A 115343-nucleotide genomic window follows, 5' to 3' on the forward strand; every position below is an offset into this window, starting at 1 on the left:
TCACATTTTCTTTCGTAAGCGATGCAGGCGGCGCGTACCCCAAACCTGTTTTGTCCTCGGTTTGGATCGTAACTCCGCACCCGATACAAACAACCTTTTCCATTTCTTACTCCTCCCACTGAATGTGCCCTTTTCGTTTGAGAGCACTCAGTATTCTGCGTTCGACCTGGCGGTTAAAGCGCGTAATGAATCCGTCAGAGGAAGCGACTGGCACGACCAAAATCGTATGGTAGCCGTTTCGGTTTCCCCCGAGTACATCGGTCAGCAGCTGGTCTCCGATGACAACGCAGTCCTCTTTTTTCAGCTCCATATTGCGCACCGCTCTATTAAAGGCTTTACCCATCGGTTTTCTTGCTTTATAGATGAATGGGATTCCAAGCGGTTCTGAGAAAAGTTTCACTCTTCTTTCGTTATTATTAGAGACAATTGTCACTTTAATGCCGTGTTCCTTCATTTCTTCAAACCACTCGATCAATCGCGGCGTCGCATTCGGTCTGTCCCATTCAACAAGCGTATTATCCAGGTCAGTAATAATCCCTTTTACATTTCGTTCCTTTAATTTCTCAGGTGTAATATGAAAAATATTTTTTACAAACTCGTCAGGTAAAAAAAACTTTTTTAACAAAACCCGCACCCTTCCCTTTTTCTATCTTTCAAAATGATTGTCGAAAAAAATCGAACTTGCGCCTAAAGAAAAACTGAGCAAAAAAATTTCGACAAAAATTGGGTTTCTTCACCAGGTGTGGATAAATTTACACACACTATCCACTCTTATTACATCACTCTTTAGACAAATTATAAACACGATACTCACAAGTTATCCACTTTTTGGTGTGGATAACAGAACGATTGTTCTTATATGCATTTCATGGTAGATTAAAGATAACTTCAACCTCAGATGAACGCAACTTATCATTGTATGCGTTAAAATCATGAATGATTCCAACTTTTAAGGAGGTGCCTCTCCCATTAATTGGGTTCCTAGCATGAGAAAACTGTCTGATGAATTACTAATAGAATCTTATTTCAAAGCCACCGAAATGAATTTAAACCGTGACTTTATCGAGTTAATTGAAAACGAAATAAAAAGAAGATCGCTCGGACATATTATTTCCGTATCTTCTTAATAGGAATTTGTCTATTTTTTCCGGGCGTATTTCCTTTTTTTACTCAGATGACTGATATTATATCACTTTGGCTGCGCGCTTTACTACTATTTTCAGCAAAAAACACCCCTAAAAAGAGGTGTTTTAAAGGGCCGGTTATTATGCTAACCAGTATATCCCGCCCACAACCAGGAGAACAACAACTAAAACAACAATAAAAGCGTATCCATATGCTCTGCCTGCGCCATACATGTGAAGCGCCTCCTTAATAAGGTTTTATAACAGCCTATGTAGGAGAAATAAATCGGACTAGGCGGTTGTCCGGCTCAACGCTGCAGGATCTGCCCATCTTGTATTCCTTCATATACGATCCTTGCCCCTTTAGGTGTCATATGATTTCCAGAAGGATCTATTAAACCAGATTGGATAAGCGCTTCATCAGTTGCTTTTCCGCCGTCTGCTTCTATAAAATGCTTCCAGTTATCTACAAGAGGGACATCCAGGCGCTTCGACACATCTCTTGTAATATCGTTATATGAGTTGTGCCATTTCCTTGCTCCGCCTTTTGGTTCAAAAGCAGCTGCTTGGTATCTGGAATAGTAAAACAGATGATGCTTCCCATTACCTTCTATAATTGGGATACACGTCATTAAGATAGGCTTGATCCCGTGTTTTCTGCTTTCTTCAATAAAATAAACCAGATTTTCTCTAAAACGCTGCTTCGACACTCTCGGTTTCCCTTCAGTCAGTATGGCAGCGTCATTGGTGCCGAACATAATAAACAAATACTTCGGTTTTTGATCCAGCACATCTGTCTGAAATCGGAGACGGGCATCCTCTGTCGTCTGTCCGCCGATTCCCGCATTGAGTATATCAAGGTTACCGCGCTCAGCTGTTTTTAATATATTGACCCACTGCTGTGCTTTTGGATAATCGCGATAATCCCAATTTGAGCCACGCGTATTACTGTCACCAAATGCTACAACGTCTTCGTATCCCCTTCCCTCGCATCCTGCTGTAACGAACAGCAGAAGGAAAAGGATGATAAAATGTTTCATCTTTACACCCCCAAAAGCCTCACTTTAATGTTATACCTCTGTTTCTCTTCGTTCAATGAAGAGTTTTTCGCTATCACTGTTTTTTCCTATAGTTAACGTGTCCCCCTCAGTGAATATCATTCTGCTTTCATTGCGGCGCAGCTGATGATTTTTTAAAATTCCCTTCTTTCCAATCTGAAAAACACACAAACCAAAGAAAAGAAAATAACCTGAATCCGCACTGGAAACAGGTTATCCGTTAAATCCTGCATTTACTTTAACTTCGATTTAAGCTTGGCCTTTGTTTTTGGCCCATAAATCCCGTCTGCAGTTAATCCGTTCATGAGTTGAAAACGCTTGACGGCATTCGCTGTTTTCGGTCCGTAAACTCCATCTATGCCATTGTTTTTGGCTCCCTTATCAGGGTAAAAGTGAAGTGCAGCTAAAGCCTTTTGCAGCTGGAGAATGTTTGTGCCCTTTCGATAAGGCGAAGTGAGCTTTATAACCCCAGACGGCAGAGGATATGATGGTGAAGATTCTTTTGGAGGTGTATCCGAGGAAGAAATTCCGTTTAGAAAAGAGTTCCAGTGGTCCAAGAGTTTCCGCGGACATTCTTTCCCGGACCATTTTTTGTGGGGAACAACACGATTTAACGGAATATTGTTTTCCTTCATCAGCTTTCTGATCAGCCACTGGGCATTTGATGTTGCTTTTTCAAAATCGCCGTCAGCATTTTCACAGATTTCAATCCCGATCGATTTGCGGTTTCCTGTCCCGTTTGTACCGTCTCCCGCATGCCAGCCGTTTTCATCTATCGGGAGATGCTGATAAATGACTGAATCGTCAACTGTAAAATGCCAGCTTTCGGATGTGTTCGGGTTTTTCACAAACTTGGCGTGCATTTTCGCATCAGCGCCTTTTGCTGTATTCGCTGTATTATGCACCGTAATATAAGCAGGCGTCATCGCATAGCCAGGACGATTATCATTTGATACCGGTATAAAATCCTTTTTTATGGTTACCATTTCTATCCCTCCCTATTATTAAGAATGCAGAAAACAGAGAGATGGACAGCCTTTTTTATGAAGTAAAAAAGAATTGTGTTCTCAACCTGGTTTTCAGTTGAACCGCTGAAATGGCACCAGTTATACTAATTTAGATGACGGAGGTTTTGGCTCCTGACATCACCTAAGTTGGGAGTGACCATAGACATGTTAAAAAAAGTAATAGGTATACTTGTGATTATCGCTATCATTGCAGTCGGTTTTTTTCAGAAAGAAGCTTGGCTTGATGCAATCAAAGCAGGAGGGATGTTTTCCGTTTTATTTAGTATGCTGCTGATTGCTGCCGATGTTTTTTTCCCAATAGTGCCGTTTGCTTTGGTTGCTGCTTTAAATGGCGCAGTGTTCGGGACTGCAAATGGAATTTGGATTACACTGACCGGCTCAATGCTTGGTACTATATTGCTGTTTTTTCTCGCCAGGTACAGTTTTAGAGATTGGGCCAGAAAAAAAGTTCAGGCCTATCCTGCCATACAGAGCTACGAGGCTTCCTTCAACAAAAACGCTTTTACCGCTGTTTTATTAGGAAGGCTGATACCTGTCATACCTTCACTTGTAATGAACGTGATCTGCGGGCTGAGTCAGGTTCGCTGGCATGTTTTTTTCTTTGCGTCTTTAATAGGGAAAATCCCCAATATTGTTGTTGTCACTATTGCAGGCGCCAACTTCACCAGCAATAAATTATTGTCTATCAGCATTTACGGTGCATATATTCTGATCATCATGGTGGTCATTTATAAAAAGTTCCCTCATCTTCTGAAGGTGCCAAAAAAATAAGGAGGCTTGTTTGGCCCCCTTACTTTTTTTCTGTCGCATGGCCTCCAAATTCATTTCGAAGCGCAGCGACCACCTTTCCTGTAAACGTATCGTCTGTTAAAGAACGGTATCTCATCATCAGTGACATGGCGATGACCGGAGTTGCCGTCTGCAGATCAAGCGCGGTTTCCACCGTCCATTTTCCTTCACCTGAGGAATGCATAATGCCCTTGATCTGATCCAGTTTCGCATCCTTAGAGAAAGCTCGCTCAGTCAGTCCCATAAGCCAAGAACGAATGACAGAACCATGATTCCACACTCTGGCAACCTTCTCATAGTCAAAATCAAATTGGCTGTTTTCAAGCACTTCAAATCCTTCACCAATCGCGGCCATCATTCCATACTCAATTCCATTATGGATCATTTTTAAAAAATGTCCGCTTCCCGCTTCACCAGCGTATAGATAACCATTTTCGACGGCGGTATCACAAAAAAGCGGTTCCACAATCTCCCATGCTTCATGATCGCCCCCCACCATAAAACAGGCTCCATGCCGTGCGCCTTCCATTCCGCCCGACGTTCCGGCATCGAGATAGTGAATACCCGCTTCTTTCATTTGATTGTAGCGGCGAATTGATTCTTTATAATGAGAGTTTCCAGCTTCGATAATCATATCGCCTTTACTTAATAAAGGTGATACATCACGCAAAACAGCATCGACAATGCCATGCGGTACCATAACCCATAGGATACGCGGCGGGTCTAATAAAGAAATTAACTCTTTAAGATTCGTTGTCCCCTCAGCCCCGTATGCTTTCAGTTCATCAACAGCCGCTTGATTTACATCATATCCTACCGCTTGATGATTGCGGTCAATGAATTGCTTTCCTATGTTTATGCCCATTTTCCCTAAGCCGATTAATCCGATTTTCATATCTGTTCCTCCTGATTGTCTAAAAAGCCTTTACTCTTTATGTTCCCTTTGGATTGTATTGTGATACGCAGAAAACAAATGGGGCTTACATCGTCTGCGCATGTAAATTTTATTTTTCATGACCGACGGCGCCTGCCAGTTCTATTACTGAATCTCTTTATATCCATAATTATCGCTTTATCCTTGATTTACCATCAGTTTAAGTTAAAATATGGGAAGGAATTCGATTTTTTCAGTAAAAAGAAGGTGACATGTTGCAGAATCAATCTCATACTCTTATTGGAGTTACGAAAACCGCTGTATTCTTTTTATATGCTGCACTTGCAATCATCGGTTTTGCAATCGGGTATTTTATCCCGCAGATTGCGAAATGGGCATTATCCCTCCCCTGGATCCCTCTTGAAGGACCGCTTCGGCTCATTACCTCTTTTCAGGGATCTACAGCTGCATTTATCACTGCTCTTCTCGGTATGTGTGCGGGGATTTGGTTCGCTCATTCTGTTATTGCAATGCTGCTGTCTGTCAAAATTACAGATCACACAGTGGAATTCATCAAAGGAAAAAAAGTGCAAACAATTCATTCCGATGACATCGCTCTTGTATTTATGGATCACAAACGGCTTGTCCTCCTGGGAACAGCCGGATATGAATTGGTACGGGAAGAAATTGATGAAAAACCAGTAAACGTTGAGAAGGCCTTTAGACAGCATCATTACGAATGGGCAGCAGATGGTGATCCGTTTAAAGATCAATATCGCCGATGGATTCCTGATGCACCAGACCTATCGCAAGGCGCCCATGCCTTATTAAAAGCTCGTCACAAAGCGCTGCAGGACGAAGAAAAAGACGATATTGAAGAATTCCGTCTTGAACTGGCACAGCTGGGCATCGTTGTACGGGACGAAGGCACACGCCAATATTGGCGAAAAGCAGAAACCTATCCCCCGAAAATTCAGCACGGCGAAGGATTGTAACAACAGAGGCTCAAGAAAGAGCCTCTTCTTTACTACTGCACAATAAACAGCACTCTGGTACCGTCAGGATAGCTGCTCATTTGATTCCCTACCCACGAGCCGGCGCCGCGATTATCAGAAGGCGTCACATATCGGACATCAGCCCCTGCGCCGCCTTCCTCGCAGACCGCCATCGGCCACTCATCCCGGTCATAGCCCGGCTTGGTCGGGATTCCCTTTAAAGATTCCTCCCGCCTTTTGTCTGCTCCATCTCTGTCAATGGTACAAATATCTGGATGTCCCTCTGCAATTGCATCTCTAATATGACTGCCGGTTTCCGGATAACGAGACAGCGGAAAATATAACACTTTGTCATACGAAGATGCGCCTTGGATCTGTTGCGGAACCATTAAACAAAGAAGAACTGCTGCAGCAAGAAACAGGCCTGCCATCCATTTTTTCATTCCCATCCCCCCATACCTTTGTTCATTTCAATGTATGGGCGCTTGATAAAGATTATTTTTAACATTTGAAGTTAGTATGCTGCTTACAAAAGCCGGACACCCCCGCGAGAAATTTCCCGGTACAGACACAGACAGCCTCCAGGTCACATACATTTACATATAGGCTTTTGCCTACATACTTTTGTGGAGGTGACGATGGTGACAGGTGTTTTCGCAGCGCTCGGCTTTGTTGTTAAAGAGCTTGTCTTTTTAGTATCTTACGTGAAAAACAATGCCTTTCCACAACCGCTCTCAAGCAGCGAAGAAAAAAAATACTTAGAGCTCATGGCTAAAGGGGATGAACATGCCAGAAACATGCTGATTGAGCATAATCTTCGCTTGGTCGCCCATATTGTGAAAAAGTTCGAAAATACAGGTGAGGATGCAGAGGACTTAATCTCCATCGGAACGATCGGGTTGATAAAAGGAATTGAAAGCTATTCCGCTGGTAAAGGGACAAAGCTGGCGACGTATGCTGCGAGGTGTATTGAAAATGAAATCCTCATGCATTTGCGCGCATTGAAAAAAACAAAAAAAGACGTCTCCCTTCACGATCCGATCGGGCAGGATAAGGAAGGGAATGAAATAAGCCTGATTGACGTTTTGAAATCAGAAAACGAAGACGTGATAGATACGATCCAGCTCAATATGGAGCTTGAAAAAGTGAAACAATACATTGACATTTTAGATGACCGTGAGAAGGAAGTGATTGTCGGTCGGTTTGGACTTGATTTGAAGAAGGAAAAAACGCAGCGAGAGATTGCCAAAGAACTCGGTATCTCGCGCAGCTATGTATCGCGGATTGAAAAGCGGGCGTTGATGAAGATGTTTCATGAGTTTTATCGGGCAGAGAAGGAAAAGCGGAAGAAGGCGAAGGGGAAATAATGCAGAAGAGGCCGGATCTCATATTCCGGCTTTCTCTATTTGAAAGAGTTATGAAAATCATTTTTTTCATAGCTGATAAGCTCTCCGAGAAAGCGTAGCAAATGTCTGAACTTATAAGTCCTTTGCCTGCATCCTCCCTCAAGCAATCCAAAGCAGGACGTTCTAAAAAGCTCACCAGAAAATCCTTCATCATCATACTTCAGCACATCCTTAGTCCCTGCTTTCTTTATAGAGGCCTCGATCTGGCTGTCGCTGCTCGATCCCTTGATCGCTTGTTCCTCGGTCGATACCCTTACATATATTGCTATGACTTTGGATATCCTTCCTATAAAGTTTTATTAAATAATGATAGCAATCGTTAATGCATTTGTCAGCTTGCGGTCCCTCGATGATTATCACCTTCATAAAATGCATCACCTCTTGGGTAATGCTATGTAATACCTGTTTGTCCTAATGAGGTGATTTTCAATGAGTATGAAAACAAATAAAAAAACCGATGGTTTGAACCATCGATCTGTTTTCTATATCACTGGGCCCTCAATATAGTAAATCTAGCTCATTGGTTATGAAAGCTTATTTTCATTACACACTCTATATTCATTTGTTATCATTTCTATACGTTTATATCAATTATGGTAAAAAATGGTGACAAAAAAACCAATAAACGTCCATCCTAACTTTTTCATCTTATTTATTAAGAATTTTAACCTCTTCCTTGTAAAATAAAGAGCGATTTTCATCTCCAGACAGTTAATGCTATTTCATCGGGACATGTCTGTTAAAGTAGCCAATAAATACATTCAGATATCCACTTACAACCACGATTCAATTTGATCCACTACAGATTTCTGAGCTGACATTAAACAGATAGACTTATAAAAATCTGTACCAGTTCCCTTTCACAATTAGGACATTTCGGCGGCGTATCGGCATAATGCGAACTAATTTATTAATGTTCAACAACAGAATTTCGTCTATTGGCAATAAAGAATCCACAAATCATTGCAAGAATGGCCATCGCCCACCAGAACGTTGAGATCGCCTGATCATGATCGATGATAATCAAACGAATGACAGCTGTGATGCCAATATAAATGAAGTAGCGAAGCGGAAAATGAAAGTCTGATTTGAAGTATTTGATAATCAAAGCAATGAACTCAAAGTACATGAAGAATATAAGCAGTTCTCCAAGCATCTCATAATAGCTGTCCACTTTGTTGAACAGTGACTTGTATACGAATAGCACAATGTACCAAGTCTCGCTGATCAGAAGTGCGCTTAAGGCTAACGCCAGAAAGAACAGACAGACGTTGAGAAGCGCTTGTAACAGGTAAGGCACCTTTTTGAATTTGTTAGAAAATCTCATCATGTTGTCTCCTATTTCAATATATTCGTGGTTTTTATTCTCAGCCTACATCTTGGTGTTCCAAAATCGTAGCACAATGTAGTACTTAGAATTCTTTTGTATACTGTGAAACTGTCCCTGCATGCGGGACATCATTCGCGCAATGCTTCTTTCACCGAGTCCGTTGCTTTCCGGTGTTATATCTGCAAGTTTAATCGTATTGCTAACATGGATCTCAAATATCTCTTGATCCGATACAAACGTGATGCTGATTTTTTCTTCCGGATCTGCGTATTTCAATAAGTTTGACATCACATTATCAAATACACGACCAAGCTCCTCCAAATTCACGTTAATATAGGTTTCCGGCAGCTCGCCTGAAATATGGACCCGAAAATGCTCCTGATGAAGGATAGCAATCTGATCTGATATTAGATCGTAGATCACTTCTTTCACTGCAACGGTCTCCAGATCGGCCTCATATTCCTTGTCCAGCAGGAAATACGCAAACAGATTGTCAGACAAGCTTTTTAATTGCAGTGCTTTACCATAAGCATTGGCTACATACCGATCTTTGCTGGCACCCGCTTCGCCTCCCTCTTTTTTGGCAAACTCCAGATTCATGATCAGCGACGTCAGCGGTGTGCGCATATCGTGCGACATTTCGGTAACCAGGCTGCGGCTCTCAGCTTGCAATTCCTCGATAGCTTTAAGTTTATCCAGGAAAGCTTTCCGCAGATCCTCAATGCTCTTTGCAATCATCGCTAATTCATCATGCCCTTTTATCGTCATCTCGTAGTCCAGTTCGCCCCCTTCAAGAATATGAATCTCTTGGTGAATCGTTTTAAGGTAGCGAAGACTTTGGCGAATTCCGAAGAGAACAATAATTAAAAAGATGAGGGTTGCCCCGAACAAATCCAATGCAAAAGCCAGATCATAATATCGGGAAGAGTAGAAACCGTCGATAATGACTCGTCCTTCACCATCGCTAAACTTGACAGGATGTGAATGATTTTGAGCGTACTGAGTCAGCTTTTCCTTTCCATAATCCGATTCGGAATAAATAGAATCATATTGCAGCTCCTGATCCTTGAATATGGTGAGGTTAATGTAATTTTCTTTTTTGACCCACTCGCCAAACGCTTTTCTATCTGATGTAGACAACTCATTTTCTGAAACGTACTTGCTGAATTTTTGAATGTATCTTGCTGACTCCTCGTGATAATACTCTTCCGAACTCAGATATCCCTCGATCAGATCATCTGTGATCTTTTGCAACGTCAGAAAGATCACACCACTCACAATCGCAGCAACCATTATCAGCAAAGCCAGTTTTTTGGTTAGCGTAAATTTAAGATGCGCCAAATCGATATCCTCTTCCCCATTCAGTTTTTATATAAACCGGACGTGCCGGATCATCCTCAATTTTGGAGCGCAGCTTCCGTATATGCACCATCACCGTATTGTTGGAACAGTAAAAGTAAGGCTGTCCCCACACACTCTCATATATATTTTGGGCAGAAAATATTTTGTTGCGTTTGCTCATCAGAAGTTTCAGGATACGATACTCCAGATCTGACAACTTGATTTGCTTCTCCTCTTTCCACACCTCATTAAATTCTTCGCTCACTCTTAGTTTGCCCCCGATAAGAAATGTTTCTTCCTGTTCCTTCTTTTCCTGATAGATAGTATATCTGCGTAATTGAGCAATCACTCTAGCGTGAAGTTCCTCTTCCGAGAATGGTTTAGTCATATAATCATCGCCGCCGGCGAGTAATCCCTCAGTTTTATCGAGTGTACTCGATCTGGCCGTCAGAAACAGAATCGGGACGTTAGAGGATTTCCTGATGTGCTGACATGTTTCAATTCCCGAAATGCCTGGCATCATAATATCCAAAATAACCAAATCAAGCGAGTCATTCACAAGTTGCAATGCTCGCTTTCCATCCTTGGCTCTTAGCACCTCGTAACCTGCACGTGTAAGGGATTCCTCCAAAAGATCACCAATATCCTCATCATCCTCTACGACTAATATTCGATAGGCCATGTCTCTCTCACCTCATGATTCTTGTTGTTATTTCTCGTGTGTCCTTACTATATATCGTTCATAGTAATAAGTACGTTATAAGATACTACGTAAATCTTAACAATTTATGAAAGCTGATGCTCGCCACAAATTTGTCACATTTTCTAAAAAAAATGATGACTCTTCATAAATTGTTAAGATTCGGTCTTTATATTTATCCATTGTAAGGCTCAAGTTTTTCAGATCCGCACTACACATTGCCGTGATAAATGGGAAAGGAGTATTGATATGATTGTACAAAAAGAAGGACGCGGGCAACCGGTGAGTCTGCGGGAACGGGTTCATTTTCTGGACATCGTACGAGGATTTGCCTTGCTTGGCATTATTATTGTCAATTATTTTCTGATCGTAGATTCAGTAAAGGGATTCGAAATGGCCTCCGATGACGTACTGCATAAGCTGGTTTCCTGGTTTGCCGAAGGGAAATTCGTTACGTTATTCTCCTTCCTGTTCGGAGTCGGGTTTATGATCTTTATGGATCGAGCCGCGCAGAAGGTAGATAGTCCCAACAAGCTGTTTGCCCGCAGGTTATCTATCCTGTTGGGATTTGGCATTTTGCACATCACATTTGTTTGGGTCGGTGACATATTGGCCTTTTACGCCGTAAGTGGCTTCCTGTTACTCGCCTTCTATAAACGCACGGCCAAAACGGTGCTTAGATGGATTATCGCACTTATCGTGTTTCAATTCCTGACTCCTGTTTTCACAATGTTGTACAATGTCATCAATACTGCAGGGTCAAAAAACCCGAATTTTTCAGAGTTTACTTTGTTTAGCCACAGCAGCCTTACCTACATGGAATCCATCAGCACTCGGTGGACAGATATGGTCACGATGGCTGCCGGCTCTTTCTCTATGATCTATTCCATGTTTCTCATGTTTCTGCTGGGCGTGTACTTTGTTAAGATGGAATTTTTCAAAGACATGGAAGCGAAAAAGCCTATATGGAAGCGTATCTGGATCATTAGCACAATCGCTTTTCTCATAACACAAAGCAGTATATTACTAGACATGTTTAATCTTTCTGAGAATATGCTGTGGAAGGACATTTCCTCTGTCTTGGGTCAAAATGGCGGCTTAACCGGAAGTATGTTTTATATGAGCACTTTTGCAATGCTGTTTCTATACGTTCCTCAGCTGCGAGGCCCTATGATGATATTCACCAAAGTCGGACGGATGTCATTGACCTGTTATCTGCTTCACTCTATCATTGGAACAGTTCTGTTCCTCAGGTACGGATTCGGGCTTGCGGATCATATTCAATCCGCCGGCACGTTCATGTTCAGTCTGGCCGTGTACTTCGTTCTTATGAGCTTTAGTACATTGTGGTTGAAACGGTTTAGGTACGGTCCGATGGAATTAGTATGGCGCAAGCTGACGTACGGCAAAGTAAACGGGAGTCCCAAAGCAACTCCGCTGCATTCGGAAAAATCTATTCAGAAATAACCCCCTTGCACAGATTGCATGACTTCAAATTAGTGTTGTTGAATGAAGCGGGCATTAAACGGACAGATTTGATATATGGACTAGTTATTTTTATATCATTTAGGCTTCTTTGGGCTAATAAATCCACCAGAGTTTACTCAATGTGCATTGCTCATGATCGAATCTAAATTGAATCTTTTACGCATGTTCATAGCCAAAGGCGCCCCATTCGACTATTTTTGTAACTTTTCGCAGGAAAAATCTGAGAATGATGACAAATCCCGCATACGACACTTAATACGGTAGTGAACAATAGTAAATTAGGGTTACATGCAGCTTGTTTTCCAATGAAACAAAGAAAAAGAATCATACAAAAAGACAGAAGAAAGCTTTTGAAGTATTTTAACGCCAAATTTACCGCGGAAGAAAGAGCGATGGAATCACTTTTTTGTGAAAAGACCTCGCAGAGCAGCTCGAATGTTTTACTGAACTCTATATTTTAGCAACTGAGGGAGTGAACAATCATGAAAACTAAAAGTGAACCAAAAGTTATTCTGGAACCAGCAAAGGAATCTGATCTGCCAGAATTCCAAAAAAAATTACAAGAAGCCTTTGCGATCGCCGTGATTGAAACGTTCGGTGATTGCGAAGATGGGCCGATTCCATCGGACAATGATGTTCAGGAGTCTTTCAATGCTCCCGGAGCAGTGGTATATCATATTCTTCAGGATGGTAAGAATGTCGGTGGTGCAGTAGTACGTATCAACAGCCAAACAAATCATAATTCGCTAGATTTATTCTATGTATCTCCAGAATATCACAGCCAAGGGATTGGTCTTTCTGCTTGGAAAGCCATAGAAGCACAGTATCCGGATACTGTGCTTTGGGAAACCGTGACACCTTATTTCGAAAAGCGAAATATCAACTTCTATGTGAATAAGTGTGGATTTCATATCGTAGAGTTCTACAATGAACATCACTCTGATCCGCATATACATCGCAATGGACGCGTAGATGACAAGCCCCTGCCGGATAATGATGACTTTTTCAGATTTGTAAAGATTATGAAAAAAAAGGACTAAACAATTGAACACGGCAAGATGCCGCAGAGAGTTGCTGGTAACTTTTTAAAGATGTTTGTTTTGATCGAAAAAATCCTAAAAATATATTAGTGTCAATAAATATTTTCACAGACATAAGTATACTCCTAACAATGCTCACTTTAACCAATTAATGCAAATTATTCATGTTTATACAATCTATATTTCATTATCAGTGGAAGGTAATAATGCTGTTTAAAAGGTGTTTTGATCCCTGTCTCAAAAAAAACAGGGGTCAGTCCCCCCTTTCAAGAGGACCTTTCTTATTTCAAGAACTCTTCAAGTTTCGCTTTAGTTTTTGACTCATAAAGTCTGAATGAACAATTAATAAAAATAAAATACCTCAGCTGCATTCTTGAACCCCAAGTAAAGCCGCTAAGGTGCTCTTTCAAATTCACAAAACCAAAATAAAAAGTCTACTCTACTATTATTTTAAACTCATCTTCTAATTCCTCTTGAGCCTCCTGTAAAACTTTTAATACATTATCAGCGTATGTACCTAAAAACTTTTCACTAAACTCAAAATTTCTCCAAATCAAAGTTAACGGCACATCTATCCACCCTGTAAGGCAATCCCATAAAGCGTCTAAATTTCTCCCATAGCAGTCTGGGAAGTCTAATTTATCTTTTAATGCATCATGTACCCCTTCTTTATTTTCAAAGTCTTATCCATCTATAATTATTTTTTTCATAACAAACTATGCCCTCCTTTATGTTAACTAACGTTTTATTGGTTTACACAAGATTCACCATTCGAATAAAGTATTCTTTTAGACCTATATGCCTGTTTTCCTTAAAAATTTTAAGGGGATTGACAGCAAAAATGTGGTATCGTTATTTCCGTTGCCCCAAACCCTAAAATTTCCAGTCGCAGATATTAAATTGGAGGAGTGTTAATTGATAGAAGTCGCATCTGTATGCGACTTCTTGATTTGAACTACACATAATATAAATTCAGATTCTCTTTACGATCTTTCCCTGGAGGCTTGCCAAACATCTTTCTATACTCTCTATTAAAATAAGAAGGACTTTCATAGCCAACTTGAAAAGCAGCATCAGCAACCCTCATATCTTTCCCGAAAATCAACCGCCTTGCTTCATGAAGACGTAAAGCTCTCTGGTATTGGATCGGAGTCATCATTGTAACTTGTTTAAAATGATGATATAAAGCTGATGGGCTAAGGTTTACTTTTTTAGCTAGTGCATCTATCTTTATTTCCTGAGAAAAATGATTTCTTAAATAATCCAGAGCAGCAGCCACTTCAGATAATTTACTCCCCTTGGCAACAAGGCTTTTTACTGTGTGACCATGCTTTCCCTGCATAATACGGTATAGAATTTCCTTAATGATTAAAGGTGCAAGTATTTCTGTATCTTCAGGAGTATGAAGCAGTTTCACGAGTCGGATAAGTGCATCCAGAATGACCCCATCTGTCTGATCCACAAATATTCCTCGGCCTGCAGCATTATGATTAGTGCTATGTTGCTGATACTCCTTTGAAACCTCTGCAATTTGCATTAAGTTAAAATTCAATCGAAGACATAAATAGGGTTCCCTCTCACTTGCTTTTAAAATTTCCCCGATAACAGGCAGATCGACCGCCACGACTAAGTACTCCCCTTTTCCATAAAAGAAGTCTTCTCCAATTATAGAAATCACTTTTCTTCCTTGCAGAACAATACACAAAGCAGGTTCATGCATAGTATGGACAGGCATCAGCGGCTTGGCAGATCGAATAAATTCCAACCCAGAGATTGACGTTTCATTCGTACCCTCCTTGGCGGCAAAGGTCGACACTAGTTTTGTAAGCTCCTCTTCTTTCGATTGCAATTGCTCTTCTAGAGACATGAAATCCCTCCTTTTATAAGGCTTATCGACTTGGCTTGGAGGATAAGGCAAGAATTAAAGAGATACCGGCTACCACTCCATGTTATCTTTCCCTGATACTAATAGTAGAACAGAAAGGAGCTGATGATATTGGAAAAAAACAATCATTCTTATGGTGGGCTTTGGGTTACCAAAGACCGGTATATCAGGCATGAACTGCTGTCCAATGGACGCTATGTTGAAGCACGCGGCAATGTCGAATGTGCATATACAGGCAATTACCAAATAACAGGTGACCGCATTGAATATCAAGATGATGCAGGATTCACAGCAGATGGAGATTTTATAAACGGAATCCTTTATCACGCAGGGATGGTGCTGCATCGTGATAGAAGCTAAAGATTCCTTAAAGAAAAATTACTTAAAAGAGGATGATACAAAGATGAGTATAAAGAATAAAGTTGTTCTTGTCACCGGTGGAAGCAGCGGTATTGGAGCAGCAACTGTTGATTTATTAGCTGAGAATGGAGCTACGGTAATAGCAGCAGCGCGGAGAACAGATAGGTTGGAAACACTCGTGACCACCCTTCAGCAAAAAGGATATCATGCGGATTACAAGCAACTGGATGTCACAGACTTTGGTCAAATGCAGCAAACAGTACAAGAAGTAACAGATGCATACGGAAAGATCGATGTCATCGTAAATAATGCCGGTGTAATGCCATTATCTAAATTGGATTCTTTGAAAATCGCAGAATGGAATCGAATGATTGATGTAAATATCCGTGGAGTCCTGCATGGTATTGGTGCAGTTTTGCCTGTAATGAAAGAACAGAATAGCGGACATATCGTCAATATAGCTTCCATAGGCGCATATGAGGTTACCCCCACTGCAGCAGTTTATTGCGCAACCAAGTATGCTGTCCGTGCCATCACGGAAGGTTTACGGCAGGAAGCAACGCATAATATTCGAACTACTTTAATTGCACCGGGCGTAACGGAATCAGAACTAGCCGATCATATTACCGATAAACAGGCGAGTGAAGCTATGATCGAATACCGAAGACAAGCGCTTCCTGCTTCTGCTATTGCACATGCCATTCTTTATGCAATCTCGCAGCCAATAGAGATCGATGTAAGTGAATTAATTGTAAGACCTACTCTATCACTATAAAAAATCTCATAATTCATCAGAATTTTCACACAAAACTAATATTGATACTAATGAACACGAGTTAGATGAGGCCGAGAAATTGAACTCGGCCTTTCAGGTTATGGCATATACATGTGACATTATGTGTAGATACCAAGTCTGTATTTTCATACCTGCCATTTCAGCATTAGTCGTGTAGGCCTCAACCTCTTCTTGATTATAAAGATGAGAACGAAAAGCTAAAGCAGAATCCGAAAAGCAATTTACAAACTAAAAAACTCATATTAAATATGCAGAAAGCCTTCTCATAACGAGAAGGCTTTCTTACACAAATACCGTCAAATGTTCTGGTTATTAGTGTTTATCTAGACGGTTTTTTTGAAATTTCTTTAATTTGTTCTATAATCATTTTCAGCTGTATACAGACTTCATTTCCAAAAATTAACTCCTCGCACAAACAATATCCCTGTCAAGGTGAAGGACATCATCTATTTAGTAAAATCACAGTGTCTATGCTACTCCAGCAATTTTTGCTTTCTTCATGGACACTAAACAGTTTTAATTGTGGGATTTTATTGTATAGTGTCCATGCTACCCTTGTCAAGTGGCTCAACCAGAGGAGCTGTACAGTGGATAAATGAACCAATTAAAAGCTTGTCAGTGAAGCTAAGAATGAGTTGTTTTCGAGCTAGGCTCCTCAGTGAAAACTAAATAGAGTATCACTCGTGAAACCAAAACTAATTAGCTCTGAGACCTCGTAAGCAACACAAAAAAAAGAGCCAGCTGTGAACTAGCTCATAAAAGCAAATTAAACTAGCTTCTCGCTGTCATGCTTAGTCAAGCATTTTAATAAAAACTACCCATCTGTTTTTATCCATGCTTTCCAAGAATTCCTCTAATTCCTCATAAAGAATAACAGTTGCATTTAAGAAATCGTAATAGTCTTTGACCAGTTCCTCTATGTAGTTACTCTTGTTCTGTGTATCTTCAAAGTTGGATAAGTAAATACTTGAAATCATAGAGAAATCATCATCATAAATAATACATACTGTGTCAATTAAATCCTTGCTTTCTTTAAAGAATCGTATATTTGATTTTTCTTTTAGCTTTTTAATATCCTTCTCAAACGCTTCAGTAAATACTTTTATTTGTTGTTCACTCTGAGTAGCAAAGTAGTCATAGAGGTTTTTCTTAAACCTAGTTACTTCCTCTTTTGAATTGATTTTTTTAAAATTGTCATAGAATACCGGAATATCGAATATGTCATAAAAATCAGCTACTCTTCTTTCTCTATTGTTGACCTCTCTGAATTGGTCAAGCCTTGTTAAAAGCTTTAGATGATTGTAGAACATAAATAACAAATGCTTTCTCAAGTCAGTGTATAGCTCTCGATTTTTCTTCTTGTCAATCAACTGAGCAATATAGTAAAAACTAATAGCTCCAGCTACACCAATAGCAACATTAGTAATAATGGAACTAAAAACAGCGATAACTTGATAAATAATACTTCCGTACTTAAAAGCTTCTGGTCGGTTCCCAAGCAACTTCCATATCTCATTAAAGAGCATGATAAGAGTACATATTAGAAATGTTAGTCCAAAATCAATTCTTCTCATTTATCTATCTCCCTAGTTTTCTTAACTATTAGTCTACCATAATTAGACAAAAAAAAGAGCCAGCTTACTCAGCCAGCTCCTCAGTAATTAACTCATACCCCTTAGCAATTCTCTTTGTAGTGTTCTCAATCCTCTTGGTAGTCTCATCAATCTCTTTTACTGTTTTACTCATTTCCTTTACTAGCTCATATATCTCTTGTGCATTCTCCATTAGTATCAGCTCCTACTTTCATTAGAAAAAGAGCCAGCACTGAGCCAGCTCTAAGGAAGCAAAGAACCAACTCGTTAGTTGGTCTTATTGGGTTATTGCATATTGATGTTCTTGCTCATCATTTGCATTCGTTTCACCGTTTAACACGTTAATAATATTTGTAGCTATTCTTCTTATTACTGGTACAGTTACCGAATTGCCAGCTTGTTTGTATTTATGAGAATTAGCCATGCCTTCTGGGTAATGATAATCAGCTGGGAAGCCTTGCAATAGCAAGCACTCTTCTGGAGTTAGTTTTCTAATATTGTTTTCATAATCTAGTACAAGAGGAACATTATGTCCTCCAGTTCCCATATTCGCTGTCAATGTTGGACAAACATTACTTCTATTTTCTCGTACATAAATACGTCTTAATTGATATGTTGTATCCGTGCTAACCATAGCTTCTCTCAGCATTTCATAATATTGAGAAGTCTCATCATAATAATATCTTTCATCATACCTTCGAGTGCGGTCAACAACATCATTAAGCTGATTAGTTAAAGGAATTGGTTCTGGAAAGCGGAACATTTCAGCTTGGTTCTCGTCTTGGAAACCTACAATATATATCCGCTCTCTGTTTTGTGGCACATTACCGTATTCCATAGAATTAAGCACTTCAGCTTTCACTGTATAGCCATAAGCTTCCAAAGCTTCTTTTATTACTCTGAACGTATTACCTTTATCATGAGTAAATAAGTTCTTTACGTTTTCAAGCATTATTGCTTGTGGTAAGCGACCATAAACATTCCTTTGTGCTTCCAAAACCTCTAATATTTGAAAGAACACGTTTCCTCTATCATCCTCAAAACCTTTACGATAGCCAGCTATTGAGAAAGCTTGGCAAGGAAAACCGCCAATCAAAATGTCCAGTTCTGGAATTGTGCTTTTATCTATTTGGGTAATGTCACCCTCTTGCAAATAAGTATCGCCAAAATAATTCCGATAAGTAATACAAGCATTTGCGTCTATTTCATTTGCCCAGACAATCTCAGCACCAGCTTGGATAAACCCCAAACAAGTTCCACCGATACCAGCAAACATACTTCCTACACGATATGTCAAATTTAATTACCTCCCCGCAAACATAAAGCTTGTCCGCTAATGCAATTTTAGCACAAGTGTTTGATTAAATGAAGTAACATTTACTCTCATTTAGCACTGAGTTTTCAATTAGCAAACAATCAGATAAATATATTTTGTTTGCCACTGGCAAACTTTGGACTATTCAGGAAGGTTTTGGTGATACTATGAAAACAACAAATCTTGGAGGTACGAAAATGATACCGTTCCTTGGCAATCGTATTCAAAATGCAAGAGAAGCTCGTGGGTTAAAACCAAGTCAAGTCGCTGATAAGGTCAAGGTCACCAGAAGCACTTATTCACTATACGAAAGTGAAAACCGCACTCCATCTTTGGAGACCTTCATACGAATTGCTGAAACCTTGAATGTGTCAGCTGACTATCTTTTGGGTCTAAAAGAAGAAATGACAAGCTTAAATGAGGAGGAAAATTAAATGTTCTTTACTAATCAACCAGCCAGCAACCGAACGACATACAAACAAATGCTCAGCTCGACTGGCTCGCTATCCAATTTGTTCTCAGAAAGTGACTCACCTTATTTGGTATCAAGGAATGTGGAGAATGCTTTTTGTGAAGCACTTGGAGCTGAAAACTTGGGGAGGTCAGACTGTTCTGCTGACGCTTCAAAAGACCGTGTTGGAATTGGAATTAAGACTTTTCTTCATGGGAATGGTCATACACTTCAAAAGGTAGCGGAGTTTAATAGAGACTCAGACTTGTACCGTGGGAAGTCTCCAAAAGAACTGATAAACATTGTTGCGACTCTTCGTAATGAGCGCATTGAGTTTACCAAAAGAACGTATGGTATTGATACAATGATATACCATTGTGTGACACGGAAGCCAGGAAAAATCCTTATTTTTGAGGAGCCAATGGACTTGGTTCAAATCTCCTCAATCACAAACATTAAGGTAAGCAACAACAGAAATACAATCACCTTTGAAGATGGTCTGCACGAATACAGCTTTAATGTCACAAAGAGCACCCTATACAAGCGTTTCATCACTGATGAACCTATTGAGGAAATTGACGTTGAAATCTTGGAAAATCCTTATCAGGAATTGGCTAAGCTATTTGGCTTTGAAATTGCACCAATCCAAGTACCAGAGGTCTCTAGTCCTATTGAGAACTTTGAGTATGTTATTCTTCCACTCTTTTCTGACCGTGGTAACAAGCGTCATGTTCCAGAGAAGAGCGGACTCAACCAATGGAATGCAGCGGGTAGACCGAGAAATGCGAATGAAATCTACATTCCAATTCCAATGTGGATACACCGCAAATTCCCAGAGTTTTTCCCAGCTCGTGACAAACCATTTCAATTGCGCTTACCAGACAAATCGCTATTATCAGCTAAGGTATGCCAAGACAACAGCAAGGCTCTTATGTCCAACCCAAACAGCGCATTAGGGGAATGGTTATTGCGCCAAGTCATGAACTTGGGAGAAAGAGAGCTTTTAACTTATGAAATGCTCGAAAGGCTTAGTATCGATTCCGTGATTGTCTACAAGCATAGCGAACAGCACTACTCAATTGATTTTCGTGAAATCGGTTCATATGATGAATTTGAAAATGAAAACAATTGATAAGGAAAACATTGAAAACGAGGGAGGTAAGCTTATTGGCTTACTTCCTTTGCTCATGCTTAACAGCTTCAATAAATGCAATGATACGATTTATTGTTTCATCAAAATCTTCCTTTAGTTCATGTTCCCATATTCGTTTAATGTTCCAACCCTTTTCCTCGTAATATTTATTGACCTCTCTATCCCTTTCTTTATTTCTTTGGAGTTTTTTCTCCCAATATTCCGTATTGCTTTTGGGTTTATTCCCGTGTTTTTCACAAGCGTGCCAGAAACAAGAATCAATGAATATGACTATTTTATGTTTTTTGATAGCTATGTCTGGTTTCCCGAATAACCCCTTAACATTTTTCCGAAATCTTATTCCACGGTTCCATAATTCTTTGGTGACCTTATCCTCTAATTTTGAGCGAGATTTGATTGCTTGCATGTTTTTTCTTCTTTGTTCTTTTGAAAACGTATCTGTCATAAAAGAGTTACCCTCCCAAACAGCAATAATAGTTAGTTCTATTATGTTCTTATTTGTCAGTAGTTTGTCAAAAGGTATATGAAATATTTTGTGAATGGTCACTGTGAGGAAGGCAAAAGAAGAAATAAAACTACTCCAAGAATACGTAAACCTAGCACAAAAAAAGAGGTCAAACTTTCAGCGAATTACCCATGAGCTGACCTCTCTTTATTCATTACTTATTGCTTGTGCATTTATTGCTTTACTCTTCCTTGAGATTCCATTAGAGCCACCTCGGTATTTTTCATTAACAAGTAAGCTCTCACCGCTTTCTCTATTCATAATAAAAACAATGGAGTTTTCTGGCTTAATGGTTTTATCCTTTTTACTTACTTGGAAGTAGAAAATAGCCTAGTCATATCCTTGGTACTGGTCTTTGTTGTTTTCAAGTATATCCTTAGCAAGTGCCTTCTTGTCTGCTTCGTCTGGGTTCTTAACATCAACAAAACAAATCATACGGTTAAAGAATGGCATAAAGTCTAGCTTCTTAATTTTCAACATGAACCAGCTCCTTAAATAGTTTTATTGAATGGTACAAAAAAGGAGCTATGACTCCAGTTGAATAGGTCAACTTTCAGCGTCAGCTCCTCCAGTGATACCGGACTTAAATTTTGACAATCTCAAAAAATATTTCATAAAAAAATGTCAATATGCGTGTGGAGAACCCCCCCACCGCTTCTAATTTTTCAATCAGTTTAGCGGTGAGTTATCCTCTTTAGTTATCCTCCTCAGCTGGAACACTGAAGAGTCTTTGCTTAGTTTAACTTCTTATCCTCTTCTTCTTCCTCAGTGTTATTACCAAAGATAGAAGCCATGAAGTCATTTCTAACACTAACGAATTGAACCTTTCCACCTTTTTCCTTACAAGTCCAACCTAATTCTTTAATGGTCTTGAGAACCTCTTGAAGCGGTCTCGCTGTATGGCGTGAACCTTTCTCGAATACTCCTCTATTAACCATTCTCATATGGATAATAGCACTTTGTAGAATATCCTCAAGAAGTAATTCCTCTAAGCCATCATTAACATGGTACTGGTCTTTTACTGACTTCTCCAGAAAGCTCATGTACTTAATCTCTGACTCAGTTAGTGAAGCTAGGAAGTTAGACTCCTCAGCGTACCAACCGTGCTCTACTACACGAGGTCTAAGGTTCTTCATCATATTGAGCTTCTGAGCTGGAGTCATTTGCTCTCCCTTGAGAGTTTTACCTCCATGCAAACTACAACGGTTACGCTCCTCAACTGGTGCTCTGAGACATACCTTGTAGGAACCATCTTTCTCGCTTAGTGCTCCACAAATGGAGTCCTCCTTCTGAAGCTCCAGCCATAAAGCTCTAACATCTGGGTGAGACTTATCTTGGTGTTCCTCAGCATTAGCTTCAAGCTGTCTTACTTTTATCTGAAGAGCTGGGTCTAATTCAATGAATTTCATTTTACTCTTCACCCCCATTTCCAAAAACTTTATCAATGTGAGGAACTAGGAAAGTTTCTATCAGTCTATTTCCCTTATCACGGTTAAGGTTAGTAATTGCAATAATGTACTCAAAAACTTTATTATCTTCAATCAAGTCAGCTAATCTTTGGTGATACATGAAGTAGAGAGCTATGTCTCCTCCCTCTGGAATAGTAATCTTTCCATTACTACCTTCAATCACTCCTCCAAAAATAGTAGCTTCCAAGTCTCTTAGGGTCATCTACTTGTCTTTTCATTTCATTATTCATTTAGTTTCTACCTCCTCGGTGCTTCTCAGTTTCCTTACGAGCTAAGTCATGTAGTCTCTTCAAATCCTCTGGTGAATAAGAAGTGTCAGTCTCTTGTGAAGCGTGCTCCTTTGCAATATCATGTAGTCTCTTCAATTCTTTTGGTGTCATTATTTATTCCTCCTTTGTTAATTAAAAGTTTTTGTCAATAGGGAATTTCTTTTCGTAAGCGTCATAGTATTCACGCTCTTGTCTTTTCTTCTTGAGACGGTCAGCTTCAGAGCTTGCTTTCTTGCTTGCCTTCTTCAGTGAACCTTCCAGCTTACCAGCTCTCTTATTTAACTCAGCTAATTTTTCTTTTAAGCTCATTGTCATTACCTCCAGTTTTACTCTTGAGTGTAGCTGAGAAGGTCAAACCCTCTCAGTCTCCAGCTCGTCAAGCTTCTTAGTGACTTCTTTCATACGCTTAGTAATTTGTTGTAGCTTCCATAAGTTAAACTCCTCATTGAGTTTCTGCTCTTTATTTATCAGCTCCAATCTTTGTGAAAACCAATCTTTTTTCATAGTTGTTACCTCCGTGGTATTTTCATAGTCTCCCGTTTCAATCAATTAAAAGAGGGGAGGTTTAACCCCCCAGTGTTACTCCAGTCTTACTTATCAAAGCCACCAAGGTACTTCTTTAGAGTCTCTATGGCTTCTTGACATTCATTCTGAATACGCTTCTCAGCGTCATTCTTACGAGTCTTCCAGAAACTATCAAACTCTTCTCGTCTAAGGTGCTCAGCTGGAATATGACCAATCTCAATACCGTACTCTTTGAGAAGGTTCTCTGGCTTGCTATATCCCCAGCGACCATCACGCTCATCAACCACTCTCATTAGAGCTTGCAATTCGTACTTAATCACGGTAGCTCTTCGACCTTTATCAATAGAAGCTAAGTCTTTGTCAGCTAATTCATTCAAGTAAGCTGTACGCTTCTCAGCGTTAATTTCACCTTCACGCTGTCTTAACTCAGCAAGACACTTCTCAGTCTCAGCTACCTTCTCAGACACTTTCTTGAGACGCTTAGTTAAAGAACTGTCAGCTCCTAGCTTTAACTCAAGCTCAATTCCTTTTTTACTCGTGTCAAAGTCTCTTAACTCAGCTTCTACCTCACGAATCGAACCTTGAACAACATTTAACTCCTCTTCAAATTTCACCATTTCACTTTTCTTATTGAATAAACCCATCTCAAATCACTCTCCATTTTTATTAATTGTAGTTTTTAATCAATTCAAATAAGCCTTCTGAGACTGTGCTCACAAGGTTCAACTCTCCAGTAATGTTATTAGTCTAGTTAGCTATTAAAGCTTCTGAGAACGTCTCTGAGAGCTTCTCATCAAGCGATATTCCCTTTAATCTCACCCATACGAGCTTTATTAAACTCACGCTCGCTTACTTTTACCCCAGAGTCATTTTTACTATCTGGAGCCAGCTCTAAGCGAACCCAGCAAGTAAACATTTCAGCTCTCTTAGGAAGCTCTGGTAACTCAAAAGTACCGTCTCTGTATTCCTCAAGAACTAAGAGCTTGCAAAACTCATTTGAGTCTGGCTTTTGCTTATCATCTAGCTTAATTGGCAAGTACACCTTATCACCAATCTTCTTGTCATTTGCTATCTTGTGGAACTTAAACTCAGCAAAGACGTAACCAGAGAGGTAAAGTACCGTAGTCTCACTCACTGGGTAATGAGAGTCTTGGTCTCTTTTCTCCATTTTTTTGAAGTGGTGCTCCTTTAGCTCTGGAAGTTCTGAGTTGTAGCTATGGAAGCTATTCCTTACCATAATCGTCTCAGCTTCAAAGAAGCCTTTTGCAACAAATTTATTATCCTTGAGGAAGCTCAACTCACAACCTTTCATCTTGCTAGGGTTATTACGGTATATCTCTTGGATAACAACTAACTTCTTGAAGTTGCCAGTCTCACCCATATAAAACTCTAAAATCCTTAACATATTAACCTTACTTTCCATTTACTTTCACGGTCTCCTACTCGAATACGAGTGTTATTATTTATTTTCCTTAGCTTTTCTTAATTGTCTCTTTTCGTCTTTTCACTTAGTGAATCATTCCTTTCAGGGCAAGCTTAATAACCCTCCTTCTCAGTGGAAGCAGAGTGAACCAGTGCTCTATTAAATCTCTTCCTAGTCTTTCTTCAAGTTATCCATGGTAATGGAGTTATCAATTGTCTCACAAATTGCTTCCCAGCTTGGCTTAGTAGCTGTACGACAAACTATATTAGGGTGAAGAACAACTCCCTCATTAACGGTACGAACCTCAGCAATCACTTTCAGCTCTCTTAGCTTCTTCATAGTGCTACTCAAGAAAGAAGCTGAAATACCAGTAGCTTCTTGGAGGTGTCTCTTTTTCCAGAGCACTATCTGGCTCTTATCTAAAGTATCTGGATTGTCACATAAAACGTGTGTCTCCCAGTGCATATGACCCAAGGTTAAAGCTAAGAACCCTAATTCAGTCAGTGAGACTTGCTTAGCAATCCTCTTTAGCTCTTCCTTAAAAATCTTAACTGTCTTGTATCCTTTAGAGCCTTCTCCACAAATGAAGTGCTCTTCAGAAATACTAAGGTAAACATTCCTTCCGTCTTTCTCACGGAAGAGAATACTCATTTTTTCTAGCTCACCAATAACTCTTCTTACCATAGCAGACTTTTTACCTATGAGCTTGCAAACATCATTAATTGATAGTCTCTCAGTCTTTGACTTGAAGAGCTTCGAAAACAGCTGTATCCCTTGTGGCTCTAAGGCTCAACCCCATTTTAATACCGCTACTTTTATTTCATCTTTTGGAGTTAAAAGCGGAAAAATGAAGTGCGGGGTTTTACCAATAGGGGAAATTTGAAGTCCTGACGTTGGAGAATTGACTCATGAGCTAGGCTACTTAGTTTAAAACTGGAGTCAGTTGAGCCCTCATTCTTTGGTTCTCTGGAGAGAATCTTTGGAGGTGATGCTGGGGAGTTTTACTCAAAGCTTGATTTAATAAGGTTTACTTGAACACAATACCCAGCTGGGTAGAGTCCATGAGGTGTCAAACTGGGTAGTGAAGTAGCTCCTATATTTCAATTCCTCTGGAGCTGGAAAGTAGCTGTATCGAGGGGAGTGTTAAGCTATATAGAAAGTAACGAGAAGGCATAAAAAAAAGAGCCAGCTCCTAAATTGGTTTTGTCTTTTTAACCTCATTCATTTTACTTCCAAAGTCGTAAGGTTGAGAGTAATAAACTTTACCGCACTTCAAACACTCAACATCACAAACTCGGTTGTAGACCAATTTCTCTTGTTTTGATAAATTCTCTGGAGGTTCTTCAACAGCAATAACCATTAACACTCCACCACAATCACACAACATCCAATTCACTCCATTACTCTGATAATTCCATTTTAACTCAACTTAAAATTTTTTAATATTTTCTTTCATATTTGAATGACTCCACTCTCATTATTCTTTTCCCATTGAATCCGTGTTGTTCCCTAAAGTATGATTTCGCTTGCCCTTCGCTAGTAGCATAACAGTTGAAGTATTGCTCGCATTTGTACCCGTATTGCTCTCTATGTCTCCATGTGATTTTGTACTCTTTTAACATTTTTCCTTACTCTCCCTTTTCCTCCTCGTAAGTAATAAATGGAGGTAGTATATCTCCTTCAAGTAAAGCTTCCAGTCTTTTAAATGTAGTGGGTTGCTTTTCTTTAGATACTGAGAGGAGAATATTGCAACTCTCTATTTTAACAATAATTCTATTATTACTTTTCCAGACTCGAATTGGAGAATGAAAGTTAATCATAATAAATCTCTTAAAGGGTTAGCTCCATCTAGTGCTTCTTTCAATTCATGAGCAAAGTACCCTACATATTTTCTAGTAACATCAATTTTAGAGTGTCTAGCCATGAGCTGAGCTTCTCTAAGGTTCAGCTTCTATTCACATTCCGTTATTTTTTGATCTGTAGCGCTTGCAAAGAATTGACATTCCACTTCATTGATGGCCCCTTCTTTAGCTATAGTAATTTGTTATAGTCGATGTTAAAATCAGCGTTACACCTCCTTAACTTGAAGGAGGATTTTGGCATATGTATTTTCATACCCGTCAACTACCATCTCATCCAGCATATATTCCTCATATGCATTTTCCCCTATTTGCATTCCATTTCTTTCAATGAACTCAATGATTCTCCGGTATGCCTCTTCAGTTTTTCCGCCTATTTCATATCCAACTGCATACAGGCCTTTTGGCCGTACATGATAATTTATGTTCTCTGCCCCATCTTTTACTTTTATATAAAAGTAACTGTAATTGTAGAAGTCTTTTTCTAAGATTTGTTCCCGTGCAAAGATTCCGCCTATCGGATATCCTTCATCTAATTCATATTGCTGAACTTCATGAATGAGTTCTGAAATGGCTGCCACATATTTTCGTTCCGGTAAGTTTAATGTTTTTCGGCTTAACATGAATGTTTCTTCATTTAAATATTCAAAAGAAATTGAGGAAAAATCAGTCTCAAGTGCTTGTTCTGTAAGCGTCACTTTTGTTTGTAAAATCGTTTGCAACTGCTTAAGCTCATTTATTTTTTTATCAATCTCAATAGACTTTTCTTTTAGAACATGCAGGATCTTGTCTGGTGTTTTTCCTTTTATTAGACACTTTATTTCTTTTAATGGAACCCCAAGCTCTTTAAATAGACTGATGACTTGAAAAATCTCAAATTGATGATAGGAATAATATCTATACCCATTTTCTTTTTTTATTTCCGGCGAGAAAAGACCAATCTCATCATAATGAAATAAGGTTTGTTTTTTTACACGGCAGAGCTTCGAAAACTCCCCTGTTGTGAAATACTTCTTAACATCTTCGCTCATAAAAACCTCCTTGACTATACGGTAACCATATACCTTATGATTTGATTGTACTTGAAAAAAGCTTCAAGCGAAAAGGATAGGTAAAAAGGGTTCAATTGAGTAAAAGGGGAATTCAGATGAAAAAATCAATAAATGAGCAAAAAACGATATTCATTATACTATTAAGCAACATCTTCGTAGCATTTCTTGGTATCGGTTTAATCATTCCAGTTATGCCTTCTTTTATGAAAATCATGCATTTATCCGGCAGCACAATGGGTTATCTTGTTGCGGCTTTTGCCATTTCTCAGTTAATTACTTCACCTTTTGCAGGTAGGTGGGTTGACCGTTTCGGGAGAAAAAAAATGATTATTATCGGGTTGCTTATATTCAGTTTATCTGAGTTGATTTTCGGATTAGGGACCCATGTTTCAATATTTTATTTCTCGAGGATATTGGGTGGTGTAAGTGCGGCTTTTATCATGCCCGCGGTAACAGCATATGTAGCTGATATTACAACCCTAAAGGAAAGGTCAAAGGCTATGGGGTATGTTTCTGCTGCAATTAGCACCGGCTTTATTATTGGGCCTGGTGCGGGAGGATTTATTGCCGGCTTTGGTATCCGCATGCCGTTTTTCTTCGCCTCCGCCATCGCGTTAATAGCAGCTGTCACTTCCGTTTTTATACTAAAAGAGTCATTGTCGACAGAAGAACGCCATCAACTCTCATCTCATACAAAGGAATCAAATTTTATTAAAGACTTGAAGAGATCCATTCATCCTGTCTATTTCATTGCATTTATTATCGTCTTTGTAATGGCTTTTGGTTTATCAGCTTATGAAACGGTATTCAGCTTGTTTTCTGATCATAAATTTGGCTTCACACCAAAAGATATTGCAACCATTATTACGATTAGCTCCATTGTTGCGGTAGTTATTCAAGTTTTACTATTCGGGAAATTGGTCAACAAACTTGGAGAGAAAAGAATGATTCAGCTGTGCTTAATAACCGGTGCGATCTTGGCTTTCGTGTCTACTGTTATGTCAGGATTTTTAACTGTTTTGCTTGTAACTTGTTTTATTTTTCTAGCGTTCGATTTGCTACGTCCCGCCTTAACCGCTCATTTATCCAATATGGCCGGTAACCAGCAGGGTTTCGTAGCAGGCATGAACTCCACATACACCAGCCTGGGAAATATATTTGGACCTGCTTTAGGCGGTATACTATTTGATCTTAACATTCATTATCCTTTCCTTTTTGCAGGTTTCGTTATGATTGTCGGCCTTGGTCTTACAATGGTTTGGAAAGAAAAAAAGAATGATGCTGCAGCTTTGAATTAATTCATTTTCTATAAAGTCAAGTCATTTGGATGCAGGGAATGCCTCTGGTTAGGCACAATAAGAAAAGGTACTTAATTTGATAGGCTACATGTTGCTTGATGTGAAAATAGTTTATGCTGAGTTTTAGCAATATCAGGATTTCATCTGCCATCACCTTAAGCCGCAGCCTAACCGGGATAAGAAAAAAGGAGAATGTAGTATGAGTATAAACATAAAAGCAGTAACTGATGATAATCGTGCTGCAATTCTTGATCTGCATGTCAGCCAGAATCAATTATCATATATTGAATCTACAAAAGTATGTTTAGAGGATGCAAAAGAATGTCACTATTATAAACCTGTCGGGCTTTACTATGATGGAGATCTAGTCGGTTTTGCAATGTATGGATTGTTTCCCGAGTATGATGAAGATAATAAAAACGGACGAGTCTGGCTTGACCGATTTTTTATTGACGAACGCTATCAGGGAAAAGGATTAGGGAAGAAAATGCTTAAAGCCCTCATTCAGCACCTTGCTGAGCTATATAAATGCAAGAGAATTTATTTAAGTATATTTGAAAATAATATTCATGCTATACGCCTTTATCAAAGGTTTGGTTTTCGATTTAATGGTGAACTCGACTTTAATGGTGAGAAGGTAATGGTAAAAGAGCTATAGATATCCAAGCCTCCTTGTTTGCTGAGAAACGTTTGAACTTCGATCATGATTACCTACTTAAACTGCAAGATCATTGTTTAAAAAAGCCTGGATGAAAATTTCATCTCAGGCTTTAAGCATCTTATTAGTCAAAATCTCATGTGCTTTATCCAGATGTTATTCTTTTTTCCGGACAATTTCTAAATAATTAATATGCCGGCCAACTGTTTTGTGCACTTTAAAAATATACCCATCGGCTTCTATAACGGATCCAACTGCAGCGTCTATTTGTTGAGTCATAAACCAGCCGCCTATCGTATCCACTTCGTCACTTGCTAACGTCGTTCCCAATAAATCATTTACATCCTCAATGAGCACTTTCGAATCTATGATATAGTGATTATCGTTTACTTTTCTAATATCAGGCACTTCATCTTTATCAAATTCATCTCTGATATCCCCGACAATTTCTTCAAGAATATCTTCAACAGTGACTAAACCTGAAGTGCCGCCATATTCATCCACAAGAATAGCGATATGTGTTCGCTCTTTTTGCATTTTTACCAATAAATCATGAATTGGAACGGATTCAATAACATGGATAACAGGAGTGATATGATTTTCTAACTTGAAATCCTCTTTTATCTTCTGGTCTGTGTCAATATAAGCTGACAAGAATTCTTTAGCATTGATAAAACCAATGATTGAATCTTTATCTCCATTTAGGACTGGGTACCTTGTATAACTCTCTGTCTTAATGGTCTTAACAATAGTTTCATAAGAATCCTCACTAGAAATCGCTACGATCTCTCTTCTCGGAATCATAATTTCTTTGGCAATTCTTTCATCAAATTCAAAAATATTATTTACATATTTCAACTCATTTTTATTGATTTCACCGCTCTTATAGCTTTCAGACAGTAAGATGCGCAGTTCTTCTTCAGAATGAGCAAGTTCATGTTCTGATGCAGGTTTCAAACCGAAGAGTCCTACTATAAACCGGGCTGAACCATTTAAAAACCATATAAAAGGGAACAGGATGCGGTAAAACCAAATAATTGGCTTTGCAGTCAAAAGAGTGATGGTTTCCGCTTTTTGGATAGCGAGTGTTTTAGGAGCAAGTTCTCCAACTACAACGTGCAAAAAAGTCGCAATCACAAAAGCAATCACTAAGATCAATACATGTGAGACTGTTTCACTTACATGAAAATGAGCAAATAAGGGGTGCAAAATCACTTCAAAAGTCGATTCTCCAACCCAGCCAATTCCCAACGCTGTAACCGTGATCCCTAATTGACAAGCTGACAAATATTCGTCCAAATGAGTAATGACCTTTTTGGCTGATACGGCACCTTTTTTTCCCTCTAATATGAGTTGGTCAATTTTTGATGACCTGATCTTTACTATCGCAAATTCAGTCGCAACAAAAAATGCTGTTAAGACAATTAAAATAGTAAAGATTATAAGGTTAATGGTTGTCAATGATTTGCCTTACTTAGTAAGGCGTACACCTCCGATATAAATATTTATTTTTCTAACCCGTTTTTTCTGAATAAACAAAAAACAGTATATATAACATTATAAGTTCAAAAGAACCTAAAATCAACTCTGAATGATGTAAATAATCATCTTTTTCCGTATGAAGAGTGGTTCCCATAGTATTTAACTAGCGATTGGTGACGTTTTAAGGCTTAAAAAAGAAAGCAAAATAAAAACACACCTGAATTTTCTGGTGTGTTCAATAATACCCAACCGTCTTAATTTATTTGATGTCTTTATTAAGGTTTTCTCTTAAAATTTGAATCAATTCCGCCTGTTGCTTTATATTTTTGCGGCCATTTCTATTAATTGCAGCAAGTTCACAGACAATTCCAGCTGAAATGAAAAACAATAAACCTTCAAACATTTTAAATCCCCCACCGTCTAAGTGATAGTCAAATGTGTTTTTTCTTTTTGCAATACCTGCTTATAATCTTCCTTACGCTGATATATGTTATTTAAAATGAGTCCAATAATGACAAACAGTGTTCCTACTATATCAAAAGCAGTTATGTTATATCCTTTGATCACCATGATTAACAATGTAGTGATGGGGACAAAGTTAATAAATAAAATCCCGTTAATGGATGATAGGATTTTAATGCCATAGTTCCAACTAAGGAGGGCTATGATACCTGGTAAAGTAATCATAAATAAAAAATCATACTTAATTGCTGCAACTACTTTAATACTCGGTACCGACACGTAACCTTGCGCGGTAAGTATAGCTGTCATGATTCCTGTTATAGCTGTGCCGAATAAACATGTCAATGTTGAATAACGAAGTGTGGACCACTCTTGGAATAACTGTCCCCCCATTGTGTAGACAACCCATCCTAAAACACCAATGAATATAAAGAGTAGCGAGAATAGATGATCCCCTAATGAAAAAAAGAAACTTATATTACCTTTGGTTATGACCATCGAAGCCCCCAAAAAGGCAATCAATATACTGATCATTGTGTATTTTTTAGGTTTCACATGTTTATATCCCCATAGAATAACAATTGAAAGCATCGGCATGAGTGCCTCGGCAATGGACGCTGTCATAATTCCAGACTTCCCCATCAACCTTTGACCTAAAAAAATAAGAACATTGTATACAGTAAACGCCATCACCCCAAATAAAATGATCCATTTTGCTTTACCCTCTAAATGAAATGATTTTTTTCCTTCTCTCACTAATAATAAAATCACTAACATAATTGTTACCACACCGTAGCGAATAAATGAAAAATAAAACGGATCAATAAATTCTAATGCATGATCTGCAACTGGAAACATCGCGCCCCAAGACATACTTGCCACTAAACATGTAAGGGCACCAATGAATAATTGACTTTTTTTCATTGAATTCCCCTCCTTTTCTTTAAAATTACAATGAGAATTATAAAAAGAAGTAAGCATCAAGTAAAATGAACAAAAGTGATGAAAAACATCATTGATAATGATACTTTAATGAAGGGGGGATCTTCATGGAACTGCGAGACTTACAAATTTTCAAATGCGTAGCCCATCACAAGAGTATTACCGGTGCTGCAAAAGAGTTAAATTATGTACAATCTAATGTAACTGCGCGGATTAAGCAATTAGAGAATGAGCTCAAAACACCTCTTTTCAATCGCCATAAAAAAGGGGTTTCACTAAGCCCAGAGGGCCGAAAAATGATTGAATACGTTAACAAAATTTTGAAAGATGTTGAAGAACTGGAGCAGGTCTTTCTAGATACTGAAATACCATCTGGAATATTAAAAATCGGTACAGTGGAAACAGTGAGGATACTGCCGACCATCATAGCTTCCTATTATAAAAAGTATCCTAATGTGGATTTATCATTGCAGGCTGGTCTAACAGAGGAACTTATTAAAAAGGTCATGAATCACGAATTAGACGGAGCTTTTATTTCAGGCCCTTTGAAACATTCTATTCTGGAACAGTATGATGTTTACACTGAAAAACTTACTCTTGTAACCAGTAACAAAACGTTTAATATAGAGGATGTTTCAACGACTCCGATTCTTGTTTTTAATCAGGGGTGCGGGTATCGGTCTAGGCTTGAACAATGGCTCAAAGATGAAGGTGTGCTCCCAAACAGAATGATGGAATTTAACATCCTGGAGACAATCTTAAATAGTGTTGCACTTGGACTCGGTATAACAGTGGTACCGGAATCTGCTGTTATGCATCTAGCTGCACAAGGTAAGGTTTATTGTCACCCATTACCTGAGAAAGATAGCTGTATCTCAACAATCTTTATACGCCATAAAGATGCGTACCTGACAAATTCAATGCATAGCCTCCTTAAGACCATTGATGAACATAAAAATATGAGTATGTCTTAAAGTGATTTTTCTCTTTCTATATTCTAACTTCTTAAATAAAAGAGAAGGCTCATCTCCACTTCGCTACCCTTATTCACAATAAAATAGAGCAGTAAACATGTGAGTTACTGCTCTGCTTCGTTTATCCACCGTTCATTTGTTTTACAATGTATTCAGCATCATTTCCTACGCCTTGAAGCAACGCTGAACCTCGCTTATGCTGCCAAGGCAACCCTATAAAGTACAATCCTTCTACAGGTGAAACACCTCTATGATGTATGATTCGACCTTCTTGATCCAAAACACCTTTTATATTTATCCAACATAAGGGATTCCTGAAACCAGTAGCCCAAATAATATTGTTTACTTCTAATGTAGATGAATCTTTAAAAATGATTTCATTTTGCTTTGCGGCAATGACTCTTTTTTTTAAGATGATCTCCTTCTGTTTTATTGCATGTTTTAATTCATGCCCAAATACTGGATCACCTTTCTTTTGAATGAATTTGCCTACTATTGATGTATGACTTGCATGTAAAACTCCTAATTTATCAAACCACCAAAAGATGCTTCTTTTTCCGATCATTAAAGGGAAATAAACTAGTTTATTACTACAGGCTAAATATGTAACTCTTTCTTTGGATAATTCAACAGCTATCTGAGCACCACTATTCCCACCACCAACTACTAGTACATTTCCATATGCCAATTGTTTTGAATTCTTATATTGTGATGAGTGTAGTTGATTAATATGATCAGCTAAATCCTTTGATATTGATGGAATACTAGGGGTATGAAAAGGCCCTGTAGCAATGACAAGATTCTTCGTTTGATATTCTTCCCGATTTGTTTTTATTAAGAAATAATTCTTTATTTTTAGGACACTTATTACTTCTGTCCGTAATTGGATTGGAATTTCAAATTTTTTAACATACTTCTTTAGATAAGCAACAATTTCATTTTTTGTAGGAAATCCATGTTTTTCTCCTTCAAGATGCATTCCAGGCAAAGAGCTATACATTCGAGAAGTAAATAAAACTAATGAGTCATACCGATCTTTCCAGCTCTCCCCCACCTCATGACTTTTATCCAAAATGATAAACTTTTGATCGGACTGCTTAAGATAATATCCTATCGAGATCCCTGCTTGACCAGCCCCGATTACGATAGTGTCGTACACATTATCACCCCGCCAATTTCAAATTGTCAGTAGACAGAATCTGCAAAATGCTAGTTGATCTCCTCACTATAAAGTTAGATAAAAAATTTAATGGTGATGGTGGTCACGCGGCTTCTCCATTTTGGGCTGACAAAGGATCGCATTGTCGTGATTATGCGCTTCGGTTTCCATTTGAATGGTTACGTGCGTAATGCCTTTATGCTCAAGTTCATGTTCAATTTTGCGTAAAATATTTTCACTTTCTGAAATGGTCAGTTGATCGTCCACAACTGCATGGCAAGAAAGAGCATTCAATCCGCTTGTGATAGACCATATGTGTAAATCATGAATGTTTTGAATTCCCTCTGTCCCTTCAATTGTACGAATGATATCAGAGACATCGATATTTTCTGGAGTTCCTTCCATTAAGATGTGAATGGAATCTTTAGTCACATTGTAACCGCTTCTTAGAACAAGAATAGCCACAATGATACTAGCCAATGGATCTGCCCAGCCCCATCCAAAGAAGATGATAAGTATGGCAGCTAAAATGGCACCTACAGAGCCGAGCATATCGCTTATTACATGTAAATAAGCTCCTCTTATATTCAGATTATTCTTTGTATCTCCGCCACTCATCATAATCCAAGCGACCAATAGATTCACAACTAACCCGATGATACTAATTGTAAGCATGCCGGTTGTTGCTACTTCTGGTGGATTAGAGAAGCGTTCGATTGCTTCATAAATGATATAAAGAGAAATAAGAATTAAGGCAGCACCGTTTATCACAGCTGCAAGAATCTCAAATCGTTTATAGCCGAATGTCTTATTGTGATTTGCCTTTTTTTCAGCTAATGTAAAAGCAATCAGGGCAACCATTAATGAAATTGAATCACTCAGCATATGGCCTGCATCAGATAAAAGCGCCAGACTATTTGTTAAAAATCCACCTATAGCTTCTATAATCATATAACCTGTAATCATGATAAAAGAGATCAATAAAACCTTTTTATTTGCTCCTTCATTATGATTGTGACTATGATTGTGACCCATAAAAACTCCTCCTTAACTAAAGTTTTTAATACATATGTATTTATTATTTCAAATCTGTTATGAAGCATTCTAACATGATGTAAATAATATTTATATATGATCATGTGTTCATATATAAATATATCTGCTCTTTACTGAAATGTCAAAATATTTTTATAGAAATCCACAATACCTCCTTAATTATTCTCTTATAAACATAAAAAAGCGGAGCAAACCCATGGTTTGCTCCGCTAACCTAGTTTCTCTATCCTTTTCTTCAATCAAGCATTTGAGGGTAGTATTCAACTACAATTTACCTGTTAAAAATTGGGCCTCCCCAAGTCCAAAACTCCAGTCAGCATTATCATTTTCAACAATAGATACAATTAAATCAGTTGATGCGATACCACACTCAGATTCCAGTCTTTCGGCTAACAGCCTGTAAAATTTTTGTTTCTTCTCTTCCGGTCGGGATTTACTTGTAACTGAAAGTGAACTTAAGCCGGCAAATTTAGAAAATTTCGTGCAGAATGAAGGAACTCTTGATCAATTACCGGATGTTCTTCCTACCTTACGAAGAGGCGAAGCAAGAGGAAGGATGATTGTAAATTTGGTTGAACACATTTAATAAGCAATGCAACCGGCGAACAAGCACTTTGTCCTTCCTGCAGATCTGAGTGATATTGCTGTTGATTGATCAACTTGTTTTTGTTCGGAATATACTCAGTATATAGCCGCATATTCCCCCTGTAATAGCTGGAATGAGCCACCCCAGCCCTATGTTATACATAGGAAGAATCTGAGAGAAAATATGATTCACAACTTCAATTTTTATTCCCGCCTCCTTCAAACCGTCAAATAAGCTGATGATGAATGCGAATAATAAACTGCCTTGATACACTTCTGTCTTCCCTTTAAATACAGGATGCAAAAACGTTAAAAATATTAAGGAAATCGCGATAGGATACATCGTCAGTAAGACAGGCATTGACACCTTAATGAGCTGGGTTAATCCTATATTTGCGACAAGTGTACTAAACACTGATAAAACGACAGCAATTTTTTTATAAGAAATGTTCGGAAATAATTCATGAAAAAATGAAGAACACGCTGTGATCAGTCCGACACTTGTCGTCAGACACGCCACTGTAATCATTAAGCCCAATAAGATTGAACCATAAGATCCAAAATAATAGGATGAAACCTTAGCCAAAACCTCTGCTCCATTTTCTAAAATCCCCAGTTCTTCAACGCTGGAAGCCCCCATATAGGAAAGGGCTGTATACATAACTGCTAAGAGTACAGCTGCAATCGCGGCTGCTTTTGCACAAATACCCATCAGCTGTTTTTTGGTAGAAGCTCCTTGTTCTTTCAATGCATTCACGATGATAATTCCAAAAACAAATGCTACAAGGGCATCCAGAGTAAGGTATCCTTCCTGAAATCCTTTAAAAAACGCTTGTGATGTGTACCCTTTTGATGGTGCTTGAATGGTTCCAATTGGGCAAATAAGAGCTACCACTACAAGCAATCCGATAAATGTCAGCTTAATTGGCGTCAAAAATTTTCCAACTATATCAATGATTTTTGAAGGATTAAGTGATAACAAGCATGCCAATCCGAAAAATAATATTGTAAATATGATCAATGAGACAGGGCCTGCATCATTTGATAAAAAAGGTTTTACCCCAATTTCAAACGATACGTTTCCTGATCTCGGGATAGCGAAAAAAGGCCCGATTGCCAAATAGAGAATCGTCGTAAATACAATGCCAAACACCGGGTGAACACGGCTGGCTAACGACTGTAAGTTTTGTTTACCCGAAAAAACAAATGCTGTTATAGCCAGTAATGGCAATCCAACTCCGGTCACTAAGAAACCTGCATTAGCGATCCATACATTTTTTCCAGCCATTTGACCAAGCATAGGCGGAAAAATGAGATTTCCTGCTCCAAAAAACAATGCAAATAGCATTAATCCTATAATGATGATATAGGAAGCAGACACTTTTTTTGACATTATATAGCCTCCGATTAAAGTAGACACTTCTTGAATAGCCAGGAAACATTACAGATGCTATTTGCACTGGCGCAGTGTTGATTCCAAAATAAGTTTGTGTCAGTTTTATATATTTTTATCAAGTTCAATAAAAGCATGATCATTTTGATAGTTTCCGATATCGGTTAAAAAACCAATTGCACCAAAACCATATAAACAACGGTTCCCCCCGCTATGGAAAGAAGCATATTTTTCTTCCACAAGTGAAGCAGTACAACTGCAGCTGCCCCAACCAATTCAGGAATGCCATGACTTCCAGAAAGCAGACTCACATCTTTTAAACAATAAATGACCAAAAGCCCGATTACCGCTGATGGCAGCACTTTACCAAGATACTGTACATATTTCGGTGTCGGTTTGCCAGACGGGAAAATCATGAATGGAAGGAACCTTGTCAGCATTGTTCCAAGCACGACCATTGCAATGGTGATCATTTGCTGCGTCATCGTCATCGTCATACGGAAACCTCAGCTTTCTCCAATGGTTTTCTCAGAACAGTCAGTACCCCTAAAATGGCGAGCATAGCAGGAATAATAAATTGGTTTCCGCCAAAAAGGATAAGACAGGCTACTGAAAGTCCAAGTCCTGTGAGAGCACTGTAATGCTTTTTTTCTTTCATCCATTGTTCTATGAATATCACAATAAACAGAGCAGTCATCACAAAATCAAGCCCTTCAGTATTAAATTTCACGTACGACCCAAAAATACCTCCTATCGCTGCCCCCGCGACCCAATATAAATGATTAAGCAGTGTCACAAAAAACATAAACCAGCCCTTGTCAACATTCGCCGGAACATTAGCGGTATAATTGATAGAAAATGATTCATCGCACATTCCGAAAATCAGATAGAGCTTTTTCTTTCCAGTCCCTCTGTACTTATCCAACATGGAAATTCCATAAAACAAATGCCGGGCATTGACCATTAACGTCAAAAAAAGAGCATTCATAGGGTTGAACGCACCAAGTAAAAAATTCGCTGCAACAAACTCCATTGAGCCCGCAAATATCATAAAACTCATGATGATTGGATAGATTGCGCTAAATCCCAAAGAATGCATAAAGATTCCATAAGCTATCCCCAAAAACAAAAACCCCGCAAAAATCGGAATTGTATATGGGAATGCAGAACGAAATGCAGCCCATATTTGACTTCTCTTATTCATATGAGTGTTTATAGCAGGAGAGCTTAAATGTAACGATTCTTTATTTTTATTCAAATCAACAACCTCCTACATTTCATCAATTGGCACACTGACAGTTCTTTTTTCTGTACTCATGACTATGCTTGTGTCAACTCCACTAATAGCAGGGTTCTGCATTAATGAATCAATGATAAAATTCCGATAACTCTCCATGTCCTTCGCCACAATCTTAAGCATATAGTCATGGCTTCCTGTAAGTGTGTAGCATTCTTGAACCTGTGGGAATTTGTTTATATCCTCTAAAAATGAATGAATTGTCTCCCTATTTAAGGGTGATAAGTTGATGAGAGCTAGTGCTGTGACTTCGATTCCAAGTTTTTTCTCATCAACAATAGTCGTAAACTTTTTAATTATACCTGCTTCTACTAGGTTCTTTGTTCTTGCAAGGCAAGCTGATGGTGAAAGCCCAATTTTCTTAGATAAATTTAAATTTGATATTGAAGCATCTTCCTGCAATTCTCTTAAAATGGCCTTATCAGTTTCGTCAAGCATAATACTCATTTCATAACCCCCAATACGAATTAAAAGAATTATATTTCACTAAATTTAAATAATAACGAATTTTTATTCGTTAATCAAATATTATTTAAATTTAAATCCTTTTAAAATATTATTCACAGAATAAAATTATCCTCATGATTAACTCATAATGAAATTAACTTACATTAGAAAGAAGTCATGTGACTTGATACCAACATCATAAGAAACTTATCAGAAGCCAAAAAGTTATTGCGGTCTCAACGAAATTTTAATTTGTGGTGCCCTATTGCCTTTTTCTGCGAACGAAAACTGTTAAAATTCACAAAACAGAAAGTCTACTCTATTATTATTTTAAACTCGTCCTCTAATTCCTCTTGAGCCTCTAGTAAAACTTCTAATACATCATCAGCGTATGAACCTAAAAACTTTTTACTAAACTCAAAATTTATCAAGACTAAAGTGAGCGGCAAATCCACCCACCCTGTCAGGCAATCCCATAAAGCGTCTAAATTTCTCCCATAGTAGTTTGGGAAGTCTAATTTATCTTTTAAAACATCATGTAAAACTTCTATATTTTCAATGTCTCTTCCTCTATCATTATTTTTCTCATTAGAAACAATGCCCTCCATTATTTTATCTTAACAAACGTTTACTATGTAACAGCTGTTTGTCCAAATGAGGCTGAAAACAAATAAAAAACACCGATAGGGGGAAACTATTGGTGTTTGCAAGACATTTTCATGCCCGGTAGGCATAAATAATGCTAAACTTTGTTTTTAAAAATCACATATCCCCCCAAAAAAATTAAAAACTAAGCGGCAATTCTTCGAGTGCTCTCATCAGAAAATTCCCTTTCCATTTCATTTGTTCCTTTTCGCCTTTTAACTGTATATTTGGACAGCGGCGTAATAAGGTGGAAATCGCAATCTTGGCTTCTAAGCGGGCTAGCTGTGCACCAAGGCAAAAATGATTGCCATGGCCAAAAGCAATATGGCGGTTGTTCTTTCTTTCAATATCAAATATGTCGGCATTTGGAAATATCTTCTCATCACGGTTTGCTGATGCTAAAGAAATGATGATCACATCTTTCCGTTTAATCTCCTGTCCATGCAGTATAAACGGTTCAGCCGTCCAGCGAATTGTCGTTAGCTCAACAGGGCTGTGAAACCGCAATGCTTCTTCTATGGCGGAATTCATCAAGTCTGGCTGCTGGCGGAGCTTTTCAAATTGATCACCGTGACACATCAGAGCATATGTCATATTGGTGATTAAGTTTACGGTTGTTTCATGACCTGCAACGATAAGCAGCATAATCATCGAGTACAATTCTTCTGTACTTAATTGTGTGCCTTCACTTTCCGCTTGAATTAATGCACTGATTAAATCTCCTGCAGGTTCTCTCCTTTTTTTGCGAACTAAGGATTCCAGATATTCAACAAACTCCCCTAACAAGTGGTCATTCTCCTGAAGTCTTTCAGGGGCATCTGAAAAATCAATAATTGCTTGCGACCACACTCTGAATTTTTGACGATCTTCCAAGGGAATGCCGAGCATTTCACTTATCACGATAATCGGCAATGGAAACGCATAATCGTCTACTAGGTTCATGAATTTGTTGGGCTGCACTTTATCCAATAAAGAATCTGCGATATGCTGGATTTTGTCTTCCAACTGCAAAATCATCCGATGCGTAAATGCTTTTTGAACAAGAGTTCGCAAGCGGTTGTGATCAGGGGGATCTGAATTAAGCATATGTTTTGTTAAAGACTCTTCATTCTTCAATAGAGCAGGACGTTTTTCTTTTGCGGTAAATACATTTTCATAGTTTTTCTTTAATTTTTCATTCTTTAATAAATGTATTGCATCTTCATATCTCGATATGAGCCAGCCTTTCCCCAGAGCTCCTAAAGATAATGGGTAGAGAGGCTGTGATTTTCGCAATTCTTTATAAAATTCATACGCTTCATCTTTAAATGCTCTCGAAGACAATTGACTTTCCGTCAAAATGGTTACACTATTTTTTTCATTTGAAGACATTCATTCGACCTCCATCTTTATGAAAGGTTAAGATAATCTTTAAATATAAAATCAATACGATTTGTAAAATGATCTATTGAGATCAGCATTCGTGATAAGGGCCAAGATGCCGCCCCGCATTTTGAAATAAAAGGTATGAGACAGTCATTAATCATTTTGCTGCCCAAACTCTTTCCCTGATAAAATGGCGAAACTCCTAATACTTCTAAATACCATGCCGGCTCTTATAAGGATTTGGAAGATTTTTCAGTCTCATTAGTCACCGCCAACATGTTCAATACTGAGGATCCCCCATTTTGTTATCCCCCCTGCTGCTATATAATCGATCAAGTTAATGTCTGGTTTATCACAATGTTTTAATAGAGCAGCAACAACCATTTCACCATTCTGAATGTCAACAAAAAAGAAATGCTTTTTAAAATATGCTCTTGTCAGTACTTTATGCATTTCAAAAATAAATGAATGATCTTTTTTTTCGCGTTTTACGAGTAAATCCATAAAAGAATATTAATTGAAAAATTCATGGAGTAGCTTTGCCACTTTGCTTCATTCATCTGCCCTTGCTTGTCGATAAAGAAACATTGATACATCTCCTCTGAGCAGTAAAGCAGGAAATCGAATTAAAGCGCCCTTCCTATTGGAAAGGCGCCTGCCGTTTTACTGTGCCAAAATGTTTTTCATCAGTGAGTTTTTATAAAATCATTTATTAATTGATCAGTTGTCAATATTGTGGCAAATTCATCATGCAATGTAGCTAGAGATATATTATGAATAGTCGCCGCATCATAATATGTATCATTTTGGTCTCTCATTCCGAAGGCTGCTGTTGCATCTGAAATCAGGTATGTATCAAACCCTAAATTACCACTCATTCTTGTGGTGGTTGATACACAGTGAGGCGTGGTTAAACCAGTTATGACTACAGTGTTTATTTCATTTAATTTTAAGAATTCTTCTAAATTCGTACCAATAAAGCTGCTATTTACTGTCTTGGTTATAATGACTTCTTCATCCATAGGCTTAACTATTTCCTTTATCGCAAACCCTTCATTCTTTGGATGGAATAAAGAATGAGGTTTATCAGAAGTGTGTTGTATGTATATGACTGTCCATCCTTTTTCTCTCCATAATTTTAGTATTTTACTAATGTTTTCTTCCGCCTTTACGTTATTCCGTTCCCCCCATTTTTTATCATCGAAGGCTTTTTGTACATCCACAATGATTAAAGCTTTTTTCTTTTCTTCCACAAGATACCCTCCTATGTAGAATTTCTATTTATTACTACATTCTAAATACAAATTTTACTTTTGTACAATTGTTTAATGATGAATTTCAACTGACCGCCTTCTTTATTGGAAAATGCGTTCTAAACTGCAACTGTGCCCAAGCCGTTAACCTTCAATAATCTAATCTGAGAATCACTGGCTCTACAGAGAATGATAAAAAGCACTCTAATAACGAGTGCCGAAATGAAAAACTATTGATTTAGAAGCCATTTGATACGCTCAGCTGAAAAGATGTAGTGGAGTATTATTAGACATAAAAAGACAATACCAACTGGTTTTAAATGACTAAAATAAAGCGCTGCAACAGCCATTGCAAAGATCAATAATTCAATAACTAACCTTGTTACCCCGTTTACAGCTATTACAGTTTGTCCACTTCGACTAGGATCATTAGGTACTGCAAATACAGACCAGACAATCATAACTGCAATAGGTAAAACCCAAGTTAAAACATATTTAAAATAACCATTAAAGCTTATCCAAGCAAACACCCCTAAGGAGATTAGTGCAGCGATTTCAAGGGTGAATCTTAAAAGTAAATTAGTCTGATTCAGTTTTTCCAACTCCTCTGTAAAAAACACCCCCGTAGGAGATGCTCTTTCTCTGCTTTATTTCAGCGTATAAAAACTTTTCTGTTCTTCCTCTTTAGATTTTATTGTAGTTTTCGGCGAGATTACCTCTACTTTTGAAGAGATGATACCGACTGCTGCTGTTACCAATGCTCCGATAATAGAACGATGATAAGTATAATGAAAAATGACAACTTTTCCCCTCCTATCCAGTTAATTATCCAAATAATCAGGAAGTTGTCTACAATTTGCAGAATTTGTCGAACGAAGTAAAGATTATACCTGGGAGGCTTTACTCATTGTATGAATTACAGTAATACACTACCTTCCCTTTTGAGAAAACGTTCCCCTCTTGTATCCATTTGTTGCAACTTAGCTAGACTCTTCCAATAGGCTTCCTTTTGGCGCAGCTGCTTCTAGTCGAAATTGAGCAACACCTGAATGTTTCATTGGAATTTCTGAACCATAGATCGTTGCTGAATTTGTTGCAAATGCATATGTAGGATTAGTCGAATGGTGGTTGAAAAATGAAATGCCTTACCCACCTCGAGTGATGGCAGAAAAAGCGGGGGTTTTGTTAGAGAGGAATCTATAGACATGTGTATCTAGAAGATTTGACAGCATTAAAATTTATACTTACATCGTTGGGAACAGGCAACAATAAAGCGGAAGAACGTTGTCATTTGAAGTGGTATGGAATAAAAATGATTCGAATATGTTCTTATCATTGGTAAACGAACAAAAAAAGAACATGTTTTGAAAAAAGATTGATCAAAACATCTTCTTATATGTTGTCATAGCGTAACTTTTTATAAAAAGGTTGATTACATTTTCGGGGCTTCCAAACCAAATTTTTCCCATTCTTCTTTTGCTGGACCATAAATACCTGGAACAGTTAAACCTGCTTGTCTCATAAGAACAGTCATTTGTCCCCGATGGTGGTTTTGATGTTGAATTAAAAACATCAAAAGTGAACCGTTAGGCAATTGTTGTCCGATAAAGTTGATACGTTCTTGAAGTGTATGGTCAGTCCATTGGGTTTTTAATGCCTGTACAAATGCATTACTGGCTTGATGATAGCTGTCAGCTATAAACTGAGCCGAAGTTGGAACAGGATAATCTTCAGCTGGGGCATGGAACGTTAAGTCTGTGTTTGAGGTAATGATGCGAATGGCAGCAACAGTGTGCCAGGCAATACGGCCTAGAGTCCAATTTTGTGAAGTTATTTCTTGATTAAGTGATTCATCAGTCAGACTATTTAATAGTTTCTGTGTAGCATCTGCTTCGAACTCCCAAGATTTCAAAAAATGGTCTAAGGTTTGAAACACAAAAATCCTCCTTTTTATTCTTTTGTTTTTTCAATGTGCCTATAGGTTAATTATAATGCCTCGTTTCGTTAAAAAGAACAAAAATTTTGGACAAGAATAATCATAGTAAAATGCGTAGACATTCTTAAACATAACGATTTACGCATCTTTTTACAAACATGGTGACTCCTTGGTCTCCATTGTCAGCGAGAATCAAATATCATATGAAAACAATCCTATATTCTTATTACTTTACTGAGCAATAAATACCTTCCGTATACTTAGTGATGCCTTCATCGTAATCAGGATACTGATATGCAAGACTTTCTGATACAGCTTTTGAATACTTTCTAAATAATGCATAGCAAGTAAATAAAGACTTCCACATTTCCTGATACCCATTCACAGAATATGTAGACATGAGTTCCTCCCATTCTTTATTTGAAAGGTACCGTTTCATAAATTTATAGTTCTTCCCCATACTAAATGAATACCCTTTCTGAGATGCGATATGCCAGGCCATCATTCTCAATAAATTAGGACGTACAATTTCATTTAAATGGTCAATGGCAAAAAGGATTTCATTTCTTGCTAGTCCTTTTACTACGTAAGTCGAAACCATCCAGAACTCATTACAGCAATCATCAAATTCCCTTGCAGTCGGCTTTTTCATCCAGTATTGGCGATCATTTGGGGTCACTTTATAGTTGATGAACGAATCCTTATCGAGCAAGACCTTAACCAAACCATCGTTATTAGCAAAATAATCTTCTGCTTCACGAATTGGAAAAAGGGTTAGATCTAATTTGTTGCCATCCTCAAAAAGAATAATGTATGAAAACCAATTACCTAATTCGGGAGGAAAAAGCTCCATATCTTCTGGTTTTTGCATCATAATACGCTTCCCAAAGATTTCGAGCCACTGATCATTTTCTTTAAAAGATTCTACATCAGTTACAAAATACGAGATGTCATAATCTTGGAAGTTGTCAGGAGGGATATTTCTGTTTGTACGTGACCCTTCCAAAGTGACCAATCGGATTCTCTCATCGTTCAAAGCAAAGTCCAAAAAAATGTCCATCATATCCTGCTCACTTCGCATTACATGTTCCTCCGTTTCAGCCTTAATATCTAACTGTAAAACCGAATATTGATCTGTACGTCTTATAGATTTTTTTACTCTTGAATGTGATGTATTCTTCTAAGCTTTATTTTACATGATGTTCTCCTATATATCATTCAATATTAAGATGCAAGACATCTCAAAATCAGATATCAACTATGAAGGACTACATGAATATTCAGTTTTTTGTAGAGCCGCCATGGGACGACACTATCTTTGACACACTTTAATCCTCCCTGTTTTATCGTCATGTTAACTGGTATGAGAGATTGACAAAAAGAAGGAAAACGATATATTTAAGCGAATACGAGTTTTGAGCAAATTTTAAAATGACACTTTTTTCAAAAATCATGTCTTAACGGGGGGATTCGGTATGAATGAATTTATGAAGAAGTTTTCCTTAACAAAACCGATTATTCAAGCTCCAATGGCTGGCGGTATTACAAAGCCCCGACTTGCATCTGCAGTTTCGAATCAAGGTGCTCTTGGCAGCTTAGCATCGGGGTATCTTACGCCAGACCTCCTAGAACAACAAATAAAAGAAATGTTTGAGCTGACAGACGCTCCTTTTCAAATTAATGTGTTTGTTCCGCTAGGTCTAGAGATGCCACCAAAAGATCAGATTAAAAAGTGGAAAGAAAACATACCGTTAGCTAATCAAGTAAATCAATTCACATCTGTACAAGAAGAGTGGGATGACTTCTATCAAAAAATTGATCTAATTTTAAAATACAAGGTTAAGGCTTGCTCATTCACTTTTGATCTGCCGCCTGAAGACGCAGTAAAGAAGCTAAAAACCGCTGGATGCTGTTTAATAGGAACCGCTTCAACAGTAGAAGAAGCATTGTTAATGGAAGAACGGGGAATGGATATAGTAGTCCTTCAAGGAAGTGAAGCCGGTGGACATCGCGGAGCATTCTTACCTTCCAAAGGTGAATCTGCCGTAGGTTTAATGGCTCTGATTCCACAAGCAGCAGATGCACTGAGCGTACCTGTCATAGCTGCTGGGGGAATGATAGACCACAGAGGAGTAAAAGCAGCTTTAACCCTTGGAGCCCAAGGCGTTCAAATCGGTTCTGCCTTTTTAATTTGTCACGAGAGTAGCGCACATCCAGTACATAAACAGAAAATACTAGAGGCAAACGAAGCAGATACAAAGCTTACGACATTATTTTCAGGTAAAGAGGCCAGAGGAATCGTAAATAAATGGATGGAAGAAAAAGAACAGTTTGAGACACAAACCCTTCCGTACCCTTATCAAAATACACTAACGAAGGCAATGAGACAGAAGGCTTCACTTCAAAATAACCATGATCAGATGTCTTTATGGGCAGGTCAAGGGATACGGTCATTGACTGAGGAAATATCGGTTAAGCAGCTTTTAAATCAGCTTTGCCAAGAGGATATAAAAATATAGGCACACCTCATTGATAGAGCAAAAAGCAAACTTCGACAGGCAGTTTGCTTTTTTTTTCGTAATTTCATCCCCTGACTCTGGAAATCTCAATACTCCTACATTTTCAAAGCTAATTGATTCGGGTTATCAATCATCCCATTGATTTGGTGTGATCTTGATGAATTCACCACAATACATCACCAACATTTCGATCTTATCTCCCCTTCTCAAGTTTTGCTACCTATTCGAATAATCGATAACTCCCATATTAAATCCGAATAGTAAAATGGTTTTTTTTCGTTTGATTTAGATGATATAAAGTCATATGATAAAAAAAAGAATGAGACAGAAAGCGTGAGAAGTGATGAAAATAGGATTTTTTGATTCTGGAATTGGTGGCATGACTGTATTGTATGAGGCCATAAAAGTTCTTCCTAATGAAGATTACATTTTTTATGCAGATACGTTAAACGTTCCATACGGTGAAAAATCAAAGATTAAAGTTAATGAATATATTTTCAATGCAGCTGAATTTCTGGCCAGTCAAAATATCAAAGCTCTGGTTATTGCGTGTAATACAGCTACTAGCATTGCGATAGAGGATCTTCGGAGAAATTTCGACTTTCCGATAATCGGAATCGAACCCGCTGTAAAGCCTGCTAAAAATAAATGTACAGAGGAAAGAAAAAGAGTTCTGGTAGTTGCTACTAATTTGACCCTTAAAGAAGAGAAATTTCATAATCTAGTTAAAGAAATTGATCACCATGACCTTGTTGATTGCTTAGCTCTTCCAGGACTAGTTGAATTTGCTGAGAACTTTGATTTTGGTGAAGACAAGATCATTAAATATCTAGAGAACGAACTATCTTCTTTTGATCTGAAACAATATGGAACGATTGTGTTAGGATGCACTCATTTTCCGTTTTTCAAAAACAGTTTTGAAAAACTGTTTGGGATAACAGTTGATATTATTTCAGGCAGTGTCGGTACTGCAAAACAGTTGAAAAAAGTTCTTACAGATCGTAATCAGCTTGGTAAAGGATCGGGCTCAATCACCTTTTTCAATTCTGGCCATAAAATTGTGGACCAAGAAGTCATATCAAAGTACAAAAGATTGTTTGAAATATTAGATGAAACTCAAAGGAGTCATGTTGGACATTGAATGTAAATGAAAAAGACAATCTCCTGAAGAGAAACATGAACTAAGAAGCGGGCTTAAAAAGCCCACTTTTTTTCTAACAAACAATTGAGTTATACACACATATCTGATTACAGTGTTTTCTCTCTTTCCCCTCTTATTTCTACCCCCTCTCTATAGCTTTTCTATTTCAATAAAACACAAGCCTCGATTGAAAAGTTATCGTAACATTTACACTTCACAGGACATTTTTCGAGATTAGAAATCGACCGTTTGCCAGATGCACAAAGTCATAATGTGTAAATTCTGTATCTATGTGCATGTTTATTATGGAATTATTTTCATAATGTTTTATAATACAAGATGATAGCGTTTTCTAATTATAATGATAGGGGGAAATAATGATGATGAAAAAAGGTCTGCTTGCGGGTGCGCTTACGGCAACCGTGCTTTTTGGCACATGTGCAGTAGATATGCCGGGTATTATTAGTCCAAAAACCGCAGAAGCTGCATCACAGCTAACTGATGGAATCGGCGGGAGGGCTTACTTGAACAGTAATGGTGCCATTCTTGTTACGAAAATCCAGCTTCCTAGCTCCACTCAGGTTTCAAACGGGACAGCCTACATCTACTCTGGTTTTAGCGGAGGCACAGAATCCGATATTGGGCTTCAGTACAGTGATAAATATAATGTATGGAAACCATATATGAAAGTTGGTTCAAAAGGACAGGATCAGGTTCAGTACCTCGAAGGAGGAAGCCAATTCACGAATACGAAAGGCTTCCGTCCCGGCAGCACCGTACAACTTACCATCTACAAAAACCTTAACGGCAATACCCGCGCTACATACTGGGGCACGAACAATGCCGGATACAACGGCCGTCTCATCTCAGAAATCAGCAAAACAAATGTCGGCTCCATCTCAAAATGGAAAGCGCTCGCTACAGTTGCAACAACAGGGTCACGCCAATCTATCAAATCAAATTTTTCAACTTCTTTTACAAACATCACCATCGACAACAAAGCAATAACACCTGTAATTGATACACAAGACTTCGCTAAAGTAACAGTCTCAGGCAACAGTGTCAGTTTATCCGTTGTCAAAAATTAAAACATGTTAAACATACAATGCGTTAGGCTATTGAGAAGCTCTCGATAGTCTTAAAGGGTGCTTAACATGCCCCTTTTTTCATTTCAATTTAACTTTCAGTTAGCTTCGGTACATGCCGTCTATCTCCGTCTTTTATCTGGGTGAAGTAAGGAGCAGCTCGCCCCTTCTGAACCTGTTCCATTTGCTCTAACGCAAAAGGTGTGCATCACTGTCTTAAAAATGTTAAAACAAATGGCAGATGGTGCACTTTATTTTTAGATGAGGCATGCTTACGCTCGATATGCAAGTCAAATGATTAAGGGTCTGCAAGAGAGAGAAGTTTTGGGTGTACTTTCATAAAAGAGGGATGTCTTCATATAGCTCGATTGCACCAGGAAGATTAACCAGCGATTGGCCGAGAACAACACATCACTTTGAAACGGATTCATTCCAAAATGATAAGTATGATCCAATAACTAATAAAGATTAATTAGCAGTCCAGCCTAGGCTAAAATATATTTTTATATCAATTAAACTAGCATCACTATCGAATAAGCTCGATCTGCATATCATGTACTATCCTCTTTTAAGGAAGGGTGATGTTATGAAGTCATTTCCATTAATTGTAGTGCTATTCATACTATTAATCATCGTTGGGACATCTTTCTTCGGTGGCTATTAAGAACTCACCTTACCTCATATCCATCAGACGCCATAAGAAATCTTTATGGCGTCTGTTTTTTATTAGATTTAAACAAAACCATTAAAGTGGGGCCATGCAAACACACCTATGGAGATTACTGCCACGACTTCTTTGTGAGGGAAATATCCTTCCCTTTATGGACTATTGTCGATCAAAAGAGAAAGTTGAAATACCTTTTTATGGTGAGATGAATCGAGGCTTAGACATATAAAAAACCGCAAAGCTTTCTTGAAGAAGCTTTGCGGTCTTTGGGTCTCTTCTTTGCTTCATATAAGCCAATAGATTTCAAGCGTAATCCACTGCCATACATCCAATGATTTTTTATTTTGAAATAGGTTTCTTCTACTCTTCCTGTGAGATGACTCAAGGTATGCCACGTCACAATAATGTGGCGGATCCTGAGTGGTCTCAATCAGTTTTTTCCCCATTCTATCAATTCTCCACAGAAAAAAATGGCTATGGCAGAAAAACTTTCATAGAGTAATCATCATTTAATGAGCCATCATCTCATGGGCAATATCGTGTCCATCCATTTTTGACGGGTAGTAGGTAGGCCAGTTTTTGACTTCATCAAGTAAAGCTTCACGGTCGTCCCCCCAATAGAGATGGTAATGACTAGCTTTAGTCGGGTAAATACTATGATCACTAAACTGAATATACTGAGGCAGCCCTTCTGCTTTTTTAGCTAGTTTGAATATGTATCTTACCCCTCTATTGCCCGCATCATAGGTTAGAATTTCGTATCCGTCATACGTATACTTACCAGAATATTCTTGTCCATTTTTGAAGAACGTTACAGTATCTTTCTGGATTACAATACGGTCAACATCTGTTTGATAGCCCTTTTTATAATACTCTTTATATTCTTCAGCTGTCTTGCCGCCTTCGTGTTCTGATTTATATGAAAACACTTCGTCAAGAGTACCATCTTGCAGGTATGGATATACAGATTGCCAATCTCCTTCCCAATCAGAAAGTAAGCGATCCTTTACTTGGCTGTTTTTAAAATAGCCTTCATATATTTTTTCTGTTTCTTTATCATGCGCATGACTATGATCGTGAGAATGTTCGTGTGTATGACTGTCAGATGTTTGCTCTTGCGTTTTGGAAGAGTCTTCTTCAACTGCTGAGGAGGATGATGTTGTTTTATTAGACTCACCTGCAGAAGAACCGGAAGTCTGACATCCTGCCAAAACTAGTAATGAACCAATCGTTAATATGCCTAGCGGCTTTGAAAATAAAATGTTCATTCCAACACTCCTTTTTTATTAAATCGAAAACGTTACGATTTATATTATACATACATCTCTTACAAACATCAAAGGGAAAATGCTCTTCATGCGGATGGCCTATTTTAAAGGAATAACTGACTTTGTTCATCAGTTATTCCTTTAAAATACGAAAGTCTACGATATTTCCATATCGATCCGCTTCAATATGACAGCACCCCTCAAGCAGCTGTTTTAATTTTCTCCGTCCGCGTTGTACCCTTGATTTTGCTCCCGAGTAAGAAATGCCGAGCTTTTCACTCAACTCTTTTTGTGATAACCCCTGGAATTCAGTTAACTCGAGAGCCTCTCGATACTTTTCAGGCAACCGTTTGATGGTCGATCGAATACACACAGCTGCTTCCTTGGTGAAATTTTCTTCCTCTGCACTGTCATTAAAATGTAGAACATCAGGCAATATTTCGCTTGTTTTTTTTGTACGGTAAAAATCAATAATCGTATTTCTAGTGATCCGATAAATCCAGCTGTCGATCTTTTGTTCATTGATCAGATTTGGGAGATGCACTTGTATTTTCATAAATACGATTTGCAAGAGGTCATCAACGATAGATTGATCGTTAACCCTATGTGAAATATATGTTTTTAACGGCTGATGAAATTGATCCCATAGATCCTCTATATTCATTTGAAAAAACCTCCTATAATTTTGCGTCTGCTTTACATTTGCTTCGTCTTTTTAATCGTAACAAAGAGCGAAACAATTGTTGAATCAATTGTATTGCAGCTGTTGCAAAAAATAATGATAAAGGAGAGGTTTGTTGTGGAGTATACCTATTTAGGGAGAACAGGATTGCGGGTGAGCCGTTTATGTTTAGGCACGATGAATTTTGGAGTTGATACAGACGAAAAGACTGCGTTCCGTATCATGGATGAAGCGCTTGATAACGGCATTCAATTTTTTGATACTGCCAATATTTACGGCTGGGGCAAAAACGCAGGATTGACAGAGAGCATCATTGGAAAATGGTTTGCACAAGGAGGACAGCGCCGCGAGAAAGTTGTTCTGGCGACAAAAGTATATGAACCGATTTCTGATCCGAATGACGGACCAAATGATATGAGGGGCTTGTCTCTATACAAAATCAGACGTCACCTGGAAGGATCACTGAAGCGGCTTCAGACAGATCATATCGAATTGTACCAAATGCATCATATCGATAGGCGGACACCGTGGGATGAGATATGGGAAGCTTTTGAGACTCAGGTTCGCTCCGGCAAAGTAGACTATATTGGATCCAGTAATTTTGCAGGTTGGCATTTAGTTAAAGCGCAAGCTGAAGCTGAAAAACGGCGATTCATGGGACTCGTCACTGAACAGCATAAGTATAGTTTATTAGAACGAACAGCTGAGATGGAAGTGCTGCCGGCTGCACGGGATCTTGGTTTAGGAGTAGTGGCGTGGAGTCCCCTTGCAGGAGGGCTTCTTGGCGGGAAGGCATTGAAAAGCAATGTCGGAACTCGTACAGCAAAAAGAGCAGATTTAATTGAAAAACATCGTTTACAACTCGAGAAATTTTCAGATTTATGCAAAGAACTAGGAGAAAAAGAAGCAAATGTGGCTTTGGCATGGGTGCTGGCAAATCCTGTTTTAACTGCTCCGATCATCGGACCACGAACGGTTGAGCAGCTGCGTGATACGATAAAAGCCGTTGAAATCAGTCTGGATAAGGAGATTCTCCGCATGTTAAATGATATCTTTCCCGGACCTGGAGGAGAGACACCTGAGGCATACGCCTGGTGATACATTCATTACTCAATACTGACATTTTTCTTAAATATTTATACTGAACTATCATATTAGGAAAGACAAGAGCTTGTTTGTCTCTTGTCTTTTCCACATCATGCTGAAAATGCTGGCTAAACATCGACAAAAACGCTGCCGTTTTATTCATTTAATGCTTATTTGATTACGAAATTACCGTACTCGTTTGAACGAACATGAATCGGTCCGTTTAAATTGTAGTTGTTCTCCTTGGCGATAGATCGAAGCACGTCCACACGGGCAACTGATTCTCTCCATTCGTCACGGGTGTCATGATTGGCCGGATTCATCAGATCGTCATAGCGTACGTCCAAGAATTTATTTAACCACTTCTTCTCGTCTATTCCGTCTTTAGGTGATCCGCCCGCTTTTTTGTTCGTACGTTTAATCAAGGCATAAAAAGAGTCAGGGTCATCACCATCGCCATGTTGAATAACCGTATCGTACATCACAGCTCTAGCCAATGCTGTTTTTAGTCCGGCATTGTCCGATCGTTTCATAGCAGGCTGATAATACAAATGGTCATTTACTTTGTCTTGAGCGGCGCGAAATTCCTTATCATTTGCAAGCGACTTCCAGGCAGAAGCGAATCCCTTGAGATTGCTTGTATCATCGCTTTCTTCCTTGGCCAGACGGCGCAATTCAGGCAGATACTTTTTCAGTTTATTATTCGGAACTGCCTTTGTGTATACTTCCACTACTTCCAATGCATCCCCGGTAGCCGTTGTAAAGCCTGCCCGTCCGCATGTATAACCTCGCCCGTCATCCAATCGCTCTACATATCCATATTGAATCTCCGTTGTGCCGTTTTCAAAGATACTTGTCAGCTGTTCCGCCCGGCGCTTTTGATCTTTATTCAGTCCCGCCGCAAAAACCGTTTCGCTCATCATCAGGGTAAAAAACATAGTGAAAACAAGTAATGAGATCGCTGCTTTTTGCATACTGATTTTCATTGCACTTCCCCTTTCTAAATATTGTAAATACAGACTCAGTATACATGAAGAGACTGCCCTATTGTTGAAAATACATCAATTTGTCAATATTTTGAATCTAAAGTAATATAGCTTGAATCTTACTCTTTTCATTGCCAATCAGCCTTAGCCCCTCTCACTGGGAAGGTCCCTTGATTTTCATACTGCTTCAACTTTCATTAACAAGATGCCATAAGGCTTTACTCTATTTTATAATGGAAGTGATCATCGAAAATCGTTAGGGAGGTGATGTAAATGGCAAGCAAGATGAGAATGCCAGATTCCGCAACGTCCCATGCAAAGCCTATTATTGGGAAGGCGATACTTTGCATGGGGTAGACTTTCTAAAAGATCGCCCTAGTAAGCTTTTCTGATATAGTGGCTTTGCACCTTATTTAACATAAAAAATAAGGAGCTGGCAGAAATGGCATATGTAAAAGCAACCGCTATTTTACCTGAAAAGCTGATATCGGAAATTCAAAAGTATGTTCAAGGAAAAACAATATATATCCCTAAATCTGAATCCTCTCATCAAAAATGGGGTGCGTGTTCAGGAACAAGAAAGCTGATCGATGACAGAAACGCTTCTATTAAAAAAGCATTTAAAAACGGCAAAACCATTCATAATTTATCTGATGAATATCACCTCTCTATTGAAACAATAAAAAAAATTGTCTACTCTAAATAAACAAAACGGAAGCACTGATGAAATATAATCAGTGCTTTTTTTATGGCGAGTTTGTTTCTTAGTTATTTCCTGCATATGAACATTTTGGCCAATTGTGTAAAGTTAAAGGAGATGAGAAGAAAGGAAGGTCCTACAAATGACGATAAACAATGGAACGTTGCAAGTACCTGGAGCGAACATCCACTATAAAGTGCGTGGCTCAGGTCCCATCATTCTTTTGGTCCACGGCGGAGGCGGTGATGCCGACAAGTTCCATCATATTGCCAATCATCTGGCTAACAGGTACACGGTTGTTACTTATGATCGCCGCGGCCATTCCCGCAGCAATCTCGCCAATCAGATTGAGGATTACCGTGTGGAAACACACAGTGACGATGCTCACCGTCTTCTAGCCAAAATCACCAATAAGCCGGCATACGTATTTGGAAGCAGCTCCGGGGCTGTTATCGGGCTTGATCTGTGCATACGCCATCCCGAACAAGTACATGTCATGATCCCACACGAACCAATCTTATTGCAGCTTCTGCATGGAAATGAGCTGAAACAAGCCGAGCAATTTATGGAAGACCTTAAGAAAAATCATCGAAGTGAAGTCATTAAGTTAATGTCAAGATTAGAGACAGACGAACAATCAAATGCTGTGCTGACAAAGCGGCTTCTCGGCAATTCAACGTATTTCACTGAGTATGAAATTCAAGGAATTCTCAACTATACATTAGATTTCGAAGCATTAAAAACAGTGTTTACATCTTCACCGATGAAGGTACTCCCAGCTGGCGGAAGTGCTTCTCGGGAGCTTTTTCCTTATCGTTGCGCGAACGCCCTAGCGGAACAATTGAAAACAGAATTGGTTGAATTCCCTGGAAATCATACGGGGTACACAATATACCATAAAGAATTTTCTGAGAGGTTACACGACATGTTAGAAAAAGAAAAGAAACATACGTGTTAAGGATTAATTAAAATTTTCATAATAGGACAGGTAAAACTAACTATGGAATTAGAGAAGATTTCACGAAGCGTAAAAAGAACTTTTCACTAACGAGAACGCAATGTGAGATGTTTAACCAAAGTGATATTAGGAATTTCATCGAAAAATAGGTTTGTACATTACGTTCTCCTATTGATTATTTCCTATCTTAATTCCGTATTTATACCATTAGATTACAACTCTAAAGCGGCTCGTTATTTTGTCCTCAACAACAACCAGTGTCTAACATCATGAATCTCTTTTGAAAATCACCACAAATGCAGGTATGGAAGACTTCATCGCAACAAAAACCATACCAACTATTGTTGTTGGTATGGTTCGTCCTAGATAGGCCCTTAAGAAGAGATTCTATTGTACGGAGTATTTAGCTAATTGCATTTGTAACCGACAGGGCCGTCTGATCCTGTGTACACATATGTGTCAGACACATATCCAATATTCACGACACCCCGGGAATCTTTCCACTGGATTTGGTCCCAGATATTACTCGTTCCATACTTCCCTGTAACAGTCGTTCCATAAGCGTAACAATAATAAGGAACACGGGAGCCGCTCGGAATGGAAAGCATAATAGGATAATTTGTACCAGGACCGCTGCGCATATTGACAGGCGCACCGCTGCTTGTTGAGACAGTAAAGTATTGAACGGCAAGTGCCTGACTGGAAAAAATAAATAATGATGCAATCATAACGGTTAACATACTCAGCATTTTCAGTTTAGTCAATGTCATCCCTCTTTCTTCAATTCCTTCATTTTAAGAAACGATAGAACATATGCTACCAGCTGCATTTAGGAACAACCGGACCGTCTGAGCCTGTATACATATATGTATCAGAGACAAATCCAGGAACGATCTCCCCGCTGGCAAGCGTCCGCTCTGTGTAATTCCAAATATTGCTCGTTCCATACTTTCCAGTTACAGTTGTACCGGTTTTGTAGCAATAGATCGGGATGCGGGTTCCGCTCGGAATGGTCGTTACAATTCCCCAACTTGTACCTGGGCCGCTGCGCATGTTGACAGGAGCACCGCTGCTTGTTGAAACCGTATAATACTGAGCCGCAAGTGCATGGCTAGAAAAAATGAACACAGATGCAATCATCACCGTTAGCATACTTAGCCTCTTTAACTTATTCACCTTATACCCTCCCCTTATAAATGCCGTACGTTTGACTTTCTTACATCCAGTTAAGGATTTACTTTCAGATACCATGCCCCCTCCCCTCCCATATATTTATCAATGTACCATAAACTAGATCTTTCAAAAGTGGAATTATTCCTATGTTTTCGACAATTAAGGATACAAAATAAATGGTAGTCAGGCTTGATATTGATGGTGTGTTACATTTGGCTCTTAATCATTTGTCCAGTCGGTAATCACGATTGACAATCAGGAAAAAGGACATGGATCAAGCGGCTTCGTTTCCACCAATTAACTCAATCAGTGTACTGCTTCCTTGTATCCACGCTTCTTCTCGATTCATAGATACTCCACCTTTTTCACCAATCAAAAACGGACACCATACAAATCAGCGTAAATGCTGCAAGTTCAGTGTCCGCAACCTATTATGACTTTGCTTTCTTTTACCAGGGCGTATAAAAATGATTAGGTACGTTATCAAACGTTATTCTATGATTTTGCGAGTCGAAAAATCATAACATTTTATATATTTCAATCAGATTATGATCTGGATCTCTGAAGTGAGCAACTCGGGCACTCCATTCCTTGCGATCATGCGGTTTATTCTCACATTTAACTCCTTTTTCGTGTAAATCGTCATACGTTTTATCAACATCTTCTACCTTAAACTGAAGCAAAAATTTTGATTGAGCTTCTCCTTCCAAGGACTTTTTTTCCTCTCCAACGATTTCAGCCATCGTTTCTCGAGATAAAAGCTCTATTTTCGTTTCCCCATTATCAAAGAGTGCATATTCCATTTCATTCTCTAACCAACTTATTGGAAGTCCTAATGAATCTTTATAAAACTCGACGCTTTTCTTAAAATCATTCACCAACAGTCTAATTTGTAACAGCTTCATATCGAGTGCCTCCTATAAAACCATACTTTTACTGGTCATCCAATTTAATGATACCAAAGAAACCTGACAGCACTATGTCAAGTTTCCATAAATAAATTTCCATACTTCACCCTTATTTCAGATTTAAGTGCAGTTTAGTCCATGTCATAAGAACGAGCAAAAACAGCGATTCTTAAAACAAAAAATGATACCGAGTGTATTTTCTGTATGCTTCAACTTCATTTCGGGAAATGTAACGTTGATAAAAGGAGGTTACATCAATATGGATCATCAAACATTGGCAGCTCATGAGGCTGTTGACTTACATGAAATCGTGAACTTTAAAACACTTTGTATAGCGAAATCAAAGTTAATGCAAGGGCTTGTGTTTGACCAAGAACTGAAGGACTTGATGGAAAAAGATGTACAGCAATCCATTCAAGACCTTACTGAATTACAAGCGGTTTATGAGCGTGCCTCATTTCAGGCCCCTGTCCCTCAAAGCCGCCCAACGCCAATCATCAATTGAAAGGAAGGTAAGCCTCTTTGAATAATGATCATTTAGACCCCATTAATTCGCTGAATGTGCCTGAACTAGCAGACACTACATTCGCGATGGATTTTCTTATACGAGCTAAGGAAGGCGTAAGGAATACTGCTGTAGCTTTGACAGAAACCGCTTCACCAGATGTAAGAGCACTGCTTCGGAAACAGCTGATGCAAGGAATTGCGATGCACCAAGAGATTACGGAACTGATGATCAGCAAAAAGTGGTTCCATCCATATGAGCTGAGCGAACAGTATAAGCTGGATCAGCTCTCTGCAAAAAACACGATCATGGTCGGCAATATGAACCTCTTTCCTGATGAAACAAATCGCAAAGGGATGTTTGACCGGACACCTGATGAACACTAACACTGGAGGTTTTACAGCATGAAGGCAGTAACGTATCAAGGCATTAAAAATGTTGTTGTCAAAGATGTCCCCGATCCAAAGATTGAAAAATCCGATGACATGATTATCAAAGTCACCAGTACAGCCATTTGCGGATCAGATTTACACTTAATCCATGGATTGATTCCTAATCTCCATGAAGACTATGTCATCGGCCATGAACCGATGGGAATTGTTGAAGAAGTTGGGCCAGGGGTTACAAAGGTCAAAAAAGGTGACCGCGTCATTATCCCTTTTACGATCGCCTGCGGTGAATGTTTTTTTTGTAAAAACCAGCTGGAAAGCCAATGTGATCAGTCTAATGACAATGGGGAAATGGGTGCTTATTTCGGCTATTCAGGGCAAACTGGCGGTTATCCAGGCGGGCAAGCGGAATATTTAAGAGTGCCGTTTGCGAATTTTACCCATTTTAAAATCCCTGAATCTTGTGAGGAACCCGATGAGAAATTAAGCGTGATTGCCGATGCCATGACCACCGGCTTTTGGAGTGTGGATAATGCCGGCGTAAAAAAAGGCGATACAGTTATCGTTCTCGGCTGCGGACCAGTCGGCCTGTTTGCTCAAAAGTTTTGTTGGCTAAAAGGCGCAAAACGCGTCATAGCAGTTGACTATGTAAACTATCGCTTACAGCATGCGAAACGTACAAACAAAGTAGAAATCGTTAATTTTGAAGACCATGAGAATACAGGGAATTATTTAAAGGAAATCACGAAAGGCGGAGCGGATGTAGTCATTGACGCTGTTGGGATGGATGGTAAAATGAGCGATCTCGAGTTCCTTGCCAGCGGATTAAAACTTCATGGCGGAACAATGAGTGCATTGGTCATTGCCTCTCAAGCTGTTCGCAAAGGAGGAACCATACAAATTACAGGTGTGTACGGAGGCAGATATAACGGTTTTCCGTTAGGAGATATTATGCAGCGAAACGTCAATATACGCTCTGGCCAGGCTCCGGTGATCCACTATATGCCGTACATGTTTGAACTAGTATCGACAGGCAAAATTGATCCGGGAGATGTTGTCAGCCATGTCCTGCCGCTTAGTGAAGCCAAGCATGGCTATGACATTTTTGATTCAAAAATGGATGATTGTATCAAAGTTGTGTTAAAGCCTTAAAAAACGGAGGTTACAGAAATGGAATACGCCTTACACGAAGTGCTTGAGGTTCAGGAAATGACTTCATTTAAGACACTTTGTTTGACGAAATCTAAAACAATGAAAGCACTGGTATCTGATCCGAAGCTGAAAGAAATCATGCAGCAAGATGTTGATATCACCACACGCCAGCTGCAGGAATTTGCCTCTATTTTATCTAATGCAAAGCACGAATGAGGAGATGAATAAATCATGAATCCTATCATAGAATATCTGACTGGCATGAATGTTCTAACAGACCAAATCATTGCTATGGACTTATTAATTTCAGCAAAAAACGGAGTCAGAAATTATGCGATGGCAGCCACTGAAGCCGGAACGCCTGAAGTAAAAGAAGTCCTTATCCGCCATTTGGAAGAAGCACTCGATATGCACGAACAACTCTCGAGCTATATGATGGAAAAAGGCTGGTACCATCCTTGGAACCCTGACGAACAAGTCAAGCTGAATTTAAAAAATATTGATACAGCCATTCAATTGCCAACCCTTTAACATACAATGACTGATTTGCTGAGGAACAGTATTGATTGGCCACAACTGTTCCTCAGCTTCAAAATGAGCACTGTTTGTTCGGGTCCTATGACCGTAAATAGATTAACCGCTTTTCTCCATCTGATCTCCGATAATGTTTGCAAATTCTCCAATCCAAATAAGGAATCGTAACCACCTCTTTTTATGCGATCTCTTGATGGAGAAAACAGGCCAGAATCAAAATCCTTCGTTTTAACCTGCTCTCTTCAAACGCAAGGAATGCTACCTTCTTTGCTCCACTGATCCGTGAAGACTTTCCGTTTTAGGCCTGCTTTTGAGCTTTGCCTCGTTTTCGCGCAATTTCCCATCATAATCTTTAATTTTTGTGTCTAATCTTTTAATTGTTTCATCAATTTCTTTCCGCTTCTCTATCAGCCGCTGTCGTTCGTCAGCCAGGATATTTTTTCTAGCTTCTACTGTACGGTCACCTTCGGTAAATAATGTTGTATATTCAATTAGCGCTTCTATCGATAGTCCCGCATTTCGCATGCATTTAATGAATTCAATCCATTTGATATCTTCTTCATCATAGTCGCGAATGCCGCTGTCTTTTCGTTTTACAGGCGGGATTAATCCTACACGTTCGTAATATCGGAGTGTTGCGGCTGTCAGGCCAAACTGCTTTGCCACCTGAGCAATATTCATGATCTTCACCTCTCTATCCTGTATGTTGTGAAGGTAACACTTAAAGTTAACTTTAAGTCAAGCTCAAAACAAGTGCTGAATCTGGGTTTATATATTCGGGACTTGCCTTACTCTATACTTCTCCATGCAATAAAAACAGGTTAGACGGAGGGATTGCTGAATGGCAAATAAACAAACTGCCGGAAGAGAACAATTAGGAGAATTTACGCCAAAGTTTGCTGAACTTCATGATGATGTTCTATTCGGTGGCATTTGGGCAAGAGAGGAACAACTTTCACCCCGGGATCGCAGCATGATTACAGCTTCTGCATTAATTGCTGACTGTATCTCACCTTATAAATCAGGTTCATTTTAAATGGTTTTTTAAAAAACCCTTGCCTTAAAGCAGACTTTAAGGTTTATCGTTATGTTGAAGACACCATAAAACATAAATAAGTGCATGTTTTTATTTACAACACTTATGATGAAGAAAGGATAGGTTCATATGTGTAATCAACATCAAACCCGTGTATTAAGCGTGTCACATGCAAAAGCCAAATTTGAACAAACGACGATTGAGCGAAGAGAATTACGGCCGCACGATGTCTTAATCGATATTAAATTCAGCGGTATTTGCCATTCAGACATTCATAGTGCTTTTGATGAATGGGGCGGTGGCATCTTCCCAATGGTGCCTGGACATGAAATAGCCGGTGTTGTAACAGCCGTTGGAACAGAAGTCACCAAGTTTGCTGTCGGAGACCGCGTTGGTGTCGGCTGTTTTGTTGACTCTTGCGGAGAATGCGAATACTGTCTCATCGGAGAGGAACAATTCTGCACGAAGGGTGTTGTTCAAACGTATAACTCAGTAGACTACGACGGAAACCCCACTTATGGCGGGTACAGCCAAAAAATCGTTGTCACTGACAGATTTGTTGTTCGAATCCCAGATCGTTTGGAAATGGATGTTGCCAGTCCGCTGTTGTGTGCAGGTATCACAACATATTCTCCGCTGAAACACTGGAATGTTGGCCCTGGTAAAAAGGTTGCGATTGTAGGCGTGGGTGGCCTTGGACATTTGGCGATTCAATTTGCACATGCGATGGGTGCAGAGGTAACCGTTCTGAGCCGCTCCATGAATAAGAAAGAGGAAGCTCTGGAACTCGGGGCAAATCATTACTTTGCAACAAGTGACCCAGCCACATTCACTGCATTGGCCGGGCGTTTTGACGTGATCTTAAATACGGTATCGGCAAATCTCGATGTAGATGCCTATTTATCATTGCTTCGTATAGACGGGACACTTGTAAACGTTGGAGCTCCTGCCAAGCCGGACACATACAGTGTGTTTTCCCTAATCATGGGGCGCCGCAGCATTGCAGGTTCTCTAGTCGGCGGAATTCAAGAAACTCAAGAGATGCTGGATTTCGCAGCTGAGCATGGCATCGAACCTAAAATCGAAGTCATCGGAGCTGACCAAGTGGACGAAGCATACGAACGTATCCTCCGAAGCGATGTCCGTTATCGATTTGTGATTGATATTTCCACATTGTAATAGGTTAGTCCTTATATGGGGCTGACCCGCTTTTATTGAAACTCACGAAAAACGATCTCGTTAAGCAAATATTTTGAAGGCCGGTCAATCTTCCTGTTATTCTATGAATAGAGAGTTATTAGGAGGGTTTTTTATGAGCAAAAAAATTGCAGTTCTTGTTACAGACCAATTCGAAGACATCGAATATACAAGTCCGGTAAAAGCATACGAAGAAGCTGGCTACAGTGTTGTGGCTATCGATTTGGAAGCCGGCAAAGAAGTTACCGGTAAGCATGGCGAGAAAGTAAAGATTGACAAAGCCATCTCTGATGTGGATGCAAGTGACTTTGATGCACTTTTAATTCCTGGGGGATTCTCTCCGGATTTGCTTCGTGCAGATGACCGTCCGGGTGAATTCGCAAAAGCATTTGTCGAAAACAAAAAACCTGTTTTCGCAATTTGCCACGGCCCGCAAGTACTGATTGATACGGATCTTCTAAAAGGCAAAGATATCACAGGCTACCGCAGCATCCGCAAAGATTTAATCAATGCCGGTGCAAACTACAAAGATGCAGAAGTAGTCGTCAGCCACAACATTGTCACAAGCAGAACACCTGATGATTTGGAAGCATTTAACCGCGAATCTTTAAACTTGTTAAAATAACGAGAAGGCACAGACTGTTCGGGTCTGTGCCTTTTTTAACATTAAGACTCCTTCTTTACATTCTGAAAGACAGCAGTCGCGTCCCACACATTCAAGCCAAATTGGCCTTCAGAATATGCGGAATCATGTGCATCAATCACAAGACGATCATTTAAATAGATTTTAAAGCGATCGCCCTCGGCCTCTGTTTTCAGATGATACTTTTTATTAACGTCTATCGGTGTTTTGTATTCAGCAATGACAGAAGCAGCACCGTTCTCAAATTTAAAGAATTTCACTAGGTCATGCTTCGCATCCACATTGGCAAGGTAACCGTTTTTGGCATCTTTGTCAGAGCGAAACATAAGTGCTCCTGCCCCTCTTCCGTTTCCATCCTTAATGGTGATATCAGATTCATAAGTGAAGTCTGACCCGGATGCTGAAGACAAGATAAAGGAATCTCCGTCCGACCTCCCTTGTTTCCCCTCAATTGTGTCGGCCCATGTGCCATTTACAGTCGTCCAGCCGGTCAAATTGGACATAAAAGGTGACGTTCCCCATACCTTTTTCAAAGGGTGTATCGTTAAAGATTTTACCTTTACACCGCCATTTGCAGCATATAATTCAAGCCCTTTGCTTGATCGGTCTGGGAGAATAATATCCGTTATGACCTGCTTTCCGTCATTCCCAAATACTTCAACCGAAGAGCGGTCAACAAAAATGCGCATCTTAACCTTCCCATTTACCGGCTTCAATGGGGCTGTTTCTTTTCCGGTGTTAAAGGCCGGATTAAAGGTGTTGTTGCCCGACTCGCTCCGGTCAACGAACAATTTGGCGTTCCTTCGGTCATAGCCGACCTTCGTAAATTGATTTTCACCTGTTCGGACCTTAAAACCAAATTCAGCAGCTGAACCAGGGCTTACTTTAAATTCTGCATTTATTTCATAGGCATCTCCAGATTGCCCTGCTAACACATTATGACTTGCAGGCGATATGGTCAGATTCTTCCACTTCTTAGAGGTCCCGCGAATGGTTTCCAGCTCTTTCACTGGTGTTTGGACCACTCTAACCCCTTCGGTAAACGCTTTCAATTTTAACTCTCTTGGAATGGACGTTGCACTTCTCCATGGGGATGTCGGAACATCATTCGCATATTGCCAATTGCTCATCCACCCTAACCATAGCCGGCGGCTGTCTGTTGATGGAATATCGGACCAGGATACAGCCGCATAAAAGTCTCTGCCGTAATCCGTCCAGAGAACTTTGTTTGACGGGTTTTCATTTTTAAAATGAGTTCCATCAAAGTCCCCTACAAAATATTGCATGCCTGATCCTCCCGAGACCGCTCCGTTTCCGACACTGACCTGCATGACCCATTTCTTTTGATTCGGATTGCCGTCTACCGGAAGCTCAAATAAATCCGGGCATTCCCATACTCCCCCGTGGCTTCCTTGATCCTGTCCAAATTCACTTGCATACGTCCACTGCTTCAGATTTTTTGATGTATAAATGAGGATACGGTCACCGGCCGCAAGCACCATTACCCACTTTTTTTCTTTTTCATACCAAAAGACTTTTGGATCGCGAAAATCTTTTTTACCCGGGTTTGGAATGACAGGGTTGCCAGCGTATTTCGTCCATGTTCTTCCTTTGTCGTTGCTATAGGCAATACTTTGCACTTGATGGCCTTCCCGATCCTGTGTATAAATGGCCACAAGCGGCTTCTCTTTGCCTGTTTGAAAACCGCTTGTGTTATTTTTATCTACAACTGCGCTTCCAGAAAAGATCGTGCCTTTTTCATCCGGATACAGCGCAACAGGAAGGTGTTCCCATGTAACCAAATCTTTGCTGACGGCATGCCCCCAATGCATGGGCCCCCACTGAAGCCCGTATGGATGGTATTGATAGAACAAGTGATATTCCCCGGCATAATATACCATTCCGTTTGGGTCATTCATCCAGTTTGCCTCTGGTGTGAAGTGGTATTGAGGACGGTAATCCTCATCATAGTAGCTTGAATCGGCTGCATCTGCCGAAAATGCCATAGTCAACAGCAGGGTGAACATGATCATGACTTGAATAAGTCTCTTTTTCATTTGTTCCTTCGCTCCTCTCTTCATGTTTGAACACTTTCAAGAGAGACTGCTAAGCAAGCTGGTCCGTTTCTGGCAATTCTCCTCTGTTTCGCTGTTATCCGAATGATTTATATATGAAAAGACTGCTGCAGTTTCTCTCTTTTTCCTTCACACACCTTATGCTAAGAATCCAGCCCAATACCCGAGAATCCCGATGACAAAGATGCCGCAAATAATGAGAAGAGGATTCACCCCTTTGCGAAGCATCCATGCCACCAATAACGTTAATCCGAGAGGCAGCGCACCCGGCATAATGCTGTCTAACACGTTTTGTACAGTTTGAACATCTACTTTTCCGCTTTCATCCTTAATCCTGGATACAACGATTGGAATGTTGATGGTGGTCCATTTGGACACGAGAGCCCCCATAACAAATAACCCGAGAATCGAAGCGCCCTCTGTAAGCTTTTGAATGCGATTCCCCGCTAAATCCTGAAGAATCTCCATTCCTTTCACATAGCCATACTTTAATCCATAATATTTTGTGCTTAATCTTATGGCATTCAGCAAGAAAAAGAATAGCAAAGGGCCGGCAATGTTTCCTCCTAAAGCAAGGGAGGCTCCTAGCGCAGCCAAGACAGGACGAATCGTTCCCCAGAAAATTGGGTCGCCTACGCCCGCTATTGGTCCCATCAAACCAATTTTCATTCCGCTTATCGCTTTTCCGTCAATTCCTTTATTGTTCGCCATTTCTTCTTCCATGGCTGCCGTCACGCCAAATATAGGCGCTGTCAGCCACGGATGTGTATTAAACCATTCCAAATGCCGCTGCAAGGCTTCGTTTCTTTTCGCTCCGGGACCGTACAATTTTTTGATCGCCGGTATCATGACATAACAATATCCCATTGCCTGCACACGTTCGAAGTTAAAGGAACCGAGTAAAAAATTTGAACGAATAAACATGCTGAAAATTTCTTTCTTCGTTAATCGTTTTTCTTTCTCCATTTTTTCTTCCCCCCTCATCGTTTAGGCATCAAGATCATCATCATCGTCATCATAAACAGCAACACTGCCACTGTCTGATGCGGCCGCGACTGCTCCGTGAGCGCTTTGTTTTTGCATCACCTGCTGGTATAAAAGCGCCAGACAGAGACCAAGGGCTCCAAATCCCACTAAGTTAAAATCGGTAAACGCCGCTAATAAGAAACCAATATAGAAAAATGGCTTTAAATAAGGAATATTCATCATATTGATCACCATGGCATACCCGACAACCACAATAATGCCTCCGCCTATTTGCAGTCCTTTTGTAATGACATCAGGAATATTTCCCAGGAACGCCTGAACAGCGCTGACACTAATTAAAGCAACAATCAATGTAGGAATCATGACGCGCAAAGCTTGAAACACCATCGCGGTAATATGCATAATTTCAATTCCTTTTATATTTCCCGCTTTTGCATATTGATCAGCGCGGTGGATGAAAAAGACAGTGATCGTCCGAACAAAAATCGTCAGCGCCTGACCCGCAGCTGCTAAAGCAACAGCAACAGCAATCCCTTCGCCAATTCCCTGATCAGCGGTAATAACTAAAATGGTTGAGATGACAGAGGCGATCGCTGTATCAGGTGCCATGGCAAGCCCGACGTTCATCCAGCCGAGCGCCATCAGCTCCAGTGTGCCTCCAAGAATAATTCCCGTTTTTAAGTCCCCGAGCACCAAGCCAACTAACGTACAGGCCACAAGCGGACGGTGTGTCTGCCCTTCATCCAATACACTTGCGATTCCGGTGATTGCTGCAATGATTAACAACAAAATAATTTGTAATGAAGACATATTCTCATCCCCTTGATTATTTTGTTACGTTCCGTAAAATCTGTACAAAATCCTCACTGGCATCTGAAGGCAGCTGCCTCAATTCCAGTTTCACGCCCTTGTCACTTAATGTTTCAAATGCCTTTATATCTTGTTCTGTGACACTGACTGATTTTGTGATTTGCCTGCGGTGATTTTCAAAACGCATTCCCCCGACGTTTACGGTTTTGATCGGTACACCTGCTTCTATAAGAGATACAATATCGGACGGATTTTCAAACAAGAGCATTGCCGTTACCCCTTCGTAGCGCGGACTATGAAATGCTTTTGCCATTTTAGAAACCGAGACGGCACTCGCCTTTACATTTGAAGGCGCAACAGAAAGGATCAGCGTTTTTCTCATTTCGTCCTGAGCAATATCGTCGGAGACAACGATGATTCGGTCGGCTGCATGGACTTTTATCCACCTTGTCAGGATTTGGCCGTGAATAAAGCGGTCATCAATTCTTGCTAACACAATGTTCATCATAATTCATCCTCTCTTGTATCTTGATTGGCTGTTTTTACTTTTTCTAAATGTTCACTGCACACTTGAAAGCTTTGCTGACTCATTGCTTTTAAGTTGTTCAGCAAATCTTTGAGAGCCAGATGTTCTCTCAGGCTTAATACCTCCAGCAGAATCGGCAGGTTTACGCCGGCTGCCATATCCATTCTTTGATCCTTAGCAATAAAGGAAGCTGCCGCGTTATATGGCGTCCCTCCAAAAATATCGACTAAAAAAAGCACTTCATGTTCTTCCGGGATATCCTTGAGCGCCTGATGATATTTTTCTTGCAGCGTTTGTATTCCTTCCCCTTTAAAAAACGGCACTGCAATCAGGTTATTTTCTTCACCGAATATCATCCCTGAAGACTCTTTTAATGCTATGGGAAAATCTCCATGACCGCTGATAATAACTGAAATCATATCTATTGCTCCTTTCCTGTTTTGTACATCCATATATAATGCAAGGATCGTGCCAACAAAGTTGTGTTAAGCGTTTTCATTGTTATTTCAGCCAATCGCAATTTGTTGTTGAAACACGTTAAACGAAAAAAATAAACCTGTATTAAAATGGTGTTCCATTTAATACAGGTTCATATGTTTTCAAAACAGCTGGCCATGCACCTCTTCAGCAAATATGGCGGCTATGAATAATTTTTCATCATCACTTATGCGAAGGCTGAGCTTTTCTTCATAAGGGGCTAATGTTCGCTCTGTCACGTACACCATTTCCTTCAGCTGATCATTGATCTCTTCTTCCTCTGAGAAAGCGATCGGATTTTGCTTAATTACCCTTTCAAAGGCGAAAGCCGTGTGCATAATGACTTTGATCAAAACCGCATTATTGAAAATGACCCCCAGCTCATCTTGAACGGTTTGCAGCCACTCCAATAACATTTCGATCACATGATGGGGATTCAAGAAGACAAGGTATTTTTTCAGGCTATCCTCGCAAAGCTCCCTAACAATAATATTTGCTTCGTTCAATCCATTGCTCAAGGGGATGCTTCCTTTTGTAATCGCCTGTTGAATCAGCTTCTCTCCCTCCCCTTCAATTAACACTTCTAAAGATACATGTGGAGCATTGATTTTAGGGTCTTTCGTTCCGACTGTCGCAAGGATTTCATACTCTTTTTCGATTTCTTTTATGCTGTTGGCCAGCTTAATCGATGATACGGTCAATATGTGAATCGGTGTATCATAGGCCTTGTTTACGATCGTGGTTAGAATGTCTTCCAGCTTTTTGGCCGTCCCGCTGCCCGTGGTGCAGATGGATACCAATGCCTTCTTTTTGCCGGGTGCCGCTGGCTGACGCTCCCACAACTCGATAAAATCCTTCGTGACCGATTGATAGATCGCATGCAAATTTAAATTCAAATAGTTGACCTTTCTGACAGCATCCAGCACCATTGAAGTCGTAACATTGCTGATCGTTTTAATAGAAATACCTGTCTTTTCCTCCAGCCTGCTTTCCAGCATTGCAAGCGACCCCATATCTACCAGCATTAAAACACCTTCGCCTTCATCAACCTGTTTCATTTTTTCTGCTACGCATTCAAGAATGTCCGAAGGTGAAACAGTAAGCGGCATGTCAACTGCTGCAATCGGCGTACTCCCCAGCAGTTCTGTCGCGACTTCAACCATTGAACTCGCCGTGCTGTTTCCATGAGCAGCCACGATAATACCGACTCTTTTGTTCTCCTTTAACGATTTGATGGAATGAATTAACATCGTTAAGTAGATGACTTCTATTTCAGGAATAGCCACTTTAAAATATTCCTGAATTTTATCTTTAAAAATCAACGCCACCCGATATTCTTTCACATGAGTATCACGAATTTCATCTGTCTCCTGTGTATTCAAAACATCAATTTGCTTTCCTCGCTTTAAAAATGCGTCAATATGCATACTCAAGAAATAAATAAACTTACGGTCAAATGTGCAATCAAGCTCATGTTCAGCTATTTCTTTTAACTGTTTTGTCATTTGAATCACATCATCTTCAACGAATGTCAGCAGGTTGTCTTTTTGAAAAGCTTGATGATGAAAAAAACTTCTGACATGCAAATGGACATCAGTCAAGATGTACTGGTTAATATCCTTTTTGGATAAACCTTCTTTCATAAGCGTTTTCACTTTTTCCTCAATCAAATGATATAAGTTAAATGAGAGGTCTTCGTCAATTTTTGTTGTTTCATCTTCTACAATCGGAGAGATAATCGTTGTAATATTGACATATTCAGAAATGGCTTTGCTTCTTTGCATGTTTTTGCTGCTGGACATCCATTCTTGCTTGATTTCATCAGGCAGATCGCGAACAGTCAGTTCAATAACTTCATTTCTGTCAAGGTTATGCAAAAATCCGTGTGCGCAAACTAACTGGACATTTGATTTCAGCTGTCCGACATTCCCAAATTTCGCAGAGTGAATAAGCGCATTATAGACATCGATATGCACACTCAGATTCTTCTTAATTCGCTCTGCTTCTTTCCCTAATAAAAACGTCGTCAGATCCACTCTTTCTTTAAGCGATCGTTCTTCAAGCGAAGGAATATGAATGGTCATTGGGATTCTTCGCAAAAACGTTTTCAATAGTGCAGAACTCGGATTTTCTGTAGTCGCACAAATAAACAATACGTTCGATGTTCGTTTATGTTCAGATTCTCCAAGCCTGTTATAAGAACCGCTGTCAATAAAATAAAACAGCATTTCTTGTCCCTCGGGAGGGAGACGGTGGATTTCATCCATAAAAAGAATGCCCCCATTGGCCTGTTCGACTAAACCCGCCTTATCCTCGGCAGCACCTGTAAATGAACCTTTTTTGTGTCCGAATAATTGAGAAAGCAATAATTGAGGATTGTTGTAGTAGTCTGCACAGTTAAATGTAATAAATGGTGCGCCGGCCTTCAATATGTCAGAGTAAATGGCAAACTGGTAAATTCGGTTCGCAAAAAGGGATTTACCGGAACCAGTCGGCCCTAGGAGGAGCATATGCAGACCGTTCGGCGGATAAAAGACAGCTGCTTTTGCCTGGGAGATCGCTTTCTTCAAACTCCCTTTTGCCCCTATCATAAGCTCTAGGGGATTCGTGGAAATGTGTTGATGATTTTGCTTTGAATTTCCGGAAAACGCCTGAAGGTCTTTCACTTCCATCATCTCTGTTTCCCATTTCTTGTTGAATAATTTTTCTGCTATCTCGACTGGGATGTATCTTACAGGAAACGTTTTAATTTTGATGACCTTTTTGGACCGGACGAGATTGTTCAATTCAAAGCTGACATTGGACCGCTCCATTTTCAGCTGCTCGGCAATCTCCTTTGCTGAATTCCCTTGTATTTTTAAAAGATGATCTAAGGTTGAATCATGAAAATTATGCTTGAGCTGATGGTATATTTTATCTATTCTTCTCACGTCTATCATCCTTTGTCCTTATTAGATAAGCCATTAACAAGAATATTTCGAAACTTTATAGTCCGCGTTGAGATTATCTGCTGATACACGTTTAAAAAGGTCTCTATAGCAGATTGACAAAACTGGCTTTTATGCGTATATGTTTACATTTTGAATCATTTGCATCTCATATTAGTATGATAGATGCTCAGTTCTGGAGGGCCAGTCCCCTTCAAAAGTAATAATCAGTAAACAGTTTATCATTCTCGGGGAATGTAATGATGTCAAAATCATCAATGACAAAAAATGAATCTTATAGATCATGACAAATTACCTAAATATAACCCCTTAAGTTCGTTCACAACTAAAAAGACGGACACTCTATGTGACCGCCACAGTATTACAATTTGCAAAACTTCGTCATTTTTGCAATCCACTTTGAAGGTTAAGAAATCTGTAAGCTTAAAAACTTTATCTCCGATTCTCTCGATTTGATCCCCCCTGCAGGTCTCAAACATAGTGGGTATGCAATTATACAAATCGTTACTGATTAAAACTAGCCTGTCAGATTGTCCAAATGACTTTCCTGTTTTACTCTGCTATTCAGGTAGAATCACGAGTGAAAAATAGAGCCAGAAGACATGTAACAGCACTTAAAATAGTTTTAAAATTTAAAAATAAAAGTATCTATTCTTTTAAATGTTATAATATCCGATAAAACTTTACTCATCTTTTTATTACTGGAGGAAAATAAAATTGATAGGCAATTCTAGCAAAGACAATTTTGGCCAGCAACAGAAATTGTCTAGAGGCCTTAAAAACAGGCATATACAATTAATGGCGATTGGAGGTGCAATCGGTACAGGTTTATTTTTAGGTTCAGGTAAATCCATCCATTTTGCAGGACCATCCATTTTATTTGCTTACTTGATCACCGGCGTATTTTGCTTTTTCATTATGCGTTCGCTCGGAGAACTGCTCTTATCAAATGCGGGATACCACTCTTTTGTTGATTTTGTAAGGGACTATTTAGGAAACATGGCAGCATTTATCACTGGGTGGACCTACTGGTTCTGTTGGATTTCCCTCGCGATGGCTGATTTAACGGCGGTCGGCATTTATACGCAATATTGGCTTCCCGATGTGCCTCAATGGCTGCCGGGTCTTCTTGCGCTTATTATCCTGCTGATCATGAACCTTGCCACCGTTAAACTTTTCGGAGAATTAGAATTTTGGTTTGCATTGATCAAAGTCATTGCCATACTGGCTCTGATCGTAACTGGCATTTTCCTGATTGCGAAAGGTTTTTCCGCAGCTTCCGGCCCTGCCAGCCTCACCAACCTTTGGAGCCACGGCGGCATGTTCCCAAATGGATGGCATGGGTTTATCCTATCGTTCCAAATGGTCGTCTTCGCTTTCGTGGGTATTGAACTTGTTGGACTGACAGCAGGTGAAACAGAAAATCCCCAAAAAGTGATCCCTAAAGCCATCAATCAAATCCCTGTCCGGATTTTACTTTTTTATGTTGGCGCACTTTTCGTGATTATGTGTATCTATCCTTGGAATGTGTTGAATCCAAACGAAAGCCCATTTGTTCAGGTCTTCTCTGCAGTAGGCATCGTTGTGGCTGCCAGTTTGATCAATTTTGTTGTATTAACATCAGCCGCATCAGCTGCAAATAGCGCTTTATTCAGCACAAGCCGAATGGTCTATTCACTTGCAAAGGATCATCACGCACCTGGACTATTAAAGAAATTAACTTCTTCTAACGTGCCAAGCAATGCGCTGTTCTTTTCATCCATCGCCATTCTGATTGGCGTTAGTCTGAATTATTTAATGCCCGAGCAAGTCTTCACACTGATTACAAGTGTTTCTACAATATGCTTCATTTTTATTTGGGGCATCACGGTGATTTGCCATTTGAAATATCGAAAAACAAGGCAGCATGAAGCGAAAGCAAACAAATTTAAAATGCCTTTTTACCCATTATCCAACTATTTAACACTTGCATTTCTCGCGTTCATTCTTGTCATATTGGCACTCGCGGATGATACACGTATTGCTTTGTTTGTCACCCCGGTCTGGTTTGTTTTATTGATTATTTTGTATAAGGTGCAAACCCGCAGAGGACATAAGATGAAATAAAAAAAAGACAAGGGATACTCACTCCCTTGTCTTTTTTATGGGTCAAACACTAAATTAAACTTTGGTTGCAAATTTCATTCACTTCATTTAAGTGTTAACTCAAACCAGTTTTGATGCCGAAACCTACTAATATTATTCCGGTAATTTTTTGAAACACTTTCTGGAACTTCGAGTTTTTCATCCATTTTTTTGCGTAATCAATAATATAAACAAGAAACAGGAACCACAACACCGCTAATAAGGTTAGGATTGAAGCTAAAATAATGAGCTGCTGGTTTATATTTCCGTTCAAATTGATAAATTGGGGCATGATTGTAACATACACCAAAACAGTTTTAGGATTGAGAATGTTACTGAGTGATCCTTGCATAAAGGAAGTTTTATAATAACGTTTCGGAGAACTTGCCATATTTTTTGCTTGGGATTGCATGTCATCTAACGAAAACATACTTTTAGCAAAAAAACTTTTTACACCTAAATAAATTAAGTATGCCGCTCCCAAATATTTGATCGTTGTGAAAAGAATCACTGACTTTGCGATCACCACTGATAATCCTAAAATGGCAATCACCGTCCAAAAGGAAAGTCCTGTTGCCAATCCGAGAATGTTATAACGGCCGGCTTTCGGGCCATACCTAAGCGTATTTTTCATCACAAGCATCGTATCTGCCCCCGGTATGATAACCATCATGGCAGCGATCGGTATGTATGCGAGTAAGCTGTGCATTGTTCTCTCCCCCTTTAAAAAATCCCCTTAATCATATAGTGACTACAAAAGTAACTACTTATAAAAAGTGTATCAATGTGTTTGGAATAAATCAATATGGTTTGTTAAAATAGCGATTACTAAGGCAGCGATTGCTCTTTATATTGGAGGATATATGAAAGAAAATATGTTAGACATTTTAAAAAACCTCAATTTTACAGAATATGAATCGAAAGCGTATTTGGCATTATTGCAAGAATCACCTTTAACAGGCTATGCCGTTGCCAAAAAATCCGGAGTTCCCCGTTCTAAAATTTATGAAGTCTTGGAAAGCCTTGTGTTAAGGGGAGATGTTTTTGTCAGTCATGGAAATACGCCTCAGTATGTTCCTGTCCCCGCAAAAGAACTGATTAAAAACCGCCGGCTCAAAGCGGAAGAGCATTTTGATCAGGCTGAGAAATATTTTGAAAAGTTCGAGCAGACTGCTAATGACCGGGAAAACATCTGGAATATCACCGGCCGCAGTGAAATTCTTGAAAAGGTGAAGGCTTGTATTTTATCTGCCAAAAAAAGAATCCTCTTAGAAATATGGAAAGAGGATTTTGAGGAGATAGAAGCAGAGCTCAAACAGGCGGCAGAACAAGGCGTTATTGTCACCATTATTGCGTACGGAGACATCGTATCTGATTTTGCCAATGTTTACCTTCATGATATGAGCAGTGAAATTACAGAAGAGTATGACGGACGGTGGCTTGTCTATAGCGGAGATGATTCAGAAGTCGTAGCGGGCATTGTCTCACTTGGCAACGACAGCCGTGCTGCATGGACGATGCATGTAGGTTTAGTCATGCCTATTACTGAAGTGATCATTCATGATCTGTACCTCATGGAAATTCTGAAAAAGCATAGAGAGCTTTTAGAAGAGAGCTTCGGGAAAAATCTCATCCAGTTGCGCCGTAAATTTTCTATCCATTCAGATTTCAAAAAACATTATTTGGAATAATATTCGCATCGCTTAACCAAAACAAGGCTTGTACAAAACAAGCCTTGTTTTTTTATGCATAAACCCCCCATGCTGATTTACTTCTCTCTTTTAAAAAAATGTGATTCTGCGCAAACTATTTTTCAGCCTGCCGCGTCTATCCTAGGTAACAGCCTACGATATACGTATATTCAAAAAGGAGCCCTTTATTGCAATGAAGAAAAAACAAACAACAAAAGCGTTGCTTGTCACATGCATAACTGACCATAAGCAAGATTTCTACAGGTTGGCTTTCAGTTATGTGAAAAATCAAGATGACGCATTAGATATTGTTCAGGAATCGATAAAAAAAGCGCTGAGCTCAGTTGAAACGGTCAGGAACCCTGAGACGATAAAAAGCTGGTTTTATAAAATTTTAGTGCGGACAGCCATTGATTTTTTGCGCAAACAAAAAAAGATAAGAGTGATGGACGACGAAACGATAGAATTTTTAAGCAAAGGAAAGGAAGACCATTACAAGGATACTGATCTCCATGAAGCGCTTGACGAATTGCCGTACCGCTATAAAACCATTATTATTTTACGCTTTTTTGAAGACCTCAAATTAGAAGAAATTGCGGAAATTACAGGAGAAAACACGAATACCGTCAAAACGCGCCTATACAGAGCATTGAAGCTGATGCGCATTCAGCTGACGAAGGAGGATCTTTCTTAATGGATAAGAGATTACAGCAATTAAGAGAAGAATATAAAAATGTTCCGATTCCTAAAGAATTGGATATCATTGTTGAAAAAGCCCTTCAGCAAGAACCAAAAAAGAAAAGAATCGTCATGTGGCCGACATCAGCAGCAATCGCTGCAGCTATTTTTTTCACTGCGCTTGTTAATATCAACCCTGACGCTGCTCAGGCTATGTCAAAGATCCCTGTCATCGGCAAAATCGTCAAAGCGATCACCTTTATTGAAATCAAAGAGGAAAAAGACCAATCAAGCATTGATGTCAAAACACCTGCTTTGTCCGGGCTTTCTAATAAAGAGCTTGAAAACAGCATTAACGAGAAATACTTGAAAGAAAGCCAGCAGCTGTATAAAGAGTTTATACAGTCCACATCCAAAAACAAAAAAGGGCATCTCAGCATCTACAGTGATTACGAGACGGTCACAGACACGCCAGATTTACTCTCTATCCGGCGCAATATTGAAAAAACACAAGCATCTTCCTACACACAAAGCCGTTATATTACAATTGACAAAAAGAATGATATTTTACTTACATTAAAAAGCTTATTCAAAGATGAGCGCTATATTAAAGTCATCAGTCAAAATATTAGAGAGCAAATGAAACAGCAAATGAAGGAAGATCCAAATAAAATATATTGGCTCACTGACGAAGATGCAGAACCGTTCAAAACGATTCTTCCTGATCAGACGTTTTACATTACTGAAGACCATAAACTTGTGATCTCATTTGACGAATATGAAGTCGCCCCCGGCTATATGGGCGTTACCGAGTTTACAATTCCAACCAGCGTCATTTCAAACTTGCTCGTGGGAGAACGTTATATTCGATAAAATAAAAACATCCATCTAAGATTATGGATGTTTTCTCTCTTCTCTATTCGAGGTCGTAACCTCGCTATCAAAAACAACGAGAATATTTGCTTACTATTGGAGGAATACCCATGTATCACAAGACACAGCATCATCGATACATCCCTGGACTTGATGGCCTTCGCGCTTTTGCCGTCCTGTCAGTTATCGCTTATCACCTAAATTTCAATTGGGCTAACGGTGGTTTTATCGGAGTTGATATCTTTTTTGTTTTATCCGGATATTTGATTACATCCATTCTATTACCGGCATATGGAAATGATATCAATCTTGATTTTCGGGACTTTTGGGTGCGCCGCATTCGGCGGCTTCTGCCGGCAGCGTACCTTATGATCTTTTCCACTGTTGTGTGGGTCGTATTGTTTGATCGAGAACTATTGCACACTGTACGTGGAGATGCGATCTCTTCTCTCTTTTATATGAGCAATTGGTGGTTTATTTTTCACAAGCTATCATATTTTGATAGTTTCGGTTCCCCATCACCTCTAAAAAACCTTTGGTCGCTGGCGATTGAAGAACAATTTTATATCATATGGCCGATGTTCTTAGTTGCTGGAATGTACATAATGAAAAGCCGCGCCAGATTGGCTGCGGTGATATCATTGCTTGCGCTTTGTTCAGCCGTGATGATGAGCGTACTGTATGAACCTGGCGGAGATCCGAGCCGCGTTTACTATGGCACAGACACTCGTTCGTTTGAACTTCTCATCGGATGTGCCTTGGCTTTGGTATGGCCGATGAAAAGGCTGTCTTCCAACAGGCTGCCAAGCAAACTGAAGCACACTTTGCACGCCACTGAATTTTTGGCATTTTGTATTTTAGTGTTGTGTGTCTATTTCACAGATGAATACGAGCCTTTTCTTTACAGAGGCGGAATGCTATTCATTAGCGTGACTGCCGCAATCCTTATTGCATGTGTTTGCCATCCGAGCAGCTTTTTAGGCAATCTGCTTTCATGGAGGCCGCTTCGGTGGCTTGGAACGAGGTCTTACGGAATTTATCTTTGGCACTACCCTGTTATTGTGTTAAGCACGCCAGTTCAAGAAATCGGAAACCCTGTTTTTTGGCATATCGTGCTAAAGGTCATTTTGACATGTATACTTGCCGAGCTTTCCTATCATTTTATTGAGAAGCCGATACGGACACAGGGGTTTAGGTCATTTTTCCGCCGTGTTTTTATACATAGAATCAAGGAATGGAAAACGACATCTGTCATCAGCAAACTGTCAATTGGTTTCATTATTTTCGCTATACTTATTTTTGCAGGCGGGCTGTCTGGGTTAGCCGGCGAGCAAAAGCACCCTACCAAATGGACCTATAGCTCACAAGAAACAAATGCTGACTCCAGCCAGGCTTCTGGGGATAAAAAGAACGCTGCAGCAGATAAAAAACACTATCCTGAACAAAAGACAACAGAATCGGATCAACGTCAAAAGGAAAACAAAGATAGTGAGCAAGAGACTCATAAAAAGAAAGACACGCAATCCCAACAGCAGAAAAAACCAGCAGACACTGCGAAAGAAGTTTTAGCTATAGGAGATTCCGTCATGCTTGATATTTCTTCACACCTGCGTCAGTCATTTTCAAATGTGACGATTGATGGAAAGGTAGGAAGACAAATGTCTCAAGCTTTGGAACTCGCAAGGGAGTACAAGTCTTTTAATCAGCCGAACAAGGCTGTCATCATTGAGCTTGGAACCAATGGCTACTTTACAAACAGCCAAATCGAACAACTGCTTCAATCTTTCTCAAAAGCCCATATCTATCTTGTCAATACACGGGTTCCCCGCCAATGGGAAAGCAAGGTTAATGAATCTTTACAGCACCAGGCAAACGCACATCAAAATGTTACGTTAGTTGACTGGCATACAGAAGCCCTTCAGCATCCGGAATATTTTACCCCTGATGGTGTTCACTTGGTTCCTAAAGGGGCAAAAGCTTTGACCGCTCTTATTGTTCAGGCGATGAAATCATAAAAAAGAGATCCTATGCGGATCACTTTTTCACTTTAGTTTCTGATCGTTGATTATGTCTCCTTTCAGCAAGGCTGCCCTTATGTTTACATTCCGTTTACGTAAGGGTAAGCCAAAATAGAATGGAGGGATGATGGTGACAGTAAATGAAGAACATGACTTCCAAAAAGAGCTGAAACGATATGAACTTTTTTTCAAAAAACGATATAAGATTCTTTATACAGTAAACGATTTTATCATTGGTGCTTTGTTTCTCGTCGGGAGCTTTTTCTTTTTTTATGACCGATTAATGTCGGCAGGGATATGGCTGTTTGCGATCGGAAGTTTGCTGCTGTTAATCAGGCCGACCATTCGGCTGATTCATGACTTTCATTACCGTAAGCATGTGGAACAGCAATTCAAGCATCAATCTTCAACAGATGACTGATCTTAAGGAATAAGCAAGAACAAAATGCCAAAAGCCTGAGTTGAAAATCAAAAACAAGACTTTTAGACTATTTATTTTTAAAAATAAGGTAAAAAGAACTAAACTTTTGCCTCTGCATGCCGATATGAATAATAAGGCCGGCGCGATACTCCCTATAACATCCTTTTCAGTAGATTTCATTATCGTGCCGGTTTTCTCATATGCAAAGCAATCCCGCCAATCAGATTGGCGGGATTTTATATTTTACATTCCTGTCCAAACGTCTTTTACATAACGTTTTTGGTCTTGCAGCTTTTGCAGCCATTCAGCTGATTCTTCCTGGCTTGCTCCTTTTTCAGCTTCATACGCCAATCGCAAAGTTTTCTCTACATCAGGAGCCATTTGCGATCCATCACCGCATACGTAAATATAAGCCCCTTTTTCAATGAGTGTCATCAATTTCTGCGTATCTTGCTTGAGCAAGTGCTGGACATATTCTTTTGGTTCGTTTTCGACGCGCGAGTAGCATCGGCGGATTGTGACCAAACCGTCCTGTTCCGCTTGATCCAGCTCTTCTCTGTAAAGGTCGTCATGGTCTGGGCGGCGGCAGCCGAAGTATAAAAGTGCTTCACCAAGGGTGCTTCCTTCCTTCTTCAAAACCGATCTTGCCTGAATAAAGCCCCTGAATGGCGCAATTCCTGTGCCCGGCCCGACCATAATCATAGGCGTTTCAGGCTCATCCGGCATCTGGAATCCGGACTGCAGCGTACGAATGAAGCAGGCTGCTGCATCACCTGTATTCAACTCTGCTAAATAATTAGAGGCGACACCCCGGTATTCACCTCGGCCGCTCCATGCTGAGGCTTTCACAACTCCTACCGTCATGCTCACGATATTTGCATGAACTTTCGGTGAGCTTGAAATGGAATAGTATCTCGGTTTTAGTGATGGCAAAAGTGCTAAAAACCGTTCAAACGGCATTTCGCAAGCAGGATAATCCTCTAAAAAATCAAGCATGGTAAGACGTTTTGCAAGTACCTGCTCTTTGTAAATGCCATCATCTGAAACGAGCTGTTCCAGCTCTTTTTGATGCGGCGGACAAACTGTATAAGAGGCCAGCTCCCGAAGCTGAAGCCTTGATGCCGGTTCCTGCAGCTCTACATAGGACGACAATAAATCCACTACTTTGATCGGCCGATCCATCGGCAGATGAGCCATATGAGCGCTTCCGCTTACTTTTATCACATGATTGGAATGCAAACCGAATCGGCTGAGAACCCGCTGAACAAGCTCCCTGCTGTTCTTTGGCAGGATTCCGATATGATCGCCTTCTTTATATGTTTTATCAGCCGGAATTTCCAATTCAATATGGCGGGTTGAACGCGTGCTGGCAGCTGTCTGGAGTTCTCGATTCCCTAACACAATCCCTTCAAACGCGCCATATGCTTTAGCAACCGGCGTTTCCGTCGCTTCACTGAGAAAAGTAATCGATAATGAAGGCCTGTCTTCTTTCTGGGCTATTTCGTTAATATCAAATGCGTCCATCGTTTCCTTCCAGAAGCGGTTTTCCCAAGACTCGCGATGGCTTTCAAAATCATCGGCGGCGTCACCTTCCCCAATCGCTGTTAAACGCGATGCCCCCTTTGCTTTCATCATGTCATCAATCAGGCGGGGAATCCGCTGATACGTGCTGGCCCAGCTCCGGTTTCCGCAGCCGAATACTGCATAGGAAACACCTTTCAATTGGCCTTCCTCAAGCTCTTTCAGCCACTCTACAAAGCCGGCAGCATTATCAGGCGGCGACCCATTATAAGAAGCCGTTACAATGACGACTGCCCCTTCTTCAGGGAGCTTGCCGATATAATCATCAAGCGGAGCCGTTTCAGCTGTAAAGCCCATCTGGCGGCCTTGAGAAGCCAATTCACCGGCTATTCCCTCAGCTGTCCCAAGGTTTGAACCGTAAAGAACGAGTAAAGGTGTGCCGTGTTTAGGTTTGGTTTCTTTTGGCTTTGTTTCTGCTTTGATTTCTGCCTGTTCTTTTCTCTGTACATTGATTGCCGCTGTTTTCCGCGGTTTCACAGTAATTTTAAAATCATCCGGCTTGATCGTTAATGCTTCTTTGATTTTTAGTTCGTAGCCAGTATGGTTAATCAATTCAAAATGCTTTAATACAAGACCGAGAACCATTGTCGCTTCTTGAAGAGCAAACTGCATGCCAATACAAGCGCGCTGTCCGTTTCCAAACGGCTTATACGCATGGTGAGGGATACTTGAAGGATCCTCAAACCGTTCCGGACGGAAATCTTCCGCATCCGGCCCCCAAGCGTTTTGGTCCCGGTGCAGTTTTGGAATTAAAACAGTGACTGGCTGCCCTTTGCTGATCGGATATTCCCCGCCTAGAACAGTATCCTCCTTCGCATATAGAGAAAAAGCCGGAGCTGTTGGATACAGTCTGAGGGTTTCATTTAAAACCATCCGAGTGTATTTGAGCTGCTGGATTTGTTTATATTCAGGCGTGTCATCCGTTAACACGCGATCCGCTTCCTCCTGAGCTTTTTTCAGTTTTTCTGGATGTGTAAGCAGACAATAAATCGCAAAGGAAAGCAAACCGCTTGTTGTCTCATGTCCAGCAATTAAAAATGTGATGATTTGATACCTTATGTTTTCATCATCCAGCGTTTCACCGGTTACTGGATCTTTGGCATAAAGCATGAGAGACAAGAGATCCTTGATGTTATCATCCGGATTCGCCTTTCGCTCCGCTATCATTCTATCAACCAGGGAGTTCATGACTTCTATATCCTTTTGAAACTGCAGCTTCGTTTTCACCATCATCTTATCTTGCAGGCCCAGTCTTTTTGATTGATTCATCGCCTCTTTTAAGGCACGGAGCATACTGGTGATAAACGGATGCTGTGAATCACGGTAAAAGCTGTTGAATCGATAGTTAAATCCGCATAACCCAATCGTATCAAGCGTCAGACGTGTCATATCGTCTGCTACATCAATTTCTTCATTAGGGTTTAACCGGCTCCATTTTTGAATCAGCTGGGTTGCGATATCCAGCATCATAGAATGGTAGCCTTTCATCGCTTTTTGACTAAAACTCGGCAGCAAAATGCGGTGGGCTTTTTGCCAGTTCGGTTCGTGCGTCCAGCTTGTAAATAAGCCATCTCCCCCGAATTCGCGCACCTTTTGCAAGCCTTTGCCAAGGTTCTTGTCAAAGCGGCTTTCATCACACACTTCAGCCACAAGATTGTGGCCCGATACAAAAACACTGGATACTCCCGGAAAATCAAAACGGAAAATCGGCCCCAATTCATCAGCTATCCGCCATAAGGATTGAGAAAGCTGTTCTTTTTCAAGATGCGGAAGATTTTTTAAAGGTCCGTATGTTTTGGGCTGAGGTATTGCGCTTGCCTGTTTCATTAACATCTCCCTTTCCTATTTTTGTGATGAATGAAGCTTAATGGCGTCCCAGCAGCATTGTTCCAATTCAGTAATTAAATCAGTGTCCATCTCTATATCACCTGTTTGAACGAGCTGATATATCTTGAGAAACGCCCCTAATACAATCGCAATTAACACATTAGAGGGCAGGCTGCGAATCACGCCTTCCGCTTTTCCCTTATTAAAATAGTCATCAAGCATTTGAGTCAGATTTTCTATCAGTTTTTTGCTTGTATGATTTAAGTAATGAGCATCTTTTTTGGTTTCAAGAAAAAAAAGCGCATAGTCGCTCTCTTTCGTAAACTGAACGAGACAGCAAAATACGTGGTGAAAGCCTTCTCTGACAGGCAATTCTGAAACGTCTTGCTTCAGTTTTTCCGTAAATCGCTGGATGCTTTCTTGAAACAGCACGTTTACGAGTGTTTCTTTGCTGTCAAAATAACGATAGATCGTTCCTGTCCCTACATGAGCACGTTCAGCTATCATAGGAATAGTGGTAGCGTCAAAACCCCTTTCCGTAAAAAGTGAGACCGACGCTTTCATAATCATGTCGTATTTACTGCTGGATGCGGATAGCATATAATGTTACAACCTCCGATTCGTTGCGGAATGAATATTCATTCCTTTTGTTCACAAAGAATGTCTGCCCTGTCTGAAATCACCTCTTTGTTCTCTCTTCTGTTATAAGTTTAAATGAAAAAAACTTTTTTTAATATAAAGTATATGCAAAAAATAAAAAATTAAGAAAATATACCCAAATCCAAATGTAAGGATCTTGGATATATTTCCCGAGAAATTTTTTATTTAACAGCCACAATACATAGACAGGAATCACGCCTGATAACAGAAAGATCCCTGAAATGCTGGTCTTTCAGCAGTTGAATATACGTTTTCTCTTTTTCACCGGTATTTGTGTCAATACTGATATAAAACCGGCCGTCAATTTGAAGCACCCTGTAAATTTCTCTTAATGCAAGCCTAATATCGGTGCAGCTCTGAACTGTATGTAAAGAAAAGACTTTATTAAAGGTACGGTCATCAAAGGGAATGTCTTCTGGATAGCCATGAAAAACCTCCCCGTTCCCCATATTCTTTCGATTCGCACGTGATATCTGTCTTACCTTTCGCTTTGAAGGATCAATGCTTTTTAGGCTTCCCTTTTCTAGTTTCTTGGTTATGCTTTTAAAGACAGTGCCATTTCCGATTCCAATTTCTAAAATTCTGTCATTTTCTTGTATATCTATAGAGTCAATCATTATATGCTCAATTGTTTTGGTTAGCTTATATTTCCGAGAAAATAATTTCCAAAAATTTGATCGTTTATAGAGTCTATTTTCTAGCAATTTAAACACCTGCTTTTGGTTTCCTATGTTTATTATTATCTTAAAAAAATAAACATCATCTTCATTTCTAAAAGTGAAGGAAGGTACCAACTAGACGGCAATGGATTGAAAAATGTTTCAACAGAACTAAACTTTTTCATTTTTTTCCGCAAAAAAAGCAGAAAACAAAATGTTTTCTGCCCTCTCTCTAATGCCAATGATAAGGGAATACATACAGCCTTTGCTGCTGCATTGCCATCAGCCTCTGCTGTCGGAATGGATTTCCATAACCATGTTTGAAGGAATGCGGCATGGACGCATAACCATGGCCAATCGACGGCAGTCTTTTTTGATAATCGTTCATCATGCCATCACCTGCCTCACAGTAACGTTGATTTATTGTATGCAGGCAGGCATTTTCTTGACAGCTGCTTCGCTAAACTTGGTCCTTCTCCATAGTATAATGCATCAATAATTCCCTTCTAAGCATATGCCATTCCCCCTTCAGTTTTTTTCGTTGCTTTTAGCGCCAGTTCGTTAAATAAAGATGCTTTAACTGAGACTCTTTCATTTCATCATAAATCTGCTCAATCTGCTGTTCTCGTTCGAATTCTTCCAGGCTTTTAAACCGTTTTTTAATCGTTAACGTTAAAAAGAATAGGTTAATCGTCATATCGCTCACCCCCTTTCAAAGTCCGCATCAAGCGAAATAACCCGCGGCACAACCCTTCTGCCGCGGGCAAATAAAAACCGCAGACAAAAGAAGACACCAATGCCTCTACTGCCTGCGGGGAGTTGCGTATGTCCGACTATTCCGAATTTAATGCGTGCGATAAGCATCGGTTAAGGAAGGACACGAACTCTTCCACAGGCTGAATAAACCATGAACTTTTACATGTGTATCACGTACAGGTTGACGTCGTTGTCTCATTGTCATTTTGGTTCAGCCTCCTTTGCTTTTTTCTTACTTTGTAAGTATATCCACCAAATTCCATTTTGTAAACATTTTTTTCTAAAAATGGACGGAAATTGTGCAAATCATCGAATGGATTTGCCCGTTGGTCATGACACCTGCTTCATTTCTTTTCTGGAGCGGTCTTTCTTATGATATGCAATAAAATAAATGAGACCGACAAATACAGCTCCGCCGATGACATTACCGATAAAAGCCGGAATGATGTTTCCGATGAACTGCCCCCACGTGAATGAGCCTGCAAAAATGGCAGCAGGAATCACAAACATGTTGGCGACAACGTGCTGAAATCCGATAGCCACAAAAGCCATGATTGGGAACCAGATGCCAAGGATTTTTCCTGCTGCGTCTTGGGCGCCGAAAGAAAGCCACACTGCAAGACATACAAGCCAGTTACAGCCGATGGCGGAAATGAGAACCTTGCCAAAGCTCATATCAAGCTTTCCTTGGGCAACGGCAATCGTTTTTTCTAAATAAGGACCTGTTTCAGTCAATCCAACCAAATGCCCGAAAAAGTACGCAACAAACAATGCGCCGATTAAGTTCATAATTGTGACGATTCCCCAGTTAATCGCTAACTCTTTTACTGATATTTTTCTCGAAAATAACGCCATCGCAACTGACATCATATTGCCTGTGATCAGTTCAGCGCCAGCGAGAACGACAAGGATCAGGCCGACTGGAAATACTGCTGCACCAATCAAACTGGACAGGCTCCCCCATTCTTTCGGAAGATCGCCGATTACCCTGATATCAAGCAAATACCCAAGCGCGATAAATGCACCGCCTAAAAACCCCAGCACAAGCAGTGACGGCAGCGGGAGCTTGATTTTTTTCATCCCTGCTTCAATTGCTGCTTCCGCTATTTCATCCGGTTTTCGAAAAGCCATAATTAAACGCCTCCATTACTTCTTCTTTTCTGACAGTTATGCAAGAAAGGCAATAAAAAAGGCAGCACTCAAATAACCTGTGTCAAACCAGGCGTTTGAATGCTGCCTAACTTGTATGCATACCCATACAACAATATCAAGCAGTATATAAGATATTGAAAGAGAATATATACAGTTCGTGCATACATTCCATTGCTTTAGCCTTCTATAACTGTAGCAACATCATAACAAATGTGACAAATTTGTGTCAATGACAAATATACTAGCTTTGCAGAACTTCTTTTTGCTCATCTATTTTTCGGTCAAAAACAAATACAGATACAGCTATGTTTTCCTCAATTTTAATATCAGAAAACAAATGGACTAGCTTAGCTCCCATGAGTTCCTCCATTCCTTCCGGTGTTTGTTTGGAATAAAGGTCTTGAATTAGGCTTGTCCGGGCCGCATGTACCATCTCTCTTCCTTCAGGCGTGCGGGCGATAAACTGCTCGCTTGCACTCAGATTTCCGTATAGTGTTGAAACTGCCATGTTTTCTACAAATACAGTATGAATTCTCTCAGGCCCTTTTCCGAACAATTCTTTACGAAGTTTTCGAATAATATCATTGAATTCATGAATTTTTTTAGACATGCTGATTACCCCTTCCGATATTGCCTTATAAAGGCTTTTCCCGGTTCCCCTCAGGACATTTCACTTGGTTAAAATTTTCCTGCCATATTGTATTATAATAAATATCACATTATAATAAAAGCAGTGTTGATGGATTTGTAATAGGATCTTGTTATGAGTCTATCGTTTTATAAAAATCAAGGATTGGTCTGTTAGTAAGACTTGCTAGTGAACTATTCCGCCATGTGTGTTTACACCTTCTTAGAATTAAGGGCAGGTGTATCTATACATGGCTTTTTTTGACTTCTTGAAAGAAAGATGGAGGGGAATATGAATATGATGGACGGTAAGTCGATCAGTGTCCGTGTAGACGGAACAGAAATTCAAGCACGAGCAGGGGCCACAATTTTAGATATTTTAAATGAAAACGGAATTGAGTACCCGCAGATTTGCCACGTACCAGAGGTTGACCCGATTCAAACTTGTGATACTTGCATAGTAGAAGCAAATGGCAAGCTGGTTCGTTCATGCGCGACGGTTGCAGAAAACGGGATGTCTATTGATCTTTCAGGAAATCGAGTGAAAGAAGCGCAAACCGAAGCGATGGACCGCCTTCTTGAAAATCATTTGCTGTATTGTACAGTTTGCGATAACAACAATGGCAACTGTACGCTGCATAATACAGCGGAAATGATGGGGATCGAGCATCAAAAATACCCATACACGCCAAAAGAAGATCCTTCTTGCGCGGTTGATATGTCTCATCCTTTTTACCGCTATGATCCAAACCAATGTATTGCCTGCGGCCAGTGTGTTGAGGTCTGTCAAAACCTTCAGGTAAATGAAACACTCTCAATCGACTGGGAACGCGAACGCCCTCGCGTCATTTGGGATGAGGGAGTTCCGATCAATGAATCTTCCTGTGTCAGCTGCGGTCAGTGTGTAACAGTATGTCCATGTAATGCACTGATGGAAAAATCAATGCTCGGGCAGGCTGGTTTTATGACAGGCATTAAAGAGGACGTCATGGAACCGATGATTGATCTCGTGAAAAATGTTGAACCGGGGTATGGCAGCATTTTTGCCATTTCTGAAGTCGAAGCGGCAATGCGTGAAACAAGAACGAAAAAAACGAAAACTGTATGTACGTTCTGCGGTGTCGGGTGTTCATTTGAAGTATGGACAAAAGGACGGGATATTTTAAAGATCCAGCCTGTTTCTGATGCTCCAGTTAACGCGATTTCCACATGTGTCAAAGGGAAATTCGGCTGGGATTTCGTCAATTCAAAAGAACGGATCACAAAGCCTTTAATCCGTAAAAACGGAGCCTTTGTGGAATCTTCTTGGGAAGAGGCCCTCGATCTTGTCGCAAGCAGATTAGGATCAATTAAAGAGCAGTACGGTAAAGGCTCTGTCGGGTTTATTTCTTCTTCTAAAATTACGAATGAAGAAAACTACGTCATTCAAAAACTAGCGCGTCAGGTATTTGAAACAAACAACGTCGATAACTGCTCACGCTACTGCCAGTCTCCTGCTACAGACGGATTGTTCCGCACTGTCGGCATGGGCGGTGACGCCGGCACGATTAAAGATATTGCCAAAGCAGGTCTCGTCATCATTGTCGGTGCCAATCCGGCGGAAGGACACCCAGTGCTCGCAACACGCGTCAAACGGGCACACAAGCTTCACGGTCAAAAACTGATTGTTGCTGACCTGCGTAAAAATGAGATGGCTGAGCGATCCGATCTGTTCATCAGCCCTAAACAAGGCACAGACCAAGTTTGGCTGATGGCTGTTACGAAATATATGATCGACCAAGGCTGGCACGATCAGGCGTTTATTGATGAGAACGTCAATTACTTTGAAGATTATAAAGAAACCCTTAAAACGTATACGCTTGATTATGCAGAACGCATCACAGGCCTTTCAAAAGAAAACATCATTCAAATTGCTGAAATGATTCGTGATGCTGACGGCACTTGTGTCCTTTGGGGAATGGGTGTCACACAAAATACAGGCGGTTCTGATACATCAGCAGCCATTTCAAACCTGCTTCTCGCTACGGGCAACTATCGCCGTCCAGGTGCCGGCGCTTATCCTCTGCGCGGACACAATAACGTGCAAGGCGCATGTGATATGGGAACATTGCCAGGCTGGCTGCCGGGATATCAGCATATTACAGATGACAAGGCCCGCGCTAAATTTGAAGAGGCATATGGTGTCGAGATTGATGGAAAGCCTGGTTTAGATAATATTCAAATGCTTCATGCCATTGAAGAAGGAAAAATGAAAGCTATGTATCTTGTCGGTGAGGATATGGCACTGGTCGATTCAAATGCGAACCATGTGCATGATATTTTATCAAGCCTTGATTTCTTCGTGGTACAGGACATCTTCCTGTCAAGAACAGCTCAATATGCTGATGTCGTCTTGCCGGCCACTCCTTCACTTGAAAAAGACGGAACATTTACCAACACAGAACGCCGTGTCCAGCGATTGTATCAGGCGCTTCCGACGCTTGGTGACGCAAAACCGGACTGGTGGATTATTCAAGAGGTGGCAAACCGTTTAGGAGCGAATTGGAATTACAGCCATCCAAGTGACATTTTCTCTGAAATGGCGAGTCTTTCTCCTCTGTTTGCCAAAGCAAGCTATGAGGTGCTTGAAGGCTGGAACAGCTTCCTATGGGGCAGCTTCACAGGTGAAAGCACACCGCTTCTGTATGAAGACGGATTTAATTTCCCTGACAAAAAAGCCCGTTTTGCCCTTTCTGATTGGACCGAGCCAGCGGCATTTCCGGAGGAATATGACCTTCATATCAATAACGGCCGGATGCTGGAGCATTTCCACGAAGGAAACATGACAAATAAATCGAAAGGCATCCAAGCGAAAGTGCCGAATGTATTCGTTGAGATCTCACCTGAGCTTGCACAAGAGCGAGGTGTTTGTGACGGTTCGCTTGTACGGCTCGTTTCTCCGTTCGGAGCAGTCAAATTGAACGCGCTGATCACAGACCGGGTACGGAAAAATGAACTCTATCTGCCAATGAACTCGACAGACAAGGAGTCAGCGATTAACTTCTTGACGGGCCCTGCAGCTGATAAACGGACGAACACGCCTGCTTATAAACAGACAAAGGTCCGCATGGAAGTGCTTGGCGGCTGTGAAACAGCGCCGCTTCCAAAAACCAATCCGCGCAACAAAAAACGGCATCCGCAAAACGGAGTCGAAGCGGAAAGAAAATGGAACCGCCCTGGCTATGTCCATCTGACTGATTAAACGATAGGAGGAAAACGAATGGCCACTCCGATTACGACGATCAAAAAAGAAACAAAAACAGCTGAGCAAATTAAGCTTGAAAAAATAGAAGAACTGAAAGAGCTGCTGGCGGAAAATGAGGACGCCGTCTCTAAAACGATGACGTTAATGAATGAACTCAATGATCTTGGAATTTTTGATGCGGCAACAAGCATGCTCAGAGCGAAGGAAGACATTGCCAAGATTGCGCTTGGCCAAGTTTCCCGCGAGCCTGTCACCAACCTCATCAACACGATGATGGCCGCCGGAGGCGCATTGACAAAAGCCGATCCTGAGTTTACAGCAAAGCTTTTAGAAAGCGTAATGGCTGGGACTGAACAGGCACAAAGCTTTTTAAAAGAAGACAAGAAAGTCGGGGTTCTCGACCTGTTAAAAGCAATGAACGACCCTGACATCAACAGAGCCGTCGGCTTCGGCCTTCAGTTTTTAAAAGGCATGGGAAAAGAACTTCGAGAACAATAACAGAAAAACAGCCATCGCTTGATGATGGCTGTTTTTTTATTCGTCGGCTTCTTCCAAACGCTTCTTGTAAATAAGTGAACGGTCAGCGCAAAAGAAGGCACCGGCTAAAAATACGCAATCCGCTAAAAACATCGTCGATTTCTGGCCTAATGTTAAGCCTTGATCAGGGAGAACTGCGCCTATATATAAAAAAGTGCTGACTGCAAGCAATGTAAAAGCAAAATGCTTGTAGTCTTCTTTTAAAGATTTCATTCTATTTTTGTTCAAAAGAATCACCTGCCAGATTCATAGTATACGACTATTATAATATAATCCGGCGGCTTACAGAGAAAGTAATTCTATCCATTTGTTATATATTTTCAAGCGCTTGGCCGATATCTTCCAACAAGTCTTCCGCATCTTCAATTCCTACAGAAATTCTGATCAAGCCGTCCGTAATGCCGAGCTCAAGCCGGCGTTCTCTCGGAATAGAGGCATGTGTCATTCTTGCAGGAACAGAAATTAAGCTTTCAACCGCCCCCAGGCTTTCAGCAATGGTAAACAGTTTCAGATTTCCTAAAAACGCATCAACCCGTTCTTCACTGCCAATATCAAAGGAGATCATGCCGCCGAAGCCCGATCCTTGCGTTTTTGCAAGCTCATGTCCGGGATGATTTGAAGAACCAGGGTAATATAACGTTTGGACAGCAGGGTGATTCTCAAGAAAGCTTGCGATTTTCCGCGCATTTTGATCGATCGCTTCCATTCTGAGTCCCAACGTTTTGATTCCTCTCATTAACAGCCAGGAATCTTGAGGGCCAAGCACGCCGCCTGTGGAGTTTTGCACAAAATGCAGCTCTTCTCCAAGCTCTTTCGAAGCTGTCACAACTAAACCTCCGACGACATCACTGTGTCCGCCAAGATATTTTGTCGCACTGTGAAGTACGATATCAGCGCCTAAAGTAAGCGGCTGCTGAAAATAAGGAGTGTTAAAGGTATTGTCTACAATAAGCAGAACACCCGCTTTTTTTGCGATATCAGCCATGAGCGTCAGGTCGGTGATTTTGAGCAACGGGTTCGTCGGTGTTTCAATATAAATGGCTTTTGTATTAGGGCGAATCGCTTTTTCAACTTCTTCCCTGCTGCTCGTATCAACAAATGTTGATTCAATGCCAAGACGGTTAAGCACCTTTGTCATCACGCGATATGTTCCGCCGTACACATCATCAGTCAACACTACATGATCTCCGCTGTTAAACAGCATCATAACCGCTGTAATGGCAGCCATTCCTGAGCTGAACGCATAGCCTGCTTCCCCGCTTTCCAGTTCTGTCACAAGTGCTTCGAGAGCGGTTCGAGTCGGATTGGCCGTTCTTGAATACTCGTAGCCTGTATGCTGCCCTGCTTTCGGCTGCTTGTACGTGCTTACTTGATAAATGGGCACGGAAACTGCGCCTGTTTTCTCATCACCTGTGATTCCGCCATGTATCATCAATGTTTTTTTCTTCATATCAGATGCCTCCTTCGTATATTTGTTTGCTGATATATCGATCGCTGCTGTCAGGAAATACTGTGACAATGTTAGTTCCAGCGGATGCTTTTTTCGCTTCCTCCAATGCCGCATAAAGCGCTGCACCTGAAGAGCTTCCGATCAGCAGGCCTTCTTTTTCTGCCGCTTCTTTCACAAGTCTAAACGCATTCTCATCTGTTACGGTGTAGATCTCGTCAAAATGGCTCTTATCCATATAATCGGGGATAAACTCCATGCCGATGCCTTCTGTTTTATGAGCGTGAGGCTCTCCTCCGTTTAAAATCGAGCCCTCCGGTTCAACAATCACCGTTTTGACTGCTGGATTTTTTTCTTTTAAGAAGGAAGCTGTTCCTGCGAACGTGCCCCCTGATCCTGCCCCTGCGACAAACGTATGAATATTACCGTCAAGTGCTTCCCACATTTCAGGTCCAAGCGTCTTATAGTAAGTCGATGGATTTACTTGGTTTTTAAATTGCAAGACGCAATAAGAATTTTCAATTTCAGTCTCCAGCTGAATGGCTTTTTGAATGGCTCCCTGCATTCCGTCTTGACGCGGTGTATGAATGATTGATGCGCCAAGCGCTTGCATAATTTGCTGTTTCTCTCTGCTGAAATGTTCAGGGACACAGAAAATCGCTTTCAGCCCATATTTTCTGGCACTCAGCGCAAGGCCGATCCCTGTATTGCCTGCCGTAGCTTCTATAATCACTCCGCCGGGTTTCACCTTGCCTGAATCGAGCGCGTCACGAATCAGCATATCTCCCAGTCTGTCTTTGATGCTTCCCCCTGGATTCATCATTTCAAGCTTGGCATACACCGCGACTCCTTCTGGAACATCAAAGTTCTTCAAGCGGAGAAGCGGTGTATTCCCAATCAGCTCGGTAATGTCCGTAATCACTGTCATATATGTCCTCCTCCTAATTAGAGGTTGTTTTTAGAGAAAAACGGAGGAGAACGTCCTCCCCGTTTTAATGAATTCGTTTGATCACCTTTAACACAAGCTCTGTTGAATGGACAGCCGCCTGCTCTAAAAATTGGTCAAATGAAACATGTGATTCTTTTCCTGCGATATCAGATAGCGCTCTGATGACGACAAACGGCGTTTTAAATTGATGGCACACTTGAGCCACTGCCGCAGCCTCCATTTCAACCGCGTACAGATCAGAAAATCTCGCACGCACCTCTTCAACCCGCTTCGGATCGTTCATGAAAGAATCCCCTGTTGCAATCGTTCCTTTTGCAACCTGAATGCCGTCGAGTTCAGATACGGCTTCTTCAGTGATGCTAATCAGCTTTTCATCCGCTGCATAAGCAGCCGGAAGACCCGGCACTTGGCCGTATTCATAGTCAAAAGCCGTTACGTCTACATCGTGGTGACGAACGTCAGTGGAAATAACGACATCCCCTACATTCAATGTATGATGAAATCCGCCGGCTGAGCCTGTGTTAATGACATAATCAGGCTTGTAACGGTCAAGCAGAAGCGTCGTGCTGATAGCAGCATTTACTTTTCCAATTCCTGATTTTAAAAGAATCACTTCAGTTCCTTCGTATTCGCCTGTTGTAAATTCACAGTGTGCGATCGTTTCTGTTTTTGCATTTTCAAGTTTGTTTCTTAGGATGGTAACTTCCTCTTCCATTGCTCCGATGACTGCTAGTTTCATCTATTCACATTCCCTTCACTTTACCGTTTGATCGCCTCCATTATCCACACGAAGTCGTTTTGCTGAGTGAATCGGACTGCAAAACCTTCAGCTGTAAACATTTCTTTCAACGCATCCAATGTAGGATAATGCTCTGTCTCTAAATCATTTGCAAGCTGATAAAAGCCTTGAGAACGGGCTTTATCGATAGCCTGTTGATACGCTTGCGCATTTTCAAAGACGGTATCGGCAAACACTATTTTATCATGCAAGTGAAGGTATTTGCCATATTGCTTTATGGCAGCCCGCTTTTCTTCGTCAGTCAAATGATGAAAAGCATATGAACTGACAATTGTATCAGCCTGAAATGGCGGCTCAGGGAATGTCAGGAAGTCTCCATCAACGATTTCCGATCTGCCTGAAAGCTTGTCAGAAGCCAGTTTACGCATTGCTGGAGAAGGTTCGATTCCAAATACAGTTTTGCTTGCATCGAGCAGCTTAGCCGTCAAATTCCCTGTCCCCGGGCCAAATTCTAACACATGCGTTCCAGATTTGCTGACGATGGCATCAAGGATATGATCGTAGCCTCTGAATGCTTCTTTATACTGAATATCTAAACCTTGTACTGTTTGATCATAAGTTGCTGCCCAATCTTCAAAGAGAGGGATAAATTCACGTCCCATATTTGTCACACTCCATATTTAATAATTCCTATAAGCATACTATGAGTTAATGATGGAACAGTTCCTATAATACCACATCTTCTGAAAAGCAGGTACTAAAACACTTTGTGTATTTTATGCCATCTCATATTGCGCATTGACCGCAAAAAAGCTTATACTTCATATGACTTGTGAAAGCTGGAGGGTCAAGACATGAATTTTCAATTAGATCTGATTAAAGACAAAGTGGAATTTTTTGAAGCGGCTTCATTGCAGGAGCTTGAAAAGAAAATCAATACACAAATTGAAAACAATAAAGCCATCATGCTCCGGGTGAAATCTGTTTCACACCAAACTGCTGTGGCAGAAGGAAGAATATTGTACAGCGCGGTGGTTCATTTCGCAGCTGAAGCCTAAAACAAAAGCAGCCGGTTGTAACCCGGCTGCTTTTGTTTATTTTAGCTTTTCTACTTTTGTCGGCTTCCAGCCTTTTTCATCGACCCATGTAATCGTGACTTGATATTTATTCCCAGTCGCCTTGTCCAAAATTTTGCCTTTGGCATCCTGAGGGCTCCCGTTATTTCCGAGCCAGAGCACCGTCATGTTATCTGTTGAGACACCAGTTGCGTACGAAATGGCTTTCAGCATCTCAGCCCAGTCTTGTGAGCTTGAATCATAAGTAGCGGCATGCTCGCCAGACTGCTCAGTTCCGACTGCTTTCCAGTCAGGATTTTCATACGTTTTTTCCACATCGCTCGATGAGCCGCCTTCTGTTACTTTTGCATCTTTAAGCCCGTTACCGGCTGAATCTGAGCTTGAATCTGAATCAGAGTCATCTTTTTTAGAAGAAGAATCATCTTTTTTGGAATCAGAGTCAGAAGACTTCTCAGAATCCTTTTCGCTGTCAGATGTATCTTTCTTGCTGTCTTTTATATCCTCATCCGATTTCTTTTCCGTCTTTCCTGAAGCCGGAGATTCCTGTTTTTGCGCCGTTTCAGAATCCTTGCTGACATCTTTGCTAGAAGGACTGTTAATGAAGAGATTCGCTGCTACTACGACAATTAGTATGGATACGATTGCGATTAAAATGTTAAGCACTAAATTGGCTTTTCTGCGTTTATCACGATTTTCATAACGAGATTGATTATTGCTCAATAATTCTGCACTCCTTTATCCCTCTTGGCTCAGCATATATTTTAACATGTGCTGAGAAGTTGTTCTATTTCTGATTGATTTCAATTTCGTGTACTTTTTTAACAATATCATAAAACACCGAATTTGTCAGAGCCTTATCTCCCGGTGTATCCATGTGTAAAACAACCAGAGCGTATTTCGGCTTATCCGCGGGAAAATATCCGGCAAACCATTTTTCATAGAGCGTTTCCTTCTCTTTTGAAAGCTTGCCTGTCTGGGCTGTGCCCGACTTCCCTGCTACAGTATACGGAAGATCTTGAAACCTTCTGCCCGTTCCGGAAGGAGATTCTACCACCCGCCGCAGTATTTTTTGAAGCTGCTGTGACGTATATTTGTCTATCGTTTCCCCTTTGAGCTTCTGATCTTTAAACGTAACGAGCGTTGTGCCGTTCTTATACTCAATTTGTTCGGCAATTTTCACCTGCCGTTTTTCTCCGCCGCGGGCGATTGTCGCCATCATATTGGCTACCTCCAGCGGCGTTACCTTTACATTTTTCTGCCCGATTGCTGTTTGCGCAATGGCTTTTTTGACTGATTTGTCTTTTTCATCCCCCCAAATCACGCCGCTTTTTTCGTTATACAGCTGGCGGAAATCGGTTTCGTGGTACAGTTTTCCCTCCCAGCCTGCCCGATCAGTGAGAGCCAGCTTCTCGGACATATCTTCAATAACCGAGCTGTCTTTTTTCATTAATTGTTCTGCAAGACTCGTAAATGTGTAATTACAGCTTTGTGCAAAACTTTCATCAAAAGACAAGGTTCCTTTGTCGTCCCCCGGTTCCCCGTACAGGTTTAAATTGCAATTAAAGGTTTGACTAGGCTTCACCATATTATTTTCGATTGCAGCTGCGGCAATGACTGTTTTAAAAACTGATCCGGGATAGATTGGCGTCAGCATATAATTTTGAAGTGTGTTTTGCCGGGACACATCCGCATCTGGTTTGCTTACAATTCCCAGAACACTGCTATTTTCGATGTCCAGCAGTACAGCTCCTCCCTTTTTCAGCCCCTGTTCATCCAATACCTCCTCCATCGCTTTTTGAATGCTTTGATCGATCGTTGTTTTGACCTGGAGCGGATAAAATGTATTGGCTTCAGCTGTATATTTGACGTCCATGCCAAACAAAGGGTTTCCTTTTCCGTCCACATGATATAAAAGCTTTGTGTCTTGTTCCGGAAGCAAAAACTCGTCAAATGTCCGTTCTAAACCGGTTGTTCCGATTTCTGTTGTAATCGGAAGGCTCTCCTTGTCAGGATATTTCTTGCGAAGCAGCGCCGGATCTTGGTTCGTGCTCCCTATCGTATGTGAAGCAAGGCTGGGCTTGTCTTCATTCTCCATATATACGCCGTAAATGCCGGGATATTTCAAAGAATTGATTTTTGTGATAGATTGTTTTGAAAGTGTTTTGATTTTCTTTTGCTGCAAAATGACCGGTTTTTTTGCCTTACCTAGTGTCTGGCGCAAATCATCTTCAGACATGCCGAGGATGTCCGCAACTTTTTTGATCGGCCAATCCTGCGTCAGCAGAAAAGGGAACAAAACAACCGCAGGCTCGCTTTGTCCTGTCAGCGCCCGCCCGTTTCGATCTAAAAAAGAGCCTCTTCCATCTGAAATGAGCACTTCCTCCGTCCGCTGTTTCACGCTTTCTTGAATCAAATTAATTTTCTTTTTAGAAAATGATTCTGTGAAAAACAGCTGGATTTCTGCAAGCCTAAGCAGAAGCAGAAAAAATACAATCAAAAATGCGATGACTGCCAGCTTCATTCGTTTCGATATCTTCATAAAAAAACACCTCACCCACATTGTGGACGAGGTGTTTCGCTGCTAAACAAATATTATGAAATTTTCACAATTTTCACGAGCATTTCTCCGCCCGGTGTTTGTACTGTGACTTCTTCATCTACTTTTTTGCCCAAGAGGCTTTTTGCGATCGGTGAGTCGTTTGAGATTTTCCCTTCAAACGGGTCAGCTTCCGCGCTTCCGACGATCGTATATGATTCTTCATCACCGTCAGGCAGTTCGACGAAAGTGACGGTTTTACCCAAACCGACAACGTTAGAGCCGCCGTCATCTTCAATGATTTTCGCATTGCGAATCATATTTTCAAGAGTCGTCACGCGGCCCTCTACAAATGCCTGCTCTTCTTTCGCTGAATCGTATTCAGAGTTCTCGGAAAGGTCTCCGAAGCTTCTCGCAATTTTGATTCGCTCTACTACTTCTTTTCGTTTAACCGTTTTCAAATATTCTAATTCTTGTTCAAGTTTTTGTTTTCCTTCTGCAGTCATAGGAAATACTTTCTCTTGTGCCATGTCCCTTCACTCCTTCTGGTTGTCCCTCAACATCTTCGATTATGTATGAGAGCATAAACTAAAAAATACAAGAATGAGAACACAGGGCAGTCCTCGTTCTTCTCTCCCATATAGGTACTGTTTATCTTAAACTGAATCGTGTCGTTCTGCAAATATTTCGCGTTTATAAACAGGGAAAGAAGGGAATTCGCACATTCCCTTCCTGCCTATACATAATATGGTCAGAGTTATTTATGTCTATGCTATGGTATTACAAAATCGCGTTTTGTTCAAGAATGGTTTGAATTTTTGTGACCATCAGATCAATTGCGACGTGATTCTGACCGCCTTCCGGGATAATAATATCAGCGTATCGTTTCGTCGGCTCGACGAATTGGTTATGCATCGGACGGACCACTGACACATATTGTTCAATGACAGAATCAATAGAGCGTCCGCGCTCATTAATATCTCTCATAATCCGTCTGATGATACGCAAGTCAGCGTCCGTATCAACATAAAGCTTGATATCCATCAGATCACGAAGCCTTTTGTCTTCAAGAACAAGAATGCCTTCAAGGATAATAACATCCTTTGGCTCTACGTGAACCGTTTCTTCTGAACGTGTGTGAAGCTTATAGTCATAAATCGGCTTTTCAATCGGGCGGTAATTCAATAGATCCTGAATATGCTCGATTAAATAGTCATTATCAAACGCAAGCGGATGATCATAGTTTGTGTTCAGCCTTTCTTCAAACGGAAGATGGCTTTGGTCTTTATAATAAAGGTCCTGCTGGATCATTAAAATTGAGTGTCCTTTAAACTGTTCATAAATGGACCGTGTGACACTCGTTTTTCCTGAACCGGAACCTCCTGCGATTCCAATGACTACTGGATTCTTACCCATGGGCTGTTACTTCCCCTTTCTCATCATGTTGCTCGGATAAATCTTTTTGTCTAGTTTGAATTTGACAATTTGCAGGGGATGGCGGGCAGCATCTAGCTCATTTCCGTCTTCGTCCCAAATGGTTTCAATCGTATGTGTAAAGTTTTCGATTTCTGGTCCGAAAAATTCCACTTCGTCGCCTTTTTTGAAGAAATTGCGCTGCTGAAGCGTGACCATTTGTGTATCTTCATCATAATTCAGCACTAAGCCGACAAAATCATATGTCGTTTTCTTGGCGTGTTCGCCGAACATTTGCTCTTCATAGCCTGGCGTTCCTTCAAAGAAAGCTGTCGCAGTGTCCCTGTTGGCGCACTTATCAAGCTCTTCAAGCCATTCTTTTTGAATCACAAAGTTTTCTGGATCAGCGCAATAAGCATCGATTACTTTGCGGTATACGCTGACAACAGTTGCTACATAGTGAATGGATTTCATGCGGCCTTCAATCTTTAAGCTGTCGATCCCCATTTCAATCATTTTTGGAATGGATTCAATCAGCTTCAAATCTTTCGGGCTCATCGCAAATGGTGCATCTTCTTCACCATACAAAGCAACGGCGTTGGCACCGTCTGTTTGGTAGAGATCATAATCCCAGCGGCATGACTGGCAGCAGCCTCCGCGATTGGAATCCCGCGCTGTCATGTGATTGCTCAGCACGCAGCGGCCGGAATATGCAATACACATTGCGCCATGAATGAAGGATTCGATTTCAATATCTACCTTTTCTTTCATTTCTCTGATTTCAAGAGCGCTAGTTTCACGTGCCAGCACGACGCGGTCGAGACCTTCTTCCTTCCAGAACTGGACAGCCTTCCAGTTTGAAAGAGACTGCTGTGTGCTCAAGTGAACCTCAACATTCGGCGCCACTCTGCGGCATGTTTCAATAATAAGCGGATCTGCCACAATAATACCGGCAACGTTGGCGTCTCCAAGCGCTTTTAAATAGTCTTCAAGCCCGTCCATGTTTTCATTATGAGCGAAAATATTCGTTGTTACGTAGATCTTCGCGCCATATTTCTTTGCGAATTCAACGCCTTCTGCAATTTCTTCGATCGTAAAGTTATCGGCATTCGAGCGCAGCCCGTATTCCTGTCCCCCGATAAAGACCGCGTCCGCTCCGTAATGAACAGCGATTTTCAGCTTTTCAAGATTACCCGCAGGTGCGAGAAGTTCCGGCTTTTTCGTAATCACACGCTTTCCATTAACGATTGTGGATATTTTATCATTTACGGCAGTCATAGCTTAACCTCCTTTTGATTAATAAACCGTTTCCTTGAAGAAGAATCCGGTATCAATTTTTCTGTTTACTGGCTGGATGCTTTCAATGTGTTCGATCCAGTCTTCTTTTTTCGCTTCGTATTCGTCACGGTTTTCCACACACAAATCAATTGCTTCTCTGTACATTTTGGTGACTTCTATTAGGTATTCAGGCGTTTTCAAAACACCATCGATTTTGAAAGAATCAATTCCGGCATCTATCAATTCCTCGAGCTCATCAATGATGCACACATCGTTCGGGCTCATGATGTGAGTGCCGTTTTCATCTTCGAAAATCGGATATTTATTATCACGTTCTTTATCGTGTAAAAACATGCCTGATTCTTTTTTCTTTCTTTCAATGTCCATGACTTTGCCCTGATATTCAAAATAGTTTCCAATCAAAGAACGCTTCGATTGGAACATGCACGTCATTCCATGCACCTGGATTTCAATTTCGACTTCCGCATTTTCTTTAATCTCAACAATGCTGTCCATGTTTAATTCTCTGGCAAGCACAGAGCGCGCCGCACCCTTGCGTCCCCAGTAGTTGCATGTATAATAGTTGGTGCCTGTCGTTTCTGTGCTCCAATGAAGCTTCAGAGCAGGCGCAGATTCACGGGCAGCCATCAGCACGGCAGGATCGCCGAATACCGCTGCATCGACACCGGCTTCTGCTAAGAAAGCCAGATATTCGCCAAGCTCACCCACTTTATCGTTATGGAAAATTGCATTTACAGCAACGTATACTTTTGCTCCTTCTTTGTGAGCAATCTCTACGGCTTTTGTTACATCTTCACGAGAAAATTCTCCGGCTAATCTCAAGCCGTATCTCTGTTCCCCAACTAAAAACGCAGTTGCCCCCGCCTGTATGAGCGGCAAAATGTCCGCTGTGCTCGTCGGCGTCACTAAGAGCTCTGGTTTTTTCATGACGTTCACCTCTTCTTTTTACTAATCGCAAGTCCGTCCCCGACAGGAATAATCGCAGTTTGATAATCCGGATGATTCATCAGCCAATGATTATATTCATCAATTTTTGCTACAAGCCTGCGCCTTCTCTTCGGTTCTATTTTGCTGTAATCCTCTGCCACCAGACCTTTAAACAGCACGTTGTCTGTTATAATCATCCCGTCCGGTGAAAGCATCGGTTCATATAAATGAAAAAAGTTTTGATACTGACCTTTTGCAGCGTCAATAAAAATGACATCGTAAGGCGCGGTTACATGAACGGCGTCGGCTAATTCAAGCGCATCTCCGTAAAAAACATGAATCCGGTCATCAAGCTGAAATTCCTTGATATTGTTTACCGCTTCTTCATGCCGTTTCTCATTGCGTTCAATTGTATATATTTCAGCAGACGGCAGCTCCAGCGCCATTCGAATGGCTGAATAACCAATGGCCGTTCCGATTTCTAGTATTTTTTTCGGCTGTTTCACAGACAAAATTTGAAGCAGCACCTCCATGCCCGCTTTTTCCATAATCGGGACATGATGTTCTTCTGCATATGCTTCAAGCTTCTTCACGTTATCCGGCCGAGGCTTTAATAATGCTTCTATATAGTCATTTATTTGTTCATACCGGTCAGTCACTACAAACAGCCTCCCGTTCTAAAAAGGAGTGCCCCAGTCTTATGCGCAGGACACTCTCTGAATACATCATGATACATCGGTAAACAACCCGATATATTTTATCATAAAACCTTGCGGAAAGCGAACAAAAGGAGAGCTTTTTGCTCTCCTTTTATTTCTCATTTTTTGAGGAAATGTATTTTTCTTTTGCTTTATTATGCTCTTTTAGCGTTTTTGTAAATACGACCTCACCATTTGATTTGGCCAAGAAATACAGATAGTCCGTTTTATCCGGATGCAGCGCCGCTTCCCATGATGACATGCCGGCATTGGCAATCGGCCCTGGCGTCAGCCCTGTGTTTTTATACGTATTGTATGGTGAATCGATTTCCAGATCCTTATAAAGAACCCGATCTTTATGCTTGCCTGCCGCGTACAGGACGGTCGGATCTGTTTGGAGCGGCATTTTCTTTTTCAGGCGGTTATAAAAGACGCTCGCAATTTTATGGCGGTCGGCTTTTTCAGTCGCTTCTTCTTCTATCAAAGAAGCCATTGTCAGCAGCTTATGCACAGAAACTTTGTTTTTCTTCATTTCTGATTTATATGTTTCCACATAAGAATTTGTCTGCTTAATCATTGCCTTGATAATGTCTTCAAGTGATGTGTCCGGATCGTTAAAAGGGTATGTAGCCGGGAATAGGTACCCTTCAAGCGGGTGCTTAATGTTTTTATTGAAAACATCATTTGTCACAGTGTCCGGGAATTCTTTCTTCAGCTGATTGATAAATGTTTCATCGTCCAGCTTCGCTATGACTTGTTTTTTAGAGTATTTTGTTTCATCCGCAATAGCAGCCGCGATTTGGGTCAGCTGTGCTCCCTCAGTCACTGTGATTTGAAAAGCGTAACCTGTAGCCCCGCTTGTCAGCTTCTGAATAATGGCATCTAAATCCATACCTTTATTCAGATGGTAGAATCCGGCCTGAAACCCGGAAGCACCTTTATATTTCACATAGTACTGAAACGCCTTCTCGCTTTTTATGACATCATTTTTCTTTAATATCGATGCGATGGCTGAAACAGACGAACCGCTCGGAATGTTAATATTAACTGTCGTTTTACTGTCTTTTTCAACAGGTTCAAGCAATGATTTCCCATATAAAAATGCCCCGCCAATGATGAGAAACAGCACAACAATGGAAGACAGTATGATTCTTTTTTTATTAAAAAACGATTTTTTTTGCTGATTGATATACATTAGGTCTCCTCCCATCAGCTCTTATACTACATGATTCATTGTATTTCGGCAATTTATTACAAAAAGAGGCCTGCATAAAGCAGAAAAAAGCCGGAGCAGTATAGCTCCGGCTTTGGTTTGGCGCGATGTTTTACTCTTCGTCTTCGTCCGCTAAGAATGTGTTTAATGTTTCTTCGATCATATCCCATTCTTCGTCAGTTTCAATCGGGAATAGCTCACCGTTTTCACCGTCTTCGTTTGGCGTGAAGCTGGAAGCAAGAATTTCTACTTCTTCGTCATCTTTTGATTCGATTGGATAGTACAAGACATAAGACTTGCCAAACTCTTCGTTTTCAAATGTAAACAGCACTTCACAAAGCTGTTCATTTCCTTGATCGTCAACAATTGTAATATTTTTTTCGCCGTGTTCCATTTTCTTCACCTCTGGCTTTAATTTAAGCTGTCAAGATATCCTTGTAAAATCATAACAGCCGCCATTTTATCAATGACTTTTTTTCGTTTTTGCCTGCTGACGTCAGCTGCAATCAGCATTTTTTCAGCCGCCATTGTGGTAAGACGCTCGTCCCACAGCACAACAGGAACATTGTACGTTGTTTCAAGCACTTTCGCAAATGTTTGGCTGGCTTCGCCTCTCGGGCCGACTGTTCCGTTCATGTTCTTAGGAAAGCCGAGCACGATTTTATCTATAGTATAGTCCTTTATCAGTTCAGATAAACGGGATAAACCATAATCGCCTTCTGCTTCATTTATCTTTATGGTCTCAATGCCTTGAGCAGTCCAGCCCATTTCATCGCTCAGAGCTACACCGAGTGTTTTGGTTCCTAAATCGAGTCCTAATATTCTCATTCTTTATTTACGCCTCTTTATGCTGTTCTAAATAAGACTTTACCAATTCCTCGATTAATTCGTCTCTTTCAAGTTTGCGAATTAAATTGCGAGCGTCACGATGCCTAGGAATATAAGCGGGATCACCTGACAGCAAGTATCCGACAATCTGGTTGATTGGATTGTAGCCCTTTTCCTGAAGCGCGTCATACACTGTAATCAGCACCTCATTTACGTTAGTCTCAGCAGAATCATCGGAGAAATTAAATTTCATCGTTTTATCAAACGAGCTCACCGTTTTGCACCTCTTTCCCAAATTCGCAGGCAAAGTTCAGCCTGGGGTCCTAATCTTACCATCATTCTACACTACATGGGCGAATTATAAAACGGATTTCACCCAATCTTCTACAGAAGCCAAAGCTTCTTCTAATTTTTCCGGCTGTTTACCGCCTGCCTGCGCCATGTCCGGACGGCCTCCGCCGCCTCCGCCGCAAACTTCCGCAGCTTGTTTAACCAGCTTGCCGGCGTGAAGGCCTTTCTCAATGAGGTCCTTTGTGACTCCGGCAGAGATATTAACTTTATCGTTTTGTACCGCACCAAGCACGATCACCGCAGAGCCAAGCTTTGCTTTGAGTTCATCGACCATAGTGCGGAGATGATTCATGTCTTTTGCATTTACTTTTGCCGCAAGCACGTTTACGCCGTCAACTTCTTTTACTTTCGACAGGATTGCTCCTGCTTCCACGTTGCCTAGTTTTGCAAGAAGAGATTCATTTTCTCTTTGTGCATCCTTCAGTTCAGCCTGCAGAGCCGCGACCCGTTTCGGCACTTCTTTGATATTTGTTTTCAGCTCGTCAGCGGTCTGCTTCAATACAGAAATCTGGCTGTTCATTTCGACGTAAGCGCCTTGTCCCGTTACAGCTTCAATCCGTCTTGTGCCTGCTCCGATTCCGGATTCTGAAACGATTTTAAACAAGCCGATTTCTGCTGTATTTCTGACATGGCAGCCGCCGCACAGCTCTAAGCTGTAATCTCCAACTTGAACGACACGGACAATATCGCCATATTTCTCGCCGAACAGTGCCATCGCACCCATTTCTTTTGCTTCAGCGATCGGTTTCAAATCAACGCTGACCGGGATGCTCGCCCAGATCTTTTCGTTTACGATTCTTTCAATTTGTTCGAGCTCTTCTTTTGTCACTTGGCCAAAGTGCGAGAAGTCAAAACGAAGACGGTTTTCCGTTACAAGAGAGCCCGCCTGATTGACATGAGTTCCAAGAACATCTTTTAGAGCCTGATGCAATAAATGCGTTGCCGTGTGGTTTTTAATGACGCCGCTTCTCATATGGTCTTCAACTTCAGCCGTAACATGCAGGCCTTTTTGAACAGTACCGCTCTCTACAACACCTTCATGCACATGCTGGCCGTTCGGCGCTTTTTGAACATCTTTAATTCTTACAACGGCCTGCTCGTTTCGGAGATAGCCTTTATCGCCGATTTGGCCGCCGCTTTCTGCATAGAACGGTGTTTCATCAAGGATGATTTGAACGCTTTCTCCTTCATGAGCCTCTTCGATTAATTGGCCGTCCTGAAGAAGCACAATGATATTGGCATCAGCTTTGGTTTGAGAGTAGCCGACAAATGTGCTTTCATCTGTCACGTCGCGCAGTGCGCCGCCCTGCACCTGCATGCTGCCGACATCCTGGCGGGCGTTTCTTGCCCGTTCACGCTGCTGGTTCATTTCCTCCTCAAAGCCCTCATGGTCAACCGTCATGTTCTCGTCTTCTGCGTATTCTTCAGTCAATTCAACCGGGAATCCATACGTATCATACAGTTTAAACACATCAGCACCTGAGATAACGCTGCTGCCCTTGTCTTTTTCTTTTTTGATCATTTCTGACAGGATCGCAAGCCCTTCATTAAGGGTCTCATGGAAGCGTTCTTCCTCGGTTTTAATGACTTTTGCGATGAAATCCGCTTTCTCTTTCACTTCAGGATAGAAATCAGCCATGATTTCTGCGACAACCGGCACTAAATCAAACATGAACGGACGATGGATGTTGATCGTTTTGGCATAACGCACGGCACGGCGTAATAAGCGTCTTAATACATAGCCGCGGCCTTCATTTGACGGCAGCGCACCGTCACTGACAGCAAAGGCAACCGTTCTGATATGGTCAGCAATCACTTTAAACGCAGTGTCTTTCACATTGTCTTTGCCATATATTTCACCAGAAATCGATTCTGTTGCTTTAATGATCGGAACAAACAAATCGGTGTCAAAGTTTGTCGGAACATTCTGGATGACAGATACCATTCTTTCAAGACCCATGCCTGTATCAATGTTTTTCTTTGGAAGCGGTGTGTACGTTCCGTCAGGGTTATGGTTGAACTCTGAGAACACAAGGTTCCATACTTCCAGGTAACGGTCGTTTTCCCCGCCTGGGTAAAGCTCCGGATCTTCTGGATCATTACCGTATGCTTCACCGCGGTCGTAAAAGATTTCCGTATTCGGTCCGCTCGGCCCTTCACCGATATCCCAGAAGTTCCCTTCCAGACGGATAATTCTTTCTTCAGGAATACCGATTTTTTTCGCCCAAAACTCATATGCCTCTTCATCTTCAGGATGAACCGTAACAGAGAGAAGCTCTTTGTCGAAGCCAATCCACTTGTCGCTCGTTAAAAACTCCCAAGCCCATGTAATGGCTTCTTCTTTGAAATAATCGCCGATGGAAAAGTTTCCGAGCATTTCAAAGAAAGTGTGATGGCGCGCAGTTTTACCTACATTTTCTATATCGTTTGTTCTGATCGCTTTTTGAGCGTTTACGATTCTTGGATTTTCCGGCACGACACGGCCGTCAAAATATTTTTTCAGCGTCGCAACACCGCTGTTGATCCAAAGCAGTGAAGGATCCTCATGAGGCACTAATGACGCGCTTGGCTCTACCGCATGTCCTTTTTCTTTAAAGAAATCCAAAAACATTTGACGCACTTCCGCAGAAGTTAAGTGTTTCATTGTATTTCCTCCTCTATAAAAATCGAAATTCTCTTAAGTGACAGCAAAAAAGCCCTCCCCCTATGCAAACCAACGTTTACACAGGGACGAGAGCTGTCTCGCGGTACCACCCTGATTACGGGCATTCATTCGCCCGTCACCTTTAACCCTGTAACGCAGGATAAGCGGCAGTGATTAACTGCACTCAGGATTAGCTTCCTCCGATCTTCTGATAAAGCTCCTTTCAGCTTATGGAGCTTCTCTCTTTAACAGGGCTTCGGCGTACTCAGATCCGTCACTCGAGATTCGTATGTATTCTACGAGAAATTATAGACAAGCGGCACGCCGATGTCAATGCTCCGTCCTCATCCGTAAAAAATGGATCATCATTACTTTTAAAACAGCCGTCGCAGGAACAGCCAGAATCATCCCGACGATTCCCGCAAGCTCCCCTCCGGCAAGGAGTGCAAGCATGATAACGACCGGATGCATTTTAAGGCTTCTGCCGACAATGAACGGACTGAGGATATTTCCTTCCATAAACTGCAGAATAAACACCGTAATCACCACAACAAGAACCGCCTTCACTGAGATCGTCATCGCAATTAACAACGCAGGAACAGCTCCGATGAAAGGGCCAAAATACGGGATGACATTCGTTACTCCAGAGATAAGGCCAAGTATCAGTGGATACGGAAGCCCAAATACCCAGAACGAAATGCCTGCAATCACGCCAAGAATCAAGCAGACCAAAAGCTGGCCGCGGATATAATCGCCAAGCGAATCATCCACATCCCGCAAAAAGGCGCTGCCCCGCTTTCTCCACGACTTCGGAGTCAAGTACCATACTGTCTTTTTCATTAATTCAATGTCCTTCACCATATAAAACACGAGAAAAGGGATTGTTGCAGCAATTAAGAAGTAATCAAGCACATTGCGGATCCCGCTGATCGCACCCTCGATCGTTCCCGCAAAAAACGTCTCCGTCTGGCGGATCATTTTATCTATACGGTGATGCATACCATCAGGCCAGTCATCCGTATGGTTATGCACATGAAGAAGAAGCCCGTTATACGTTTCGGCAAACATGGGTATATTTTCTGACAAATCCGTCAGCTGCACGATTAAAACAGGCACCCCTTTATACAACGCCCAGCCAATCCCGCCAAAAAAAAGTACATAAATGACCAAGATGCTCAAAGTCCTAGGCAATCCTTTGCCATGCAGCCATTCCGTGACCGGAAGCAATAAATAAGATATAAAAATAGAAATGATCAAGGGAATAAAGATCGTTTTTATGACGAGCCAAAAGGGTGACCATAACATATCAAGCATAAAAAAGACATAGACTGTTAACAGAACCAGCAAACAAATAGCCACCCACAACAAAAGCTGCACCGGTTTTTGGAGCATCTGCTTTCACCTCACCTATATCTTTTGAGGTTTACACGGAATTATTCTTTATGTTTCTTTAGTTAGTCAGAAGTCATGGACATTTTTTCACATTTAATTTTCAGAAAAGTTTGATCATTTACTTTTTGGTCAAATTTTCTGATAGGAGGATTGCGATGATCACATTTCAAAATGTAAACAAGCATTACGGAGATTTTCACGTGTTAAAACAAATTAATCTTCAAATCGAAAAAGGTGAAGTCGTTGTTATCATCGGCCCATCCGGTTCCGGTAAAAGCACATTGCTCAGATGCATCAACAGACTTGAGACGATCAATGAGGGAGTGCTCACAGTAAACGGCACCGCCATTAACGACAGAAAAACTGATATCAATAAAGTGCGGCAAAATATCGGGATGGTGTTTCAGCACTTTCATTTATATCCACATAAAACAGTGCTGCAGAACATCATGCTGGCTCCGGTAAAAGTGCTTAGACAATCACCTGAACAAGCAAAGGAAACGGCGCGGTACTATCTTGAAAAAGTCGGCATCCCAGACAAGGCTGACGCCTATCCTTCCCAGCTTTCCGGCGGGCAGCAGCAGCGTGTTGCCATCGCAAGAGGACTGGCGATGAAGCCGGAGGTCATGCTGTTTGACGAGCCGACATCAGCACTTGATCCTGAAATGATCGGTGAGGTGCTAGATGTCATGAAAACACTCGCCAAAGAAGGCATGACAATGGTTGTCGTGACACACGAAATGGGGTTTGCCAAAGAAGTTGCCGACCGGATTGTCTTCATTGACGAAGGAAAGATTTTAGAAGAAGCAATGCCGGCTGAGTTTTACGCGAACCCAAAGGAAGAACGGGCCCGCTTATTCTTAAGCCGTATTTTAAATCATTAAAACAGAATGGGGGAGCTTGTATGAAAAAGATTTTTTCTTTAGCATTGATTTCTTTATTCGCTGTCATCTTGCTTGCCGCTTGCGGCAGCAAGGGATCAAACGGAGAAGCCTCAAAGGAGAGCAAAAAAGATACGCTAGCCGCCATTAAAGACAATGACAAAATTGTCTTCGGCGTAAAAACGGACACTCGACTGTTCGGTCTTAAAAATCCAAGCTCAGGTGAGATTGAGGGTTTTGATATTGATATTGCCAAACAAATCGCTAAAGACATTTTAGGTGATGAGAAAAAAGCTGAATTTAAAGAGGTCACCTCAAAAACAAGGATTCCTATGCTGCAAAACGGGGATATCGACGCCATTGTCGCCACAATGACGATCACTGATGAACGAAAAAAGGAAGTTGACTTTTCTGATGTCTATTTCGAGGCCGGGCAATCGCTTCTCGTGAAAAAAGGCAGCAAAATCAAGAGTGTCGAGGATCTTGACAAAGGCTCAAAAGTTCTTGCAGTAAAAGGCTCCACCTCCTCTCAAAACATTCGTGAAAAGGCGCCTGAAGCATCTGTTTTAGAATTTGAAAACTACGCAGAAGCCTTTACAGCCCTTAAATCGGGGCAAGGCGATGCCCTCACCACAGATAATGCGATTTTATATGGAATGGCCGATGAAAATAAAAATTATCAATTAACAGGAAAGCCTTTTACAGATGAGCCTTACGGGATCGCCGTGAAAAAAGGGCAATCTGCTCTCGCGAAAGAAATCAACGCTTCACTTAAAAAGATGAAGTCGGATGGCAGATACGATGAAATTTATAAAAAATGGATCAAAGAAGACCCAGCTGAATAACAACCATCCCGGGATGAGCAGGCGATGCTCATCCCAATTTGATAAGGAGTGAATAGGCAGATGAATGTGTCAATTCTTTTCGATAACTTCGGCATGTATATGGACGGTTTTTACCATACCTTGCTCGCAAGTGTTATCGCGCTGGCCGGCAGTTTTGTCCTCGGCGTCGCTGTAGCGGTTATGAGAATAACAGTCTTTAAGCCGCTGCAATGGCTAGGGACCGCATATGTAGAATTCATCCGCAACATCCCTCTTCTTTTAATTACCTTTGTTTTCTATTTCGGACTTCCAAACGCAGGCCTGAGGCTTGACGGTTTTCAAGCGGGAACGGTTGCTCTCACCATTTATACCTCTGCGTTTATCGCTGAAGCCATCAGAGCAGGCATCCAGTCTGTTTCAAAAGGGCAGATGGAAGCGTCACGCTCGTCAGGCTTTACCTACAGCCAAGCCATGCTCCATATCATTTTGCCGCAGGCAATCAAAATCGTCATTCCGCCTTTAGGCAATCAATTTTTAAACTTAGTCAAAAACTCTTCGATTCTTGGGGTTGTGGCCGGATTGGATCTTATGTACCAAGCCGATTTAGTTTCGTCGAGCACACTCGTTGTATTTGATGTTTATATTTTTGTGGCGCTTTTTTACTTAGTGCTGACGATTCCGCTTAGCATCGGTGTTAACTATCTGGAAAAACGGCTGGAAAAAAGCTATTGATAAGGAGTGAGTTACATTGGATTTCATCGGTGCTTATTCACAGGAGCATTTAGCGTTTTTATGGGATGGCTTTCTCGTCACCTTGTACGTTGCTTTCATCTCCATCATTCTGAGCTTTTTCTTCGGTTTAATCGCAGGCACCCTGCGTTATGCGAAAGTTCCCGTTCTTTCTCAATTGATTGCGGTTCTCGTTGAAACGATCAGAAACCTCCCCTTGCTGTTAATTATTTTCTTTACGTTTTTTGCCCTTCCGGAAATTGGTATTAAGCTTGAAATAACAGCTGCTGCAATTACAGCACTAACGATTTTTGAATCCGCTATGCTATCTGAAATTATCCGAAGCGGACTGAAATCAATTGACAAAGGACAAATTGAAGCGGCGCGCTCCTCCGGGCTGAGCTATACACAGACCCTGTTCTTTATCGTTATGCCGCAAGCGCTTCGCCGCATGGTTCCGCCCATCGTAAGCCAGTTTATTTCTTTATTAAAAGATACATCGCTCGCTGTTGTGATCGCCCTGCCTGAACTGATTCACAACGCGCAAATTATTAACGGCCAAAGCGCAGACGGCAGTTATTTTTTCCCGATCTTTTTACTTGCGGCCCTTATGTATTTCGCAGTCAACTACAGCCTTTCACTCGCAGCAAGACGCCTCGAGGTCCGGCAAACATAGAAAAGGATACTCTTTGGAGAGTATCCTTTTTGCATTAAAACATTTTCGTAATTCTTCTTCTCATCCGCTTCATGCTTCGATTATTCAGCATGTCAGATTGAGTCGCCATTCGGTACACGAGAGCTCCGGCTCCCATTGCCAAAAGAGAAGTCATCGTCCGATTCATCCTGCGCATCTCCTTTCATGATTAAAAATTGATGCTGCGTTCATCCTCAGAAAACAAATCATCCAAGCTGCTTAACGTTCCGTCTTCTTCCACCTGATGAGTTGCAATCTTCCCTTTCGCCACTGTCAGTTCAATAAAACAGCCCCAACAATAATATTGGTTCACGCCGATTTTGCCGATATCCTTACTTTTGCAATTCGGGCATATAAGCATAACTCACACCTCTATCCGTTCAGAACGATCTCGTCTTTCCGCACCTCGACAAGCGAATCCGCTCTTTGGATCTGGCGCTTGCTTCCCGCCAGGTCAGAAAAGAAACCGTCCGAGAGTTCATATGCTACGATTATGCCCCTGTCCAAACAAAAGTATACATCTTCCAGCATCCCCAATATATCGCCCTCTTGCGATTTCACAAGCTTCATCTTCATCTGCTCGTATGTGAAGCATGATTTCGGAAGAGGCAAAAGCTGTTCTGAACTGACCGAAGCCAATATGCGGTCATCAAGAATGGAAGAGATATCACACGCCCGTAATAGCGCATGATGATGATGCAAAAAGCGTTTTTGTGCAAGAATAAACCCAAGACAATCTCCTTTCAGAGAAAAACAAATATCGGAAATTGTCCCAAGATAACTAGAAGTTCGTTCTGAGTATACTGGGAATCCTTCTACTTCATGGCATGTTCTCAAAGTGTGATCAACCACCTTTTGTTGAACAGGCTTAGGTTTTGCTTTGCGCCTTAGACTCATACGATGAAATCAATTCCACTGCAAATGAAAAAACTCCCGCTTGCACGGGAGCATTTTATTGCTGTTCTTCTTTCATAAAATCGAATGGTGTAATGCCTTCCATGCCAATGTTGGCGTCGTGTACGCTGAACGGGAGCTCTTTTTGCAAAGCTTCAAGCTCGGCATCCATTTCCTCAACCTGTACGGACAGCCTGTTTTTCAAAGAGGTCTGTCTGACAGTTGCATCATTATTTTTTACGCCCCACTCCAGCGCCTCCTCCTCACCGCATAAAATGAGAAATTTCTTCGCTCTTGTAATCGCGGTATAAAGAAGGTTTCTTCTGAGCATTCTATAATAGCCTTTCACAACAGGCAAAACCACAATCGGAAATTCACTTCCCTGCGATTTATGAATAGAACAGCAATACGCATGGGTAAATTGATTAAAATCTTTTTTCGTAAACGTCATTTCATTGCCATCAAAAGAAACAACGGCCATGTCTTCTTTTTCTGTATTTTCCTTTGCATAAAATATCGACGTGATTTCGCCAATATCTCCGTTGAATACATTGTTTTCCGGCTGATTGACAAGCTGCAAAATTTTATCTCCGGTTCTGTAGACAACATCCCCGAACTTCAATTCTCTCCGTTTTTCTTTAGGAGGATTTAAAATGTCCTGCAGCATCACATTCAATTCATTAATGCCGGCTTTTCCTCTGTACATCGGAGCGAGGACCTGAATGTCCTTTGCTGTATAGCCTTTTTTCAATGCATTGGCGACAACCTTCTCAACTACTTCTTTGATTTGCGAGCCGCCGCAGCGAATAAAGGAACGGTCCTTTGTCGGGGCAGTCAAATTGTTCGGCAGCAATCCATTTTTCATCTGGTGGGCAAGCTCGACGATTGATGACCCCTCCGCCTGGCGATAGATGTCTGTCAGTCTCACAGTCGGAATCACCTGGGATGCCAGCAAGTCTCTGAGCACTTGTCCCGGACCGACAGAAGGCAGCTGGTCTTCGTCTCCGACAATGATGATTTGTATATGATCAGGGATCGCCTTGAACAAATGATTCGCCAGCCAAATATCAAGCATACTGGCTTCATCGATAATTAACAGCTTCCCTTCGATCGGCTGATCCTCTGTATGAGTAAAGCCTTCAGCACCGTTCCAGCCAAGCAGCCTGTGTATCGTGACTGCAGGGAGTCCCGTTGATTCACTCATCCGTTTTGCTGCTCTCCCTGTCGGAGCGGCCAAAACAATCGGAAAAGCTTCATCCTTTTTATAAGCTGACGGATCTAGTGACACACCGTGAAGCTCTCCGTAGAGCTCGACAATCCCTCTGATTACCGTCGTTTTCCCTGTTCCAGGACCGCCTGTTAAAAGAAGCATCGGCGAGGAAAGGGCTTTTTGAATCGCTTCCTTCTGGCTGGGGGCATACTGAACGTTCATCCGTTCTTCCAGTTCTCCCAACGCGAGCAAAAACTCTGATTCGGGAAACTGGTTCTCATATTCGGTTTGGCTAGCGATATGTTTCACACGCTTTGCAACGTTTTGTTCTGCGTAAAACAGCGAAGGAAAATAACAGCGGCCATCTTCTATGACAATGTCTTTATTTTCTCCAAGGGCAATAATCGCGTTAGCGGCATCCATTTCTGTGATGCGCTGCCCTTCCCTTGCTGACTGGTTTAACAGTGATTGAGTGTCGATGATCAGCTGTTCCGTTTCTATGTACGTGTGCCCCTCTGACAGACAAGTCGTTTCAAGCGTGTACAAAATAGCAGCTTTTACCCGCTCAGGATGGTTACCCGAAAGACCCATTCTGCTGCCCAGCTCATCCGCTTTCCCAAACCCGATGCCTTCTACATCCTTCACAAGCTGATAAGGATTTTCCTGAATCTTTTCAAGCGTCTCGGATTCATAGGCTTGATAGATTTTCATAGACAGCTGCGGGCCAAAGCCAAACTGATTCAAGGAAATCATGATTTGTTCCAGTCCCTGATGCCGCTGCAATGCGCCAGCCAGCGTGTCGGCTTTCTTTTTTGAGAGTCTGGGAACATCATAAAGCACTGAAGCATCAGCCAATATTTTATTAATGGCGCTGTCGCCCAGCTTTTTCACAATTTCTTCAGCTGTTTTTTTGCCGATCCCCTCGAATAAATCACTCGATAAATATTGAATGATGCCTTCCTTAGTCGTTGGAATCTCCTTTTTGAAATGCTCCGCCTGAAATTGGAGCCCGAACTTTGGATGGGTTACGATCTTTCCGTAAAACGTGTAGGTCTCTTCTTCTTGAAGCGCAGGGAAGTAGCCCGTCACGGATACGGCTTTATCTTCAATGGCTTCGGAGGTCTCTGTGACTTTCACTTTCAGAACCGTATATAAATTGGTGTCATTATGATAGATGACTGTGTTGACTGTCCCTTTTAAATAGGGCTCTTCCTCCAGTTTAAGCTGATCCGGATGCTGCTGCACGAGCTGTCCCTCCTCCTGTGCCTGTTATGATGGATCAATCAGTTTTTTAGCATGAAGCGCAAGCATATGATCTGGCTGGATATCGATTGCCTTGTCCAGCATTTCAATCGCTTTTTCTCGGTTTTCTTTATAAGCATAAGCGACACCGGCATTATAAAATGCATCTGCATGCCCCGGGTCTTGCTCTGTCACAGCTGCGAATTGGCTGAGCGCTTCGTCCAGCATGCCCTCGTTGGCTAAGCACATCCCGAATTGAAAACGCGCTTCCGTATCGTTTTCATTCAGTTCGACCGCTCTTTGTAAATATGGCAGTGCAAGCTTAGGCTGTTCGAGCTTGACAAGTACCGTTCCGAGCATGTAAAACAGGTCACCGTTTTCCATCCCCGCACGTAACGCTTTTTCAAACATGTCTTTGGCTTCTTTGTACATTTCTTTTACAACATAGACATTTCCTGCTCCATAATAAGCAGTGGCTGCGCTACTGTCTAATTCAAGCGCTTTATCATAAAACGCAAGCGCACGTTCCAGCTCGTTTACGGATGAAAGCAGGTTGGCAAAATTGATATAGGGAATCGCGTCTTCTTTATTTTCTTCAATCGCTTTTGTAAATGCCTCTGCCGCTTTCTCGTAATCGCCTTCCTGCATCGCCTCTATACCGAGTTGATTATAATCCACCGATCATCTTCCTTTCATTAAAAAACCCCAACTCAGTGTTGAGGTTTTTCATCTTTTATACGTACCACAATTTTGTTCCGTCTTTGTACACATCATCAATTGTCCCGCCGCCAAGGCATTCTTCGCCGTCATAGAAGACAACGGCTTGTCCCGGCGTTACAGCGCGGACTTGTTCATCAAAGATGACTTCCGCTTCACCTTCGCCAGTCATGCGCACTGTTACTTTATGATCCTCTTGGCGGTAACGGAATTTAGCCGTGCAGGAAATCTCTTCGCCCTTCATGATATCCGAACGTACCCAGCTGATATTTGTTGCTGTGATTTTGTCGGAATATAAAAGAGGGTTATGGAACCCTTGATCTACGTAGAGGATGTTCTTTTCAAGATCTTTCCCTACCGCAAACCACGGCTCGCCGCTTCCGCCGATGCCAAGGCCGTGACGCTGTCCGATCGTGTAGTACATCAACCCGTCGTGGCGGCCTTTTACTTCGCCGTCCATCGTCATCATATCGCCCGGCTGTGCAGGGAGATATTGGCTGAGAAACGTTTTGAAGTTGCGTTCGCCGATAAAGCAGATGCCTGTACTGTCTTTTTTCGTCG

Annotated in this window: 132 protein-coding genes and 6 pseudogenes (2 of these 138 cut by a window edge); 45 read left to right on the top strand and 93 right to left on the bottom strand. The window is 40.8% G+C overall.

Annotated elements, in window-relative coordinates; genetic code table 11:
- Both yqeH and NYE20_RS14060 read right to left on the bottom strand, forming a co-directional pair.
- On the bottom strand, positions 1-103 hold the 5' end (the start) of the coding sequence (yqeH, locus tag NYE20_RS14055; RefSeq protein ID WP_003229966.1) for a ribosome biogenesis GTPase YqeH. Its footprint begins 998 nt before the window's first position; only the first 103 of its 1101 coding nucleotides appear in the window; it begins with the start codon at positions 101-103; the stop codon falls past the left edge of the window.
- A 3-nt stretch (positions 104-106) separates the two neighbouring features.
- Positions 107-625 (bottom strand): YqeG family HAD IIIA-type phosphatase, encoded by a 519-nt coding sequence (locus NYE20_RS14060; RefSeq protein WP_003226126.1) that lies wholly within the window; start codon positions 623-625, stop codon positions 107-109.
- Positions 626-986: 361 nt separating this feature from the next.
- Here NYE20_RS14060 and NYE20_RS14065 point away from each other — a divergent pair, with 361 nt between their 5' ends.
- Positions 987-1127, top strand: a complete 141-nt coding sequence (locus NYE20_RS14065) for a sporulation histidine kinase inhibitor Sda (protein ID WP_003226124.1) — start codon at positions 987-989, stop codon at positions 1125-1127.
- Positions 1128-1432: 305 nt separating this feature from the next.
- On the opposite strand, the gene NYE20_RS14070 is transcribed toward NYE20_RS14065, so the two are convergent.
- Positions 1433-2164: an SGNH/GDSL hydrolase family protein gene (locus NYE20_RS14070; protein WP_003229964.1), complete on the bottom strand. Its 732-nt coding sequence runs from the start codon at positions 2162-2164 to the stop codon at positions 1433-1435.
- 251 nt (positions 2165-2415) lie between these two features.
- Entirely contained in the window at positions 2416-3168 is a 753-nt protein-coding gene (gene cwlH, locus NYE20_RS14075; RefSeq protein ID WP_021480067.1) for an N-acetylmuramoyl-L-alanine amidase CwlH, read from the bottom strand.
- A gap of 186 nt (positions 3169-3354) precedes the next feature.
- Between cwlH and NYE20_RS14080 the strand changes: the two genes are divergently transcribed.
- The gene (locus tag NYE20_RS14080; protein WP_021480068.1) at positions 3355-3981 is read left to right on the top strand and encodes a TVP38/TMEM64 family protein; all 627 of its coding nucleotides are present in this window, start codon (positions 3355-3357) and stop codon (positions 3979-3981) included.
- A gap of 19 nt (positions 3982-4000) precedes the next feature.
- On the opposite strand, the gene gnd is transcribed toward NYE20_RS14080, so the two are convergent.
- Entirely contained in the window at positions 4001-4894 is an 894-nt protein-coding gene (gene gnd / locus NYE20_RS14085; RefSeq protein ID WP_041850033.1) for a phosphogluconate dehydrogenase (NAD(+)-dependent, decarboxylating), read from the bottom strand.
- Positions 4895-5145: 251 nt separating this feature from the next.
- On the opposite strand from gnd, the gene NYE20_RS14090 reads away from it, so the two are divergent.
- Positions 5146-5868 carry a hypothetical protein gene (locus NYE20_RS14090; RefSeq protein WP_049141193.1) on the top strand — a complete coding sequence of 241 codons (723 nt, stop codon included), beginning with the start codon at positions 5146-5148 and terminating at the stop codon, positions 5866-5868.
- A 32-nt stretch (positions 5869-5900) separates the two neighbouring features.
- Here NYE20_RS14090 and nucB read toward each other — a convergent pair whose 3' ends face one another.
- On the bottom strand, positions 5901-6311 hold the full coding sequence (gene nucB / locus NYE20_RS14095) for a sporulation-specific Dnase NucB (RefSeq protein ID WP_009967785.1): 411 nt from the start codon (positions 6309-6311) through the stop codon (positions 5901-5903).
- 195 nt (positions 6312-6506) lie between these two features.
- Between nucB and sigK the strand changes: the two genes are divergently transcribed.
- Together sigK and NYE20_RS14105 are read left to right on the top strand one after the other, a co-directional pair.
- Positions 6507-7235, top strand: a complete 729-nt coding sequence (gene sigK, locus NYE20_RS14100) for an RNA polymerase sporulation sigma factor SigK (protein WP_013308023.1) — start codon at positions 6507-6509, stop codon at positions 7233-7235.
- Entirely contained in the window at positions 7235-7333 is a 99-nt protein-coding gene (locus NYE20_RS14105) for a hypothetical protein (RefSeq protein ID WP_031600702.1), read from the top strand. The genes sigK and NYE20_RS14105 overlap by 1 nt, the downstream gene beginning before the upstream one ends.
- On the opposite strand, the pseudogene NYE20_RS14110 reads toward NYE20_RS14105, so the two are convergent.
- The 5 genes and pseudogenes from NYE20_RS14110 to yrkP all read right to left on the bottom strand — a co-directional run.
- A pseudogene (locus NYE20_RS14110) lies at positions 7330-7504 on the bottom strand (recombinase family protein); the annotation flags it as partial. The gene NYE20_RS14105 and the pseudogene NYE20_RS14110 sit on opposite strands and share 4 nt — an antisense overlap.
- Positions 7462-7640 (bottom strand): annotated as a pseudogene (locus NYE20_RS14115) (hypothetical protein). The pseudogenes NYE20_RS14115 and NYE20_RS14110, both read right to left, overlap by 43 nt.
- A 544-nt stretch (positions 7641-8184) precedes the next feature.
- The gene (gene psiE, locus NYE20_RS14120; RefSeq protein WP_003246154.1) at positions 8185-8601 is read right to left on the bottom strand and encodes a phosphate-starvation-inducible protein PsiE; all 417 of its coding nucleotides are present in this window, start codon (positions 8599-8601) and stop codon (positions 8185-8187) included.
- Positions 8602-8646: 45 nt separating this feature from the next.
- Positions 8647-9945 (bottom strand): two-component system sensor histidine kinase YrkQ, encoded by a 1299-nt coding sequence (gene yrkQ, locus NYE20_RS14125; RefSeq protein ID WP_049141120.1) that lies wholly within the window; start codon positions 9943-9945, stop codon positions 8647-8649.
- Positions 9932-10627, bottom strand: coding sequence for a two-component response regulator YrkP (yrkP, locus tag NYE20_RS14130; RefSeq protein ID WP_021480140.1), 696 nt, complete (start codon positions 10625-10627; stop codon positions 9932-9934). The genes yrkQ and yrkP overlap by 14 nt, the downstream gene beginning before the upstream one ends.
- 267 nt (positions 10628-10894) lie before the next feature.
- Between yrkP and NYE20_RS14135 the strand changes: the two genes are divergently transcribed.
- The 3 genes from NYE20_RS14135 to NYE20_RS14145 all read left to right on the top strand — a co-directional run bounded on the left by NYE20_RS14135 (position 10895) and on the right by NYE20_RS14145 (position 13173).
- Entirely contained in the window at positions 10895-12112 is a 1218-nt protein-coding gene (locus NYE20_RS14135) for a DUF418 domain-containing protein (protein WP_120028411.1), read from the top strand.
- A complete protein-coding gene (locus NYE20_RS14140; RefSeq protein ID WP_119123070.1) occupies positions 12031-12279 on the top strand; it encodes a hypothetical protein in 249 nt (82 codons plus the stop codon). The genes NYE20_RS14135 and NYE20_RS14140 overlap by 82 nt, the downstream gene beginning before the upstream one ends.
- Before the next feature lie 336 nt (positions 12280-12615).
- Complete coding sequence (locus tag NYE20_RS14145) at positions 12616-13173, top strand: GNAT family N-acetyltransferase (RefSeq protein WP_128740586.1); 558 nt, start codon at positions 12616-12618, stop codon at positions 13171-13173.
- Positions 13174-13607: 434 nt separating this feature from the next.
- On the opposite strand, the pseudogene NYE20_RS14150 reads toward NYE20_RS14145, so the two are convergent.
- Positions 13608-13883: pseudogene (locus NYE20_RS14150) on the bottom strand (barstar family protein).
- Positions 13884-14128: 245 nt separating this feature from the next.
- A complete protein-coding gene (locus NYE20_RS14155) occupies positions 14129-15040 on the bottom strand; it encodes an AraC family transcriptional regulator (RefSeq protein ID WP_161621679.1) in 912 nt (303 codons plus the stop codon).
- Between the two features lie 129 nt (positions 15041-15169).
- Here NYE20_RS14155 and NYE20_RS14160 point away from each other — a divergent pair, with 129 nt between their 5' ends.
- Both NYE20_RS14160 and NYE20_RS14165 read left to right on the top strand, forming a co-directional pair.
- Positions 15170-15418, top strand: a complete 249-nt coding sequence (locus NYE20_RS14160) for an Atu4866 domain-containing protein (protein ID WP_161621680.1) — start codon at positions 15170-15172, stop codon at positions 15416-15418.
- Positions 15405-16193, top strand: coding sequence for an SDR family oxidoreductase (locus tag NYE20_RS14165; protein ID WP_250621118.1), 789 nt, complete (start codon positions 15405-15407; stop codon positions 16191-16193). Before NYE20_RS14160 ends, NYE20_RS14165 begins: the two co-directional genes overlap by 14 nt.
- Positions 16194-17005: 812 nt before the next feature.
- On the opposite strand, the gene NYE20_RS14170 is transcribed toward NYE20_RS14165, so the two are convergent.
- The 3 genes from NYE20_RS14170 to NYE20_RS14180 form a co-directional block, all read right to left on the bottom strand.
- Positions 17006-17788 carry a hypothetical protein gene (locus tag NYE20_RS14170; RefSeq protein WP_161621681.1) on the bottom strand — a complete coding sequence of 261 codons (783 nt, stop codon included), beginning with the start codon at positions 17786-17788 and terminating at the stop codon, positions 17006-17008.
- A gap of 64 nt (positions 17789-17852) precedes the next feature.
- A complete protein-coding gene (locus NYE20_RS14175; RefSeq protein ID WP_161621682.1) occupies positions 17853-17999 on the bottom strand; it encodes a hypothetical protein in 147 nt (48 codons plus the stop codon).
- 84 nt (positions 18000-18083) lie between these two features.
- Positions 18084-19082: a DNA cytosine methyltransferase gene (locus NYE20_RS14180; RefSeq protein ID WP_161621804.1), complete on the bottom strand. Its 999-nt coding sequence runs from the start codon at positions 19080-19082 to the stop codon at positions 18084-18086.
- Between the two features lie 206 nt (positions 19083-19288).
- Between NYE20_RS14180 and NYE20_RS14185 the strand changes: the two genes are divergently transcribed.
- Positions 19289-19555, top strand: coding sequence for a helix-turn-helix transcriptional regulator (locus tag NYE20_RS14185; RefSeq protein WP_250620022.1), 267 nt, complete (start codon positions 19289-19291; stop codon positions 19553-19555).
- On the top strand, positions 19556-20704 hold the full coding sequence (locus NYE20_RS14190; protein WP_161621683.1) for a restriction endonuclease PLD domain-containing protein: 1149 nt from the start codon (positions 19556-19558) through the stop codon (positions 20702-20704).
- Between the two features lie 40 nt (positions 20705-20744).
- On the opposite strand, the gene NYE20_RS14195 is transcribed toward NYE20_RS14190, so the two are convergent.
- The 12 genes from NYE20_RS14195 to bltR all read right to left on the bottom strand — a co-directional run bounded on the left by NYE20_RS14195 (position 20745) and on the right by bltR (position 27806).
- Positions 20745-21170, bottom strand: coding sequence for a very short patch repair endonuclease (locus NYE20_RS14195; protein ID WP_161621684.1), 426 nt, complete (start codon positions 21168-21170; stop codon positions 20745-20747).
- Positions 21171-21560: 390 nt separating this feature from the next.
- Positions 21561-21710 (bottom strand): hypothetical protein, encoded by a 150-nt coding sequence (locus NYE20_RS14200; RefSeq protein WP_161621685.1) that lies wholly within the window; start codon positions 21708-21710, stop codon positions 21561-21563.
- 254 nt (positions 21711-21964) lie between these two features.
- The gene (locus tag NYE20_RS14205; RefSeq protein ID WP_172861311.1) at positions 21965-22639 is read right to left on the bottom strand and encodes a hypothetical protein; all 675 of its coding nucleotides are present in this window, start codon (positions 22637-22639) and stop codon (positions 21965-21967) included.
- Position 22640: 1 nt separating this feature from the next.
- Positions 22641-22886, bottom strand: coding sequence for a hypothetical protein (locus NYE20_RS14210; RefSeq protein WP_161621687.1), 246 nt, complete (start codon positions 22884-22886; stop codon positions 22641-22643).
- A gap of 43 nt (positions 22887-22929) precedes the next feature.
- Positions 22930-23079, bottom strand: coding sequence for a hypothetical protein (locus tag NYE20_RS14215; protein WP_163136219.1), 150 nt, complete (start codon positions 23077-23079; stop codon positions 22930-22932).
- Positions 23080-23100: 21 nt separating this feature from the next.
- Positions 23101-23277, bottom strand: coding sequence for a hypothetical protein (locus NYE20_RS14220; protein ID WP_161621688.1), 177 nt, complete (start codon positions 23275-23277; stop codon positions 23101-23103).
- A 42-nt stretch (positions 23278-23319) separates the two neighbouring features.
- Positions 23320-23472: a hypothetical protein gene (locus NYE20_RS14225; protein ID WP_161621689.1), complete on the bottom strand. Its 153-nt coding sequence runs from the start codon at positions 23470-23472 to the stop codon at positions 23320-23322.
- A gap of 86 nt (positions 23473-23558) precedes the next feature.
- On the bottom strand, positions 23559-24137 hold the full coding sequence (locus NYE20_RS14230; protein WP_161621690.1) for a hypothetical protein: 579 nt from the start codon (positions 24135-24137) through the stop codon (positions 23559-23561).
- A 149-nt stretch (positions 24138-24286) separates the two neighbouring features.
- Positions 24287-24916 carry a hypothetical protein gene (locus NYE20_RS14235; RefSeq protein WP_161621691.1) on the bottom strand — a complete coding sequence of 210 codons (630 nt, stop codon included), beginning with the start codon at positions 24914-24916 and terminating at the stop codon, positions 24287-24289.
- A gap of 171 nt (positions 24917-25087) precedes the next feature.
- Positions 25088-25600 (bottom strand): replication/maintenance protein RepL, encoded by a 513-nt coding sequence (locus NYE20_RS14240; protein ID WP_161621692.1) that lies wholly within the window; start codon positions 25598-25600, stop codon positions 25088-25090.
- Positions 25601-26108: 508 nt separating this feature from the next.
- Complete coding sequence (locus NYE20_RS14245) at positions 26109-26276, bottom strand: hypothetical protein (RefSeq protein ID WP_250620023.1); 168 nt, start codon at positions 26274-26276, stop codon at positions 26109-26111.
- 708 nt (positions 26277-26984) lie between these two features.
- Positions 26985-27806, bottom strand: coding sequence for a multidrug efflux transcriptional regulator BltR (gene bltR, locus NYE20_RS14250; protein ID WP_161621693.1), 822 nt, complete (start codon positions 27804-27806; stop codon positions 26985-26987).
- Between the two features lie 116 nt (positions 27807-27922).
- On the opposite strand from bltR, the gene blt reads away from it, so the two are divergent.
- Entirely contained in the window at positions 27923-29125 is a 1203-nt protein-coding gene (gene blt, locus NYE20_RS14255; RefSeq protein WP_161621694.1) for a multidrug efflux MFS transporter Blt, read from the top strand.
- A gap of 199 nt (positions 29126-29324) precedes the next feature.
- Positions 29325-29783 carry a spermine/spermidine acetyltransferase gene (gene bltD, locus NYE20_RS14260; protein ID WP_041850101.1) on the top strand — a complete coding sequence of 153 codons (459 nt, stop codon included), beginning with the start codon at positions 29325-29327 and terminating at the stop codon, positions 29781-29783.
- A 156-nt stretch (positions 29784-29939) separates the two neighbouring features.
- Here the strand turns inward: bltD and NYE20_RS14265 are convergent, their stop codons facing one another.
- From NYE20_RS14265 to NYE20_RS14275, 3 genes are all read right to left on the bottom strand, one after another.
- Entirely contained in the window at positions 29940-31244 is a 1305-nt protein-coding gene (locus NYE20_RS14265; protein WP_161621695.1) for a hemolysin family protein, read from the bottom strand.
- 280 nt (positions 31245-31524) lie between these two features.
- Positions 31525-31668 (bottom strand): YrzO family protein, encoded by a 144-nt coding sequence (locus NYE20_RS14270; RefSeq protein ID WP_017697705.1) that lies wholly within the window; start codon positions 31666-31668, stop codon positions 31525-31527.
- Between the two features lie 17 nt (positions 31669-31685).
- Complete coding sequence (locus tag NYE20_RS14275; protein ID WP_038829688.1) at positions 31686-32651, bottom strand: DMT family transporter; 966 nt, start codon at positions 32649-32651, stop codon at positions 31686-31688.
- A 125-nt stretch (positions 32652-32776) separates the two neighbouring features.
- On the opposite strand from NYE20_RS14275, the gene czcR reads away from it, so the two are divergent.
- On the top strand, positions 32777-33643 hold the full coding sequence (gene czcR / locus NYE20_RS14280; RefSeq protein ID WP_134991373.1) for a LysR family transcriptional regulator CzcR: 867 nt from the start codon (positions 32777-32779) through the stop codon (positions 33641-33643).
- Positions 33644-33764: 121 nt separating this feature from the next.
- Here czcR and NYE20_RS14285 read toward each other — a convergent pair whose 3' ends face one another.
- From NYE20_RS14285 to NYE20_RS14340, 12 genes and pseudogenes are all read right to left on the bottom strand, one after another.
- Complete coding sequence (locus NYE20_RS14285) at positions 33765-34802, bottom strand: NAD(P)/FAD-dependent oxidoreductase (protein ID WP_029318140.1); 1038 nt, start codon at positions 34800-34802, stop codon at positions 33765-33767.
- 87 nt (positions 34803-34889) lie between these two features.
- Positions 34890-35837 carry a CDF family zinc transporter CzcD gene (gene czcD / locus NYE20_RS14290; RefSeq protein WP_021480165.1) on the bottom strand — a complete coding sequence of 316 codons (948 nt, stop codon included), beginning with the start codon at positions 35835-35837 and terminating at the stop codon, positions 34890-34892.
- A 285-nt stretch (positions 35838-36122) separates the two neighbouring features.
- Positions 36123-36308 (bottom strand): annotated as a pseudogene (locus NYE20_RS14295) (tautomerase family protein); the annotation flags it as partial.
- Positions 36309-36513: 205 nt separating this feature from the next.
- Positions 36514-37836: a branched-chain amino acid transport system II carrier protein gene (gene brnQ, locus NYE20_RS14300; protein ID WP_103803730.1), complete on the bottom strand. Its 1323-nt coding sequence runs from the start codon at positions 37834-37836 to the stop codon at positions 36514-36516.
- Between the two features lie 164 nt (positions 37837-38000).
- Positions 38001-38333 carry a branched-chain amino acid transporter AzlD gene (azlD, locus tag NYE20_RS14305; protein ID WP_003245988.1) on the bottom strand — a complete coding sequence of 111 codons (333 nt, stop codon included), beginning with the start codon at positions 38331-38333 and terminating at the stop codon, positions 38001-38003.
- The gene (azlC, locus tag NYE20_RS14310) at positions 38330-39094 is read right to left on the bottom strand and encodes an azaleucine resistance protein AzlC (protein WP_046381210.1); all 765 of its coding nucleotides are present in this window, start codon (positions 39092-39094) and stop codon (positions 38330-38332) included. The genes azlD and azlC overlap by 4 nt, the downstream gene beginning before the upstream one ends.
- Before the next feature lie 12 nt (positions 39095-39106).
- Positions 39107-39580: an azlBCD operon transcriptional regulator AzlB gene (gene azlB, locus NYE20_RS14315; protein WP_021480168.1), complete on the bottom strand. Its 474-nt coding sequence runs from the start codon at positions 39578-39580 to the stop codon at positions 39107-39109.
- Between the two features lie 314 nt (positions 39581-39894).
- Positions 39895-40169 (bottom strand): annotated as a pseudogene (locus NYE20_RS14320) (barstar family protein).
- Positions 40170-40363: 194 nt separating this feature from the next.
- Positions 40364-41596 carry a cytochrome P450 gene (locus NYE20_RS14325; RefSeq protein ID WP_085186579.1) on the bottom strand — a complete coding sequence of 411 codons (1233 nt, stop codon included), beginning with the start codon at positions 41594-41596 and terminating at the stop codon, positions 40364-40366.
- 255 nt (positions 41597-41851) lie between these two features.
- The gene (locus NYE20_RS14330; RefSeq protein ID WP_163136112.1) at positions 41852-42094 is read right to left on the bottom strand and encodes a hypothetical protein; all 243 of its coding nucleotides are present in this window, start codon (positions 42092-42094) and stop codon (positions 41852-41854) included.
- Positions 42095-42276: 182 nt separating this feature from the next.
- Positions 42277-42843, bottom strand: coding sequence for a cysteine hydrolase family protein (locus NYE20_RS14335; protein ID WP_019712537.1), 567 nt, complete (start codon positions 42841-42843; stop codon positions 42277-42279).
- 230 nt (positions 42844-43073) lie between these two features.
- The gene (locus tag NYE20_RS14340) at positions 43074-43445 is read right to left on the bottom strand and encodes a YrdB family protein (RefSeq protein ID WP_072174161.1); all 372 of its coding nucleotides are present in this window, start codon (positions 43443-43445) and stop codon (positions 43074-43076) included.
- Positions 43446-43902: 457 nt separating this feature from the next.
- Between NYE20_RS14340 and NYE20_RS14345 the strand changes: the two are divergent.
- A pseudogene (locus NYE20_RS14345) lies at positions 43903-44046 on the top strand (TetR-like C-terminal domain-containing protein); the annotation flags it as partial.
- A gap of 229 nt (positions 44047-44275) precedes the next feature.
- Here NYE20_RS14345 and NYE20_RS14350 read toward each other — a convergent pair.
- Together NYE20_RS14350 and aadK are read right to left on the bottom strand one after the other, a co-directional pair.
- On the bottom strand, positions 44276-44779 hold the full coding sequence (locus NYE20_RS14350) for a DinB family protein (protein ID WP_161621697.1): 504 nt from the start codon (positions 44777-44779) through the stop codon (positions 44276-44278).
- 226 nt (positions 44780-45005) lie between these two features.
- Complete coding sequence (aadK, locus tag NYE20_RS14355; protein WP_161621698.1) at positions 45006-45860, bottom strand: aminoglycoside 6-adenylyltransferase AadK; 855 nt, start codon at positions 45858-45860, stop codon at positions 45006-45008.
- Positions 45861-46254: 394 nt separating this feature from the next.
- On the opposite strand from aadK, the gene NYE20_RS14360 reads away from it, so the two are divergent.
- The 4 genes from NYE20_RS14360 to NYE20_RS14375 all read left to right on the top strand — a co-directional run bounded on the left by NYE20_RS14360 (position 46255) and on the right by NYE20_RS14375 (position 50188).
- Positions 46255-47298 (top strand): nitronate monooxygenase, encoded by a 1044-nt coding sequence (locus NYE20_RS14360; RefSeq protein ID WP_161621699.1) that lies wholly within the window; start codon positions 46255-46257, stop codon positions 47296-47298.
- Positions 47299-47641: 343 nt separating this feature from the next.
- Complete coding sequence (murI, locus tag NYE20_RS14365) at positions 47642-48439, top strand: glutamate racemase (RefSeq protein WP_161621700.1); 798 nt, start codon at positions 47642-47644, stop codon at positions 48437-48439.
- 380 nt (positions 48440-48819) lie between these two features.
- Entirely contained in the window at positions 48820-49527 is a 708-nt protein-coding gene (locus NYE20_RS14370; RefSeq protein WP_021480178.1) for a YrpD family protein, read from the top strand.
- A 583-nt stretch (positions 49528-50110) separates the two neighbouring features.
- A complete protein-coding gene (locus tag NYE20_RS14375) occupies positions 50111-50188 on the top strand; it encodes a YjcZ family sporulation protein (RefSeq protein ID WP_082687850.1) in 78 nt (25 codons plus the stop codon).
- Between the two features lie 287 nt (positions 50189-50475).
- Here the strand turns inward: NYE20_RS14375 and NYE20_RS14380 are convergent, their stop codons facing one another.
- The 3 genes from NYE20_RS14380 to sigZ all read right to left on the bottom strand — a co-directional run bounded on the left by NYE20_RS14380 (position 50476) and on the right by sigZ (position 52123).
- Complete coding sequence (locus NYE20_RS14380; protein WP_033881351.1) at positions 50476-50637, bottom strand: hypothetical protein; 162 nt, start codon at positions 50635-50637, stop codon at positions 50476-50478.
- Positions 50638-50700: 63 nt separating this feature from the next.
- Positions 50701-51459 (bottom strand): metal-binding protein ZinT, encoded by a 759-nt coding sequence (locus NYE20_RS14385; protein ID WP_046160629.1) that lies wholly within the window; start codon positions 51457-51459, stop codon positions 50701-50703.
- Positions 51460-51592: 133 nt separating this feature from the next.
- Complete coding sequence (gene sigZ, locus NYE20_RS14390) at positions 51593-52123, bottom strand: RNA polymerase sigma factor SigZ (RefSeq protein ID WP_161621701.1); 531 nt, start codon at positions 52121-52123, stop codon at positions 51593-51595.
- 135 nt (positions 52124-52258) lie between these two features.
- On the opposite strand from sigZ, the gene NYE20_RS14395 reads away from it, so the two are divergent.
- Positions 52259-53239 (top strand): aldo/keto reductase, encoded by a 981-nt coding sequence (locus NYE20_RS14395; protein WP_161621702.1) that lies wholly within the window; start codon positions 52259-52261, stop codon positions 53237-53239.
- Between the two features lie 158 nt (positions 53240-53397).
- Here NYE20_RS14395 and csn read toward each other — a convergent pair whose 3' ends face one another.
- Positions 53398-54213, bottom strand: a complete 816-nt coding sequence (csn, locus tag NYE20_RS14400; RefSeq protein WP_014480377.1) for a chitosanase — start codon at positions 54211-54213, stop codon at positions 53398-53400.
- Between the two features lie 442 nt (positions 54214-54655).
- Between csn and NYE20_RS14405 the strand changes: the two genes are divergently transcribed.
- Both NYE20_RS14405 and NYE20_RS14410 read left to right on the top strand, forming a co-directional pair.
- Entirely contained in the window at positions 54656-54919 is a 264-nt protein-coding gene (locus NYE20_RS14405; protein ID WP_032726262.1) for a CD3324 family protein, read from the top strand.
- A 136-nt stretch (positions 54920-55055) separates the two neighbouring features.
- The gene (locus NYE20_RS14410; protein WP_070547575.1) at positions 55056-55871 is read left to right on the top strand and encodes an alpha/beta hydrolase; all 816 of its coding nucleotides are present in this window, start codon (positions 55056-55058) and stop codon (positions 55869-55871) included.
- 407 nt (positions 55872-56278) lie between these two features.
- Here NYE20_RS14410 and NYE20_RS14415 read toward each other — a convergent pair whose 3' ends face one another.
- The 4 genes from NYE20_RS14415 to NYE20_RS14430 all read right to left on the bottom strand — a co-directional run bounded on the left by NYE20_RS14415 (position 56279) and on the right by NYE20_RS14430 (position 57949).
- Entirely contained in the window at positions 56279-56635 is a 357-nt protein-coding gene (locus NYE20_RS14415; RefSeq protein ID WP_004398671.1) for an SH3 domain-containing protein, read from the bottom strand.
- A gap of 52 nt (positions 56636-56687) precedes the next feature.
- Entirely contained in the window at positions 56688-57047 is a 360-nt protein-coding gene (locus NYE20_RS14420; protein ID WP_004399021.1) for an SH3 domain-containing protein, read from the bottom strand.
- A 271-nt stretch (positions 57048-57318) separates the two neighbouring features.
- Entirely contained in the window at positions 57319-57420 is a 102-nt protein-coding gene (locus NYE20_RS14425) for a hypothetical protein (RefSeq protein WP_119123071.1), read from the bottom strand.
- Between the two features lie 142 nt (positions 57421-57562).
- Positions 57563-57949: a VOC family protein gene (locus tag NYE20_RS14430; RefSeq protein WP_004398984.1), complete on the bottom strand. Its 387-nt coding sequence runs from the start codon at positions 57947-57949 to the stop codon at positions 57563-57565.
- Between the two features lie 262 nt (positions 57950-58211).
- On the opposite strand from NYE20_RS14430, the gene NYE20_RS14435 reads away from it, so the two are divergent.
- From NYE20_RS14435 to NYE20_RS14455, 5 genes are read left to right on the top strand one after another with little or no spacing between them, the layout of a single operon-like run.
- Complete coding sequence (locus NYE20_RS14435) at positions 58212-58457, top strand: spore coat protein F-like protein YraG (protein WP_003229845.1); 246 nt, start codon at positions 58212-58214, stop codon at positions 58455-58457.
- A 17-nt stretch (positions 58458-58474) separates the two neighbouring features.
- On the top strand, positions 58475-58843 hold the full coding sequence (locus tag NYE20_RS14440; protein WP_009967868.1) for a spore coat protein: 369 nt from the start codon (positions 58475-58477) through the stop codon (positions 58841-58843).
- A gap of 18 nt (positions 58844-58861) precedes the next feature.
- Entirely contained in the window at positions 58862-59998 is a 1137-nt protein-coding gene (locus tag NYE20_RS14445) for a zinc-dependent alcohol dehydrogenase (RefSeq protein ID WP_021480189.1), read from the top strand.
- An 18-nt stretch (positions 59999-60016) separates the two neighbouring features.
- Entirely contained in the window at positions 60017-60214 is a 198-nt protein-coding gene (locus NYE20_RS14450) for a hypothetical protein (protein ID WP_021480190.1), read from the top strand.
- A 15-nt stretch (positions 60215-60229) separates the two neighbouring features.
- The gene (locus NYE20_RS14455; RefSeq protein WP_003246006.1) at positions 60230-60529 is read left to right on the top strand and encodes a spore coat protein; all 300 of its coding nucleotides are present in this window, start codon (positions 60230-60232) and stop codon (positions 60527-60529) included.
- 261 nt (positions 60530-60790) lie between these two features.
- Here the strand turns inward: NYE20_RS14455 and adhR are convergent, their stop codons facing one another.
- The gene (gene adhR / locus NYE20_RS14460) at positions 60791-61213 is read right to left on the bottom strand and encodes an aldehyde stress transcriptional regulator AdhR (protein WP_004398725.1); all 423 of its coding nucleotides are present in this window, start codon (positions 61211-61213) and stop codon (positions 60791-60793) included.
- A gap of 160 nt (positions 61214-61373) precedes the next feature.
- On the opposite strand from adhR, the gene NYE20_RS14465 reads away from it, so the two are divergent.
- From NYE20_RS14465 to yraA, 3 genes are all read left to right on the top strand, one after another.
- Positions 61374-61568 (top strand): hypothetical protein, encoded by a 195-nt coding sequence (locus NYE20_RS14465; protein ID WP_041850119.1) that lies wholly within the window; start codon positions 61374-61376, stop codon positions 61566-61568.
- 129 nt (positions 61569-61697) lie between these two features.
- Complete coding sequence (adhA, locus tag NYE20_RS14470; RefSeq protein ID WP_041850120.1) at positions 61698-62747, top strand: formaldehyde dehydrogenase AdhA; 1050 nt, start codon at positions 61698-61700, stop codon at positions 62745-62747.
- Positions 62748-62880: 133 nt separating this feature from the next.
- Complete coding sequence (gene yraA / locus NYE20_RS14475; protein ID WP_003229836.1) at positions 62881-63390, top strand: cysteine protease YraA; 510 nt, start codon at positions 62881-62883, stop codon at positions 63388-63390.
- A 41-nt stretch (positions 63391-63431) separates the two neighbouring features.
- On the opposite strand, the gene sacC is transcribed toward yraA, so the two are convergent.
- From sacC to levR, 7 genes are all read right to left on the bottom strand, one after another.
- Positions 63432-65435 carry a levanase gene (sacC, locus tag NYE20_RS14480; RefSeq protein ID WP_249385615.1) on the bottom strand — a complete coding sequence of 668 codons (2004 nt, stop codon included), beginning with the start codon at positions 65433-65435 and terminating at the stop codon, positions 63432-63434.
- The gene (locus tag NYE20_RS14485; RefSeq protein WP_223497671.1) at positions 65374-65505 is read right to left on the bottom strand and encodes a hypothetical protein; all 132 of its coding nucleotides are present in this window, start codon (positions 65503-65505) and stop codon (positions 65374-65376) included. Before NYE20_RS14485 ends, sacC begins: the two co-directional genes overlap by 62 nt.
- 116 nt (positions 65506-65621) lie before the next feature.
- The gene (gene levG / locus NYE20_RS14490) at positions 65622-66449 is read right to left on the bottom strand and encodes a PTS fructose transporter subunit IID (protein WP_003229834.1); all 828 of its coding nucleotides are present in this window, start codon (positions 66447-66449) and stop codon (positions 65622-65624) included.
- Positions 66450-66470: 21 nt separating this feature from the next.
- Entirely contained in the window at positions 66471-67280 is an 810-nt protein-coding gene (levF, locus tag NYE20_RS14495; protein WP_003229833.1) for a PTS fructose transporter subunit IIC, read from the bottom strand.
- Between the two features lie 16 nt (positions 67281-67296).
- A complete protein-coding gene (gene levE, locus NYE20_RS14500) occupies positions 67297-67785 on the bottom strand; it encodes a PTS fructose transporter subunit IIB (RefSeq protein ID WP_004399158.1) in 489 nt (162 codons plus the stop codon).
- Entirely contained in the window at positions 67785-68225 is a 441-nt protein-coding gene (gene levD / locus NYE20_RS14505; RefSeq protein WP_038829661.1) for a PTS fructose transporter subunit IIA, read from the bottom strand. The genes levE and levD overlap by 1 nt, the downstream gene beginning before the upstream one ends.
- A gap of 180 nt (positions 68226-68405) precedes the next feature.
- Positions 68406-71213, bottom strand: coding sequence for a transcriptional regulator LevR (levR, locus tag NYE20_RS14510; protein ID WP_161621703.1), 2808 nt, complete (start codon positions 71211-71213; stop codon positions 68406-68408).
- 556 nt (positions 71214-71769) lie between these two features.
- On the opposite strand from levR, the gene NYE20_RS14515 reads away from it, so the two are divergent.
- Positions 71770-71910, top strand: a complete 141-nt coding sequence (locus NYE20_RS14515) for a hypothetical protein (RefSeq protein ID WP_121517033.1) — start codon at positions 71770-71772, stop codon at positions 71908-71910.
- Between the two features lie 38 nt (positions 71911-71948).
- Positions 71949-73337 carry an amino acid permease gene (locus NYE20_RS14520; protein WP_032726277.1) on the top strand — a complete coding sequence of 463 codons (1389 nt, stop codon included), beginning with the start codon at positions 71949-71951 and terminating at the stop codon, positions 73335-73337.
- 94 nt (positions 73338-73431) lie between these two features.
- Here the strand turns inward: NYE20_RS14520 and NYE20_RS14525 are convergent, their stop codons facing one another.
- Positions 73432-74064: a LysE family transporter gene (locus NYE20_RS14525; RefSeq protein ID WP_003229828.1), complete on the bottom strand. Its 633-nt coding sequence runs from the start codon at positions 74062-74064 to the stop codon at positions 73432-73434.
- Positions 74065-74218: 154 nt separating this feature from the next.
- Between NYE20_RS14525 and NYE20_RS14530 the strand changes: the two genes are divergently transcribed.
- The 5 genes from NYE20_RS14530 to NYE20_RS14550 all read left to right on the top strand — a co-directional run bounded on the left by NYE20_RS14530 (position 74219) and on the right by NYE20_RS14550 (position 79036).
- Complete coding sequence (locus tag NYE20_RS14530) at positions 74219-75046, top strand: TrmB family transcriptional regulator (protein WP_014480394.1); 828 nt, start codon at positions 74219-74221, stop codon at positions 75044-75046.
- Positions 75047-75239: 193 nt separating this feature from the next.
- Positions 75240-75740 carry an RNA polymerase sigma factor SigV gene (gene sigV, locus NYE20_RS14535; RefSeq protein ID WP_004398891.1) on the top strand — a complete coding sequence of 167 codons (501 nt, stop codon included), beginning with the start codon at positions 75240-75242 and terminating at the stop codon, positions 75738-75740.
- Entirely contained in the window at positions 75740-76597 is an 858-nt protein-coding gene (gene rsiV, locus NYE20_RS14540; RefSeq protein ID WP_124048063.1) for an anti-sigma-V factor RsiV, read from the top strand. Before sigV ends, rsiV begins: the two co-directional genes overlap by 1 nt.
- A 110-nt stretch (positions 76598-76707) precedes the next feature.
- Positions 76708-78612, top strand: coding sequence for a peptidoglycan O-acetyltransferase OatA (oatA, locus tag NYE20_RS14545; protein ID WP_161621704.1), 1905 nt, complete (start codon positions 76708-76710; stop codon positions 78610-78612).
- A 133-nt stretch (positions 78613-78745) separates the two neighbouring features.
- A complete protein-coding gene (locus tag NYE20_RS14550) occupies positions 78746-79036 on the top strand; it encodes a YrhK family protein (protein WP_087614863.1) in 291 nt (96 codons plus the stop codon).
- 243 nt (positions 79037-79279) lie between these two features.
- On the opposite strand, the gene cypB is transcribed toward NYE20_RS14550, so the two are convergent.
- The 7 genes from cypB to NYE20_RS14585 form a co-directional block, all read right to left on the bottom strand.
- A complete protein-coding gene (cypB, locus tag NYE20_RS14555) occupies positions 79280-82444 on the bottom strand; it encodes a bifunctional cytochrome P450/NADPH--P450 reductase CypB (RefSeq protein ID WP_161621705.1) in 3165 nt (1054 codons plus the stop codon).
- Positions 82445-82459: 15 nt separating this feature from the next.
- Positions 82460-83044 (bottom strand): transcriptional regulator FatR, encoded by a 585-nt coding sequence (fatR, locus tag NYE20_RS14560; protein ID WP_141949559.1) that lies wholly within the window; start codon positions 83042-83044, stop codon positions 82460-82462.
- A gap of 221 nt (positions 83045-83265) precedes the next feature.
- Positions 83266-83808 (bottom strand): class I SAM-dependent methyltransferase, encoded by a 543-nt coding sequence (locus NYE20_RS14565; RefSeq protein WP_161621807.1) that lies wholly within the window; start codon positions 83806-83808, stop codon positions 83266-83268.
- 187 nt (positions 83809-83995) lie between these two features.
- Positions 83996-84154 carry a hypothetical protein gene (locus tag NYE20_RS14570; RefSeq protein ID WP_003229817.1) on the bottom strand — a complete coding sequence of 53 codons (159 nt, stop codon included), beginning with the start codon at positions 84152-84154 and terminating at the stop codon, positions 83996-83998.
- 156 nt (positions 84155-84310) lie between these two features.
- A complete protein-coding gene (locus NYE20_RS14575) occupies positions 84311-84460 on the bottom strand; it encodes a YrzI family small protein (RefSeq protein WP_004399102.1) in 150 nt (49 codons plus the stop codon).
- Positions 84461-84849: 389 nt separating this feature from the next.
- Positions 84850-85650, bottom strand: coding sequence for a formate/nitrite transporter family protein (locus tag NYE20_RS14580; RefSeq protein ID WP_003229815.1), 801 nt, complete (start codon positions 85648-85650; stop codon positions 84850-84852).
- Between the two features lie 262 nt (positions 85651-85912).
- Positions 85913-86281, bottom strand: a complete 369-nt coding sequence (locus tag NYE20_RS14585; protein ID WP_003229814.1) for a DUF2294 domain-containing protein — start codon at positions 86279-86281, stop codon at positions 85913-85915.
- 315 nt (positions 86282-86596) lie between these two features.
- Here NYE20_RS14585 and fdhF point away from each other — a divergent pair, with 315 nt between their 5' ends.
- Together fdhF and NYE20_RS14595 are read left to right on the top strand one after the other, a co-directional pair.
- Complete coding sequence (fdhF, locus tag NYE20_RS14590; RefSeq protein ID WP_095010815.1) at positions 86597-89539, top strand: formate dehydrogenase subunit alpha; 2943 nt, start codon at positions 86597-86599, stop codon at positions 89537-89539.
- Between the two features lie 18 nt (positions 89540-89557).
- A complete protein-coding gene (locus tag NYE20_RS14595; RefSeq protein WP_003229812.1) occupies positions 89558-90040 on the top strand; it encodes a DUF1641 domain-containing protein in 483 nt (160 codons plus the stop codon).
- Positions 90041-90076: 36 nt separating this feature from the next.
- Here NYE20_RS14595 and NYE20_RS14600 read toward each other — a convergent pair whose 3' ends face one another.
- The 5 genes from NYE20_RS14600 to NYE20_RS14620 form a co-directional block, all read right to left on the bottom strand.
- Positions 90077-90307: a YrhC family protein gene (locus tag NYE20_RS14600; RefSeq protein ID WP_003237358.1), complete on the bottom strand. Its 231-nt coding sequence runs from the start codon at positions 90305-90307 to the stop codon at positions 90077-90079.
- A gap of 82 nt (positions 90308-90389) precedes the next feature.
- Positions 90390-91529, bottom strand: a complete 1140-nt coding sequence (locus NYE20_RS14605; protein ID WP_017696065.1) for a bifunctional cystathionine gamma-lyase/homocysteine desulfhydrase — start codon at positions 91527-91529, stop codon at positions 90390-90392.
- 1 nt (position 91530) lies between these two features.
- Positions 91531-92454 (bottom strand): O-acetylserine dependent cystathionine beta-synthase, encoded by a 924-nt coding sequence (locus NYE20_RS14610; protein ID WP_015714423.1) that lies wholly within the window; start codon positions 92452-92454, stop codon positions 91531-91533.
- Between the two features lie 64 nt (positions 92455-92518).
- Positions 92519-93214: a 5'-methylthioadenosine/S-adenosylhomocysteine nucleosidase gene (gene mtnN, locus NYE20_RS14615; RefSeq protein ID WP_014477493.1), complete on the bottom strand. Its 696-nt coding sequence runs from the start codon at positions 93212-93214 to the stop codon at positions 92519-92521.
- Positions 93215-93234: 20 nt separating this feature from the next.
- Positions 93235-93876 (bottom strand): class I SAM-dependent methyltransferase, encoded by a 642-nt coding sequence (locus tag NYE20_RS14620; protein ID WP_072175891.1) that lies wholly within the window; start codon positions 93874-93876, stop codon positions 93235-93237.
- 192 nt (positions 93877-94068) lie between these two features.
- On the opposite strand from NYE20_RS14620, the gene NYE20_RS14625 reads away from it, so the two are divergent.
- Positions 94069-94272, top strand: coding sequence for a YrzA family protein (locus NYE20_RS14625; RefSeq protein ID WP_014477495.1), 204 nt, complete (start codon positions 94069-94071; stop codon positions 94270-94272).
- Positions 94273-94308: 36 nt separating this feature from the next.
- On the opposite strand, the gene NYE20_RS14630 is transcribed toward NYE20_RS14625, so the two are convergent.
- From NYE20_RS14630 to NYE20_RS14690, 13 genes are all read right to left on the bottom strand, one after another.
- On the bottom strand, positions 94309-95010 hold the full coding sequence (locus tag NYE20_RS14630) for a YrrS family protein (protein ID WP_072175892.1): 702 nt from the start codon (positions 95008-95010) through the stop codon (positions 94309-94311).
- 64 nt (positions 95011-95074) lie between these two features.
- Entirely contained in the window at positions 95075-96829 is a 1755-nt protein-coding gene (locus NYE20_RS14635) for a penicillin-binding protein 2 (RefSeq protein ID WP_024572771.1), read from the bottom strand.
- Positions 96830-96882: 53 nt separating this feature from the next.
- Complete coding sequence (gene greA / locus NYE20_RS14640; RefSeq protein ID WP_004399078.1) at positions 96883-97356, bottom strand: transcription elongation factor GreA; 474 nt, start codon at positions 97354-97356, stop codon at positions 96883-96885.
- A 250-nt stretch (positions 97357-97606) separates the two neighbouring features.
- Positions 97607-98242 (bottom strand): uridine kinase, encoded by a 636-nt coding sequence (gene udk, locus NYE20_RS14645; protein ID WP_003225916.1) that lies wholly within the window; start codon positions 98240-98242, stop codon positions 97607-97609.
- Positions 98243-98248: 6 nt separating this feature from the next.
- A complete protein-coding gene (locus NYE20_RS14650) occupies positions 98249-99517 on the bottom strand; it encodes a U32 family peptidase (protein ID WP_003229802.1) in 1269 nt (422 codons plus the stop codon).
- 18 nt (positions 99518-99535) lie between these two features.
- The gene (locus tag NYE20_RS14655) at positions 99536-100465 is read right to left on the bottom strand and encodes a peptidase U32 family protein (RefSeq protein WP_161621706.1); all 930 of its coding nucleotides are present in this window, start codon (positions 100463-100465) and stop codon (positions 99536-99538) included.
- A gap of 5 nt (positions 100466-100470) precedes the next feature.
- Positions 100471-101124: an O-methyltransferase gene (locus NYE20_RS14660; protein WP_072175896.1), complete on the bottom strand. Its 654-nt coding sequence runs from the start codon at positions 101122-101124 to the stop codon at positions 100471-100473.
- A 151-nt stretch (positions 101125-101275) separates the two neighbouring features.
- Positions 101276-102358: an endolytic transglycosylase MltG gene (gene mltG, locus NYE20_RS14665; RefSeq protein ID WP_003229799.1), complete on the bottom strand. Its 1083-nt coding sequence runs from the start codon at positions 102356-102358 to the stop codon at positions 101276-101278.
- Between the two features lie 130 nt (positions 102359-102488).
- Positions 102489-102770, bottom strand: coding sequence for a DUF1292 domain-containing protein (locus NYE20_RS14670; RefSeq protein ID WP_003246199.1), 282 nt, complete (start codon positions 102768-102770; stop codon positions 102489-102491).
- Positions 102771-102787: 17 nt separating this feature from the next.
- On the bottom strand, positions 102788-103204 hold the full coding sequence (ruvX, locus tag NYE20_RS14675) for a Holliday junction resolvase RuvX (protein WP_003229795.1): 417 nt from the start codon (positions 103202-103204) through the stop codon (positions 102788-102790).
- Between the two features lie 7 nt (positions 103205-103211).
- The gene (locus NYE20_RS14680) at positions 103212-103478 is read right to left on the bottom strand and encodes an IreB family regulatory phosphoprotein (protein ID WP_003225903.1); all 267 of its coding nucleotides are present in this window, start codon (positions 103476-103478) and stop codon (positions 103212-103214) included.
- 84 nt (positions 103479-103562) lie between these two features.
- Complete coding sequence (alaS, locus tag NYE20_RS14685; RefSeq protein ID WP_339183271.1) at positions 103563-106199, bottom strand: alanine--tRNA ligase; 2637 nt, start codon at positions 106197-106199, stop codon at positions 103563-103565.
- A gap of 330 nt (positions 106200-106529) precedes the next feature.
- A complete protein-coding gene (locus tag NYE20_RS14690; RefSeq protein WP_033881628.1) occupies positions 106530-107591 on the bottom strand; it encodes an AI-2E family transporter in 1062 nt (353 codons plus the stop codon).
- A gap of 155 nt (positions 107592-107746) precedes the next feature.
- On the opposite strand from NYE20_RS14690, the gene NYE20_RS14695 reads away from it, so the two are divergent.
- Genes NYE20_RS14695 through NYE20_RS14710 form a run of 4 tightly spaced genes read left to right on the top strand, consistent with a single transcriptional unit; the run spans position 107747 to position 110701 of the window.
- Positions 107747-108475, top strand: coding sequence for an amino acid ABC transporter ATP-binding protein (locus NYE20_RS14695; protein ID WP_014480419.1), 729 nt, complete (start codon positions 107747-107749; stop codon positions 108473-108475).
- A 20-nt stretch (positions 108476-108495) separates the two neighbouring features.
- A complete protein-coding gene (glnH, locus tag NYE20_RS14700; protein WP_015251575.1) occupies positions 108496-109317 on the top strand; it encodes a glutamine ABC transporter substrate-binding protein GlnH in 822 nt (273 codons plus the stop codon).
- Positions 109318-109377: 60 nt separating this feature from the next.
- A complete protein-coding gene (locus NYE20_RS14705; protein ID WP_041850168.1) occupies positions 109378-110028 on the top strand; it encodes an amino acid ABC transporter permease in 651 nt (216 codons plus the stop codon).
- 16 nt (positions 110029-110044) lie between these two features.
- Entirely contained in the window at positions 110045-110701 is a 657-nt protein-coding gene (locus tag NYE20_RS14710) for an amino acid ABC transporter permease (RefSeq protein WP_003229784.1), read from the top strand.
- Positions 110702-110735: 34 nt separating this feature from the next.
- Here NYE20_RS14710 and NYE20_RS14715 read toward each other — a convergent pair whose 3' ends face one another.
- The 6 genes from NYE20_RS14715 to mnmA form a co-directional block, all read right to left on the bottom strand.
- On the bottom strand, positions 110736-110867 hold the full coding sequence (locus NYE20_RS14715; protein ID WP_003229780.1) for a YrzQ family protein: 132 nt from the start codon (positions 110865-110867) through the stop codon (positions 110736-110738).
- Positions 110868-110888: 21 nt separating this feature from the next.
- Positions 110889-111080 carry a hypothetical protein gene (locus tag NYE20_RS14720; RefSeq protein ID WP_003225893.1) on the bottom strand — a complete coding sequence of 64 codons (192 nt, stop codon included), beginning with the start codon at positions 111078-111080 and terminating at the stop codon, positions 110889-110891.
- Between the two features lie 11 nt (positions 111081-111091).
- Positions 111092-111616: a PRC-barrel domain-containing protein gene (locus NYE20_RS14725; RefSeq protein ID WP_072173323.1), complete on the bottom strand. Its 525-nt coding sequence runs from the start codon at positions 111614-111616 to the stop codon at positions 111092-111094.
- A gap of 55 nt (positions 111617-111671) precedes the next feature.
- Positions 111672-114068, bottom strand: a complete 2397-nt coding sequence (locus NYE20_RS14730; RefSeq protein ID WP_014477509.1) for an ATP-dependent RecD-like DNA helicase — start codon at positions 114066-114068, stop codon at positions 111672-111674.
- Between the two features lie 24 nt (positions 114069-114092).
- Entirely contained in the window at positions 114093-114713 is a 621-nt protein-coding gene (locus NYE20_RS14735) for a tetratricopeptide repeat protein (protein WP_166444025.1), read from the bottom strand.
- A gap of 85 nt (positions 114714-114798) precedes the next feature.
- A protein-coding gene (mnmA, locus tag NYE20_RS14740) for a tRNA 2-thiouridine(34) synthase MnmA (protein WP_014480424.1) crosses the window boundary here: on the bottom strand, positions 114799-115343 show its final stretch. It continues 571 nt past the right edge of the window; 545 of the gene's 1116 nt are visible here — the last part of the coding sequence; its start codon lies off the right edge, out of view — the gene reads right to left on this strand; its stop codon occupies positions 114799-114801.

Source organism: Bacillus sp. FSL R5-0416 (assembly GCF_037975425.1).
Lineage (GTDB): Bacteria > Bacillota > Bacilli > Bacillales > Bacillaceae > Bacillus > Bacillus subtilis.

Coding starts and splice junctions, on each gene's coding strand:
- NYE20_RS14065 (WP_003226124.1), top strand. CDS start 987: ATGAGAAAACTGTCTGATGAATTACTAATAGAATCTTATTTCAAAGCC.
- NYE20_RS14070 (WP_003229964.1), bottom strand. CDS start 2,164: ATGAAACATTTTATCATCCTTTTCCTTCTGCTGTTCGTTACAGCAGGA.
- cwlH (WP_021480067.1), bottom strand. CDS start 3,168: ATGGTAACCATAAAAAAGGATTTTATACCGGTATCAAATGATAATCGT.
- NYE20_RS14080 (WP_021480068.1), top strand. CDS start 3,355: ATGTTAAAAAAAGTAATAGGTATACTTGTGATTATCGCTATCATTGCA.
- gnd (WP_041850033.1), bottom strand. CDS start 4,894: ATGAAAATCGGATTAATCGGCTTAGGGAAAATGGGCATAAACATAGGA.
- NYE20_RS14090 (WP_049141193.1), top strand. CDS start 5,146: ATGTTGCAGAATCAATCTCATACTCTTATTGGAGTTACGAAAACCGCT.
- nucB (WP_009967785.1), bottom strand. CDS start 6,311: ATGAAAAAATGGATGGCAGGCCTGTTTCTTGCTGCAGCAGTTCTTCTT.
- sigK (WP_013308023.1), top strand. CDS start 6,507: ATGGTGACAGGTGTTTTCGCAGCGCTCGGCTTTGTTGTTAAAGAGCTT.
- NYE20_RS14105 (WP_031600702.1), top strand. CDS start 7,235: ATGCAGAAGAGGCCGGATCTCATATTCCGGCTTTCTCTATTTGAAAGA.
- psiE (WP_003246154.1), bottom strand. CDS start 8,601: ATGAGATTTTCTAACAAATTCAAAAAGGTGCCTTACCTGTTACAAGCG.
- yrkP (WP_021480140.1), bottom strand. CDS start 10,627: ATGGCCTATCGAATATTAGTCGTAGAGGATGATGAGGATATTGGTGAT.
- NYE20_RS14135 (WP_120028411.1), top strand. CDS start 10,895: ATGATTGTACAAAAAGAAGGACGCGGGCAACCGGTGAGTCTGCGGGAA.
- NYE20_RS14140 (WP_119123070.1), top strand. CDS start 12,031: ATGGCGCAAGCTGACGTACGGCAAAGTAAACGGGAGTCCCAAAGCAAC.
- NYE20_RS14145 (WP_128740586.1), top strand. CDS start 12,616: ATGAAAACTAAAAGTGAACCAAAAGTTATTCTGGAACCAGCAAAGGAA.
- NYE20_RS14155 (WP_161621679.1), bottom strand. CDS start 15,040: ATGTCTCTAGAAGAGCAATTGCAATCGAAAGAAGAGGAGCTTACAAAA.
- NYE20_RS14170 (WP_161621681.1), bottom strand. CDS start 17,788: ATGAGAAGAATTGATTTTGGACTAACATTTCTAATATGTACTCTTATC.
- NYE20_RS14175 (WP_161621682.1), bottom strand. CDS start 17,999: ATGGAGAATGCACAAGAGATATATGAGCTAGTAAAGGAAATGAGTAAA.
- NYE20_RS14180 (WP_161621804.1), bottom strand. CDS start 19,082: ATGTTTGCTGGTATCGGTGGAACTTGTTTGGGGTTTATCCAAGCTGGT.
- NYE20_RS14185 (WP_250620022.1), top strand. CDS start 19,289: ATGAAAACAACAAATCTTGGAGGTACGAAAATGATACCGTTCCTTGGC.
- NYE20_RS14190 (WP_161621683.1), top strand. CDS start 19,556: ATGTTCTTTACTAATCAACCAGCCAGCAACCGAACGACATACAAACAA.
- NYE20_RS14195 (WP_161621684.1), bottom strand. CDS start 21,170: ATGACAGATACGTTTTCAAAAGAACAAAGAAGAAAAAACATGCAAGCA.
- NYE20_RS14200 (WP_161621685.1), bottom strand. CDS start 21,710: ATGTTGAAAATTAAGAAGCTAGACTTTATGCCATTCTTTAACCGTATG.
- NYE20_RS14205 (WP_172861311.1), bottom strand. CDS start 22,639: ATGAAATTCATTGAATTAGACCCAGCTCTTCAGATAAAAGTAAGACAG.
- NYE20_RS14215 (WP_163136219.1), bottom strand. CDS start 23,079: ATGACACCAAAAGAATTGAAGAGACTACATGATATTGCAAAGGAGCAC.
- NYE20_RS14220 (WP_161621688.1), bottom strand. CDS start 23,277: ATGAGCTTAAAAGAAAAATTAGCTGAGTTAAATAAGAGAGCTGGTAAG.
- NYE20_RS14225 (WP_161621689.1), bottom strand. CDS start 23,472: ATGAAAAAAGATTGGTTTTCACAAAGATTGGAGCTGATAAATAAAGAG.
- NYE20_RS14230 (WP_161621690.1), bottom strand. CDS start 24,137: ATGGGTTTATTCAATAAGAAAAGTGAAATGGTGAAATTTGAAGAGGAG.
- NYE20_RS14235 (WP_161621691.1), bottom strand. CDS start 24,916: ATGGAAAGTAAGGTTAATATGTTAAGGATTTTAGAGTTTTATATGGGT.
- NYE20_RS14240 (WP_161621692.1), bottom strand. CDS start 25,600: ATGGTAAGAAGAGTTATTGGTGAGCTAGAAAAAATGAGTATTCTCTTC.
- NYE20_RS14245 (WP_250620023.1), bottom strand. CDS start 26,276: ATGGTTATTGCTGTTGAAGAACCTCCAGAGAATTTATCAAAACAAGAG.
- bltR (WP_161621693.1), bottom strand. CDS start 27,806: ATGAGCGAAGATGTTAAGAAGTATTTCACAACAGGGGAGTTTTCGAAG.
- blt (WP_161621694.1), top strand. CDS start 27,923: ATGAAAAAATCAATAAATGAGCAAAAAACGATATTCATTATACTATTA.
- bltD (WP_041850101.1), top strand. CDS start 29,325: ATGAGTATAAACATAAAAGCAGTAACTGATGATAATCGTGCTGCAATT.
- NYE20_RS14270 (WP_017697705.1), bottom strand. CDS start 31,668: ATGTTTGAAGGTTTATTGTTTTTCATTTCAGCTGGAATTGTCTGTGAA.
- NYE20_RS14275 (WP_038829688.1), bottom strand. CDS start 32,651: ATGAAAAAAAGTCAATTATTCATTGGTGCCCTTACATGTTTAGTGGCA.
- czcR (WP_134991373.1), top strand. CDS start 32,777: ATGGAACTGCGAGACTTACAAATTTTCAAATGCGTAGCCCATCACAAG.
- czcD (WP_021480165.1), bottom strand. CDS start 35,837: ATGGGTCACAATCATAGTCACAATCATAATGAAGGAGCAAATAAAAAG.
- brnQ (WP_103803730.1), bottom strand. CDS start 37,836: ATGTCAAAAAAAGTGTCTGCTTCCTATATCATCATTATAGGATTAATG.
- azlD (WP_003245988.1), bottom strand. CDS start 38,333: ATGACGATGACGATGACGCAGCAAATGATCACCATTGCAATGGTCGTG.
- azlB (WP_021480168.1), bottom strand. CDS start 39,580: ATGAGTATTATGCTTGACGAAACTGATAAGGCCATTTTAAGAGAATTG.
- NYE20_RS14325 (WP_085186579.1), bottom strand. CDS start 41,596: ATGTCTTCAAATGAAAAAAATAGTGTAACCATTTTGACGGAAAGTCAA.
- NYE20_RS14330 (WP_163136112.1), bottom strand. CDS start 42,094: ATGGATTTACTCGTAAAACGCGAAAAAAAAGATCATTCATTTATTTTT.
- aadK (WP_161621698.1), bottom strand. CDS start 45,860: ATGCGAAGTGAGCAGGATATGATGGACATTTTTTTGGACTTTGCTTTG.
- NYE20_RS14360 (WP_161621699.1), top strand. CDS start 46,255: ATGAATGAATTTATGAAGAAGTTTTCCTTAACAAAACCGATTATTCAA.
- murI (WP_161621700.1), top strand. CDS start 47,642: ATGAAAATAGGATTTTTTGATTCTGGAATTGGTGGCATGACTGTATTG.
- NYE20_RS14370 (WP_021480178.1), top strand. CDS start 48,820: ATGATGAAAAAAGGTCTGCTTGCGGGTGCGCTTACGGCAACCGTGCTT.
- NYE20_RS14375 (WP_082687850.1), top strand. CDS start 50,111: ATGAAGTCATTTCCATTAATTGTAGTGCTATTCATACTATTAATCATC.
- NYE20_RS14380 (WP_033881351.1), bottom strand. CDS start 50,637: ATGGGGAAAAAACTGATTGAGACCACTCAGGATCCGCCACATTATTGT.
- NYE20_RS14385 (WP_046160629.1), bottom strand. CDS start 51,459: ATGAACATTTTATTTTCAAAGCCGCTAGGCATATTAACGATTGGTTCA.
- sigZ (WP_161621701.1), bottom strand. CDS start 52,123: ATGAATATAGAGGATCTATGGGATCAATTTCATCAGCCGTTAAAAACA.
- csn (WP_014480377.1), bottom strand. CDS start 54,213: ATGAAAATCAGTATGCAAAAAGCAGCGATCTCATTACTTGTTTTCACT.
- NYE20_RS14405 (WP_032726262.1), top strand. CDS start 54,656: ATGGCATATGTAAAAGCAACCGCTATTTTACCTGAAAAGCTGATATCG.
- NYE20_RS14410 (WP_070547575.1), top strand. CDS start 55,056: ATGACGATAAACAATGGAACGTTGCAAGTACCTGGAGCGAACATCCAC.
- NYE20_RS14430 (WP_004398984.1), bottom strand. CDS start 57,949: ATGAAGCTGTTACAAATTAGACTGTTGGTGAATGATTTTAAGAAAAGC.
- NYE20_RS14435 (WP_003229845.1), top strand. CDS start 58,212: ATGGATCATCAAACATTGGCAGCTCATGAGGCTGTTGACTTACATGAA.
- NYE20_RS14445 (WP_021480189.1), top strand. CDS start 58,862: ATGAAGGCAGTAACGTATCAAGGCATTAAAAATGTTGTTGTCAAAGAT.
- NYE20_RS14450 (WP_021480190.1), top strand. CDS start 60,017: ATGGAATACGCCTTACACGAAGTGCTTGAGGTTCAGGAAATGACTTCA.
- NYE20_RS14455 (WP_003246006.1), top strand. CDS start 60,230: ATGAATCCTATCATAGAATATCTGACTGGCATGAATGTTCTAACAGAC.
- adhR (WP_004398725.1), bottom strand. CDS start 61,213: ATGAATATTGCTCAGGTGGCAAAGCAGTTTGGCCTGACAGCCGCAACA.
- NYE20_RS14465 (WP_041850119.1), top strand. CDS start 61,374: ATGGCAAATAAACAAACTGCCGGAAGAGAACAATTAGGAGAATTTACG.
- adhA (WP_041850120.1), top strand. CDS start 61,698: ATGTGTAATCAACATCAAACCCGTGTATTAAGCGTGTCACATGCAAAA.
- yraA (WP_003229836.1), top strand. CDS start 62,881: ATGAGCAAAAAAATTGCAGTTCTTGTTACAGACCAATTCGAAGACATC.
- sacC (WP_249385615.1), bottom strand. CDS start 65,435: ATGTTCACCCTGCTGTTGACTATGGCATTTTCGGCAGATGCAGCCGAT.
- levG (WP_003229834.1), bottom strand. CDS start 66,449: ATGGAGAAAGAAAAACGATTAACGAAGAAAGAAATTTTCAGCATGTTT.
- levF (WP_003229833.1), bottom strand. CDS start 67,280: ATGTCTTCATTACAAATTATTTTGTTGTTAATCATTGCAGCAATCACC.
- levE (WP_004399158.1), bottom strand. CDS start 67,785: ATGAACATTGTGTTAGCAAGAATTGATGACCGCTTTATTCACGGCCAA.
- levD (WP_038829661.1), bottom strand. CDS start 68,225: ATGATTTCAGTTATTATCAGCGGTCATGGAGATTTTCCCATAGCATTA.
- NYE20_RS14515 (WP_121517033.1), top strand. CDS start 71,770: ATGACTTTCCTGTTTTACTCTGCTATTCAGGTAGAATCACGAGTGAAA.
- NYE20_RS14525 (WP_003229828.1), bottom strand. CDS start 74,064: ATGCACAGCTTACTCGCATACATACCGATCGCTGCCATGATGGTTATC.
- NYE20_RS14530 (WP_014480394.1), top strand. CDS start 74,219: ATGAAAGAAAATATGTTAGACATTTTAAAAAACCTCAATTTTACAGAA.
- sigV (WP_004398891.1), top strand. CDS start 75,240: ATGAAGAAAAAACAAACAACAAAAGCGTTGCTTGTCACATGCATAACT.
- rsiV (WP_124048063.1), top strand. CDS start 75,740: ATGGATAAGAGATTACAGCAATTAAGAGAAGAATATAAAAATGTTCCG.
- oatA (WP_161621704.1), top strand. CDS start 76,708: ATGTATCACAAGACACAGCATCATCGATACATCCCTGGACTTGATGGC.
- cypB (WP_161621705.1), bottom strand. CDS start 82,444: ATGAAACAGGCAAGCGCAATACCTCAGCCCAAAACATACGGACCTTTA.
- fatR (WP_141949559.1), bottom strand. CDS start 83,044: ATGCTATCCGCATCCAGCAGTAAATACGACATGATTATGAAAGCGTCG.
- NYE20_RS14570 (WP_003229817.1), bottom strand. CDS start 84,154: ATGATGAACGATTATCAAAAAAGACTGCCGTCGATTGGCCATGGTTAT.
- NYE20_RS14575 (WP_004399102.1), bottom strand. CDS start 84,460: ATGACGATTAACCTATTCTTTTTAACGTTAACGATTAAAAAACGGTTT.
- NYE20_RS14580 (WP_003229815.1), bottom strand. CDS start 85,650: ATGGCTTTTCGAAAACCGGATGAAATAGCGGAAGCAGCAATTGAAGCA.
- NYE20_RS14585 (WP_003229814.1), bottom strand. CDS start 86,281: ATGTCTAAAAAAATTCATGAATTCAATGATATTATTCGAAAACTTCGT.
- fdhF (WP_095010815.1), top strand. CDS start 86,597: ATGATGGACGGTAAGTCGATCAGTGTCCGTGTAGACGGAACAGAAATT.
- NYE20_RS14595 (WP_003229812.1), top strand. CDS start 89,558: ATGGCCACTCCGATTACGACGATCAAAAAAGAAACAAAAACAGCTGAG.
- NYE20_RS14605 (WP_017696065.1), bottom strand. CDS start 91,529: ATGAAGAAAAAAACATTGATGATACATGGCGGAATCACAGGTGATGAG.
- NYE20_RS14610 (WP_015714423.1), bottom strand. CDS start 92,454: ATGACAGTGATTACGGACATTACCGAGCTGATTGGGAATACACCGCTT.
- mtnN (WP_014477493.1), bottom strand. CDS start 93,214: ATGAAACTAGCAGTCATCGGAGCAATGGAAGAGGAAGTTACCATCCTA.
- NYE20_RS14620 (WP_072175891.1), bottom strand. CDS start 93,876: ATGGGACGTGAATTTATCCCTCTCTTTGAAGATTGGGCAGCAACTTAT.
- NYE20_RS14625 (WP_014477495.1), top strand. CDS start 94,069: ATGAATTTTCAATTAGATCTGATTAAAGACAAAGTGGAATTTTTTGAA.
- NYE20_RS14635 (WP_024572771.1), bottom strand. CDS start 96,829: ATGAAGATATCGAAACGAATGAAGCTGGCAGTCATCGCATTTTTGATT.
- greA (WP_004399078.1), bottom strand. CDS start 97,356: ATGGCACAAGAGAAAGTATTTCCTATGACTGCAGAAGGAAAACAAAAA.
- udk (WP_003225916.1), bottom strand. CDS start 98,242: ATGGGTAAGAATCCAGTAGTCATTGGAATCGCAGGAGGTTCCGGTTCA.
- NYE20_RS14650 (WP_003229802.1), bottom strand. CDS start 99,517: ATGACTGCCGTAAATGATAAAATATCCACAATCGTTAATGGAAAGCGT.
- NYE20_RS14655 (WP_161621706.1), bottom strand. CDS start 100,465: ATGAAAAAACCAGAGCTCTTAGTGACGCCGACGAGCACAGCGGACATT.
- mltG (WP_003229799.1), bottom strand. CDS start 102,358: ATGTATATCAATCAGCAAAAAAAATCGTTTTTTAATAAAAAAAGAATC.
- NYE20_RS14670 (WP_003246199.1), bottom strand. CDS start 102,770: ATGGAACACGGCGAAAAAAATATTACAATTGTTGACGATCAAGGAAAT.
- ruvX (WP_003229795.1), bottom strand. CDS start 103,204: ATGAGAATATTAGGACTCGATTTAGGAACCAAAACACTCGGTGTAGCT.
- alaS (WP_339183271.1), bottom strand. CDS start 106,199: ATGAAACACTTAACTTCTGCGGAAGTGCGTCAAATGTTTTTGGATTTC.
- NYE20_RS14690 (WP_033881628.1), bottom strand. CDS start 107,591: ATGCTCCAAAAACCGGTGCAGCTTTTGTTGTGGGTGGCTATTTGTTTG.
- NYE20_RS14695 (WP_014480419.1), top strand. CDS start 107,747: ATGATCACATTTCAAAATGTAAACAAGCATTACGGAGATTTTCACGTG.
- glnH (WP_015251575.1), top strand. CDS start 108,496: ATGAAAAAGATTTTTTCTTTAGCATTGATTTCTTTATTCGCTGTCATC.
- NYE20_RS14705 (WP_041850168.1), top strand. CDS start 109,378: ATGAATGTGTCAATTCTTTTCGATAACTTCGGCATGTATATGGACGGT.
- NYE20_RS14715 (WP_003229780.1), bottom strand. CDS start 110,867: ATGAATCGGACGATGACTTCTCTTTTGGCAATGGGAGCCGGAGCTCTC.
- NYE20_RS14720 (WP_003225893.1), bottom strand. CDS start 111,080: ATGCTTATATGCCCGAATTGCAAAAGTAAGGATATCGGCAAAATCGGC.
- NYE20_RS14725 (WP_072173323.1), bottom strand. CDS start 111,616: ATGAGTCTAAGGCGCAAAGCAAAACCTAAGCCTGTTCAACAAAAGGTG.
- NYE20_RS14735 (WP_166444025.1), bottom strand. CDS start 114,713: ATGCAGGAAGGCGATTACGAGAAAGCGGCAGAGGCATTTACAAAAGCG.